The organism is Bradyrhizobium sp. USDA 326, from assembly GCF_049739485.1.
In the GTDB taxonomy this organism is placed as follows: Bacteria; Pseudomonadota; Alphaproteobacteria; order Rhizobiales; family Xanthobacteraceae; genus Bradyrhizobium.
In genome coordinates, this window is the sequence record NZ_JBMGQA010000001.1 from 5,698,929 (window position 1) to 5,814,271 (window position 115,343).

General features: G+C 60.6%; 98 protein-coding genes and 1 pseudogene. 59 read left to right on the top strand and 40 right to left on the bottom strand.

Annotated elements, in window-relative coordinates:
* Positions 1-260 precede the first annotated feature (260 nt).
* Both ABIG06_RS26710 and ABIG06_RS26715 read right to left on the bottom strand, forming a co-directional pair.
* A complete protein-coding gene (locus ABIG06_RS26710) occupies positions 261-614 on the bottom strand; it encodes an MBL fold metallo-hydrolase (RefSeq protein WP_245454411.1) in 354 nt (117 codons plus the stop codon).
* Positions 615-768: 154 nt separating this feature from the next.
* Positions 769-1,185 carry a hypothetical protein gene (locus tag ABIG06_RS26715; protein WP_245454412.1) on the bottom strand — a complete coding sequence of 139 codons (417 nt, stop codon included), beginning with the start codon at positions 1,183-1,185 and terminating at the stop codon, positions 769-771.
* A gap of 1,496 nt (positions 1,186-2,681) precedes the next feature.
* Here ABIG06_RS26715 and ABIG06_RS26720 point away from each other — a divergent pair.
* A complete protein-coding gene (locus ABIG06_RS26720; protein ID WP_124158567.1) occupies positions 2,682-2,918 on the top strand; it encodes a hypothetical protein in 237 nt (78 codons plus the stop codon).
* A gap of 1,063 nt (positions 2,919-3,981) precedes the next feature.
* Here the strand turns inward: ABIG06_RS26720 and ABIG06_RS26725 are convergent.
* Positions 3,982-4,371: an H-NS family nucleoid-associated regulatory protein gene (locus ABIG06_RS26725; RefSeq protein ID WP_370139226.1), complete on the bottom strand. Its 390-nt coding sequence runs from the start codon at positions 4,369-4,371 to the stop codon at positions 3,982-3,984.
* 739 nt (positions 4,372-5,110) lie between these two features.
* Here ABIG06_RS26725 and ABIG06_RS26730 point away from each other — a divergent pair.
* A complete protein-coding gene (locus ABIG06_RS26730; RefSeq protein ID WP_124158568.1) occupies positions 5,111-5,482 on the top strand; it encodes an H-NS family nucleoid-associated regulatory protein in 372 nt (123 codons plus the stop codon).
* A 75-nt stretch (positions 5,483-5,557) separates the two neighbouring features.
* On the opposite strand, the gene ABIG06_RS26735 is transcribed toward ABIG06_RS26730, so the two are convergent.
* From ABIG06_RS26735 to ABIG06_RS26745, 3 genes are all read right to left on the bottom strand, one after another.
* Positions 5,558-7,027, bottom strand: a complete 1,470-nt coding sequence (locus ABIG06_RS26735; protein ID WP_370139227.1) for an exopolysaccharide biosynthesis polyprenyl glycosylphosphotransferase — start codon at positions 7,025-7,027, stop codon at positions 5,558-5,560.
* A 168-nt stretch (positions 7,028-7,195) separates the two neighbouring features.
* Positions 7,196-9,199 carry a hypothetical protein gene (locus tag ABIG06_RS26740; protein WP_370139228.1) on the bottom strand — a complete coding sequence of 668 codons (2,004 nt, stop codon included), beginning with the start codon at positions 9,197-9,199 and terminating at the stop codon, positions 7,196-7,198.
* Positions 9,200-9,300: 101 nt separating this feature from the next.
* Positions 9,301-11,622 (bottom strand): AAA family ATPase, encoded by a 2,322-nt coding sequence (locus tag ABIG06_RS26745; RefSeq protein ID WP_370139229.1) that lies wholly within the window; start codon positions 11,620-11,622, stop codon positions 9,301-9,303.
* A gap of 332 nt (positions 11,623-11,954) precedes the next feature.
* Between ABIG06_RS26745 and rfbC (ABIG06_RS26750) the strand changes: the two genes are divergently transcribed.
* The 5 genes from rfbC (ABIG06_RS26750) to ABIG06_RS26770 are packed head-to-tail and all read left to right on the top strand — an operon-like array spanning position 11,955 to position 16,588.
* A complete protein-coding gene (rfbC, locus tag ABIG06_RS26750) occupies positions 11,955-12,512 on the top strand; it encodes a dTDP-4-dehydrorhamnose 3,5-epimerase (protein ID WP_370139230.1) in 558 nt (185 codons plus the stop codon).
* 14 nt (positions 12,513-12,526) lie between these two features.
* A complete protein-coding gene (rfbB, locus tag ABIG06_RS26755; RefSeq protein WP_370139231.1) occupies positions 12,527-13,585 on the top strand; it encodes a dTDP-glucose 4,6-dehydratase in 1,059 nt (352 codons plus the stop codon).
* Between the two features lie 8 nt (positions 13,586-13,593).
* On the top strand, positions 13,594-14,580 hold the full coding sequence (rfbD, locus tag ABIG06_RS26760) for a dTDP-4-dehydrorhamnose reductase (RefSeq protein WP_370139232.1): 987 nt from the start codon (positions 13,594-13,596) through the stop codon (positions 14,578-14,580).
* Complete coding sequence (gene rfbA, locus ABIG06_RS26765) at positions 14,489-15,364, top strand: glucose-1-phosphate thymidylyltransferase RfbA (protein WP_035711037.1); 876 nt, start codon at positions 14,489-14,491, stop codon at positions 15,362-15,364. The genes rfbD and rfbA overlap by 92 nt, the downstream gene beginning before the upstream one ends.
* A 54-nt stretch (positions 15,365-15,418) precedes the next feature.
* Positions 15,419-16,588: a hypothetical protein gene (locus tag ABIG06_RS26770; protein ID WP_370139233.1), complete on the top strand. Its 1,170-nt coding sequence runs from the start codon at positions 15,419-15,421 to the stop codon at positions 16,586-16,588.
* A 21-nt stretch (positions 16,589-16,609) separates the two neighbouring features.
* Here the strand turns inward: ABIG06_RS26770 and ABIG06_RS26775 are convergent, their stop codons facing one another.
* Complete coding sequence (locus ABIG06_RS26775) at positions 16,610-17,515, bottom strand: glycosyltransferase (protein ID WP_370139234.1); 906 nt, start codon at positions 17,513-17,515, stop codon at positions 16,610-16,612.
* 230 nt (positions 17,516-17,745) lie between these two features.
* Between ABIG06_RS26775 and ABIG06_RS26780 the strand changes: the two genes are divergently transcribed.
* The 5 genes from ABIG06_RS26780 to ABIG06_RS26800 all read left to right on the top strand — a co-directional run bounded on the left by ABIG06_RS26780 (position 17,746) and on the right by ABIG06_RS26800 (position 23,356).
* The gene (locus ABIG06_RS26780) at positions 17,746-18,498 is read left to right on the top strand and encodes a WecB/TagA/CpsF family glycosyltransferase (RefSeq protein ID WP_370139235.1); all 753 of its coding nucleotides are present in this window, start codon (positions 17,746-17,748) and stop codon (positions 18,496-18,498) included.
* 3 nt (positions 18,499-18,501) lie between these two features.
* Positions 18,502-19,626, top strand: coding sequence for a non-hydrolyzing UDP-N-acetylglucosamine 2-epimerase (wecB, locus tag ABIG06_RS26785; protein WP_370139236.1), 1,125 nt, complete (start codon positions 18,502-18,504; stop codon positions 19,624-19,626).
* Entirely contained in the window at positions 19,619-20,881 is a 1,263-nt protein-coding gene (gene wecC, locus ABIG06_RS26790; protein ID WP_370139237.1) for a UDP-N-acetyl-D-mannosamine dehydrogenase, read from the top strand. Before wecB ends, wecC begins: the two co-directional genes overlap by 8 nt.
* Before the next feature lie 232 nt (positions 20,882-21,113).
* Positions 21,114-22,115: an NAD-dependent epimerase/dehydratase family protein gene (locus ABIG06_RS26795; protein WP_370139238.1), complete on the top strand. Its 1,002-nt coding sequence runs from the start codon at positions 21,114-21,116 to the stop codon at positions 22,113-22,115.
* A gap of 188 nt (positions 22,116-22,303) precedes the next feature.
* Entirely contained in the window at positions 22,304-23,356 is a 1,053-nt protein-coding gene (locus tag ABIG06_RS26800) for an NAD-dependent epimerase/dehydratase family protein (protein ID WP_124158580.1), read from the top strand.
* Between the two features lie 520 nt (positions 23,357-23,876).
* On the opposite strand, the gene ABIG06_RS26805 is transcribed toward ABIG06_RS26800, so the two are convergent.
* Together ABIG06_RS26805 and rfbC (ABIG06_RS26810) are read right to left on the bottom strand one after the other, a co-directional pair.
* Positions 23,877-25,283: an NAD(P)H-dependent oxidoreductase gene (locus tag ABIG06_RS26805; protein ID WP_199751324.1), complete on the bottom strand. Its 1,407-nt coding sequence runs from the start codon at positions 25,281-25,283 to the stop codon at positions 23,877-23,879.
* Positions 25,280-25,858 carry a dTDP-4-dehydrorhamnose 3,5-epimerase gene (gene rfbC / locus ABIG06_RS26810; RefSeq protein WP_424578419.1) on the bottom strand — a complete coding sequence of 193 codons (579 nt, stop codon included), beginning with the start codon at positions 25,856-25,858 and terminating at the stop codon, positions 25,280-25,282. The genes ABIG06_RS26805 and rfbC (ABIG06_RS26810) overlap by 4 nt, the downstream gene beginning before the upstream one ends.
* A 244-nt stretch (positions 25,859-26,102) precedes the next feature.
* On the opposite strand from rfbC (ABIG06_RS26810), the gene ABIG06_RS26815 reads away from it, so the two are divergent.
* The 4 genes from ABIG06_RS26815 to ABIG06_RS26830 are packed head-to-tail and all read left to right on the top strand — an operon-like array spanning position 26,103 to position 30,165.
* On the top strand, positions 26,103-26,900 hold the full coding sequence (locus ABIG06_RS26815; RefSeq protein WP_370139240.1) for a sugar phosphate nucleotidyltransferase: 798 nt from the start codon (positions 26,103-26,105) through the stop codon (positions 26,898-26,900).
* A complete protein-coding gene (locus tag ABIG06_RS26820; RefSeq protein ID WP_370139241.1) occupies positions 26,897-27,550 on the top strand; it encodes a PIG-L deacetylase family protein in 654 nt (217 codons plus the stop codon). Before ABIG06_RS26815 ends, ABIG06_RS26820 begins: the two co-directional genes overlap by 4 nt.
* 55 nt (positions 27,551-27,605) lie before the next feature.
* Entirely contained in the window at positions 27,606-29,090 is a 1,485-nt protein-coding gene (locus ABIG06_RS26825) for a lipopolysaccharide biosynthesis protein (protein WP_370139242.1), read from the top strand.
* Positions 29,091-29,100: 10 nt separating this feature from the next.
* Positions 29,101-30,165, top strand: a complete 1,065-nt coding sequence (locus ABIG06_RS26830; protein ID WP_370139243.1) for a hypothetical protein — start codon at positions 29,101-29,103, stop codon at positions 30,163-30,165.
* 82 nt (positions 30,166-30,247) lie between these two features.
* Here the strand turns inward: ABIG06_RS26830 and ABIG06_RS26835 are convergent, their stop codons facing one another.
* Positions 30,248-31,117, bottom strand: a complete 870-nt coding sequence (locus ABIG06_RS26835; protein WP_370139244.1) for a class I SAM-dependent methyltransferase — start codon at positions 31,115-31,117, stop codon at positions 30,248-30,250.
* A gap of 208 nt (positions 31,118-31,325) precedes the next feature.
* On the opposite strand from ABIG06_RS26835, the gene ABIG06_RS26840 reads away from it, so the two are divergent.
* Positions 31,326-32,408 carry a glycosyltransferase family 2 protein gene (locus ABIG06_RS26840; protein WP_370139245.1) on the top strand — a complete coding sequence of 361 codons (1,083 nt, stop codon included), beginning with the start codon at positions 31,326-31,328 and terminating at the stop codon, positions 32,406-32,408.
* A 94-nt stretch (positions 32,409-32,502) separates the two neighbouring features.
* Here ABIG06_RS26840 and ABIG06_RS26845 read toward each other — a convergent pair whose 3' ends face one another.
* Positions 32,503-33,531, bottom strand: a complete 1,029-nt coding sequence (locus tag ABIG06_RS26845) for a right-handed parallel beta-helix repeat-containing protein (RefSeq protein ID WP_424578420.1) — start codon at positions 33,529-33,531, stop codon at positions 32,503-32,505.
* Between the two features lie 517 nt (positions 33,532-34,048).
* Here ABIG06_RS26845 and ABIG06_RS26850 point away from each other — a divergent pair.
* Positions 34,049-34,636, top strand: coding sequence for a class I SAM-dependent methyltransferase (locus tag ABIG06_RS26850; protein ID WP_424578421.1), 588 nt, complete (start codon positions 34,049-34,051; stop codon positions 34,634-34,636).
* A 101-nt stretch (positions 34,637-34,737) separates the two neighbouring features.
* On the opposite strand, the gene ABIG06_RS26855 is transcribed toward ABIG06_RS26850, so the two are convergent.
* Both ABIG06_RS26855 and ABIG06_RS26860 read right to left on the bottom strand, forming a co-directional pair.
* Positions 34,738-35,898, bottom strand: a complete 1,161-nt coding sequence (locus ABIG06_RS26855) for a GNAT family N-acetyltransferase (protein ID WP_370139248.1) — start codon at positions 35,896-35,898, stop codon at positions 34,738-34,740.
* Between the two features lie 96 nt (positions 35,899-35,994).
* Positions 35,995-37,308: an O-antigen ligase family protein gene (locus tag ABIG06_RS26860; RefSeq protein ID WP_424578422.1), complete on the bottom strand. Its 1,314-nt coding sequence runs from the start codon at positions 37,306-37,308 to the stop codon at positions 35,995-35,997.
* A gap of 806 nt (positions 37,309-38,114) precedes the next feature.
* Between ABIG06_RS26860 and ABIG06_RS26865 the strand changes: the two genes are divergently transcribed.
* A complete protein-coding gene (locus ABIG06_RS26865) occupies positions 38,115-39,068 on the top strand; it encodes a glycosyltransferase family 2 protein (RefSeq protein WP_370139250.1) in 954 nt (317 codons plus the stop codon).
* A gap of 18 nt (positions 39,069-39,086) precedes the next feature.
* Here ABIG06_RS26865 and ABIG06_RS26870 read toward each other — a convergent pair whose 3' ends face one another.
* The 4 genes and pseudogenes from ABIG06_RS26870 to ABIG06_RS26885 all read right to left on the bottom strand — a co-directional run bounded on the left by ABIG06_RS26870 (position 39,087) and on the right by ABIG06_RS26885 (position 43,066).
* Positions 39,087-39,533, bottom strand: a complete 447-nt coding sequence (locus ABIG06_RS26870; RefSeq protein WP_424578587.1) for an asparagine synthase-related protein — start codon at positions 39,531-39,533, stop codon at positions 39,087-39,089.
* A gap of 31 nt (positions 39,534-39,564) precedes the next feature.
* Positions 39,565-41,031: pseudogene (asnB, locus tag ABIG06_RS26875) on the bottom strand (asparagine synthase (glutamine-hydrolyzing)); the annotation flags it as partial.
* 33 nt (positions 41,032-41,064) lie between these two features.
* Entirely contained in the window at positions 41,065-42,426 is a 1,362-nt protein-coding gene (locus ABIG06_RS26880) for a glycosyltransferase (protein ID WP_370139252.1), read from the bottom strand.
* Positions 42,419-43,066, bottom strand: coding sequence for an acyltransferase (locus ABIG06_RS26885; RefSeq protein WP_370139253.1), 648 nt, complete (start codon positions 43,064-43,066; stop codon positions 42,419-42,421). The genes ABIG06_RS26880 and ABIG06_RS26885 overlap by 8 nt, the downstream gene beginning before the upstream one ends.
* Before the next feature lie 585 nt (positions 43,067-43,651).
* On the opposite strand from ABIG06_RS26885, the gene ABIG06_RS26890 reads away from it, so the two are divergent.
* Positions 43,652-43,825 carry a hypothetical protein gene (locus ABIG06_RS26890; RefSeq protein WP_370139254.1) on the top strand — a complete coding sequence of 58 codons (174 nt, stop codon included), beginning with the start codon at positions 43,652-43,654 and terminating at the stop codon, positions 43,823-43,825.
* 170 nt (positions 43,826-43,995) lie between these two features.
* Here ABIG06_RS26890 and ABIG06_RS26895 read toward each other — a convergent pair whose 3' ends face one another.
* Positions 43,996-44,715: a class I SAM-dependent methyltransferase gene (locus ABIG06_RS26895; RefSeq protein ID WP_370139255.1), complete on the bottom strand. Its 720-nt coding sequence runs from the start codon at positions 44,713-44,715 to the stop codon at positions 43,996-43,998.
* Between the two features lie 582 nt (positions 44,716-45,297).
* On the opposite strand from ABIG06_RS26895, the gene ABIG06_RS26900 reads away from it, so the two are divergent.
* The 12 genes from ABIG06_RS26900 (at position 45,298) to ABIG06_RS26955 (ending at position 62,453) form a co-directional block, all read left to right on the top strand.
* Positions 45,298-48,138, top strand: coding sequence for an Ig-like domain-containing protein (locus tag ABIG06_RS26900; protein WP_424578423.1), 2,841 nt, complete (start codon positions 45,298-45,300; stop codon positions 48,136-48,138).
* Positions 48,139-49,001: 863 nt separating this feature from the next.
* Positions 49,002-50,936, top strand: a complete 1,935-nt coding sequence (locus ABIG06_RS26905; RefSeq protein ID WP_370139257.1) for a type I secretion system permease/ATPase — start codon at positions 49,002-49,004, stop codon at positions 50,934-50,936.
* Positions 50,933-52,246, top strand: a complete 1,314-nt coding sequence (locus ABIG06_RS26910) for an HlyD family type I secretion periplasmic adaptor subunit (protein ID WP_370139258.1) — start codon at positions 50,933-50,935, stop codon at positions 52,244-52,246. Before ABIG06_RS26905 ends, ABIG06_RS26910 begins: the two co-directional genes overlap by 4 nt.
* A 169-nt stretch (positions 52,247-52,415) precedes the next feature.
* The gene (locus ABIG06_RS26915) at positions 52,416-53,273 is read left to right on the top strand and encodes a hypothetical protein (RefSeq protein WP_370139259.1); all 858 of its coding nucleotides are present in this window, start codon (positions 52,416-52,418) and stop codon (positions 53,271-53,273) included.
* Positions 53,251-53,712, top strand: a complete 462-nt coding sequence (locus ABIG06_RS26920) for a hypothetical protein (protein ID WP_370139260.1) — start codon at positions 53,251-53,253, stop codon at positions 53,710-53,712. Before ABIG06_RS26915 ends, ABIG06_RS26920 begins: the two co-directional genes overlap by 23 nt.
* 924 nt (positions 53,713-54,636) lie before the next feature.
* Positions 54,637-55,878: an NAD(P)-binding domain-containing protein gene (locus ABIG06_RS26925; protein ID WP_370139261.1), complete on the top strand. Its 1,242-nt coding sequence runs from the start codon at positions 54,637-54,639 to the stop codon at positions 55,876-55,878.
* A gap of 26 nt (positions 55,879-55,904) precedes the next feature.
* Positions 55,905-57,119 (top strand): ATP-grasp domain-containing protein, encoded by a 1,215-nt coding sequence (locus ABIG06_RS26930; RefSeq protein ID WP_370139262.1) that lies wholly within the window; start codon positions 55,905-55,907, stop codon positions 57,117-57,119.
* Between the two features lie 78 nt (positions 57,120-57,197).
* Positions 57,198-58,139, top strand: a complete 942-nt coding sequence (locus tag ABIG06_RS26935) for an alpha/beta hydrolase family protein (RefSeq protein ID WP_370139263.1) — start codon at positions 57,198-57,200, stop codon at positions 58,137-58,139.
* 175 nt (positions 58,140-58,314) lie between these two features.
* Positions 58,315-58,542: a hypothetical protein gene (locus tag ABIG06_RS26940; RefSeq protein ID WP_370139265.1), complete on the top strand. Its 228-nt coding sequence runs from the start codon at positions 58,315-58,317 to the stop codon at positions 58,540-58,542.
* A gap of 347 nt (positions 58,543-58,889) precedes the next feature.
* The gene (locus ABIG06_RS26945) at positions 58,890-59,261 is read left to right on the top strand and encodes a hypothetical protein (RefSeq protein ID WP_370139266.1); all 372 of its coding nucleotides are present in this window, start codon (positions 58,890-58,892) and stop codon (positions 59,259-59,261) included.
* 584 nt (positions 59,262-59,845) lie between these two features.
* A complete protein-coding gene (locus ABIG06_RS26950; RefSeq protein ID WP_370139267.1) occupies positions 59,846-60,460 on the top strand; it encodes a transglutaminase-like cysteine peptidase in 615 nt (204 codons plus the stop codon).
* A gap of 874 nt (positions 60,461-61,334) precedes the next feature.
* Positions 61,335-62,453, top strand: a complete 1,119-nt coding sequence (locus ABIG06_RS26955; protein ID WP_124158611.1) for a UDP-N-acetylglucosamine pyrophosphorylase — start codon at positions 61,335-61,337, stop codon at positions 62,451-62,453.
* Here ABIG06_RS26955 and ABIG06_RS26960 read toward each other — a convergent pair.
* Positions 62,443-62,934, bottom strand: coding sequence for a DDE-type integrase/transposase/recombinase (locus ABIG06_RS26960; RefSeq protein ID WP_370139268.1), 492 nt, complete (start codon positions 62,932-62,934; stop codon positions 62,443-62,445). The genes ABIG06_RS26955 and ABIG06_RS26960 overlap by 11 nt on opposite strands.
* A gap of 134 nt (positions 62,935-63,068) precedes the next feature.
* Between ABIG06_RS26960 and ABIG06_RS26965 the strand changes: the two genes are divergently transcribed.
* Positions 63,069-64,256 carry an IS256 family transposase gene (locus tag ABIG06_RS26965; RefSeq protein WP_199752527.1) on the top strand — a complete coding sequence of 396 codons (1,188 nt, stop codon included), beginning with the start codon at positions 63,069-63,071 and terminating at the stop codon, positions 64,254-64,256.
* A gap of 338 nt (positions 64,257-64,594) precedes the next feature.
* Here the strand turns inward: ABIG06_RS26965 and ABIG06_RS26970 are convergent, their stop codons facing one another.
* A complete protein-coding gene (locus ABIG06_RS26970; RefSeq protein WP_124158613.1) occupies positions 64,595-64,930 on the bottom strand; it encodes an H-NS family nucleoid-associated regulatory protein in 336 nt (111 codons plus the stop codon).
* Positions 64,931-66,242: 1,312 nt separating this feature from the next.
* Here ABIG06_RS26970 and dusA point away from each other — a divergent pair.
* A complete protein-coding gene (gene dusA, locus ABIG06_RS26975; protein ID WP_370139269.1) occupies positions 66,243-67,235 on the top strand; it encodes a tRNA dihydrouridine(20/20a) synthase DusA in 993 nt (330 codons plus the stop codon).
* Between the two features lie 5 nt (positions 67,236-67,240).
* Here dusA and ABIG06_RS26980 read toward each other — a convergent pair whose 3' ends face one another.
* From ABIG06_RS26980 to ABIG06_RS27000, 5 genes are all read right to left on the bottom strand, one after another.
* Positions 67,241-67,795, bottom strand: a complete 555-nt coding sequence (locus ABIG06_RS26980) for a TIGR02281 family clan AA aspartic protease (protein WP_370139270.1) — start codon at positions 67,793-67,795, stop codon at positions 67,241-67,243.
* Positions 67,796-67,823: 28 nt separating this feature from the next.
* Positions 67,824-68,027, bottom strand: coding sequence for a DUF1289 domain-containing protein (locus ABIG06_RS26985; RefSeq protein ID WP_124158616.1), 204 nt, complete (start codon positions 68,025-68,027; stop codon positions 67,824-67,826).
* 44 nt (positions 68,028-68,071) lie between these two features.
* A complete protein-coding gene (locus tag ABIG06_RS26990) occupies positions 68,072-69,667 on the bottom strand; it encodes a sensor histidine kinase (protein ID WP_424578424.1) in 1,596 nt (531 codons plus the stop codon).
* A gap of 160 nt (positions 69,668-69,827) precedes the next feature.
* Positions 69,828-71,219: a sodium:proton antiporter gene (locus tag ABIG06_RS26995; protein WP_370140913.1), complete on the bottom strand. Its 1,392-nt coding sequence runs from the start codon at positions 71,217-71,219 to the stop codon at positions 69,828-69,830.
* Between the two features lie 238 nt (positions 71,220-71,457).
* Positions 71,458-72,330, bottom strand: coding sequence for an NAD(P)-dependent oxidoreductase (locus tag ABIG06_RS27000; protein ID WP_370139271.1), 873 nt, complete (start codon positions 72,328-72,330; stop codon positions 71,458-71,460).
* A 184-nt stretch (positions 72,331-72,514) separates the two neighbouring features.
* On the opposite strand from ABIG06_RS27000, the gene ABIG06_RS27005 reads away from it, so the two are divergent.
* The 10 genes from ABIG06_RS27005 (at position 72,515) to ABIG06_RS27050 (ending at position 86,345) form a co-directional block, all read left to right on the top strand.
* Entirely contained in the window at positions 72,515-72,952 is a 438-nt protein-coding gene (locus ABIG06_RS27005; protein ID WP_124158619.1) for a VOC family protein, read from the top strand.
* Between the two features lie 53 nt (positions 72,953-73,005).
* A complete protein-coding gene (locus ABIG06_RS27010; protein WP_370139272.1) occupies positions 73,006-74,142 on the top strand; it encodes a P-loop NTPase in 1,137 nt (378 codons plus the stop codon).
* A 204-nt stretch (positions 74,143-74,346) separates the two neighbouring features.
* Positions 74,347-75,435 carry a TRAP transporter substrate-binding protein gene (locus ABIG06_RS27015; protein ID WP_124158621.1) on the top strand — a complete coding sequence of 363 codons (1,089 nt, stop codon included), beginning with the start codon at positions 74,347-74,349 and terminating at the stop codon, positions 75,433-75,435.
* Between the two features lie 165 nt (positions 75,436-75,600).
* Positions 75,601-76,689 carry a TRAP transporter substrate-binding protein gene (locus ABIG06_RS27020; protein ID WP_370139273.1) on the top strand — a complete coding sequence of 363 codons (1,089 nt, stop codon included), beginning with the start codon at positions 75,601-75,603 and terminating at the stop codon, positions 76,687-76,689.
* A gap of 335 nt (positions 76,690-77,024) precedes the next feature.
* Complete coding sequence (locus tag ABIG06_RS27025) at positions 77,025-77,375, top strand: YunG family protein (RefSeq protein ID WP_370139274.1); 351 nt, start codon at positions 77,025-77,027, stop codon at positions 77,373-77,375.
* Between the two features lie 425 nt (positions 77,376-77,800).
* The gene (locus ABIG06_RS27030; protein ID WP_370139275.1) at positions 77,801-79,027 is read left to right on the top strand and encodes a CHAT domain-containing protein; all 1,227 of its coding nucleotides are present in this window, start codon (positions 77,801-77,803) and stop codon (positions 79,025-79,027) included.
* A 13-nt stretch (positions 79,028-79,040) separates the two neighbouring features.
* Positions 79,041-80,660, top strand: coding sequence for a hypothetical protein (locus ABIG06_RS27035; RefSeq protein WP_370139276.1), 1,620 nt, complete (start codon positions 79,041-79,043; stop codon positions 80,658-80,660).
* An 87-nt stretch (positions 80,661-80,747) separates the two neighbouring features.
* Positions 80,748-84,089 (top strand): DUF7379 domain-containing protein, encoded by a 3,342-nt coding sequence (locus ABIG06_RS27040; RefSeq protein ID WP_370139277.1) that lies wholly within the window; start codon positions 80,748-80,750, stop codon positions 84,087-84,089.
* Positions 84,090-84,292: 203 nt separating this feature from the next.
* Positions 84,293-84,967: a response regulator gene (locus ABIG06_RS27045; RefSeq protein ID WP_370139278.1), complete on the top strand. Its 675-nt coding sequence runs from the start codon at positions 84,293-84,295 to the stop codon at positions 84,965-84,967.
* A 10-nt stretch (positions 84,968-84,977) separates the two neighbouring features.
* The gene (locus ABIG06_RS27050) at positions 84,978-86,345 is read left to right on the top strand and encodes an ATP-binding protein (RefSeq protein WP_370140914.1); all 1,368 of its coding nucleotides are present in this window, start codon (positions 84,978-84,980) and stop codon (positions 86,343-86,345) included.
* Between the two features lie 26 nt (positions 86,346-86,371).
* On the opposite strand, the gene ABIG06_RS27055 is transcribed toward ABIG06_RS27050, so the two are convergent.
* From ABIG06_RS27055 to ABIG06_RS27075, 5 genes are all read right to left on the bottom strand, one after another.
* Positions 86,372-88,027: a TRAP transporter large permease gene (locus ABIG06_RS27055; RefSeq protein ID WP_370139279.1), complete on the bottom strand. Its 1,656-nt coding sequence runs from the start codon at positions 88,025-88,027 to the stop codon at positions 86,372-86,374.
* A 26-nt stretch (positions 88,028-88,053) separates the two neighbouring features.
* Positions 88,054-88,635, bottom strand: coding sequence for a TRAP transporter small permease subunit (locus ABIG06_RS27060; RefSeq protein ID WP_370139280.1), 582 nt, complete (start codon positions 88,633-88,635; stop codon positions 88,054-88,056).
* Between the two features lie 169 nt (positions 88,636-88,804).
* Positions 88,805-89,839 (bottom strand): GTP 3',8-cyclase MoaA, encoded by a 1,035-nt coding sequence (gene moaA, locus ABIG06_RS27065; RefSeq protein WP_370139281.1) that lies wholly within the window; start codon positions 89,837-89,839, stop codon positions 88,805-88,807.
* Between the two features lie 108 nt (positions 89,840-89,947).
* Positions 89,948-90,418, bottom strand: a complete 471-nt coding sequence (locus tag ABIG06_RS27070; RefSeq protein ID WP_370139282.1) for a hypothetical protein — start codon at positions 90,416-90,418, stop codon at positions 89,948-89,950.
* A 137-nt stretch (positions 90,419-90,555) separates the two neighbouring features.
* The gene (locus ABIG06_RS27075; RefSeq protein ID WP_370139283.1) at positions 90,556-91,263 is read right to left on the bottom strand and encodes an HAD family hydrolase; all 708 of its coding nucleotides are present in this window, start codon (positions 91,261-91,263) and stop codon (positions 90,556-90,558) included.
* 154 nt (positions 91,264-91,417) lie between these two features.
* Between ABIG06_RS27075 and rpiA the strand changes: the two genes are divergently transcribed.
* Genes rpiA through gor form a run of 3 tightly spaced genes read left to right on the top strand, consistent with a single transcriptional unit; the run spans position 91,418 to position 94,114 of the window.
* A complete protein-coding gene (gene rpiA, locus ABIG06_RS27080) occupies positions 91,418-92,137 on the top strand; it encodes a ribose-5-phosphate isomerase RpiA (RefSeq protein WP_124159061.1) in 720 nt (239 codons plus the stop codon).
* Positions 92,134-92,679: a DUF2059 domain-containing protein gene (locus tag ABIG06_RS27085; RefSeq protein ID WP_124158635.1), complete on the top strand. Its 546-nt coding sequence runs from the start codon at positions 92,134-92,136 to the stop codon at positions 92,677-92,679. Before rpiA ends, ABIG06_RS27085 begins: the two co-directional genes overlap by 4 nt.
* A gap of 46 nt (positions 92,680-92,725) precedes the next feature.
* Positions 92,726-94,114: a glutathione-disulfide reductase gene (gene gor, locus ABIG06_RS27090; RefSeq protein ID WP_370139284.1), complete on the top strand. Its 1,389-nt coding sequence runs from the start codon at positions 92,726-92,728 to the stop codon at positions 94,112-94,114.
* Positions 94,115-94,267: 153 nt separating this feature from the next.
* Here gor and ABIG06_RS27095 read toward each other — a convergent pair whose 3' ends face one another.
* Together ABIG06_RS27095 and ABIG06_RS27100 are read right to left on the bottom strand one after the other, a co-directional pair.
* Entirely contained in the window at positions 94,268-95,407 is a 1,140-nt protein-coding gene (locus ABIG06_RS27095; RefSeq protein WP_370139285.1) for a hypothetical protein, read from the bottom strand.
* Between the two features lie 327 nt (positions 95,408-95,734).
* Positions 95,735-95,920, bottom strand: coding sequence for a hypothetical protein (locus ABIG06_RS27100; protein WP_370139286.1), 186 nt, complete (start codon positions 95,918-95,920; stop codon positions 95,735-95,737).
* Between the two features lie 487 nt (positions 95,921-96,407).
* Here ABIG06_RS27100 and ABIG06_RS27105 point away from each other — a divergent pair, with 487 nt between their 5' ends.
* Genes ABIG06_RS27105 through ABIG06_RS27120 form a run of 4 tightly spaced genes read left to right on the top strand, consistent with a single transcriptional unit; the run spans position 96,408 to position 98,492 of the window.
* On the top strand, positions 96,408-96,881 hold the full coding sequence (locus ABIG06_RS27105) for a TerB family tellurite resistance protein (protein WP_370139287.1): 474 nt from the start codon (positions 96,408-96,410) through the stop codon (positions 96,879-96,881).
* A complete protein-coding gene (locus ABIG06_RS27110; protein ID WP_124158640.1) occupies positions 96,878-97,240 on the top strand; it encodes a hypothetical protein in 363 nt (120 codons plus the stop codon). Before ABIG06_RS27105 ends, ABIG06_RS27110 begins: the two co-directional genes overlap by 4 nt.
* On the top strand, positions 97,237-97,875 hold the full coding sequence (locus ABIG06_RS27115) for a TerC family protein (protein ID WP_124158641.1): 639 nt from the start codon (positions 97,237-97,239) through the stop codon (positions 97,873-97,875). The genes ABIG06_RS27110 and ABIG06_RS27115 overlap by 4 nt, the downstream gene beginning before the upstream one ends.
* A gap of 32 nt (positions 97,876-97,907) precedes the next feature.
* The gene (locus ABIG06_RS27120; protein WP_370139288.1) at positions 97,908-98,492 is read left to right on the top strand and encodes a TIGR00645 family protein; all 585 of its coding nucleotides are present in this window, start codon (positions 97,908-97,910) and stop codon (positions 98,490-98,492) included.
* 230 nt (positions 98,493-98,722) lie between these two features.
* On the opposite strand, the gene ABIG06_RS27125 is transcribed toward ABIG06_RS27120, so the two are convergent.
* From ABIG06_RS27125 to ABIG06_RS27145, 5 genes are read right to left on the bottom strand one after another with little or no spacing between them, the layout of a single operon-like run.
* Positions 98,723-100,000, bottom strand: coding sequence for an MFS transporter (locus ABIG06_RS27125; RefSeq protein ID WP_370139289.1), 1,278 nt, complete (start codon positions 99,998-100,000; stop codon positions 98,723-98,725).
* Between the two features lie 41 nt (positions 100,001-100,041).
* Positions 100,042-100,485 (bottom strand): cupin domain-containing protein, encoded by a 444-nt coding sequence (locus ABIG06_RS27130; protein ID WP_028179953.1) that lies wholly within the window; start codon positions 100,483-100,485, stop codon positions 100,042-100,044.
* A 21-nt stretch (positions 100,486-100,506) separates the two neighbouring features.
* Positions 100,507-101,307 (bottom strand): alpha/beta fold hydrolase, encoded by an 801-nt coding sequence (locus ABIG06_RS27135; protein WP_370139290.1) that lies wholly within the window; start codon positions 101,305-101,307, stop codon positions 100,507-100,509.
* Between the two features lie 54 nt (positions 101,308-101,361).
* Positions 101,362-101,910, bottom strand: coding sequence for an NAD(P)H-dependent oxidoreductase (locus tag ABIG06_RS27140; RefSeq protein WP_370139291.1), 549 nt, complete (start codon positions 101,908-101,910; stop codon positions 101,362-101,364).
* A 17-nt stretch (positions 101,911-101,927) separates the two neighbouring features.
* Entirely contained in the window at positions 101,928-103,160 is a 1,233-nt protein-coding gene (locus ABIG06_RS27145; protein WP_370139292.1) for an acyl-CoA dehydrogenase family protein, read from the bottom strand.
* 387 nt (positions 103,161-103,547) lie between these two features.
* Here ABIG06_RS27145 and ABIG06_RS27150 point away from each other — a divergent pair, with 387 nt between their 5' ends.
* Together ABIG06_RS27150 and ABIG06_RS27155 are read left to right on the top strand one after the other, a co-directional pair.
* Positions 103,548-104,321 carry a LuxR C-terminal-related transcriptional regulator gene (locus ABIG06_RS27150; RefSeq protein WP_370139293.1) on the top strand — a complete coding sequence of 258 codons (774 nt, stop codon included), beginning with the start codon at positions 103,548-103,550 and terminating at the stop codon, positions 104,319-104,321.
* A gap of 155 nt (positions 104,322-104,476) precedes the next feature.
* The gene (locus ABIG06_RS27155) at positions 104,477-104,740 is read left to right on the top strand and encodes a hypothetical protein (RefSeq protein ID WP_124158645.1); all 264 of its coding nucleotides are present in this window, start codon (positions 104,477-104,479) and stop codon (positions 104,738-104,740) included.
* 7 nt (positions 104,741-104,747) lie between these two features.
* Here ABIG06_RS27155 and ABIG06_RS27160 read toward each other — a convergent pair whose 3' ends face one another.
* The gene (locus tag ABIG06_RS27160; protein ID WP_370139294.1) at positions 104,748-105,644 is read right to left on the bottom strand and encodes an alpha/beta fold hydrolase; all 897 of its coding nucleotides are present in this window, start codon (positions 105,642-105,644) and stop codon (positions 104,748-104,750) included.
* A 181-nt stretch (positions 105,645-105,825) separates the two neighbouring features.
* Between ABIG06_RS27160 and ABIG06_RS27165 the strand changes: the two genes are divergently transcribed.
* The 3 genes from ABIG06_RS27165 to ABIG06_RS27175 are packed head-to-tail and all read left to right on the top strand — an operon-like array spanning position 105,826 to position 109,352.
* Complete coding sequence (locus ABIG06_RS27165; protein ID WP_124158647.1) at positions 105,826-107,214, top strand: class II 3-deoxy-7-phosphoheptulonate synthase; 1,389 nt, start codon at positions 105,826-105,828, stop codon at positions 107,212-107,214.
* A 4-nt stretch (positions 107,215-107,218) separates the two neighbouring features.
* Complete coding sequence (locus tag ABIG06_RS27170) at positions 107,219-107,572, top strand: diacylglycerol kinase (RefSeq protein WP_370139295.1); 354 nt, start codon at positions 107,219-107,221, stop codon at positions 107,570-107,572.
* A 22-nt stretch (positions 107,573-107,594) separates the two neighbouring features.
* Positions 107,595-109,352: an NAD+ synthase gene (locus ABIG06_RS27175; RefSeq protein WP_370139296.1), complete on the top strand. Its 1,758-nt coding sequence runs from the start codon at positions 107,595-107,597 to the stop codon at positions 109,350-109,352.
* Positions 109,353-109,569: 217 nt separating this feature from the next.
* Here the strand turns inward: ABIG06_RS27175 and ABIG06_RS27180 are convergent, their stop codons facing one another.
* Complete coding sequence (locus tag ABIG06_RS27180) at positions 109,570-110,760, bottom strand: DUF2865 domain-containing protein (protein ID WP_124158650.1); 1,191 nt, start codon at positions 110,758-110,760, stop codon at positions 109,570-109,572.
* 142 nt (positions 110,761-110,902) lie between these two features.
* Positions 110,903-111,184, bottom strand: a complete 282-nt coding sequence (locus ABIG06_RS27185) for a hypothetical protein (protein WP_370139297.1) — start codon at positions 111,182-111,184, stop codon at positions 110,903-110,905.
* 289 nt (positions 111,185-111,473) lie between these two features.
* On the opposite strand from ABIG06_RS27185, the gene cysS reads away from it, so the two are divergent.
* The 3 genes from cysS (at position 111,474) to cimA (ending at position 115,328) form a co-directional block, all read left to right on the top strand.
* Entirely contained in the window at positions 111,474-113,126 is a 1,653-nt protein-coding gene (gene cysS / locus ABIG06_RS27190; protein WP_424578425.1) for a cysteine--tRNA ligase, read from the top strand.
* Between the two features lie 115 nt (positions 113,127-113,241).
* On the top strand, positions 113,242-113,733 hold the full coding sequence (locus ABIG06_RS27195) for a GNAT family N-acetyltransferase (RefSeq protein ID WP_370139298.1): 492 nt from the start codon (positions 113,242-113,244) through the stop codon (positions 113,731-113,733).
* Positions 113,730-115,328, top strand: coding sequence for a citramalate synthase (cimA, locus tag ABIG06_RS27200; RefSeq protein WP_370139299.1), 1,599 nt, complete (start codon positions 113,730-113,732; stop codon positions 115,326-115,328). Before ABIG06_RS27195 ends, cimA begins: the two co-directional genes overlap by 4 nt.
* The last annotated feature ends 15 nt before the right edge of the window (positions 115,329-115,343 follow it).

Consider the following 115,343-nt stretch of genomic DNA (forward strand, 5'->3'; position numbering starts at 1 on the left):
AGTCGTCGTACCCATGGGCGGCGAGATAATCCATCAAGGAGAGGCCGCCGAGGGGTGTGTCGAAAGGCTTTCCGATCAATAGGTCGCGCCGTGCATCATCAGGACGGTTCGCTCGGTGGAGAAGGTCTTGAGCGCCGCGGATCACTTGTTGTGCAAGCGAAGCGAAATTCTGGCCGCGTCGCTCTGAATCATGAGGTCCTCGACCGCGATCTCAGGCCTGTCTGCGCGCGCTGGTGTGCTGGTTCATGATCGCTCTCGTTTCAGACGAATTGCCAGGTAAAGCGTCCTCCGGTCCGGCTGACGCGGCCGACCGAAGACTGTGCGAAATGGGTGGTGAAGATCGTTGCGCCCAGCTCGGCTGCGTCCTCCAGCACGACGGCACGCGAGCGTAAAGGGGATTCCGGGAATTCGCAGAAGCAAGACTTGAGCAAGGGCTCACACACCTGGAACGGATGGTGCATCACGTCTCCGGCGAAAAGCGCCTCCTCGCCACCCGAGACGAGCCGGATGGAGGCGTGATCGACGCCGTGGCCGGGTGTCGGAATGAACGAGATGCCCTCGAGGACCTCGCCCCCGTCCACCACGATGAGCCCGGTAAGTCCGGCTTCGATCACCGGCCGGACGCTGTCGTTAGAGACACGGTCGGCCGGCTTGTGCGGCGCGGCGCCGAGGCAGGGCGGGCCGGTCCGATCGGCTCTGTGCCTGTCGCGAGACTCTCGCCATAGGCCTGCTCGATCGCGGAGAAGACATAGGTTGCATTCGGGAGGCTTAGGTCCAGCGATCGTCGACGCGGCGGGCTTCAGCCGAAGTGATCGACATGCACGTGGGTGACAGCACGTAGTCGACCTGCTCCGGCGTGACAGGCATTGCCGCCGGCCGCGCCAGGAACGGCTCGTTGAGCCGGCGAAGCGGTGGGATCTCCGGCCGGTTCTTGTCATTGCCGGTTGCCGTGTCGATCAAGATGGTGTGGTGCGGCGTCCTGACCAGCCAGCTGTGAATGCTTTGAATGAAGGTGCCGGCCCCAGGATCGAATGATCCCGCCTCCAGGCGTTCGCGATAGCGCTCCAGCGCCTGCACCTCACCATGCGGATAGAGCGCGTCGAACTTGAATGTGGCAGGCCGCAACTCGTCGATCCACGAGATGGATGCTTCGCCGACTTGATAGGTCTTGGCCGCTTGCGTCATCAAAATGTTCTCCACTGGGCCGCCGCTTAGGCGGCCTGGTTGCCCGGGCTGCGGTTACCGTGAGGTACGAAGCGCGCCGCGCCTTAGGGAGAGCCGCGGGCTCGATAGGTCCCATCAACACTGTCGATATCAGAAGGAGGCTGGCCCAGCTTCTCACGCCGCCGTTTCGGCCTTAACCCTCACATCGCGGCTCGTCCGAGCCGCGATGTGCCTTGAACGAAGGTGGCTCCGATGCAGGATGTGGGAATACGGTCGGGGTCGGCTGGCCGACGACAATGACCTCGCCGAGATCGACCTTCGTCCGGACAACTGGCTCTTCGACCCAGGCCTCGCGGGCGAACCAGTTGTGATTAGCCCGACAGAGCGGACAACGAGTATTGCCGAAAAATACGATGCTCCGCGGGAAGTTCTCAGGATCGGATTTGATCCCGGTAGGAATCGCGTGACCAGTTTGTGGACACTTGATCATACCCATAGGCACCTCCCTGAAAAGCATAGTCAACTAAAAGGGCGCCGGCCCGCTGGAGTGCGCTCTCATCAGTCCGGGTGACTTGGGGGCATCGTGCTTGGGTCGTTGTTCGAGCAAAGGGCAGTTTGCTCGCCACGACGCGTTTCCATCCGACCGGATTCCTGCTTGGCGAATTCTTCGGAATCCGGCTTCGCGCGGAAACCTGAACGAGGCTCCGACCTCAACCCAAAGCTTCTGGGAGGCCTCTAACGACGGTCATATTCAAAGTGCTGCGACTTGGTGCGAAATCTTCCGCTTGCGATAAACCATTAATGTTATCTTGAAGGACAGATCGGCCAAACTGGACCACTGTTTCACTTCCAGCCTACACCATTAATATTCCTTGTTCCATTTAATGTGCAAACGAAAATCTTGGATGTCGGTGCGGTAATTCCATTACTGATATCGGTTCGGTGCGCGAGCTTCAAATGTGAGACAAATTTTGATTGTAAGCTATATATATAAATGTCGTTGTTAATTTCTGCCAATCACGTAAGCTAAATTCGTCTAAGCTTCCCGATTGGAGGAGATGATGTGGGAATTAAATCTCAGCGAGTACAAGCCCGTCCCGGAGACACCGCAGTTGGCTCAAATGCGCGCGGAATTGGTAAGCATAGGCGAGAAAGAGCGCATTCTGAGAGAACGGAGTGCGGATCGCGAAGCTTATCGGTACCTATTGGATGCTCATCGATTGATGATGAGAGCGAGCTTGCTCGGAGAGCAGGTCTTGAACATTTCTCCGCAAGGAAGGAGCAAGGACGGTCAGCTCGCGGCATGACCTGCCAGATTGTCATTTCGAAAGGAGCCGGACCAGGGGGCGGCTGAACGGGAACGCGGCGCCCAGGGCCTGGCTGGACTGAATGGCGTAGGCGGCGGCTGTCCGCTTGTCGGCTAGGGCGATAATTGCAAGCGCGACAATTGCATCGCAGCCGCTGTCGCCGCCTCAGGTAAAGAGCGAGGCGGATTTGTTCAATATTGGTTTGAAGGCGTGCTGGAAAGAACATCGGCAAAGATGGTGTTGAAGCCGGCGCCGGATGCGGTGTTCGCGCTGCTGCACGGTCGATCGATACTGTTCAGCGAAGCAGGGCAGAAGATCTTTGAACTCGACCGAGTAGAGGGATTTATTTGGTGCAAGTTGGCGCAAGGCGCCTCTCTGGAATCCATCGATCAGGGGCTTGCGGAGCTAGGGATTGAGGAGCACACGGCGCGCCAGCTCGCGCGGTAGCTCGTCAACGTCTGGATCGATCGAGCGTTGCTCGAAGTCGATTGGCGAATGACGATCGATTGCGCCTTCTCGAATCTAGGTCGGCAAAGAATAAATGTCCGGGCGGCAACGGGGACCTTTTGGGGCGGTTACTTTCGCCATTTTGTACTTCGGACCAGCACGCCGCCGGCGAATGTTTGATCTGGATATTATGGTCATGCCAGATGAGGCCAGAGTGGCAGTCGCCGCGCCATGTGGAATTGGTTACGATATTCATGACCGGACCACCTTCGCAAGCCGAAGATGGCCATGTCGACCTAAATCGCTCGCAGGATGTCGGGTCCATCGACCTGCAGCAGGCAGCTCCAGGTCCTGCGCACCTCTACCAGAACTTTCGGGCATGCGCTGAACCATTGTGTCTCTGCGTCGTTGGCGCGGGCACGCGTATATATCCCCACCCCTACTTACCGTGCGCTCATATTGATCACCCATGATCAGTTTCAAGACTATGGGTAAGGCTCGGTGATCTCGACCTGAGACATCTTGTAGAGCTACGCGATCTAAACGATTCTGCCGAGGGCCTCGATTGGAGGGAGCTTACCTCTCTTGTCTCGGGCGAATTGATGAAGAACGCTGTTGAAAGCCAGCTGGTCGCTCTCGCTGAATTGCTCGGCGTCGAGATTCCGCATGCGTTACGTTGCCGGCTGATTCCCCGCCTGCAGTTCATGCGACAGTTGATGCAATCTCACTTTCCGGCTACGCGCGTGCCACTCTTGGCGATGAATGTTCTGGACCTCAGAAATTACGGGGAGAGGCGATCACCAGCTACACGCAAACCAGGGTGTGCGGCCCGGATTGTGATCCATGCCAAGAGCGGACACCTTACAGTTCTTGTTGAGGGCAGCCACCGCAGTTCGTGCAGGAAAGGTCTAAATCCAGTGACGGTCAGACGAGAGGTTTGGAGGAGTTGGCGACAGATCTCATGCACGTTTGCGGTCCGGAACCCAGCCAAGTCGGCATATCGCTCTGGAATCCGTAAGGCTAAAACGTTTCGGACGGCCTAAATCTGTGCAGGCGAGCAGAGCTAGGAATGCCCTTGACCACCAGCATTCCGATCGGACGATCCGCCGTTCTCGCGAATCCTGAACTCTTCGAGCGTGTGCCCCGATTGGAGCGCCGCAACCAGCCAGCGAGGCTGTTTACCGCGTCCAGACCAAGTCTCCGTGGGCTTGAGTGGGTTGAAGTATTTCGGTACGACCTTCGGGTACTTGCGGCGCGGCGGCTGGACCAATCCCGTCGCGGCGGCGCCGCCTTCAGATTCGGCGAACTGCTCCGGCTGGTTGAGCTGCGCAAGGCGTTTTTCGAGTTCCCGCTTCTCGGCCGTGATCTTCTCGGCAAGTATCTTTGTTAGCTCCTCGTGGAGGAGCCAGAGTTCTTCAAAGTCCATGGCTTCGAGATCTTGCCGATGCAGCATTCTCGTCACCGTTTGCCTGACCCCTGACGCATCATCCTCACCTTTTGGAGTATCTTTGTTCGAGCGGTGAATGAGAAACGATGGACCAAAGCCAGCGCTTTCAATTGACGCGATACCAAATAAATAGTATATTGTTTAATAATTATTGCGAGGATTATTTTATTAATTGGCTCGGCAATTGAGCAAAAGTGACGGTAGGCACAAGGGCAAAATGGATATTGTCGATTACCCTCTCAGTCGTCTCGAGAGTTCGATCAGGCGGTTTATCGTTCCCTCGGCTGCATTAACGGACGTCCAGGCTCTGAAAGAGCAAATTGAGCTTCGGCGGCGTGCGCTCAGCGATATTGAGGCTATTCGCCTCCAGTTGCGACGAACGGAGGGGCGCATCACAAGAAGCTTCCCCAGAAGGAGGGAAGGCCGACTGGCCCGCCGCGCACACTCAATGAGAGCGGGGCGTGGCAGATTGGCCTTGCGGCCCGCTTAATTCATTCCTGCATTATTTAGAATCGAGTTAGAATTGTATATTTGCGGTAGCGGCGACGCGCATGGGTGCAATGTTCGCTTTCCCGCAATTAGATGCTGCGGATAGCTTATGTTCCGCCTTGATTAGCGCGCATTATTTAGTTAAGTGGAGCGCGAATTCCGCTTTGGTTCCATACATTCTTTTGGAAAACTGACACTCGGTTCTTGATTAATCAACCGGGGAAGTATCATATGGGCGCAACTACGGGATGCCAGCATGACGACTAAGAAGCTTGAACTAGAAGCGATGTCCCTCGACGATCTTTGGTCGCTTCATGAGGAAATTAATGGGATTTTATCAGCCCGGATCAAGGCTGAAAAGCAAGAACTTGAGAAACGGCTGGCGGTGCTCGGGGTCGGTATGGGGGCCTTTGCCAATACGTCGATGGGACCGGCAATTTCGTCTACCGGAAAGCCCAGACGCAAATATCCACGAGTGCTCCCGAAATACCGCAATCCCCAGACGTCCGAAACCTGGTCGGGTCGTGGAAAACGGCCACGTTGGCTTGTTGTAGCTATAAAGTCGGGCCGAAAAATCGAGGAGTTCCGTTTGGGCGAAGCAAATTCGAGGATACGGCAGCGAGCGTGATTTGATCGGATCGCACGATTCAGTTCCGCGCGGCTGAAATGTGATTGGCGGGAGAGCCGCCAGTAGGAATGCAACTCAACAGGCATTGCGGCCGCGCAAAACCTCAAGAGGAGTCCGGAGCAGGATCTCAAGATCGAGCCGAAGACTCCAATTGTCGATGTACCAGAGATCGTACTCCACGCGCCTCTCAACCATAGTCGGTGTGGGCGTCGGTCCGCGGCAGCCATGAATTTGGGCCCATCCGGTCAATCCCGGCTTCACTCGGCGTCGGAAGGCGTACTTCCGGACGAGCTTGTCGAACTGTCCGTCGTGAGCCACGGCATGGGGGCGTGGGCCTACCAGCGACATGCTGCCGTCTAGGACATTCAACAACTGCGGTAGCTCGTCGAGGCTCGTTCGGCGCAACCATCTGCCGACCCTGGTGATGCGGGGGTCGAGAGGCGTTGCCTGAACGACGACAGGTCCATTCTCGAGCACATGCATCGTCCGAAACTTTCGGATTGAAAATATACGGCCATTGAAGCCGCATCGCTGTTGCTTGAAAAGGATTGGGCCGGCAGAATCCAATCTGATTGCGACTGCAGCTATCGCGAGCAATGGTGCACAGATCGTCAGCGTAAGTCCTGCACCGACTATGTCGAGTGTTCGCTTGCTCGCGCGCTCGATTGCGGTGAGGGAGCCGGGCTGGATCTCAACGCAAGCTGCACTTCCCAAGCTCCGTGTCGGATGTCGAAGCAGTTCGGATGCAGCGCCAACTGGGACAAACACGATCGGGAATGGTAACACTCTCAGGTCGGAGATAAAGGCACGAAGCTCGGCCCATCGTTCCGGCTTGGCCTCCAGCACGATTTTGTCGACCTCGGAATTACGAATGTGCTCGATGACACGGGAGCTGAGCCGTTTTCTGGAGTCGGGGTCCGAGCCGATCGCAGGCAAGCCAAAGCGGCTCTTAACGCAATAGCCGAGCACCGAGAGAGTCTCCGACAGACCAGCATGAGTAGAAGGCGGCTGATCGGTGATCAGGACGAGATTCGTCCGAGCGAACCTCCTGCCACTGAAGCATCTTATCAGCAGAATTCTGGTGACGCACCGTTGCGCAATCAAGGATGCCAAGCCGAGTGCGGCAAACAGGAGGCCGGCCCCTTGGAAGAAGTGTGAATTGTCGTCCAGCATCTCCACAGCGACGGCCAGGACGTGCAAAAGAACCCATGTGAGGCAAATGGCGCGAAACTGGCTTCGGAGTACGAGCAGTTCGGTTGGTCGATATAGTCCCCTGCCTTTCAGAATGTAGACGAAGGGTACTGATGTTACTGCCGCGTAGACACATGCCTGGGCCAGGCCGGCCGGTGCCCGGCCGGCGGGTGAAAAAAGAAGTGTGGAAAGGAAGCTGGCGAATAGAATGGTCGCGATATCGGCGCAGATCGCTACAAATTCGATCGATTCGTACCGGACGGGCCATCTGCCCTCATCCGCAGTGGATGAGGGTGAGTTGAAGGCAGCCAGATCACTGCCATGGTCCCCGATATGCCGATTGATAAAATTCATGGCTAATCCACGAAGAACTCCCTTAAATTAATATACTATAAACCAAGGCGAGTTAATCAAATTAATTCGTTGAAATCAGTGTTTAATGAGAAAATATTAAAGTGGCCGCGAAATCAGTTCGGGTCGATCAGGATGCGACCGCCGCCGGAGGCGTACTGCCGAAAAATGCTACGGGACTCGTGAGCGCAATTTCTGTACGTACCCGGGGTCGAGCTCCGAAATTGAGCTCTCTGCAAACGCCCTGCCGTCTGCCGATGCCGCCTGGTATGCGGCGGCAATGGCTGGCCCGAGCGCGATCCGGCTGTTAATGGCAACTTTAAGGTCGTGCCGGATAAGATCTTGAAGCTCAGGTTCCTTGATCGCAGTATCTGTGCCGAGAGCGACGGAAAGCCGCATCGGAATGAGATTCAGCGCGTTTGGTGCAGTATAGTAGGACATCTTGAGTAAGCTTGTCGTGTCATAGGTCGCCCTGTGCTGTTTCGACAATGCTGCAAGTACGAGCCAAACGTCGCCTCGAAGGGGGGAGTATTTCAGCACTGCAGCAAGAGCACCCAAGTCCGTGGACCCGCCCATGGTCTGCAGGTCTGTGGCCTTGTCAGACTTAGTTGCAGTGAGTCCGGAGGTCGTCTTGACAGTCTCGCGCTTGGATCCGAGCGATGAGGTCCAGGCTTCGTTCGAAGCGGCAACCGGCGTAATTGAGAGGCGATCACCAAAAGGCCAGCTTTGCGAGACCATCCAAGCCGCTTGCGCGGCTAACAGCAATCCAATCATTGTCAGAGCGACGCGGGGCAGAGCCCATGGCGAAGCGATCCTAGTCGAAGGAATTCGTTGCGCTGCCGTGGCTCGGTCGTCGGCTGCTTGCGTAAGCTGCCGCAACTCCATGGACTCCGCATCGCGCGCTGTACCGGGCAGGCTTTGAGCAAAAGCAAGGCCGTAAACCGCCGCGATCAGCAGCGAAGCGTACAGATCGAAAAGGCTGTTTTCGGCAAAGGCGAGTATTGTCAACGAAACGGAAGCGCCTGCGCCAAGGGCTGGGTATAGGTAAGCGTGTTTGCGAGATAAGGCGCGCCTGAACAGGATGCAGGCGCTGATCATGGCGACTATCAATAGGCCGCAGAGGAACGTGCGTCCCATTTCGACCGCGATCTCCGCGGCGGCGGTCGGCCGTTCGCGCATTGCGTGCATGCCAACGTCCCCATAAATCGGCAGCAGCGCAACAAACGTACCTGCACCGGTCCCGATCGGGTGAGTGTCCTGCAGCATCCGCTCTGTTGCTGCCCCAGCTTGCGTCGACAAGGCGATCGTCAGGTCGGTATTCCGATTGATCGGAATGAACGCGAAGCTGGCGACGTACAACATGGCGGCGGTCGCGAAAACGCCGGCTCTGCCCCATAGGCCAAAGAACCATCTGCGAATAGCGACCACCGTGAGGATGGCCGTCGCTCCGAGCAGAACGGCAATCAGCGCGGTCGAGCCGCTACAAAGCGCGACTGCCGCAAGGGAGACTATCAACGATAGAATTGCGCAGGTAAGAATGGCGAGCGGCCCCGTTGGCAGGCGAAGGGGGCGTTTGGGCTGCCATAACTGGTCGATCCCACGGATAGCCATTGCAGTGGAGAGAAGGACACCAAGTGCCGCCGCGGTCGAGCCTGTCCAGATGTATTCGGCTGGCGGGGAACCGCTCTGGTCGCCATTTCTCCATATCGAAAAGATGCCGATCGTGGTGGTGATCGATACGAGGATGTAGAGGACCTGCGCGGCGCGCCGCTTGTCCAGAGCAACGACTGCGGTGACCAGGGCGGCAGCGAGGACAACGTTGTAATGTGAAAGCGCCAGTATCGTCTCGCGTACGTCAACCGAGAACCTCTCTGCAAGAGGTTGCCCCAGGGCCGCCGAGGCTGTCGCCCAGATCTGATTTCCTAAACCGCGGAGCGGGACCGGAACAACTTGCAAGGCGATCCAAAGCACCGGTGCGGCGAGAGCCAGAATGAACAGGGGCCGTAGGAGCTTGGCGAATCTGGCGAGGGTTGACGACGTGGAAAAGAGGCCGCCGGCCAGTATAGCGGCCGCTAGGACGCCCGATAGCACCGCTGGATCCGGTAGGTTCTCGATCGCAGCGAAAGCCGCAGCAATCGCCGCAGGAACAGCGAGCACTGTGGACTGGATGACCATTTCAAACCATCTCTGACTTTGGCCCGCCCAAAAAACGGAGAGCATGTTGCAGAAGGCGCCGACTCCATCGTTAGGCCCGACGTATGCAAGAGAAAGTCATCCTAAGAGCCCGACGAGCCATATCTGATGTAGTGGCTGTCATCGTAGTAATCACTTCGGTGAGCGTCGTACCTCGCCATCGACCTCATATCAGTCTTGTTGAGGACGACGCCGATCAATGAATCGGAGATGGTCGGCGCGGTATGCAAGGCATGTTGGACCACATCGATTTTCGTATGTCCCCATTCGACGACAAGAACGTAGCAGTCGATCAGCGGCGCAGTAACGCGCACATCCACCAGAGGAGAAAGTGGGGGGAAATCCACGATGACGTAATCATAGGTCTGACGCAAGCTGTCGAACAGCTTGCTTATGTTCTGGGCGGAAAGGATCTCGCTCGTGTGAAGCAGGGGTCCACGCCGGACGGCTGGCAAGAATGCGAGATTGGTTCTGGGATCGTGCCACAGGGCCTCCTCGAGGGAACGCTTTCCGTTTGCCACCTCGAGCAATCCGAATGCAGCTTTGGGAGCCATAGCCGCGGAAAGTGAAGGGTTTCTAAGGTCGCAATCGACTACGATAGCCCGTTTGCCGCTGTGTCCAATGAGGTGAGCGAGAGAGGCTGCGACCGTCGTCTTGCCCTCGTTTGGCAGTGCCGACGTGATTCCGATCACCTGGTTGGAGGCCTTCGCGGGCGTGTGGTCGATAGCAAGCTTGATTGAACGGATGGCTTCCGTGAAGCGGGAGAGCGGCATTCCAACGACGGCTCTATGAAGAGTCGGCACGTTTGAAATCGTGCGTGTTTGCAGATCTTCCTCCGATTGCTGGGACCGGACGGTCGACTTCTGCGCCTTGGGCGGCGACAGCAGGGGGACCAGCGAGAGGCACGGCAGCTCCAGTGCGGCCTCCACCTGTGAAGAGGTGCGAAAAACCCTGTCCATGACGTCTCTCAGGAGGGCCAGGCCGATTCCGAGCGCGAACCCGGCGGCCAGGCCGAAACCCAGCACCAGGTTTGCCTTGGGTTTGCTTTTGCGCTCCGGCGGGGAGGCGGGGAAGATCACCCGTGCTTCCGCAATCGGAAATGTCTCCTGCTGAGTCGCCCCCATGGAGTGCTGCAGAAACGCCTCATGCATGGCGCGCAGACTCTTCGCTCGGCTTTCCAGGTCCCGGATGGTCAGTTCTGCGGAGTTCGTCAGACGTGACTGCGAGACGGCCCGGGCAAGTTGCTTCTCGAGCTCCTGCTGCCGCTGTCGAGCAGCTTCCAGTTCGTTCTTGCTGGCTTCGGCGAGCCTCTTGACCTCTTCGAGGATGGATGTGCGAATGTCACGGATCCGAGACCGCAGGTTGACAACCGCCAAATGATCCCGGCCGAACCGGTTCGACCAATCGGCCTCGCGACGTGACAATTCGAGATATTGCTGGCGAAGCGTAGTGATGATCGGGCTCTGGAGCACATCGGCGCTCGCCGCGTCAGGAGCGCTGATGGTGGATGAGCCGGCTGCGTTGGCGCGCAGAACCGCGTCGTAGCGGTTGAACTTGACCTGCGCATCGGCGGTCTGGGTTCGGGCGGCTACCAATCGGGCGTTGAGATCGTTGACGGGCTGATCGTCAATCGATTTTCCGCCGGTCGATACGATGTTGTTCTGGGACTTATACGCGCTCACGGCGCGTTCGGCAGCCAGTGCCTGCTCATTGAGGTTCTGGAGACGTTCCTGCAACCAACTGGCTGCCGTTCGCGTGGCCTCGAATTTGGCATTCATCTGGTCGTTGATGTACGCATTGGCAACGGCATTGGCGATCTCCGCCGCGCGATCCGCATTGCTCGAACTGTAGCTGACCTCGATGATCTTGCTATATCCGATCCTGTACGCGGTGATCCGATTAATCAACGCGGCAATCGCGCCTTCGTTGGGCGTGTCTGCCTTCGAATCGTGCTCCGGCTGCTGGCCACGGTTTCGAATGCGCTGCAGCAGCGAGCTGAACGACCACCGCGAACCGGTAAGGTCTGGATCGTTGGCGAGATCCAGCTGCGTTGTGACTGCCGCTGCAATTCCGGGCGACCTTATCATTTGCAGCTGCGTTTCGATTTGGGCCGCGTCCACGACGGGCTCCGGAAGAAGTGACTGTTGCTGGACGAATTGAGCTCGGGGATTTGACAGCAATATCTGTACTTGAGCTGTGTAGGTGGGGGGCGCGAACCGCAGGTAGAGCACCGCAGCAGCGAATACGAGAGCCGCGGTGACGATGATCATGAGATATCGACGTCTCAAGAAGGCGACCACGAACTTGACGAGATCGCCGATTCCCCCGCCATTGATTTGGTTCGACTGGGCCTGGCCGCCCAGAGCCAAGCGTGTCCTGTCGGTCTGTAGATTGCTCTGAAGCATCGGGTACCTGTCTGGTCGGGAGCACGTCGAATTGGTCGCCTGCATGCGCGAGCGATTGGTGTTCGATTTATTAATTGGATATATATCAGAAAAATGTGATTGCCAAATTAAATGTTATCTGAGTATTAATTTGACGGTCGTAGCGGAGGGGATTTTGCCTTGCCGGTGCTGCTCCTGCGTTGGAAGCCTCCGGCAGACGTAATTAGATTCGTCCGAATCTTTTTGTTTTATGCGTGGTCCGTCGAAACTCAGGTGAATGTGAAAAGCGCACCGGGCCTGTCCGATCGTTCAACGACGGACGCACGCTTGAATGGGTACCGGAGGACGTTTCCATGCTGGAAGTACGGTGTTTAGAGATTCCGGATATTAAAATGATTCATACGGATCGACATTCCGACGCCAGGGGATATTTCTGTGAGACATTTCAACGATCTGCGTTCGCAGAAAAAGGGATTCTCGTCGATTTCGTTCAGGACAATCAATCCAGCTCGGACAAGGCCGGGACAGTCCGGGGCTTGCACTTCCAGCGGCCGCCATTCGCCCAGGCCAAGCTCATACGCGTGCTAAGCGGCGCTATTCTCGATGTCGTGGTCGATCTTCGGCGTTCGTCGGCGACCTTCGGAAAGCACATAGCTGTCAAGCTAGACAGTCGAACGGGTGAGCAACTGCTTGTCCCGAAAGGCTTTGCGCACGGCTTTTGCACGCTGCAACCCGAGACCGTTGTGTTCTACAAGGTCGACCAAGTCTACGCGCCAAGCCACGACGGAGGGCTCTATTGGGCCGATCCGGCACTGGAGATCGAGTGGCCGGTAACGACAGTCGAAGCCCAAGTGTCGCCAAAAGACAGGTCCCTGCCCAAGTTGGACCAGCTTACAACCGTTTTTGAGTGACGGAGGGCAGTCGGATGCGCGTTCTGGTGACCGGAGGAGCGGGATTTATCGGCTCCGCAGTGTGCCGCAGCCTGGTGTTGCAGAAGGGCGCCACGGTGATCAATGTCGATAAGCTGACCTATGCGGCCAACCCGGCCTCGTTGGCGCCGATCCAGAGCCTGAAGTCCTATTTGTTCGAGCAGCAGGATATCTGCGATCGCGAAGCCATGGATTTGGTGTTCAGCAGCTACCAGCCTGACGCGGTTGTTCACCTCGCAGCCGAGAGTCACGTCGACCGCTCGATCACCGGTCCGGCGGCTTTCATTGCGACGAACATCTTGGGCTCCTACACGCTGTTGGAAGCAACCAGGAAATACTATGAGGGCCTCTCGCTGCCGCGACGAAAGCGGTTTCGCTTCATTCACGTCTCGACGGACGAGGTCTACGGTTCGCTCGGGCCCGCCGACTACTTCCGGGAGGAAACGCCTTACCGGCCGAGCTCGCCCTATTCGGCAAGCAAGGCAGCCTCAGATCATCTCGCGCTTGCATGGTTCAAGACCTATGGTCTGCCGGTTTTGGTGTCGAACTGTTCGAACAACTACGGGCCGTTTCAGTTTCCGGAAAAACTCATCCCTTTGACGATCCTCAATGCGATCGAGCGTAGGCCGCTGCCGGTGTACGGCGACGGCCGAAATGTACGCGACTGGCTGCATGTTGAAGATCATGCGGCAGGTCTGATCACGCTCCTGCTGGAAGGCAAGCCCGGCGAGAAGTACAATTTCGGCGGCGATAGCGAACGCTCCAACCTCGACGTCGTCACCCAGATCTGCGACGTCGTCGACAAGCTGTATCCCGGTCCGGCAACGAGACGATCGATGATCACTTTCGTGCCAGATCGTCCGGGACACGATATCCGCTACGCGATTGACGCATCGAAGGCTCGTCGTGAGCTTGGTTGGCAGCCCTCGAGGACGTTCGAGCAGGGGCTGGCCGAAACCGTCGCATGGTACCTCAAGAGCCGCTCGTGGTGGGAGCGTGCCCGCAGCGGGGTCTATGACGGCTCGCGTCTGGGGCTCCTTGCTACACAACATTGAGGCTGCAAATGACCGAAAGGCCCATTTTGATTGCTGGTCGCAATGGTCAGTTGGCAAGGTGTCTTCACGACCTCGCGGAGCTGGACGACATGCCCGTGGTCGCTCTTGGACGCGGCGAGTTCAATCTGGAGGCTCATGGGGAACTCCGCCGAACGGTCGATCCGCTCGCACCGTCCGTGATCATCAACGCGGCCGCTTACACGGCGGTGGACCTGGCAGAATCGGAAGTGGCAAGAGCGTTCAACATCAATCGCAACGCAGCGGCGGCGCTGGCCAATGTGGCATGGCAAATGAATATACCGTTCATCCACATCTCGACCGACTATGTCTTTGACGGCGCAAAGTCGGAGGCCTACGAGGAAAGCGACGTTCCTGCGCCATTGAATGTGTACGGCGCGTCGAAGCTGGCCGGCGAGGCTGCCGTTCTGGCTGCTCACCCGCTCGCAACGGTAATTCGGACGTCCTGGGTATACAGTCCCTATGGCAACAACTTCGTTCGGACGATGCTGCGGCTCCGTGAAGCGCAACCGATCGTCAGAGTCGTCCAGGATCAATACGGAAATCCAACGTCCGCGCTCGATCTTGCGTCGGCGATCCTTCAGCTCTCGGGACGGCTGCTGACCCACGATCGTAGAGCCATGGCCGGCATTTTTCATCTTGCTGGACGAGGTGAGACGACCTGGCATGGCTTCGCCGAAGCGATCTTCGACTTGCTCGCTCATCGAGGAGTTCGGGTGCCGCAGCTCGAGGCCATCACGAGCGAGCAGTACCACACGGCCGCGCGACGGCCGCGGAATTCGCGCCTCGATTCGTCCAGGGCCGAACGCGTCCTGGGTATTCGATTGCCGTCATGGCGTTGCTCTCTCGAAAAGTGTCTCGACCAACTCGTGGAAGGTGGAATCGATGCTGAAAGGAATAGTGCTGGCTGGCGGGAGCGGAACTCGATTGTATCCAATCACGAGAGCGGTCAGCAAGCAGCTACTGCCCATCTATGACAAGCCGATGATTTACTATCCGTTGTCAACGTTGATGTTGGCAGGCGTGCGCGAGATTCTCATCATAACCACGCCTTCGGATCGGTGTCAGTTCGAGCGCTTGCTGGGGGACGGCAGTCAGTGGGGGGTCAGGCTCAGCTATGCGGAGCAGCCCCGACCCGCTGGTCTTGCCGATGCGTTCATTGTTGGCGCCGACTTCATCGGGAACGATCGCGTTGCGATGGTGCTTGGAGACAACATCTTCTTTGGCGACGGCCTGAGCGAGCTACTCGCAAGGGCCGCCGAGCGTGAGGAAGGTGCAACCGTCTTCGCCTACCATGTACGAGACCCGGAGAGGTACGGAGTCGTGACGTTCGACGAGGGCGATAGCCCACTGCGAATCGAGGAAAAGCCGAGGCAGCCGAGCTCGAACTGGGCGATCACAGGCCTCTACTTCTTCGACAACAACGTCGTACGTTATGCGCGGCGCATCGAGCCGTCGCCGCGCGGCGAACTCGAGATCACCGATCTGCAGATGCGGTATCTTTCGGCCAAGGCGCTTCATGTCGAGCGGATGGGGCGGGGTTTCGCCTGGCTGGATACGGGGACAGTGGAGTCGCTCATCGATGCGGCGATGTTCGTGCAGACGCTCGAGAAGCGTCAGGGGATGAAGGTTGCTTGTCTCGAGGAAATTGCGTTGAGGCAGGGCTTCATCGACCGCGACCAGATCGAAGAGTTGGCGCGGCCGTTGGAGAAGAGTGGCTACGGTCAGTATTTGCGCGAGATCGGGTCTCTCGTGACTTGAGGACCGGGCTGAATCGTCCGCAGCCGTCGAAACGAGTTAACTCATGGTTCTTCGATGAACATCAGCCCTACCAAGAGCGGGACTTTGATGCCCGATTTTTCGCAGAATTCCCCGCTGGTGCGCTATGCGCTCAGAGGATTGGAGCGGTGCTGGCTACCTGAACACGGCTGCTGGTCGCATATCTACCATCTGGACGGACGGGCTTCGCCAAACGAGTCCTTGCGTCGCAGCGATGTGTTCTACACGCTTAACGTTCTGCTCGGAATGTCGAGGATCAGGGACGTTCCCGAGGGCATCAATCTGTCGGAAACATTCTATCGGAATGCGGTCGAGCTCACGGCCCTTTCGGTACCAAAATATGCACTGGGAATGGCACTTTGGGCTTCCGCAGAACTCGGGTTCGAGCTACCCGAGCAGGTGAGGCGCGAAGTGAAGGCGCTCTTGAGCGATCAGTCTGAATGGGAGTCGTTTCGGGCCCAAGATTTGGGTATGCTGTTGACGGGCGTGGTGGCTCGGGCCAGGGCCGGCGACAAGGAGTGGGGGCGTTTCGTCGCTCCGCTGTATCGCTTTCTCGAGGGGCGATTCTACAGCGGATCAGGGCTGTTCTTCGACGCAGCATCGGGATTTCGGCGGCGCTTCGCTTCGTTCGCCACGCAAATCTATCTCTCAATTGCGTGCTATCACTATGGCGAATTCGCAGGCGAGGCATCCGCGCTCGCCAACGCGGATGCCTGCGTACGCAAGTTGATTGCGCTTCAAGGACCCGACGGCGAGTGGCCCTGGTTTTTCGATGCGGCCGCGGGCCGCGTGCTTGATTTCTATGAAGTCTACTCGGTGCACCAGTATGGCATGGCTCCGGCGCTGCTGGAGTGGGCGGAGCGCTATCGAGTTCCAGGGGCGCGGAATGCCTTGATCAAGGGATTTAATTGGGTCCTGGGCAAGAACCAGCTTCGTCGCTCGATGCTGGTGCCCGATCTCGGGCTATCCATCCGCTCTCAGATTCGAAAGCAGGAGCTGACGACGAGAGTGCCGAGGATGTTGCGTGCAATCAAGAATGCCTACTCCGGACGCGACGCCGTGCTAATGGAAAGTTCCGGTGTTGGACTTCGGCTGGAATGCCGTAGCTACGAACTGGGTTGGATATTATGGTCGTTTGGCCAGCGAGCTGACCTGCTCGAACTGACCCACAACGCAGCCTTTGGCAAGATGCCCGTACCGGCCTGACGCCGCGCCACGAATGTTGTGCTAGCGATTCCAGGCGACGGCTCGCCGATTGCGCAGCAAGGACAGCATCGTGATAGCCCGATGCATTCTTACGGCGCACATGACTGCGATAGCCTTGGTCCGGGCTCCGATGCCGGAGAGCCGGTCGCTGGCCAGGATGGTGATGATGCCCGGAGCGGGCGAGGCCAGGACAAGTATGGCCTGCGCAATCCAGCGCACTCTCCATGCCGGCTTGCCGTCGGCCATGTTGCGGTAGTGCAGGAGCTGCCGGTCCCACTTGACATATAGCTCCCGGAGAGAGCTCCTTGCCGGGTGGAAGACGATCATTTCCGGGATGTACCGAAATCGAAGCCCGGCACGCTGCGCGCGTTGTCCCCACTCCATGTCCTCCGCCACGTCGATCCCTGCGAACGGGCCGACGGAATGGAAATCCCGACGAAACATCGCCATGTTGCCGGTGCCGCAATAGCCGTCGCGCTCGATATAGAGCTTGAAGCGATAGGCGAAGACGCTCTCGTAGGCCGCGATGGCGTCCAGGTGTGGCTTTGCGTCCCGCCAGATGCGGACGTCTCCACCGAGCACTGTCCCCGGCGGGAGCGAATGCAGTGAGCGCCATACGCTGCTCAGCCAATCCGGATGTGCCCTGCAATCGGCGTCGATGAAGGCGAGCACCTCGCCGCTCCCGGCAGCAACTCCGGTGTTGCGCGCCGGGCCCGGCCCGGGCCGCGACTCGCACAACAGTCGTACGCCCGGATATTGAGCGACGACGTCGGTCGGCAAGGTTACGGAGCCGTTGTCAACGACAACGACCTCGAACCAATCCCGGGGAATGCTCTGCGCATCGAGACTCGCTAGGCAAGTCTTCAGGGCGCCGGGCTGATTTAAATGTGGAACAACGACCGAGATCCGTCTGCGTTTAATCGTCATTTAATTCTCTCCGTTGTCGGTGGTTGCGCTTCGGCGGTCGACGTGCAATGTCTGCCTGGTATTTAAGCCATAATATAATATCAATATAACTTGCAAATAAAGTCGCGGGCATTATTATCGAGATATTATTTAAGTTCAATTGGAAGGCGATATTTCGCTGAAGGCGAATTTGGCCCGGGGAGGAACCCATGCGTGCCTACTTTCTAGGGTGCCCCATCGATATCTTGACCATGGCAGAAACCGTCGACCTCGCGCGCAAGGCCATGCGAAACCGTCAACGTCTGCAGCATGTGGCCCTCAACGTCGCGAAGCTCGTCAACATGCGCTCCGATCCGGCGCTTGCCGCCGATGTCGCCAGCAGCGACATCGTCGGAATCGACGGCATGGGTATCCTTTGGGGAGCGCGAGCGCTCGGTCTCCCGGCAACGTCGCGAGTGACCGGCGTGGATCTACTCGGCGAGCTGCTCAAAGTGTGCGCGCAAGAGGGCCTCCGACCGTATTTTCTTGGAGCCACACCCGCCGTCGTGCAACAGGCGGCGCAGCGTGTCCGGGACGAGCATCCCTCGCTTGTCTTTGCCGGAATCAAGCACGGGTATTTTTCCAGCGAACAGGAGAACGAGGTCGTCCGCGATATTAGGTCCAGTGGCGCCGATTGCCTGTTCATCGGCATGCCCACGCCGCGGAAGGAACGCTTTCTTGCGGCTCACCGCGACGAGCTCGGCGTCCCGTTCATCATGGGCGTGGGTGGCGGGTTTGACGTTCTCGCGGGCTCGGTCCTGCGAGCTCCCATTCACATGCAGCAATTCGGCCTCGAATGGCTGTATCGCATCTATCAGGAGCCCAGACGGATGTGGTGGCGGTATGCCAGGACGAACACGCTATTTGCGGGAATCTTGACGCAAGCCTTCGCGCGGCAGGCGTTTCGACGGGCGCCCGGCTTGCACAGTGTGCTGCCCCCGGGGGCAGGCCGGATCGGAGGGTGAGACGTGCGAAAGCATTTTCTCATCCTGTTGGGAACCAGGCCTGAAGCGATCAAGCTGTTTCCGGTGATCAATCGGCTCAAGGCGGAAGCGAACAAGGACATCGCCCTCACGGTCTGCGCGACAGCGCAGCACAGGGAGCTGCTCGACCAGGTTCTCAAGGTGGCCAAGGTGGTCCCGGATTTCGATCTCGACGTCATGACGGTGAATCAGACGCTCGATAGTCTGACCGGCCGGCTATTGGCGCAGATCGGAGAGGTTCTGGAGAGGGTGAAGCCCACCAGAGTGATTGTCCAGGGTGACACTGCGACGGCCATGGCAGGTGCGCTGGCGTCGTACTATCACCGTATCCCGGTCTCGCACGTCGAGGCGGGACTGCGAAGTGGAGATATCTTCGCGCCCTGGCCGGAGGAAGTGAACCGCAAGATTGTCGGCTCGATCGCCGATCAGCATTTCGCGCCGACCGAGCGGGCGGCGAGAGCGCTGCGGGCGGAGAGCGTCTCCAAGGATCGCATTCATGTTACTGGAAATACTGTCGTCGACGCGCTGATCCTCGCGAAGGCCATGGTCGAGGCCGATCCGCAGCTCTCGTCCCGATGGGACGGAATCAAGAAGCGCCACGGCAACCGCCGCATCATCCTGGTCACTTGCCATCGCCGCGAGAATTTCGGCGGGGGAGTTTTCAACGTCGTCAATGCACTGGAGACGATCTTGAGCAGGGAGGACGTTGCCGTCGTACTTCCGGTTCATCCGAACCCGAACGTTCGCGACGTGTTTGCGAGCCGGCTCGCCGATCATCCGCGCGTTGCACTCATTTCTCCCCAGGAGTACACCGATTTCGTCAGCCTTCTGTCGCTATCATATCTGGTGCTAACCGACTCGGGAGGTGTGCAAGAGGAGGCGCCGACGTTCGGAAAGCCTGTCCTCGTGATGCGCGAGACGACGGAGCGTCCAGAGGGCGTCGAAGCCGGGACCGCACGACTGGTCGGAGCGAACTACGACAGGATCGTCCACGAAACATTTCGTCTTCTTGACGACGATGAGACTTATTCGGCTATGGCTCGCTCCCACAATCCCTTCGGTGACGGGCGGGCGAGCGAGCGGATCGTGAAGGTGCTTCTTGATGCCTGAATTCCAGAAAGTTACCGTCGTCGGACTTGGCTATATCGGTTTGCCGACGGCCGCGCTGATAGCCAGCCGCGGCCTCCAGGTGGTCGGGGTAGACACAAAGGACTATGTGGTCAGGACGGTCGGCTCGGGAGCCATTCACATCTCAGAGCCAGACCTCGATGGTCTCGTTTCCAAAGTGGTGTCGAGCGGGGCGTTGACGACATCAAGTGAACCGCAACCCGCCGACGTCTTCATCATCGCGGTGCCCACACCGATTGACGAAAGCAATCGTCCGGATCTGTCGAACGTGAATGCCGCGGTCGAGACCATATTGAATCTGCTTCAACCGGGTAACCTCGTCATTCTCGAATCGACCTCGCCCATCGGAACCACTGAAGGAATCGCCAGGCGAATCAGCGAACACAGGCCCGATCTGAGAATTGGCGTCAACAGTCATGAGGATGGTGCCGTCTACATCGCTTATTGTCCGGAGCGCGTATTGCCCGGGCGGATCTTGAGTGAACTCATCAACAATGACCGATGCATCGGGGGAGTGACTCCTGCCTGCACGCGGCGGGCTCAGCGCTTCTACAAGATGTTCGTTCGGGGTGCTTGCGTTGCAACCACCGCGCGCACGGCCGAGTTGGTTAAGCTCACGGAGAACGCATTCCGGGACACCAACATTGCATTTGCCAATGAGCTCTCATTGATTTGCGACAGGTTCGACATCAATGTCTGGGAGGTCATCGATATCGCCAACCGTCATCCGCGCGTGACCGTGTTGCGGCCGGGACCAGGTGTGGGCGGTCATTGCATCGCCGTCGATCCGTGGTTCATTATCGACTCGGCGCCGGATCTGGCGCGCCTCATGCGGGCGAGCCGCGAGGTCAACATTGCAAAGACGGAAAGCATTATTGAACGCGCCGAGGCCCTGATCGACGATCATCCTTACGCCTGCGTGGCTTGCTGCGGGCTGACATTCAAGGCGAATGTCGACGATCTGCGTGAAAGCCCTGCGATGGAGATCGCACTGCACCTCGCGAAGAAGTACGGGGAGCGTATCAAGTTCGTCGAGCCGAATCTGCGGCGGTTGCCGCCGGAACTTGCCGACTACCGGCCCGGATTCTTGAACATAGACGAAGCGCTGCGCACGTGCGAGATCGCCCTTCTCCTGGTCGATCACGACGAATTCAAGATGGTTCCGCTGGCCGAACGCCGTCATCTCGACGTCATCGACACTCGGGGTATATGGCAAGATATGCCTGCGCGGACGTGAAGCTGCCGACTCTCCAGAAGCGAGGTTGCCGATTTGATACCTTTCCTGGACTTGAAGGTGAAAGCCCAGACGGTAGGATCGCAAATCGACGTTGCGACCGCGCGTGCGATTCGAGACGAGCAGCCTGCATCGGGGCCCGAAGCGGGCGCTTTCGAGCAACGCTTTGCGATCGCGACATTTCAGGATGTGATGGCTCGACATGGCCGATTAGCCTAGAACCAGGAGAGCGGTCATGATGGATCTCAAGGGCAAGCGCGTTCTCGTTACCGGAGGTGCCGGATTCATCGGGTCGCATATCGTCGACTTGTTGTGCGACGAAGGCTGCATCGAGATCGTCGCGCTCGACAATATGATGACCGGCCGACCGGAGAATCTCAGGAAGTCGCTTAACCGAGGACCGGTACGATTGGTCCGCGGCGACTTGCGCGACACCAAGTTGGTGGAAGCTCTGGTAAAGGGAGCCAACATCATCTTTCACCACGCCGCACCGTGCAGTGACCATTGTTTGGCCGAACCGCGTCTTGCCATGGAAGTCATGGTGAACGGCACCTTCGAACTGCTCGAACTTTGCGTGAAGTATGACGTCGAGAAGTTCGTCGCCGCGTCTTCGGCCTCGGTTTACGGCGCGGCGGAGGAGTTTCCGACAACGGAGCATCAGAGCCCCTATGGAAACCGTACGGTCTGTGGAACGGCGAAGCTCTGCAATGAGGGCTTGCTCCGCGCCTATAACGATATGCACGGGCTCGATTATATCGCTTTGAGATACTTTGACGTGTATGGCAGCCGAATGGACGTACACGATCGATATGCGGAGATGTTGATCCGCTGGATGGAGGAAGTAGAGGCTGGAACGCCGCCGGTGATAGTTGCGCATGACCAGCAGACCTTGGACTTGATTCATGTCCGCGACGCGGCACGCGCAACCATCCTTGCTGCGAGGGCAAAGGTCAGCGACGAGGTGTTCAACGTGGGGAGCGGCATCGAAACAAGCCTTGTGCAGCTCGCTTCGGCCCTGGCTTCAGTGATGGGTCACAACGGCGTGCTCCCGCACATCGCGCCCGAACACTCGATCAACCCTGTGCCGCGCCGAGTGGCGTCGACAGGCAAAGCGGAACGTCTGCTGGGTTTCCAAGCCACAGTGCCGCTCGAGCTCGGACTGACGGAGTTCGTGAAATGGTGGCGCTCCGAACGAGGACTTGCGAGCACGCGGCAACGACAGGCTCTGGCTTCATGACGTCCCTTTCTGGGCCGCAAGCTCCCACGAAGAAGCCGAAGCTGTACGGGCAGCCATCCCGGCACCGTACTTTGCGTGCTCGAGGCCGTCCTTCGATAGGGCGAGGCGCCGGAATCGAGAGAACGCTACCGAAACACGGAAGCCGGGCAATGTTTCGTCCGTGAAACTGAGTGCGATGGAGAATGGCAATGCGAGTTCTTGTAACAGGTCATCTTGGCTACATCGGCACGGTCTTGACGCCGATGCTGGTGAATGCCGGTCACGAGGTGACTGGAATGGACAGCGATATCTACTCGCGGTGCACATACGCCGCCGGCGGTAGCATTCTCGAGGTCCCGACCATCCGGAAGGACGTCAGAGACGCGGAGGTTGCGGATCTCGTTGGCTTCGACGCAGTGCTGCATCTCGCCGCGCTCTCCAACGATCCGCTCGGCAATCTGAGGCCGGAACTGACGGATGAGATCAATCATCGCGCAAGCGTTCGGATGGCCTCGATTGCGAAACACGCTGGCGTGGGTCGCTTCGTGTTTGCCTCGTCCTGCAGCAACTATGGAAAAGCCGGCGAGGAAATGATCGATGAGACAGCCCCGCTCAATCCGGTGACGGCCTACGGAGAATCCAAGGTTGCCTCCGAACGCGATATTTCGGCGTTGGCCGACGGCGGGTTTTGCCCGGTGTATCTGAGGCCGGCGACGGCATACGGAGTCTCGCCGCGGCTGCGCTTCGACATTGTCCTGAACAACCTGGTCGCATGGGCGTTCACGACAGGACGAATTCACCTCAAATCGGATGGCTCGCCCTGGCGGCCGATCGTCCACATCGAGGACATTTCTCGAGCTTTCATTGCCGCACTGGAGGCGCCAGCCGAATCCGTTTTCAATGAGGCATTCAATGTCGGCCAGACTGCTCACAATTATCGAATTCGGGATCTTGCCGAGATCGTCGCGAGTGTGGTGCCGAATTCCGCGGTGGAGTTTGCGAAGGATGCGAGTCCAGATGAGCGATCCTACCGAGTGAGCTTCGAAAAGATCCGGCGCAAGTTGCCGGGATTCCAGCCGCGCTGGGACGCGCGAATGGGCGCCGAGCAGCTCTACAGGGTCTATCGTTCGTCAAAGCTGACATTGGAGGAGTTCGAAGGGCCGCGATATCAACGGATCGGCCATATTCGGAAGCTGCTGGCGGAGAGAATTCTCGGTGGCGACCTGCGCCAATCGAGACTGCAGCTTGCAGCGGTGTCGTGAGCGGCCGGCTCCTGGCGGCGAAAAGCCGGTGAGCGGGAAATCGTCGCGCTCATGCTGCGGTTGAGCTCTGCGTTTCGCTGAGGCAGGCGCCGCGCTGGCTGGCCGGATTCGGGCCGAGCTTCGGCAAGCGCGGCGGGCCTCGGAGTTCTGCGGCTTGCAACGGGCTACTTCATGGCAGGAATTGTGGGCCGACTGACCGACGCGCGCTCACAAGTCCCCTGATGCCAATATTTCGCGGTCGCGCGCCTGCTCGATCTTCAGAGCTGCTCCAGAGATGTTGCCGCTTTCATGCCTGAGCATACCTGCTCGGCACATTGAACTGCCTGGGATCAAGCTGGGAAGACGCGCAATGGCCTGGATGCAGCCGCCGATCGCGTCAGGCGAGGGGAGCGCAATGAACATTAGTGGAGAGACCCAGTCGCTCGGGATCAACGCTTAGGGCGGGCGAGCGGATCTCCTCGCGGTACGTACGCAGTTCCCGCGTGGCACGGCTCGACGAACGTGGTCGTCATCCAGCTCTTCACGCCGTGAGAGCGAGCGAGGCGTCCCGGGTGATCCGTTGCTCAAGCCACGTGTGTCCGTTGAAGTGCTTGTATTGTTCTGCACGCAGCTTGTCGGCCACGCGGCCTGGCGGCAGATCCACATCCGCGTAGGTGAGGACTGCATCCTTCTTGATGGCGTGCCGCAACCTGCAACCCTCCACGAGACCTTCAGGCAGGTATTGCATTTGGCTCATTTCCTCGGAGTTCACGGCTTCGCCATAGGTCATGTACATTCCATAGTCATCGAGCACCTCGCCCGCCTCCAAATCACGTTTGGCGACTGCACAGACCTCGACAACCGGACCGGCGATCGGAGGGGCGACCAAATCCTTGAACAGGAACGCACGGGCAATCGAGTTCGGCACTTCGAAATGAACCAGGTGATATGGTGTGAAGAACGAATACAGGGGGCCTTCGCCCATTTTGTACAGGTTCAAATACTTCTGTTGCTTTGGATCGGTGTGCTCGGCCAGCACGTAGACCTTGGTCAGCGGTGTACCGACGAGATAGTCGATGATTCCGCCCAGGGCGCGGACCTCGTCTATGTCGTAGAGTGTGCCGATCTTCATGATGTCGCCGCGATACTCCCGCCCGCGCGACATGCCGCGTGATCTCACCTTGAAGCCAGTGGCATTGGCCACGATCGTCTGCTCGAAGCTGATCTTGGATCCGTCGGCGAAACTGGTCACCATGGCCGGGTTCTGTCCCCATTGCTCGGCAAATCCTTTCTGCGTGGTGGGGTTACGATACGGATCCTGCAGTCCCTTGATGTTGCCGACAACGCGCGGGATCAGGCCGAGCCCCTTGACCCATCGAACCAGGTTCATCTGCACGCCGGGCTCGTCGCCATCGCATGCGGACAGGGAGCCGCCGTACTTCTTTGCATAGACCTGCAGGATCGGTCCGATCGTAGCGTCGATCTCCGCGTTCATGAGTACGACGGTTTTCTGGTGCTTGAAGGCCTCCAGCGCGACCCGGGCCCCGAGCTCAACCGATCCGGTTACGTCGACGATCACGTCGATCAGATCCGATCTGGCGATCAGAAACGCGTCCTCGGTGACCGCCGGAGCGCCGGCGGCAATAGCTCTGTCGAGCCGCCCCTGGCTGTCCGCGTCAACCACGCCGGTCTGGCCGGAATAGCCGAACACGTCATGTCCGCGCCGAGGCTTTCGGCTGTAGATAGCCACCACCCGCATTCCTGGAACACTGTTGTTGATCTGATTGGTGAGCCCTTGAGCCATGAAGCCCGAGCCGAGCAGGCCGACACGGATCGGCCTTCCGGCTGCATGACGGGCTTGCAGTGCGTGATCGACAAGTATCATCGTGGCGTCTTTCAACTGGAGGGGATCGGTAAACGGCTGCGAGCAGCGCGCTGTCGGCGTCAACCTTCGATGCCGGCGAGCTCCATCCGCCCTTTCAGTTCGGGTTCGACCTCGTTGAGCAAGCGGAAGTGCTGATCCTTCTCCGAAATCACGGAAACCGGAAGCGGCCAGGTCAAGCCAAGCCTGGGATCATTGTACATCAGCCCGCTCTCCGCCTCGGGAGCATAGAACTCACCCACCTGGTAGCTGGTATCGGTGTTGTCGACGAGAGTCTGATAACCGTGAGCAAAACGTTCCGGCACGTAGAGTGCCCGCTGATTGGTCTCATTCAGTTCGACGGCGACATGCTGCAGGTAGGTCGGGCTTTCCGGTCGCAGATCGACGATGATGTCGACGATCGCGCCTCGAGTGCAACGAACCAGCTTGGTCTCCGCGGCCGGCGGAAACTGAAAATGCATGCCGCGCAGGGTTCCGCGCCGGACATTTGACGCGATATTCGCCTGCGCAATGACTGGATTGAGACCGAAGGCCCTGAACTCTCTCTGGCAAAAAGCTCGCGCAAAAAAGCCGCGCGAATCCTCCCGGCGTTCAATATCGATAATGTAGGCTCCTTTAAGCCTGGTTTCGGTTATAATCACCGTGGATTCCTCCATAAGCGTGCGGCCGGCGTTCGAATATACTGTAATATCAACAATGATAGCTCGCACTAGAATAATTTCAAAACGATTTTCAAAAAAACATTGATTAATAATATCCGCGATATAAAATGCGCGCTATTGAATGTTTCCATTTATGTATTTAAATCGCGAGACTTGTAGTAACCGCTTTAAGGCGATCTGTGGCGACCGAAGCGGTCGGCCGGAAAGATGGGAAGCGCTGGCCATGAAGGTTGTCTTGTTCTGTGGGGGACTCGGAACCCGCATCCGGGAATATTCTGAAAGCATTCCGAAGCCCATGGTGCCCGTCGGCCAACACCCGATGCTGTGGCATGTTATGCAATATTACAGTCAGTATGGTCATCGAGATTTCGTGCTGTGTCTCGGGTACAAGGCCAACGCGATCAAGGAGTATTTCCTGAACTCGGATCGCTGGGCTCACAGCGACTGCGTCGTTTCCAACTTCGGCAGGAAAATTGAGGTCATCGGCGAGCAGCCGCCGGACTGGCAGGTGGCGCTGGTCGACACCGGCATTTGGCGAAACATCGGTCAGCGTTTGATGGCGGTGCGCTCGCTCGTCGAGAACGAGGACATCTTTCTCGCGAATTACAGTGATGGTCTGACCGACGCGCCGTTGCCCGAAATAATCGAGCGGTTCAAGAGGAGCAAGATGGTCGGATGCTTCGTTGCCGTGCATCCCCCGTTCAATTTTCACCTTGCAGAATTCAACGGCGGAGACGCCGTCAAGCGCTTGCGGTCCAGTCAGCAGTCCGAGATCTGGATCAATGGGGGCTACTTCATTTTTCGGAACGAGATCTTCGACTACATACGTGAGGGCGAGGAACTCGTGCTGGAGCCATTCAATCGCCTGATCGAAGCTGGAAAGCTCATGGCTTACAAGTACGAAGGTTTCTGGCGCGCGATGGATACGCTGCGGGATCGGCAGGTTCTCGAGGAGATGATCGAGCGGGGCGAAATGCCCTGGAAGGTTGTTCCCGAGGCGCGCACGCAGGCGGCTTCATGAGGGCGTTTCAACTCGCCGCGTCCGGAGAGCGACTCTCGATCCTTTGTCTCGGTGCGCACTCGGATGACATCGAAATAGGTGTTGGTGCGACAATTCTGAATCTGATTGCGCGCGGCGTCCGGCTCGACGTGCATTGGTGTGTACTCAGCGCGTCAGGTGAACGCGAGAGCGAGGCGAGGTCGTCGGCGGCCGAATTCGTGTCCGACGCGGCTCGTTCTCAGATTGAAGCGATGTCCTTTCGAGACGGCTTCTTTCCGGAACAGGGTGACGAGATCAAGAAGTGGTTCGAGTCGTTGAAGCAGCGCGTCGAGCCGGATCTGATTCTGACGCATCGCGAAGATGATGCCCATCAGGATCATCGTCAGGTGTCACGTCTAACGTGGAATACATTCAGAGATAATCTGATTCTGGAATACGAGGTTCCCAAGTGGGACGGAGACGTCGGGCGACCAAATCTGTATTCGGCCGTTTCGGCTCAGGCATTGCAGCGCAAGATCGCCCTGTTGATGTCGCATTTTGGAAGTCAGCGCTCCAAGCAATGGTTTGATCCGGAGGTCTTCCGCGGTCTGGCGCGGCTGCGGGGTATGGAGTGTCGGGCTCCAGAAAGGTACGCCGAGGCATTTCTTGCGCGCAAGCTCGCCCTAAGTTGAAGAGGTTCCCCATGCACATGTTGGCTTGCTGTAGGGGCTCGTTTTGGAGCGATCTATGGATGATCTGAAGGCGAGGGCGGTGCGTGGCGGCTTCGCAAAGCTTTGCGGTCAGGCTGCGAATTTCGCCCTTCGAATTGGCTCCTTGGCGATCCTAGCCCGCTTGCTGGATCCGGGGGACTTTGGGTTGATCGCGATGGCGACCGTCGTTACGGGAGTATATGGTCTCTTCAGCACTGCGGGTCTTTCTTCGGCCACCGTTCAGCAGGCAACGATCACCAATGAGCAGATCTCGACGCTATTCTGGATCAATCTTGGGGTGGGTGTGCTGCTTGCCCTCATCACCGCGGCCAGCGCGCCCGCCCTCGTTGCTCTTTATCATCAGCCTCGGCTTTTCTGGGTGACGATCGCCATCGGCTTCGGGTTCGTTATCAACGGGGCGGGTGTACAGCATTCCGCGCTTCTTGAACGCCAGTTGCGCTATGTAGCGTTGACGACAATTGATTTGGTGTCGCAGATTGTAGGTATCGGCGTTGCGCTTTGGATGGCGGTAGCCGGCTTCGGCTATTGGGCGCTGGTCGCCGCGGCGATCGTCTCGCCAGCCATGAATACTCTCTGCATGTGGCTGGCGACGGCTTGGATACCGAGTGCCCCACGTTGGGGAAGAGCAACCTTTCCAATGCTGCGATTCGGCGGGACAATTACGTTGAATGGCCTGATCGTTTATGTCGCCTACAATTTCGACAAGGTAGTCATCGGACGGTTTTGGGGCGCAGACGCCCTGGGAATTTATGGAAGAGCATATCAACTTGTCACGATTCCCACATCCAACTTCAATTCCGCGGTGGGAGGCGTCGCGTTCTCGGCATTGTCGCGGCTCCAGCACGATCCCGTCCGTTTGAGGAATTACTTTTTGAAGGGCTATTCGGTGGTTGTCTCGTTGACAATGCCGACGACGATTTTCTGTGCCATGTTCAGCAAAGACATCGTTCTGGTGGTTCTTGGACCAAAATGGATCGAGGCAGCAATCATCTTCCGCCTGCTGGCACCAACGGTCCTGGTATTCGGGATGATCAATCCCCTGGCGTGGCTCCTCTTTTCTGTCGGTCTCACAAGACGAAGCCTAACGATAGCTTGCGTCATCGCTCCGCTGGTTATTTCGGCCTATCTCATCGGGCTGCCGTATGGAGCGAAGGGCGTTGCAATTGCCTATTCTACTGCGATGACGCTCTGGGTGCTTCCCCATATTGCCTGGTGTCTCCACGGAACGGCGATTTCGCTGTCGGACCTGCTCCTGGCGGTGAGGGGCCCGTTTCTCTCAGGTGTAGTGGCTGCTCTGGCTGCGTTTGTTGTACAGCTACAGTTCGGAGAGTGGGGACCGCCTTATGTTAGATTGATGATTGAGGGTAGCATCATGCTTGGGGTCTACTACTTGATGCTGCTGCTGATAATGGGCCAAAGGGCGTTCTATCTGGATCTCCTTACGGCGCTGAGGAAGCCGCGATTGGCTGAATTGCCGGACCGCACGGCTTCAGTTGGATGACTTGGGTTTCTTGTCCAAGGAACTGGCGAGCATGAGCATACAATCAGGCGATTGGATAGAAGTAAGAACGAAGGACGAGATCCTAAATACTCTGGATAAAGCCGGTCGGTTGAATGGGTTGCCATTTATGCCGCAGATGTTCCAGTACTGTGGCCAGCGCTTTCGCGTCTACAAACGGGCGCACAAGACCTGTGATACCGTCTCGGGAAAATCGCTTGGAAGAAAACTTGCGGATGGGATTCACCTGGATATCCGCTGCGATGGCAAGGCCCACGGTGGCTGCCAAGCGGCGTGCTTGCTCTTCTGGAAGGAAGCTTGGCTCAAGCCTGTCGCGTCGACTTCGACAATATCGTCGCCAGAGTGCGGAGAGCCCCCTAGCGGCAAGATCGCTCCGGTCGTCGTTTGCACAGAGGAAGATGTCGGCAAAGCAACACACATCCGCGGAGCCGATGGCGAGCCGATATACAATTGCCAGGCAACCCGACTGCTCGAATACACCACGCCCCTGCCGTGGTGGGACGTTAGGCAGTACGTCGAGGATTATACGTCCGGCAATGCTACTTTGGGCCGCATATTTAGCGGTTTTATCTACGTGGGATACATCTTCGGTTCGTTGGCCTTTCGCGGCAGGCTTGGGATTCCTGGTCGTTGGCTGTACGATCGCTTTCAAGCGATCAGGAATGGAGTTCCATTCCCGCGAAGACGGGGCAATATACCGCTCGGAAAACCTACTCCCACATGTGAGTTGAATCTGCAACCCGGAGAATTGGTTCGGGTGAAGTCGTACGAGGAGATCCTCGCCTCGCTCGACACGGCAGGCCAAAATCGAGGAATGGCCTTCGATGCGGAGCTGGTGCCGTTCTGCGGAGGAACTTATCGCGTTAAAGCGAGAGTGAACAATTTCATCGACGAAAGCACCGGCAAAATGAGAAGAATGAAAACTCCGGCTGTGCTGCTTGAGGGAGTGTGTTGTCAATCGCGCTATAGTCACAACCGAATGTTCTGCCCACGAAGCATATATTCGTGGTGGCGTGAGGTTTGGCTCGAAAGAGTTTCGGAGGAAGCCGCCAGCTGACGCGTCGCGGTGGCCTTCACGCTAGACCAATCGGCACCGCCTGCCGCAAGTCGTCGGCTACGTCCCCTGGGCCAACACCAGTTTATGTCTTGGGTGCAGCTGCATATTTGTTGCGGACGGCCATGAGCGACTTAGTCAAGCCGAAGACCTTCTCCGGAACGATGGTTGCGTCGGGGAACAGTGCCGAGAACATGGATCGATCGAGCAATGTTGAACTCTGAATCGTTCTCATCGCGTCGTCGACGGTCTCGGCTTTGGACCAGTACGGCCCGCATTTTCGAGACATGACCAACCGAAACTTCAGAGACTCGGGAAGCCAGTGCAGAAGCGGCGTTCTCGCATGGGGTTCGACTGGAAACCAGTAATAGGGCGTTTGAACGAAATAGCTTGGAGCAATGCGACGTATCTCGTTCGCCATCGACATCATGCTCGACCACTGGCCTACATGTTCGATGACAGAATTCGAATGGATTACATCGAAGCTATTGTCGGCGAGTTCGGGCATGTGGCAGGCGTTGCCCCTGAGAAACACGAGTCCCGGCTTTGCAAGTCCCTCACCGTCCAAATTAATCAGTGTTATTTCGACTGGCCGGGAGATCAATCGTCGCTTATCGTGCCAATAAGCTTCGACGCCGCCGACATCGAGAATGCGCAAGGGGCGGCCCATTGCTGGAATCGATGCAATTAAATCCAGAAAAATGGAGAATCTTGCGAGTCGATAACGGCTTGAGGCTGCTTTCTCGTAACCACTGAATTCGTCGGGTCTACCAACCGCCATTTTATGGTTTGCCACTGCTACATAACCTCTCGCAGACGTCGACGATTGGGCCGCGGCGGCGCAATTTGTCGATTTAATCGCGCCCGATAGTGTGGTAATTTGCCTGAACTTTATAAATTTATCAATCGTGATATAAATGTAGAAATCTATAATTTGCGGCGTCGCTTGGATCATGCTGGTCTCGCCCATTTGTTCCCCCGGTCGTTAAAGTCGAGAGTTGTCTCCGTCATGTGTCGTCTGCGCTGTGGCTGGTTGGCAGGGAATTGGTCGGTCTGGAACCCTCTCCTGGAGTTTCACTGGGAAGCCGTCAGTTCGAGCGGAGGGCTGCGCATTGTGGCGTCGCGCACGACCCCTTTGGTCATCGGGATACATTCACCAGGAGATGAACGTGATTCTTGAGTCGGTGGCCGACGTTGCGATCCTTATCGTTGGATTTCGCAATGCCGAGGACATTAGAGATTGCCTCGTGGCGCTGTCGGGCGCGACGGGACATCCGGAGTTTAACGTGTTTATTTGCGAGAATGGCGGGAGGAGGGCTTTCCATCGGCTGGTTGAGCGGCTCTGCGACACCGAGGGCCCATGCACCGACGCCACCAAGGTCGATGTTCAAGCCGACGTCGGCCTTGGCCGATGTTCGGAGGTTCAGCGATTGAGATTTCGGACCAGCCCCTCCAATGTGTGGGTTGCATGTGCGGTCGGAAATCTCGGATACGCAGGCGGCATCAACCTCTGGCTCGATCGATTGCAGGATGTTTCCGGATGGAACGGAATCTGGGTCTTAAACCCTGACACCCTGCCGGAGGCAGGAGCCCTCGCTGCCCTGGTCGAGCGAGCTGCGAGTGGCAACAAGGGGATGGTGGGCAGTACGATCGTAGATGTCGACAGAGCGGCGACCGTACGTTGCCGGGGCGGACTCCATTGGCAAAAATGGCTTACGAGACCAGTTGCGATCGGCCGAGGTGAACAGTTGAATTCGCCTCACGACGTGCGTGCAATTGAAGCGGCCATGGACTGTCCCTCAGGCGCATCCATGTATGTGACGCGCGATTGTATTGAGAGAATCGGACCTATGGACGAAAGCTATTTCCTCTTCTCCGAGGACCTAGACTGGGGCGTCCGCGCCAAACCGTGTGGTTTGGGCTATGCGGCTGGCTCCATCGTTCGGCATAAGCGTGGGACGACAACCGGATCTGCTAGGGATATTTCCGCAGTGCCACGATTCTCCGTGTATCTTCAGCACCGCAACGCCGTTCGCTTCGTGCGTAAGCATTTCCCTATGGCGTTGCCGTTCTGCGCCATGGTGATGGTGCTGTATGCTGTCAGATATTTTGTTAAAGGAGCATCGCAGAACTGCATCGCGGGCCTCCACGGTACATTCGCAGGACTGAGGGGGGAAATGGGGCCGCCGATCTGCTATCCCGAGATCTCGGAACTGGCAGAGTCCCGCAGCGGAGTTCTTCCCTAACAAAGACCGCTTCAGCAGCAGCTTTCGCGTTGAGGCCACGCTCTAGCAGCAGTCGAGCTACTTTCGGGACTGGTGTCCATCGAACGCCGCCGGTCTATCGAATGTCCCTCCCTGTGATCATGTTCCAGTTTTCAACCAGAGACCATTTCAGAAAAGAACCTGGGTAGAACGCACCATACGCCCCAGTCGTGTCGAAATAATTGTGATGAGCAGTCGCAATCCCTTCGATAAGGGTACTATAGGGCTTGCTCGATGCGTACCTGCTGGAGCCATGCAGCATGTAGGACATCGCCAGGCGGCCTTTCGCGATCATCGTGTTGTAGGCAAATGTAGGGTTCACCAATACGCCGGAGTTGGTCCCATCGCTGATGTAGAGTTGAAAGCCTTCGCCGCTCGCTGCCTGGCGCGTTTGATACGTCGTGTTGTACGCAACCACCACCGCGTTCGTTACGTTCGATCCCATCATTTGCAAATAATTGAGATGAGCACCGGCAACCGTTCCGCCATTCTCGATAAGATTGTAACGGTAAACGAGATTGGTGGAGCCACCTATCTCGACCGCGTGCTGCGGGAAATCCCTCATCCAGTTGTACTGAACAACGACAGTGCCATGAGCAGAGATCAGCGAGCTGCCGTCGGCTCCTCCTGCTATCGTGCAGAATTGTACTGTCAAATCGGGCGACTGCTCATCTGCGTTTATCTCTCCGGCGCTGCTAGTGCTTTGAAATTTGCTGTTGGTTACGACGCCCCCGGGAGAGTTGACGAACAGGAGGATCGCACCTCCATGAAGGGAAAAATCGACGCTGTCGATATGGACGCCACTGGTGTTGTCGACGCGAACAAGATTGTCGACGATGGAAATGCCCGGACCGCGCAAATCGCGCCAGTCGGTAAGCGCGGTATCAGCCGGAACACCGACGCCGTAATCAACACCAGCCACTTTCCAAGGTGGCCTCTTGATATAGCTTGTCAACAGTTCCGGCTTCTGAATCGGCGCGTGCGGCGCGTTCGCATGTCCATCGTCCAACAGATCGAGTTCTGATGCAGCACCGTCACGCAATGCGAACGGCAAGCAAGACAACAGGAGTGCGGTGCACGATCTCGAGATCATTGCAACCAACATGGCAGAACCTCAATACTTGGTCGCCAGTGCCGACGTCGGTCAATGGATCTGATCGCAGTTGGCACGTGTACGATATGTGTCGGTTTCGATGCTGTCACGCGATTTCGTTGGCGAGAGTTGTTATTTTGTCGGCGTGACGTGGCCGAGGCGATGTTGTCGAGGTTGATAGCTTGCGCCGAGTGGTCCGCAATTCGTGCCAGCGGCCCGCAAAATCGCCTACCGTGCCCAAATTGTCTTGGGGTCGACAGAAGCTGCCCCCTGACCGAGACTAGAGTCGAGTGTCGGGTCCTGAAATCAGAAGAACGGAGCGAGTTCAAAGATCGTTGACACCCGTTCCGCATCCAATTTCTATAGGATCACTAGTTGGAAGGGGAGAGGCCCGACAATGGCTCGGAGAATCGGCCTTCTGGGGTATAGAGCGCTCAATTCCCTGCGCACTCATGGAGTTAGTGAGACTTGCCGGCGCGCCGCTCGGTATTTTCTCAGCGGGGTAGGTCGAGTGGGGGCAAACCAAGATTTGTTTGATGCAACATACGGTACTGACACCGGCGGGATATCACCCGTATGGGATTTGGACACGGACTCCGCAAACGCGCGATACGGTGAAAGATATCAGGCCATTCCTGCGGATGAGCTGGATGCGGCGTTGTCGTTCTTGCACAAGGATTGGTCCGCCTTCACATTCGTAGATCTAGGGTGTGGGAAGGGACGTGCATTGATTGCGGCTTCTCAGCACGGGTTTGCACGCGTGATTGGTGTCGAGTTCGCGAAGTCGCTGGTCGATATTGCGATCAAGAACAGCAAGATTGCGGGAGTAAGGGTCGAAGTCAGGAATGAAGATGCCGCTCAATTCGAATTTCCAGAAGGAGATATAATCGTGTTCATGTTCAATCCGTTTCGAGAAACCGTTATGCGGCAGGTTATGTGCAATCTGGCGCGACATCAGGGAAAGCTCTATCTGCTATATTACCGTCCCGAACAAAGCGCGGTTATCGACGAGCGAACCGATTTTCTCGCGAAAATCGGCCAAATACCTACCGCTCCCGGATTCTGTGTCTGGCAGGGCGTTGCGGGAGCGTGTGAAGGTTGTTTGGAGCGTTGCTAGCATGGTAGGCGCCCGATTTTGACGTCGTCCTCGCGCGCCGATTTGTTGGCATTCCCATGGTTCGTATGATTTCGCGGTTGGTGCTGTACTCGCCGTAAGAGCTAACTCTTCTCGGTCACTTTCATCCGCCAAAGCCGCTTTATTCTGTCCGCTAGTGGCCCCATCGCCGTTCTGGCTGCCTGGATCATCGTCCCGAGTCCTGAGCGCAGCGCGTTGATCGCCAAGGCCTTTGCCGTCGGTGCAAAGATGCAGATGACAGCCTCCTGGCGCTCGCGATTCGAAAGCCTCGCTTTGTAAAGTGCATCGCCGATGCCGAAATCAATTTGCTTGATCGGAGCGCCAATCGGATCTCGACCGAGCTCCTCGATCACCTGTACGATCAGATATAGACCTGGCCCGTATTTGGCGTAGGCAGGGTCAAAGGCGAGATAATCGCTGACGAACACTCCATGGCGAAGCGAGCCGATCCAGAAGGCACTAGGCTGCCCGTTGAGATAAAGGATATATGCCCGCAGCCATCCCTTACGTGCCTCAAACTCAAGGCGTGATCGGACGATCGGTGTTGCGGAAAAGCCGACTCCGAGACCACGCTGATACGATTTACTTACGACCTTTTCCGCGTCGGCGACGAGCCGATCGAGTTCGTCGAGCTTCGAAAGTTTGTCGATTCTACTATCGGGAAAGGTATCCTTCAGCTTTCGGGCAAGACTTCTGAAATTGTATCGATGCTTTTTTGTCAGACTAGACAGGACTTCAGTTCGGTTGGAAACATCGCGAAATCGATGAATTTGATGGCTGACGGCATAGTCCGAGCAATACCAGCGCGGAAGTGTCTTGGCCGATCGGAACAGAGCCGAGTTGACCTCGGCGTAATGGAAGACCGCCCCCTCGGCCTCGCCCGTCTTTAGTGAATCGAGGACGCTGCCGATAAGAAGTTTGGCGTTGGTATTGGATGTTTCTCCCAGCCATCCACCGTGCACGAACTGCAGGAGTCGCATTGACGGCCCCGGAAGGCTTAAGTAGCCGAGCTTGATGGATAACCGGGCGTCCTCAAGTCTGCCAGCAAGAAGAGCCTTTGGGGTATCTGCATCATAGAGCACCACGACATGTGGTCGGCGTGCTTCCGAGCGGAGAGCCGCGAAGAACAGGTAGAAGTCCAGATCTGCGTCTCGACCAGGGTTGCAATCATTCCAAAAGTTGCGAACTGTTTCGATTTCCTCGGGGGTCCTGAGGATTTGGACACAATGTTGATGCTGATGCATGACGCTTGCGTTTCGAGATGCCGATGGTGAATGGCGCTGCCTTTGCGATCTCACACGCGCGAAGTCCTCGGTTCTTGAGAGCCTTTGGAGATCACCTCATTGGCGAACAAGTGCTGATCTGACGTAGCTGTTCGGAACAGCCTTCCCAAATTCATCGAAGGTATGTCTGTGACGTACGATCGCGCATTCGGCGAGGTTCGCCCGAATACCGGGAAAAGCGCCAAGCAGAATCCAACAAACTCCCCAAAAGTGCACTGTGAAACCCAGAAACGTGGCAACTGCCACGATGACGCCAACTGCGACGGACAACAACCGCTCTTCGCGGGAAAGGCCATCAGCGTTATCGATTGGACCTAACCAAAATGCACCTGCCATTGTCAGGAAGATGAATAAGGTGCCAGGAATCCCGAACATCATCGCGGTCCTAAGCCAAAAAGCGTCCACGCTCGTTCCGATCAACGCGCCATTGACCTGCCAATCCCAATCTTCGGTCAAACCGATGCCGAAAAGCGGAGAGCCCCATACCAATGGTAATGCGGCATTCCAGATCGCCTGTCGGTACCAGGCGGCCTCGGGGCTCAGTCCTCCGACTGTCATCAGGGTGGCAATCGGACTTCCGGAGAAGAGGAAGATTATGGTGACCGCGAAAGCGACGAGCAGACCTAGGACTTTCCACCTAGCAGCAAGCTGCCTTGTGGCGGCATAGAGGACCCCCAGAGCGCATGCGATCACGAAACCTAGCAGCGGCCCTCGTGACTGCGAAAACCAGAGGCCTACAATCGCGGCAGTTGCGACGGTCCAACCGAGCAGCCGACCCGGAAATGTGAATAGGACCAGAGCCCCAAACCACGCGCAAACCGTCCCGAACAATATCGAGTGCTCCAGTGGACCCATCGCGCGGACGAGGCCGTCCCTGTAAATCGCCTCGCTGTGGCTAGCCTTGGCTGTCTCGTAAGCCATTTTCACGTAGCCAGTGAGCCCTTTGACAAACTCGTACGTGAACAGTTGGCCGCTAAGGGGGTCTATGAGCGCAATCAAGACCACAAGCAACATTATCTTACTACAAAATGCCACCAGCCGTACCGAGCTATCGATAGGACCAAGCAGATATCGAAAGGCATAGTAGGTGCCGGAAAATTCAAGCGCCTGCGCGATTCCACCTTTGAATCCCGAGGTGATTCCGCCGGTTGCTATCGCAGCAACAACCATCCACAGTCCTGCGAGAGACGCCATGATGTCCGAGGGTACGCACACTGAGCGTGGCATGCGTGCCCGCCTAGAAACCCGTGCCAACACCACAAGGCTAACAATAATTAAGAAGGCCCGCGCGGGCGAGAAACGGTAATCCCCGATGAAGAATGACAGGCCCTCTGGCAGGAAAATGGCGATGATCAGCGCCTTCAGAAGCATCTCGTCTCCGAAACGCTTTTCGGTCGCGTCGCCGCGGCACAACTCCGGCCGCTGAGCGTCAAGACAAGACACAAGGAGAGATTTTGATTGCGGGTGCCTGGTGCCCATTGCCTTCAGCGCTCAATGCAAACGACGAGGGGACATGCGCCCATTCAAGAATGGTTCTCCAGACCCCGGCGATCATGCTTCATAAATTCGGTCTAAAAATTGTGCGGCGTTCGCAATATATATCTCTTTTAGTATTTATCAACATTAATATTATTAACTAAATAAATGTATATGAAGCCAAGTCAATAACGTGCGCACTCGTTGAGACTTACTGTGGGCTTTGGGATGGAGCTGCCCCCGCCTAGGTTCCGGAGGGTGCTATGCTCTGCCGTGCTCGGTAGCGCCGGGCTCAAGAACTGCGCGGAAATGCGGCCCGCAACAGCGTCTCAGGTCCCGCTCGACATTGACTCGCCGGAATTGATCTCGGGTCGCGAGCGCCGCGCCCACGGCGTGATTGTATCTCGCCATGAGCGGCAGCCGAGCGCCGAGGCCGACGGCAGGATTGGTCGGACCGCCGGTGCCGTTGAAAATAGGGCATTTGCTACATACGATGTATAGCCGGTGAGCGGGATCCCGTCTTGGGCCATCCTATCGCGGGATTGCCGGCGTCGATCTATTCGAAGTCGGGGCGACACATGGGGGATATCCGCCCGAGAGCGGGCGAGAGCTAAGGCCCCACCGCTCAGCTCTTGAATACTCGTCCTAAGCGGTATCGGTAGTATGCTTATGGGGAGTTTTCGGGCACATGGAGGGTATGAGTGCGAAAGCCACGCGTAGCTTTGGGATTGCCTGTATTCAACGGTGAGCGATACCTGCGCGAGGCGCTTGATAGCGCCCTCAGCCAGAATTTCGAGAACTTCCAACTGGTGATCTCCGATAACGCTTCGACCGATGGTACGTCGGATATCTGCCGGGAATATGCTCGGCACGACTCAAGGGTTCGCTACTTTCGGAATGAAGCCAATATCGGCATTGCGCCAAATTTCCGGCGGGTGTTCCATCTCTCCGAAGGCGACTATTTCAAATGGCTGGTACATGATGACGTGTGCAGCCCTGGCTTCTTGCGGGAGTGTGTTGATTGGCTCCATAGGGCACCAAGTTCGGTCGTGCTCGTCTATCCGAGAGCGGTTCAAATCGATGAGGACGGCCATCATCTGGGATGCTACGAAGACCATCTGGACACCCGCGAGGAAACGCCAAGCGGAAGACTTGAGCGGGTACTGAGGCATTCCGGTCTGTGCTATCCGGCTCTCGGGCTTCTTCGATCGAGTGTGTTGGCGAAAACGGGGCTCATCGGAAGCTTTGAATCCTCGGATGTGGTCCTACTCGCAGAACTCGCGATGATCGGCCAGTTCTGGCGGATTCCGCGCGACCTTTACCAAGCCAGGGTGCATGTTGGAACTAGCTTTAGTCAGTATCAGTCGAAGGAGCAGTTCGACGAGAAGATGGATGCAGCAAACCGAGGTCGCTACGTGATGCCTCGGACCAAACAATTCTTGGAAGTTCTACGAGCGATTTCTCGCGTCGAGCTTGATCGTTCCGATCGCCTGCAGTGCTATGCCTCTCTCATGCGGGTATGGGGGCCGCGATTCTGGCGAGTGGTTGGAGGCGAATGGAAGCGGCTCGTTATCGATGTTGCTCGCGGCGACGCTCGCATTGGATCTGGCGCGAGTGGATTGACGATTAGAAGGGCTGCCAATCGCACGTTCTGACCGGCGCCCTATGGATGATCAGAATGCCGCCGACAGAGTCCTAGATCGTTGTGCGGGGATGTCCAAGAGTTCTTCGATACGAACGGCTGGGGGCCCGACCGACCGCTCGACGACAAATAGTCTATGCCAAAGTTCAAGTATCAGTAGCGAGTACAGAACCCTTGAGTTCGAAAGCGCGATCTCTCTGGTCGCAAGCAATCCTTTCAGCCATCCCGTTGGAAGGAGCGTCCTGACAAAGCTCGACCGCCGAAGTAGCGCGGCGGGCAACGCACGGTTCCATTCGTTCTGGACGAGTGTTGCCATAGGCGAAGGAAGTCCAACTTTCCTTCGGGTCAGGGTATCGGCCGGCACTCCCGACTCGATTGCCAATTTCAGGAGCCGCTTCGGCACCGTAGGATGACCGAGCTTTGTCCTCGTCGAGAGGGAGAACACATGGTTGACCAGCCGCACGTCCAATAGCGGCACACGAGCCTCGATAGACGCAGGCCATCGTCGCGCGATCGACCATGGGAAGTACTTGGTCCGGGAGGTAGGTTTTCAAGTCGACCAGCATTTGCTGGCGGGTCGCATCGAGTTCCCGGTACTCGCTGAACCAATGTCGAAAGTTCACGAACGCATCGGCGGACGCACCTAGGTGATTGGCGAGGAGCGACCGCGTCGGAGAGTCAATGCTCGTCATTGCACGGGTGTGCCACGCAAGCCGGGAATGTGAGTACAAATCCAGCGCCTCAATCTCGTCGCGAGACAGACCGCCTAGCTGCGCAAGTGGACGCATGGCGTGTCGTATTGGCCTTGGGATGCGAACGTACCATCTGCGTCTGGTCGAAAGCCCGTACGAGGAATATCCGCCGAAGAGCTCGTCGCCGCCTGCGCCAGTAAGCAGGACTTTGACATGCTCTCTGGCAGCACGCGCAATCACGAACTGCGAATACATCGCGGGATCGGCAATCGGCTCGTCGCACATCCAAGCCAGCAGCGGAAGCTCCTCAATCAGGTCGGAAAGCTTCGGCCGAAGGATGCGGTGCGGCAGACCGAGATGCCGGCACAGATCTCTGGCCCCGGCAACTTCGCCCTCGAATGTCCCCGGCCAATCGATAGTAAAGGCTGTCGGGGGTGAACTGCTCGTCAGCGATGCGAAATATGCGAGGGCGCTGGAATCAACGCCGCCGGACAGGCTTATCCCGATCGGAACGTCGGCCTGCAGTTGAAGTCTTACGGCGTCCTCGAGGAGATTCCGCGTTTCAGCTATGGCCTGTTCGGGATCACGATCGTCAGGGGTGATGGGAGCTGGGGGCTGATAGTAATTCACCGGTTCTGGGATTACTCCTGGCGCGAGGCGCAGGAAGCTGCCGGGCGGAATCTTAAGGATACCATGAAGCAGGGTGCGAGGCTCCGGCACGTAGAACAGTGCGAGATAGCTCATCACCGCGGATCGATCGACATCGGGCGTGACGAAGCCTGACGCAAGGATCCCTTTGACTTCGCTGGCGAAAACCACACAATCGTTGGATGCTGCATAGTACATCTGCTTAACGCCGATCTGGTCGCGGGCCAGTATGATTTGTTGTCGCCGGCGATCGACGATGCAAACGGCAAACATGCCGTTGAGCATCGAGAACATGTCGGTGCCATACTCTTCGTAGAGATGCGGAAGAACTTCGGTATCAGAGGTGGTCCAAAACGTGTGACCTAGTTTTCGTAGCCTTTCGCGCAAGTCCTTATAATTGTAGATTTCGCCATTGAGGAAGCATTGTACGGAACCGTCCTCGTTGGAGAGCGGCTGATCTCCGGTGGATAGGTCAATGATGGCGAGGCGACGGAATCCGATCTCTGCGAACGGCGCCTCATAAGTACCTGCCGAGTCGGGTCCCCTGTGGTACAGCGCATCGGCCATACGGGAAGCCACGTTCGGGCTGCCTGAAGTTCGAGGCCTCCGCCAATATACTCCAGCGATTCCGCACATGCTCAACACTCCAGCAATCTATAATTGGAGATATCAGCGGGGTAGAATGCACTCAAAATTCGCTGCAAGCGCGCGCGTCAATTCACGGCGTTCGAAACGACTGCAAAACTCGGAATTCGTCGGCAGCGGCGGCTTGCCGGCGAGCCAGGACTCGTAGCGCGCACGCAAACTGCCGAGCATGCCGTCTACATCATCCGGCCGGCACACGTCGCCATTGCGCGATTGCTTCACCAGATCACTCGCATCTCCGTCCGGCACTGCGGCGAGAATGGGGGGGCCGGCGGCCATATATTCATAGGTCTTGCCGGGAACCAGACGTGCCTTCTCTTCCGCCGGAAGATTGTGCATCGGCAGGAACAGGATGTCCGCCGAACGAATGAAGTCGATGGAACGCTGATGATCGACGTAGCCCGGCATCTCGACCAGGTCTGAAACGCCGGACTTTTCGACGATCAAACGGTCTGAAGGCGTTATTGGGCCGGCCAGCACCAGGCGAACGTGTCGGCTCATGTCTGGCGTTTCGCTTCGCCACCGTGCCAGCGCAGCCAACAAGTATATGTGCGAGCGAGTCTCCACATCCACGGGTATGCGATGCCCGCCGAGCAGTCGGCGAACCAAGCGATTGCGGCGGTGGCGGGCGCCGAGCTCGGAATGCAGATGGCCAGTGTGAACAATTCGGAATTGGCCCTGCAGTTTGGGGGATGGGGGACGAGCAAAGTCGTCGGCATCGAAGCCGTTCGTAATTGTGACAGCTCTCTTCGAGAATTCCGGCATCGCCCGCGTCAAGGCGCGGGTTGCCTCCGGGGTGTTCATGATGATGAGCCGAGCGGTACTCAATTCTCTCCGCATGCGCCGGATTTCAGCCGCGCGATGCCAGCGGCTTGAATATACCATCATCTCGTCGAGAGCCCACGGATCGCGGAGGTCGGCGACCCATGGCACTCCAAAGGCTTGCGCGATGAACGCTGCCGCCGGACAACTCTCAAACGGCGAGAGTGAGGCATATACTAAATCGGGCGGATTCTCGCGTCCGGCTTGCAGCCCAACATTCGTGCATGCTTCGATCCAAGCTCTTGAGTTTCGGCCGCTGCGTCCCACCAGCCCCAGCAAGCGGTCCTCGATGCTAGCGATCCGGTGACCGAAGGGCGCGGACGGAGTGTTTTGAGTCCGGTATACGGGAGTGCCAGCTGGTATTTCTCGGTGAAGGGAAGGATCGCGCGGCGACGAAGGGTCGGTGCTGGCGTCGCCGGTCGTGACGACTACGGGGCGGAAGCCAAACTCGGGAAGATACTTCACGAACTTGACGGTTCGTTGGACACCAGCGCCGCCGATAGGAGGGAAATGATAGGCTAAGACCAACACCGTCTTTGCCAGGCTGGCCACATCGTCACTCATGCATCTGCTCGGTACCGACGGCGACCCACTCCTTCCTGGCCTGGTCATACCGGCTTACCAGGCGAGCCGGAATGCCCACAACCGCGGAATAGGGAGGGAAACTCTTGGTTACCACCGCGTTCGCACCGACGACGCATCCTTGGCCCAAATGGACTCCTTTGAGGATCATGCAGCCTTCACCCAACCAGCAATGGTCGTCGATGCAGGTTGGCGCGGCAATGAGGACTGCGTTTCGAGTGGTCGACAAGCGGGGCTCGGGAAGAGCATGGTCATGGTCCGTAATGTAAACGTGGCCGGCGATGAGCACGTCTCGACCGATCTGCACCCGCGAGACAGCGCCGATGTGGGAATATAGGTGCACCGATGTCCCATCTCCGATTTCGATCTTCGGGACTTCGCAGACGTCTGTGCTGGTTATCGCTTCCAGCCTGGCGCCCTTGCGGATGTGAACATGATTGCCGATCCGGATGTGCTCCGGGTGGGTGAGCAGATCGGGGGCTTCCAGCCGGGAGCGCCAACCGAAGTCTGCGAAACGAAACCGCCAACGTACATAGTGGACGACGTACGAGAGTCCGCGGTATGCGCCTGCGATCTTGCGCGCGATGCTGTGTTGATGACGCAATCGGACAGCTTCACGCACCGTGGCAGCCCCTGGCGATCCCCGGGGGGCGCCATTGAACTTCCAGGCGCCGTTTGGCATCTAGGGAAGCATTGCGCAGTCCGCCCTGCAACTCTAAGATGCCGCAGATCATTTGCGCAACCAAAGGCCGTGGGCTGGGCTGAAACAGTGCCGAAGCCAGAAACCGGCGCGAGATCGTTGTCGCGGAATGGCCCATAAAACTAAAAATATTAAATCTGCTACTTGCCCGAAATAATTGCTGGACATGACGATGCTGTCAATAAAATGTTTGGAGCTGGCGAAAATTGACGCGGAGCCTGGATATATAACTTTAACCATCTAGCCGAAGGACAGGTCACGGCTCGTCTGATGACAGGGAACCTGTCTGACTGTCCCCGGCTTGGGCTCTCCCGGCCCGTTTCTTGCTGATGCAGGTCAGGCCAGCGCCCGCCGCAAGCCGAGCTGCTCGTCTAGGAACTCTCTGCCGAGGTTGTGATGGCCGATACGGTCTACACCCCAATGCATTCCGAACCGCAATCGCTCCGAATGGCGCCCAAGGCGTCACCGCGCACAATCTCTCGCGCACGCAATTAAGATTAGTTCAACATGCCGCTCTATGCCAAGCGGGGTCTGATCGAACGCTGCTTCTCAAAACTGGAATTGGTTCAGACGCGGCGCAAGGCGTTACAAATGGACGGGTGCGAAATTACGTTGCCGTCGTCGCTGCAACTCGGCGCTGATCGAGGTAACTATCCGGGCCTGCTGAGTTCGGAGGCGTAAGAAGTTTTGGCAGATCAGAATATCAACCGAAGGCAGGAATGCTGTCGATGAAATGTCTAGAACTGCCGAGAATGTGCGCGAGGCGAAGCCGGCTTCGACCTAACCAACGCCGAGCGCGCACCGTTGCCGGCAACAGTAGGTCGCCCAAAGCGGCGAGCATCCGTGTGTCTTCAGCGAATGGCAATCAGCGATTTCACAAAACCAAAGAATCGTTCGCTGATAATTTTAGCATCGGGAAAGAGATGCTGAAACTGCCTTTTGTCAAGCAACAGCGCACTCTGAACCGCCTTCGTGGCTTGGGCCACATCCGAGTGCTGCTTCCAGAAGCCGCAGGTGCGACTTAACAGGATTCGATATCGCACTGACTCTGGCATCCAATGGAAGAATGCAAAACGAGCATGAGGTTCAAATGGGAACCAGAAGTAAGGGGTCTGGACGAAATAACGGGGGGCGAGTCGGCGTATCTCCTTTGCCATTGCCGCCATGTCATCCCAGCGTCCAACATGCTCAATGACCGAGTTGGAATGAACAATGTCGAAGCTGAGATCGTGAAATTCCGCGGCGTCGCGCGCGTCTCCGACAATCGAGATTATCTTTGGATGTGTTGTCTCAATCTCAGACTCATCCAGATTCAATGTACAAACCTCAACTCGATCCCAGTCCAAATCGCTGCCGAATTGCTCCCAGTAGGCTGCGGTGCCGCCCATATCCAGAATCCGGCAAGTTCTCTTATTGGCAAGAACTTGAGCGACGATAGGCGCGAATAATCGAAATCGTTGAACGCGAAATCGATTGCTGAGGTTGTTTGGTTCGGCGTAGCCCATGAAAATCCAGTATAAGCATACATCAGAACTGCGCTGATTATAATTCTTATTGGGATAGAGGTCCATCTCGGATCACCGGCGCTAGATCGTTCCCGGTCAAAAAGGATGCGGGCTTGCACGCCTGTCTCTTTCCCCAAGGCGTATGATCGAACACAGCTCGTTTTACCTCAGCGGTAAAGTGGCTCTACGTGATCTAAAGTGTGATCGTATCAACGCGGAATGCGGGCGCGCTATTTCGCGAGTGGTGATAATAAATTCGTGCCACTCACTATGTTGATGGTGCATTCGCACTGCGGATTAAATGCGAGATTTAACGACAGTACTGCTAGTGAGAATCCTGGGGATGAAATCAAAGAAGGATCGCATCGGGGCCCATAAATGGTCAAAAAATCGCCTTGCGCCGAGTACCAAAACGCGAGCCGTTGGGGGCGGCGACTAGGGACTCACTGATATGACGATGCGCATCGACGTGATGTGAGCTTCGGCGGCGGTTTGCGGACAGCTGCTTTCAATCCGCCCAACGGCACCAGGGCGCAATAAGTGATCGTGTGTTGTCTCTCGCGTCAGTGAATTCGGAGACTGCAATGCTCTATCAGCCCTGTGATGGGCTGATCATCTTCCAATCGGAACACAAGCCAAGAGGTAATCATGGCCCTGAATGACGGCTCTCTAAATGCGTCCACCGGCGCACCGCAACTACCCAATCTGTTGGACGGCTACGCCGTGCGGCCCTCTTGGGAGGTCGCCGGTGTTGATTACGCTGTGGGCGTACCCGCGGATACGCAGCTGAAAGACTGGCAGACTCTTAGTGGTCCTGGGATCACAGTCAGCGGCAATATGGTTCGCATTGACGGTCAAGCCGGCGTGCATCTTGATGGCATCGATTTCTCAACGAACGGCGGTGCGTTCGTCTACCTGACGAATTCTCCCGATGCCGTCATAACCAACTGCAAGTTCCAGGCGACGACGCCAACGAGCTTGATCGATGCTGGTCCTGGTTCGCCAAATCTGACAGTTGAGCACTGCACGCTAATCGGAGGTGCGGACGGCAGTGCGCTCATCTCGGGCAGTGGCAATGTCGTTGTCCAGTATAATTGGATGAAGGATTTTCCGCAGCATGCGGTGGAGATTGGTGGTAGCACTGACCTAACTTACAAGTACAATCTCATCGAGAACGGCGGTACGGTTGCCGGTTCGCATCTGAACTACCTGCAACAGACCGGTACCGGCGTCACGAACAAGATTGATATCGAATTCAATACCAGTTACGAAACGCCTTCAGCGGCGAGCGGCGAGGGTTACCAGTTCGATATCAACGATGGATCCAATTCCGGCACGCTGGTAGATCCGATCTTTGCCTACAATACGATGATTTCGACGGGCGACACGGCCATGTCATACATGGTCCATGGCAGCAGCATGTATGCGTCCTCGAATCCCGCCGTCACGCCCATCAGCGGAACTGCGTTGGCGCATGACAATTTTCTCGATACGTCGGGCGCCTATGGCGCGTTCTACCCGGGTTCGATGGATGGTTGGTCGCTCTCCAACAACGTGGATATGCGCAGCGGCAAGGTCATAAGCGCCGACAACACCTTGTCGGGCACAGCGTCTACGTCTGCACCGCCCACAGCGACGCCTCCGGCTGCACCCATCATCGCTTCGTTCTCGACTGATAGCGGTGTGGCGGGCGATGGTGTGACGAACGACAATGCCCTGGAGCTCAAAGGTGCGGCTGCCGCTGGTAGCACCGTCAAGATCTACGACGGCTCGACGCAAATCGGCACGACCACTGCGAGCTCGACCGGCAGCTGGGACTACATCACCAAGGTCCTGACCGACGCCAAGCATACGCTCACCGCGACTGCGACCGACTCGTCGGGCCAGACCAGCGTGGCATCGGCTGCGAAGGTCGTCACCATCGACACCAAGGCCCCGGCTGCTCCGACGATCGCGAGCGACACCGTGAACTCTGCCAATCAGGTGGTGGTGACGGGGACTGCCGAAGCGAACAGCGCGATCAAGGTGTATGACGGAACGACGCAGGTCGGGACGGCGACAACCAACTCGAGCGGTGCGTGGAGTGTCACGACGTCTGCGCTGTCGTCCGGTTCGCACCTGCTGACGGCCAAGGCGACGGACGTTGCCGGCAACGTCAGCGCTGCGTCGACGGCTGTGGATCCGGTCATTGGTTCCGGAACGACGGGCTCCACCGGCTCGGGCACCTCCGGTTCGGGTACCTCGGGTACAGGTACTTCCGGCTCGGGCACGTCTGGCTCAGATACCTCGGGTACAGGCACCTCCGGCTCGGGTACTTCCGGATCGGGTACCTCTGGCACCGGCACATCGGGCACGGGCACCTCTGCACCGGCCGCACCGAAGATCGCCACTTTTTCGAAAGACACCGGTGTCGCCGGTGATCACATCACGAGCGACAACACGCTGACCCTGACGGGGACCGCGGCAGCCAACAGCACGGTCAAGGTGTTCGACGGCAAGACCCAGCTCGGCACGGTCACGGCGGATGCGAAGGGAGCGTGGCACTACTCGACTGCAGCGCTGCCCGACGGCAAGCACAGCTTCATCGCGACCGACACGGTTTCCGGCGTCACCAGCAAGGCATCGACCGCGCTGGATGTCACGGTGGATACCGCTGCCCCCGATGCTCCGGTTCTGTTGAGCGATTCGACCACGCACAACCGGGCAACGGTATCCGGCACCGCGGAAGCGGGAAGCTTGATCAAGCTCTATGAGGGCACGAACCTGCTCGGTACCGCGACCGTTGCAAGTGACGGCGGCTGGAGCGTGACGACCCCGAATCTCAAGCAGGGGTCCCACACTTTCACCGCGACGGCCACCGACGCTGCCGACAACACCAGCGCCTTGTCGCAGCCGATTGATCCGCCGATTGGCCCGCACAGCGGCGGCGGCACCTCAACCGTGGAAGTCACCAATGTGCAGCACCATTGGGGTCACACGGCAACGATCAAGGGCACGGCCGATCCCAACAGCGCCATCAAGCTGTTTGACGGCACGACCTCGGTTGGTTCGGTCACCACGGGAGCCGACGGCAAGTGGAGCTTCAAGACCTCGGACCTGTCGGGCAAGAGCCACGCCTTTTCCGCAGAGCAGGTCGACACCACAGGCCACGTGGTCGGGACCAGCTCGGGCGAGGCGATCGTCGGTTCGGGCCGCAGCGACACGCTGACCGGTACCAAGGGCAACGACATCATGGTTGGCAAATGGGGTGCGGATACGTTCCAGTTCGCGTCGAACTTCGGCCATGACGTTATCAAGGACTTCGCTGCCCGCGGGCCGGCTCACGATACGATCGAGTTCAGCAAGAGCGTGTTCGACAGTTTTGCGAGCGTTCTCTCCCATGCGGCCCAGTCAGGCCACGACGTCGTGATCGCGACGGGGAGCGACACCCTCACGCTGAAGAACACGCAGCTCGACAAGCTGAACAGCCACGACTTCCATTTCGCGTAGTCGCGAGTTCGGCGACAGGGAGTAGCCACCCATCTGCGGTGCAGATCATGGAAGGCGGGGGATGGTCCCCCGCCTTCTTCTATTCCGGCTGCCTCTCTTGCTCCACGCATGAGCAGCTTCGCCGTGTTGGCGGGATACAAGGCGCGGACAGGATCGCTATGCGCAACCTTGGCCGGCCGGCGCTTTGGCGACGGTCATTCTCGGACCGCCAGCAACCAAGCGCGCGCCGCTACACTTTGTCGCTCCGATTTGACGGTCTTGTCCGGCTCTCATCGCGTCAGGGCGATTGCGGGTACGTGGGAATAAATAGAATTAAATGCAGTGCCGGTCACGTGCCCCGCACGGTCTCGTCGGGGCGTTGAAGCAAACGATTTCTGTGGGCTAAGGCCATGCCGCAACGGAAAGCGTGTTGAGTCTGGCTGTCCGGCGTGAGATCAGGGAGATGCGCGACGATTTAATCAGGGAAAATGCGCGATTATTTCGGCGCCGCGAGTTGGCGTGATGGTTAAAAAAACCTCGGCCCGGCCCCCATCTGGTCCCAAAAAAGCCCATGGCGACCGGCACGTGAGGCCAGGCTGATTAACCATGAGGTGGTGATGCGGATCGCCATGATACGCGCTCTGCGAACGGCTTGGTCGTGGAGTACGGATCGAAGAAACTGGGAGCGCAGATCAAATGGCAGGATGGCCATCATCTCACGGTAGCGCCGGCAGGCAACACGCTCAGGTTGACAAGGCTCGGTGCGCAGATTGGCCTGACTTCTACTTCGCGTAACTAGCTCGACGACAGGGACATCAAGCTCAAATCTGCCTTCGGGATCTTCTTGGGGATCTCACATAAGGCACGGTTCAAGGGTGGGAGCCATGACAAACTTTGAGAGGTGGGGGGTGATCCCCCTGCCAGCAAGCTCTTTTCGGATCCAACTTTCGCATCTGGCGAGATTTGGGGCTGTCGCACGACAGTGGGTGGAAGACGCCGAACTGCGGACGCGAGGTCCGATCGGCTCGGCAAAGCACCTCGTCGAAGTCCTGCGGCAACGACTGTTCTCCGGTCATCCGCGGCCGGCTAACGACTATGATGAGTCGCGGTCGGAGTTGTCGGGCTTCCTGCGGTCCTGCCGCCGGATATTCTGGGCACTTGCGGCCTTCAGCGGGATGAGCAATCTCCTTATGCTCACCGGCTCGTTCTTCATGCTGCAAGTCTACGATCGGGTGCTGCCCGGGCGCAGCATACCGACGCTGATCGCCTTGATGGTTCTGGCCACGGTGCTTTACCTGTTTCAGGGCGGGCTCGACCTCGTCAGGAGCAGGATCAGCGCCCGGGTCGGCCGGTATTTCGATGAAAGGCTCGGCGTTCGCATATTCGACGCGCTCGTTCGCCTGCCCCTGAAGACCAGAGCCGATGGCGACGGCTTGCAGCCGGTGCGCGACCTTGATCAGGTCCGCAGCTTCCTGTCGAGCGGAGGGCCGACGGCGCTGTTCGATCTGCCCTGGATGCCGATCTATCTTGGCGTCTGCTTCCTCTTTCACTTCTGGATTGGCGTCACTGCGCTGGCCGGCGCGCTGGTGCTGGTCGGCATTACGGTGCTCACGGAGACCCGGACACGAGGGCCGGCAAAGGCGTCCTCGCGTCTTGCGGTCTCGCGAACGGCATTGGCGCTCGAGGGGCGGCGAAATGCCGAGGTTCTGCAGGCCATGGGCATGCGGCAGCAGGCGGCTTTGCGCTGGCAGGAAGTCAACGCGAAGTACCTCGCGGCCCATGAACGGGCCAGCGACGTCGCAAACGGGCTCGGGGGGGCCTCCAAGATCTTTCGAGCGATCCTGCAATCGCTGGTTCTTGCCGTCGGCGCGGTCCTCGTCATCAACCAGGAATCGACGGCCGGCATCATCATTGCCGGATCGATCCTCACCGCGCGGGCACTGGCGCCCGTCGAAATGGCTATTGCGAACTGGAAAGGATTCGTCGCCGCGCGGCAGTCGGGGCAACGGCTCGATCATCTGCTGAAGCTGCTGCCTCACGAGGAGGAGCGGCTGGCATTGCCTCCCCCTGCCGAGACGCTCACGGTCGAGCATCTCTATATCGGCGCGCCAAACTCGGAGAAGCCCACGCTCGGCGAAGTGTCGTTCCAACTGCGGAGCGGGCAGGCCGTCGGAATCATCGGGCCGAGCGGATCCGGCAAATCCACGCTGGCGCGAGCGCTGGTGGGAGTATGGCCGTGCATTCGCGGCCGGATACGGCTGGACAATGCCGCACTCGATCACTGGTCTTCGGATGCCCTCGGCAAGCACATCGGCTATCTGCCCCAGGACGTCGAATTGTTCGACGGTAGCATTGCCATGAACATCGCACGGTTCGATCCGCAAGCGACGGCTGCCGCTGTTCTGGAGGCCGCACATGCCGCCGGTGCGCACGATCTCGTCCTTTCGCTTCCGGACGGCTACGGCACGAAGATCGGCGAGGGAGGACTGGCGCTGTCCGCCGGGCAGCGGCAGCGCATCGGTCTCGCGCGTGCCTTCTACGGTAAACCCTTCCTGGTCGTGCTCGATGAGCCCTCCTCCAATCTCGATGCAGAGGGCGAGGAGGCGCTGACCGAGGCGATCCTGAACGTGCGCCGCCGCGGTGGGATTGTCGCCGTCGTCGCGCATCGTCCCAAGGCGCTTGAAGGCGTAGACCATGTCCTGTGCCTTGGCGAAGGCAGGGTTCAGTCCTTCGGAAAGCGAGAGGAGGTTCTCAAGAAAGTGTTGCGGAATCCGGTGCCGCTCAAGGTCGTCGCTGAAGCTCACGGAGGAGGGCGATGAACGCTCAGGTAGCGCCGGCGCTGCAATCCATCCAGCGTTACATGATCGTCGGATTGATCATGCTCGCTCTGGTGACCTTTGGGGTCGGCGGCTGGGCGACGACGACCCAATTGTCGGGCGCGGTGATCGCCCAGGGCGTGGTCGTGGTGGATTCGAGCGTCAAGAAGGTTCAGCACGCCACCGGCGGGATCGTGGGAGAGTTGCGCGTGCGGCAGGGCGACCGGGTCAAGGCGGGCGACATTCTGATACGCCTCGACGAGACTCAGACGCTCGCGAATGCGACAATCGTCACCAACAGCATCGATGAGCTGCTCGCGCGGCAGGCGCGTCTCGAGGCCGAGCGCGATGGTTCCGAGCGGGTGACGTTTCCCAAAGTGCTGCTCGACCGAGCCAAGGAGAACAACTCGGAAGCGAGCCGTGCGATCGCCGCGGAGCGGAAGCTGTTTGACCTGCGTCGCCAGGCGAGGAGCGGCCAGAAGGCGCAGCTGCAGGAGAAAAGCACGCAGCTGGAGAATGAGATCAAGGGCTATGTGGGACAGACCGAGGCCAAGCAGAAGGAAGTCGAATTCATCCGTCAGGAGCTGGAGGGCGTGCGCAGCCTCTGGCAGAAGAATCTGGTGCCGATCACGCGGCTCAATTCCCTCGAGCGCGACTCGGCCCGCATCGAAGGCGAGCGCAGCCAGCTCGCAGGAATGATTGCTCAGTCGAAGGGCAAGATCTCCGAAATCGGACTCCAGATCATTCAGGTCGACCAGGACCTTCGGACGGAGGTCGGTAAGGACCTGATCGAAACGCGCTCGAAACTCTCCGAACTGAGCGAGCGCAGAACTGCGGCGGTCGATCAATTGAATCGGGTCGACATCAGGGCACCGCAATCCGGCCGCGTCCACGAACTCAGCGTCCACACGGTCGGAGGTGTAATCGCACCCGGCGAGCAGATCATGCTAATCGTGCCTGACGCGGATTCGCTCGCCGTCGAGGTCAAGATCGCACCGAAGGACATCGACCAGGTCTATGTGGGGCAGACCGCGACAATGCGCTTCGCGGCCTTCAACCAGAAGACTACGCCCGAAATCGACGGCGAGATCAGCATGGTCTCGGCGGACATTACGCAGGATCAGCGGGCCGGCACGAGCTACTATACCGGGCGCGTCCTGCTGAAGCCCGAAGAGCTGGCGAAACTCGGGTCGGCCAAGTTGCTGCCCGGCATGCCGGTGGAGGTCTTCATCAAGACGGCAGGTCGGACCGCGCTGTCCTACCTGCTCAAGCCGCTGCACGATCAGGCCGAGCGTGCATTCAAGGAGCGCTAAACCCAAGGCATGATTCGGAAGCGGCCAATGCGTCAGAATAGTTGACAGTTTCTGCCACGCGGGTGAACCTGTTTTAAACTCGCATATTCGGGGATTTTATTCCGTTTAATACGGCGTTGTCCTGCGGGCGTCCGGCGATTAAGCTGGCCGCAACGCGAGGCATTAAATCGTGACCATATTTTCGAATGGATTAATTGACCGCAGCTCCGTCACGCGGGCGTTCACGGGACTGCCGCGCGGCGAATTTTACGCCGGCCTGTTCGTCCTCGGATGCGCAAATGGACTCGCGTCGCGGATGCTGCAATCGGTCGATCGGCTCGGCTGGATCGATGCATTTTTCGGTACTTTCGAGATCAGTATAATCATCTGGATATCGTGCGCCGCAGGGGTTCATCTCGTTCTCCAGGACCGAACGGTCGGAATTCGTCCGCGGGAGCTCGCGCTCGGGGCGGGCTTTCTCATTCTGGCCGTTCTGCCGATTGGCCCTTTGAGCTGGCTCGCAGTTACCTTTCTCGGTTTGTACGTGATCGTTTGTACCGAAGTTTCGTCGTCACGGCGCGGCGCGCTCATACTGTTGGCGACCACGGTGCCGATGCTCTGGAGCAGAATGCTGTTTCAGTTCTTCGCAAGCACGGTTCTGCAGATTGATGCCGCGCTCGTAGGCTGGATGTTACGCACCCCCCGGACCGGCGATATCGTTCAATTCGCCGACGGCTCCGGAATCCTGGTGATTCTGCCGGCCTGCTCTTCGCTTGCGAACATATCGCTTGCGCTGCTGTGCTGGGTTCTCGTGAGCCAATTGGTCTGCCACAAGAGGACTGTTTATGATCCCCTTTGGTGTCTGTTGGCGTGTACTTCAGTGATAGCTGTGAATGTCACCCGCATGAGCTTCATGGGATTGAGCCAGTGGCACTACGCCACGTTCCACGGTGCATTGGGCGAGGCCGTCAGCAGCACGTTGATACTGAGCCTGATCGTCGGATTCTGTATGCTGGGTGTCAGATGTGAACTCCTCCGTCGCATTTAGGTGGTGCATTGCCATTGTGCTCCTGTTCGGCCTTAGCTGGAAGGTCGCGATTCCGGCCGATAATCCGGGCTATCTCAAAGAGGATTTAGTCAGGTTTCTCGAGCGCAACCACTTCGATGTTGTCGTGAGCGAGGAATTCGTGAACTACACGCCGGTTATTCGAGCGAGCACGGCGAGCTGCCAGGTGCAGGTGGCGAGATTGACGCCGGACGGATCGAACCGGGACCTCATCCGCCATCTTGCCGCAGACGCCGACCGCACCTTTGTGGTCTTTCGCGGTGGGATCTATGTTGAACAACCGGTGTTCTGGACAGTCCTGGACTATCTCTGGTCGAGGTTCCTGCGCGAGCTCGGATTGGCCAGGCACGTATCCCCCATTCTCCATGTGGCGCAAAGCTCATCGTGTGCTGCAGAGCGGCTCCCATGGGGATCTTTTTAAATCCATATTGACCTCAATTTAAAAAGGTGTTATTTAATTTATATATATTAGGGGTTTTGGGAAGGAGTGGAGCGATGACGTTGCCGGGATGGGTGCTTGCAATCTTCCTCGTAATGGCTGCGGCAGTGCCCGCGGGCGTTTATTTCACCGCAACCCTCTTCTTCCCTCCCGACCAATCCTACACCTACGTCGGGCAAGGAACGGCTCAAGGTGCCCCGGGGCCCGCAGCCGGCGCCGGAATCGCCTTCGCGGCGGTAGCTTACGGCGTCTATCGGGTAATCAGGCGCCGCCGGCGCAAGCCAGAATAGCCTTGGCGTAGCACGCGAGTCCTTCGTTGCTTGAGCACGAGAATGACCGTCGCTGCTTTGGCGGATGGAATTGCCTGTATAGATAAATGATGCCTCAACGAGCGATCATGTTCCATCACCCTCACGTCCTGTAGCCTTGGAGACCTGTCCTGGAAGAAAGTTGCCGCGCACCGGCGGGAGAATCCATGGATGACGTTGAATCTCGAATCTCAGCGTAGCTCGGTGCCGATTTGAGATTGGGCATCGTCAAATATTGTAAATTGCAATAGCCGATGTGTCATATTTGCGAGGTCTTGTCGTGGCGAGCGAGTTCATCGGCATTGGATGGGATGGTACGGGTCTCCCGGTCCACGCGTCTACCGGCGCGTGGCAGATGCCTGGTAGGGCTCCGCGCGACACAATTCACCGAATTCCGTTCTATTCCGACGCAATCGACCGGCAGATCCGCTCGGAGCGGCACTCGATTTCGCAAGGGCCCGCTCCAACTCCACGCGCAGAGCGGACTGTCGCGGAACCGGGCGAGTGGGCGGAATTGCTTCTCTCCGATTGTTTCGATCGGCCATCAGTGCCGAAAGCAACCGAGGCTGCTAGCGCTTCGAGCCAAGCGGATTCGTAAATGGAAGTTGATGTCGCAATCATAGGCGCGGGTCCGTATGGCCTCTCGGTGGCAGCTCATCTCAGAGCAGCAGGCGTTGATCATCGAATTTTCGGCCGCCCGATGGAAATGTGGCGTCATCACATGCCGGAAGGTATGCTGCTGAAGTCGGATGGCTTCGCTTCCAACCTCTACGACCCGGCGGGTGAGTATCCGCTGTCACGTTTCTGCGGAGAGCATTCGATCGAATATAGCGATGATCAAGTGCCGGTTCGGCTGGAGACCTTTTCCGATTATGGCCGTGCATTTGCCGATCGCTTCGCTCCGAACCTGGAAGAAACGACGATCCACTCGCTTCGCTGGCGGGCCGAAGGCTTTGCTTTTGACCTCGAGAATGGAACCAGTGTGCGATGCCGTCGCATCGTTGCCGCAACCGGCATCGGACATTTCCGGTATGTACCGCCTCCGCTCAGCACGCTTGCGGCCAAGCTCGTTTCTCACAGTTACGATCATCGTGACCTCCGCCGCTTCGCGGGGCGGCGTGTTGCAGTGGTTGGGGGTGGAGCGTCGGCCATCGATATGGCGGCGCTCCTGAAACAGCAGGAATGCGATGTTACGTTGATCTGCCGCCGCGAAAAGCTGGTCTTCGCAAATCCGCCGCCGGGCAGGCAATCGCTCTGGCAACGCATCAGGAATCCTCGCTCCGGAATAGGACCGGGGCTAAAATCTCGGTTGTGCACCGACGCGCCGCTGCTGTTTCATTTAATGCCTGATGCATTCCGCGAGGAGGTCGTGCGCCGTCATCTCGGTCCCGCCGCTGGATGGCCAATGAGGCAGATGTTCGTCGATCGCGTTCCGGCACTTTGCGGTTGCGAAGTTGTAGGAGCATCAGCCGCCAACGAGGGGGTACGTCTCGAGCTGAGAAGGGCGACTGGTGAGAAGATCTGGGTCCATGCGGACCATGTCATAGCCGCGACGGGATATCGCGTCGACATCCGGCGTCTCGACTACATGGATAGACCGCTGGTTGCGCAGCTGGCGCATGTGAACCAGTCTCCCGTGCTCTCGATGCACTTTGAGTCGTCGGTAAAGGGGCTGTTTCTGACCGGGCCGATCGCGGCAAACAGCTTTGGACCGATGATGCGCTTTGCATTTGGCGCCGGTTTTGCTGCGCAGCGTCTCGCATCGATGCTACGGCGGTCGGCTCGCACCGAATTACGAAGCGGCAAGGAGCTGCAGTTCGACGCTTGGGCGGAGAGATGATCCCACGGGTCCTGCTCGCGCATAGCATGTTCTGGCCGAATGTTGCCCGGCTTGCGATTGCGTTTCGAGGGGTGGGATTTGCGGTGGATGCCGTTGCGCCGAAGGGACATCCGATTCATCGGATGCAATCCCCGAACCGTACATTCGAATACAGGGCAACTTCGGCGTATAAATCGCTAAAGGACAGTATCGCAGCGTCCGGACCTGATCTTATAGTGCCCTGCGACGATCGCATCGTCGCACACCTGCATGACATCTACGCAGAGGTCGCCTCAGCTTGCGATAGCCTCGACGATCGCGGCATCAGGTCACTTATTGAAAGCTCTCTAGGGCCGCCCGGCTCTTATGACCTGATTCGCCGACGTTCTTTCCTGACCAGTCTCGGGCAATTGCCGCACGTCCACGTGCCTCAAACGGCTGCAATCGATAGCTTACGTGACCTGCTGGATTGGGTCCATCAGCACGGGCTTCCCGCAGTTCTGAAGCTTGACGGAAGTTCCGGCGGCAGCGGCGTACTCCTGATTCGGAACAGGAGCGAAGTGGTTCCCGGGTTTCTCAGGATGATGCTTCGAAAGAGCTGGCTGCGTCGCATGAAATGGCTGCTGTATGACGGCGACGTTGAGCCGTTCTTCACAGCCAGTAGCTTTTCGGCAGCCCAAGTCTCCGTGCAATCCTACGTCGAGGGGAGTCTTGCCAATTGTGCCGTCGCCTGCTGGCGCGGCAATGTTGTGGGCTGGGCTTCGGTCGAGGTCCTTCAATGCGGCCGCACGTTCGGAGTAGCAAGCGTCGTTCGGCGTGTGAGGGGAGAGCCGATGATCGCCGCTGCGCGCTCTATTGCGCGGCATCTTGAGCTCTCGGGCGTATTTGGATTCGATTTCGTGCTGGAAGAGAACAGTCGGCAAGCGAAGCTGATAGAGATCAATCCACGAGCTACGCAGATCAATCATTTTCCTGGCTACGACGGCCCCGACTTGCCGGGGGCCTTGTTTAGCGCGATCCGCAACGAACCTCTAGAGAATTTCAGTGTTCGGCCGTCGCCCGACGAGGTGGCATTGTTCCCGCAAGAGTGGAAGAGAGACCCGAGCAGCGAATGGCTCGCCAGGGCCTTTCACGATGTGCCGTATGAGGAGCCAGAGCTACTTCGGTACTTCGGGTACCGTGGCAGTGAGAGATCTCTGCCCCACTCGCATTGGACAAAATCTGAGCGCAAGCCGAGACCTGCGGGCGATCTTGGACAGTAGCGGATAGGATGTCGCGGCGACGACATCACCGGTGTTGGAGGGCGACTTCGCATCAATATCAACGCAGGAGAGATAGCATTGCGTATTGATGTTTGGCGGCTGGGGATCGTCACGATGGTGGGCCTGGTCGCGCTTGGCGCATGGTGGAGTTTTGTCGCGAAGATTGCGCCGGCGAACATCGACCCTCGTGCCGGGTCGGTCGGGCTGCCGTATGGCGCATATAACCAGCAGCTTTGGTGGATTCCAGTACAATCGCGCGGGGAAGGCGCGGTGCGGTTGCTCGAGACAATCGTCTATCGGCCGGCCGGAGCTGGTCCCTTTGCACTTGTGGTCATCTACCATGGCAAGCCGGCCAGGAACTTTAAGGCTGTCCGGCCGGGGTTCGAGATCGCAGCGCAATGGTTTGTCGATCATGGCTTCGCGGTCGCGGTCCCATTGAGGCAGGGCTACGGCCGCTCGCAAGGAACCGTGCACGATATGGTGGGGACCTGCGAGACGATGGATTATTTGGCAACTGCAAGGGCAACAGCGGGAGACGCTGAAGGCGTGATTTCCTTCATGCAACGGCAAAGTTTCATTGACCCGGGGAGCGTCATCATCGTTGGACATTCACACGGGGGGTTGGGGGCGCTCGGCGTTGCGTCGGACGCACCGAATGGAGTTGTGGGCGTCATTAACTTTGCCGGGGGCAGTGGGTCGTGGAAACACGGACATTTCTGCAACGGACGTGATAAGCTCATTTCCGCCATAAGCCGGCTCGGATCGGAAAACAGGTTGCCGCAGATCTGGTTGTACGGGCTTGACGACGAGACGTTCGATCCGTCGTTAGCGAGAGAGATGTGGTCGGCGTACACGACCAACTCGCGTGCAAAGATCATCTTCGTTGCTCTTCCAGGGACGGGGGAAGGGCACATGTTGTTTCCTAAGGGTAACACATCGGTTTGGGGATCTGCGGTACAGCAATTCCTTGTGCAACTTGGCGTCCTAGCAGTGGTCTCAAGACCAGGTGCAGCCGATTAGCAGAGACGCTCGCGACGCGCCTTCGACGCTCATATCCGTCGATCTCAGGCGTTCGCGAAGTGTCTCGACGGTGCGTCAATGGTCGGTCGCTTTCCGCACCCCACAGTGCGGCCTTTGGAAGAACGCCGAATAAACGTGCCGATCATTGTGCGCCACCATGCTGGGCGAGGTTGCGATGGCAAGCGAACTGATGGTCATCCTGGGAGCCGAAGTCACGATGCTCGTTTTCGTCGCCATAATGACTTTGCGCGCAGAACGAATGGACGTGCTGAGCGGCCGATTTTTCGAGCGCGGCGCGACGGGTCAGCGGCGGCCGATCCGGGCACAGACGCGCGGCGGCGGGGAAGAATGCGGTCGGATGGCTGGGAATTTTATCGTTCCATCTTTCGCAGATGGAGAGTAGCGGCCCAGGCGTTTTCGATCTTCAAACGATGATCGAAACTCGCCCCGGATCGGGGGAGCGCCCGGGGTGCGTCATGCCTTGCCGAACCTGCGTTCGGCGGTGCCGGCGAGGGACTTGCTGCGAAGTCGCATTTGTGTTGGACGTTGACAGTCCCGCTCCGTTGGCTGGTGACGGCCCCGCCGTCCTTCCGGAAACGGAGCGCGCCGATCATCGCGAGAGCCTGAAGTGGTTGATTTGGCGACGCCGACGCGCTGTTAGCCAATCTTCGAAGGAATTGAGCTTGTATTTAAAATCCATATTTAATAATCTACGTCGACGACGCCAAAATAATCAGATTGGAATTTAACATGACGCTGAATTCTGTCAGAGACATCGAGTTCGTCGGCGAAATCGAATGGGATGGCAAGGCGATCGTGGTCGGGGCAGCGACCCCGTTTGGGCACGTGTCCTGCAGAATCCCTCGCGAGACGATCCACGCGCTCCCGGTCTATTCGGACGCCCTCGAACGCGAGATCCGTTTGGAGCGGCACCTGATTTTGGAGCGGCTCGCCCCGGCGCTACGGGCAAAGATCTCCACTTCGGGAGCAGGCGAGCCGGTGGATTTGTGGCCGTGGGAGATCCGCCGCGCACGCCCTGCGGCCGTCGCGAGCGCATCACCCACCGATCAAGAGGCCCCCGGTAACATGCCGGAGGCGATGGAAAAGCCGCAGCCGTCCTGATGGCTCAGCCGGAATCGATGGCCGAGTTCGATCGGCGGCCTCAACGCGACCGAGCCGCGGCACAATAGCCCTGAATGTCCAATCCGAGCGTTCGGATTGAATCCCGCTCGTAGGCTCCATCGCAGGCGTCGGTCAGGCGTTTGCCCTGCGCACAGAATTGGGCGAATGACCGCGGACCAGTGCGGCGATCCCCTGTGCAGGAGATGCGTCCACTCGGTGCATCCATTCGCCTGGCGTGCAACGTCACCGTTACGATTGTGGGCTGGACCGTGGGACGAAGTCGGAGCCCGGCCGATCGCAGCGCGATGCTCGCGACACGAACGCTCCTGCCGACGACGGAGGCCAGGGCCGCGCGAGAGTGGCAGCGCTCCCGGAATGAGGCAGCCGCCGTGTAGTTGATTGTCCACTGGCGGGCCGGGTCCTTTGGTCCGCGCTGGATTAATTAATCGCTCCGTGATTTTTGTTGATAATTTTATCAAAATTAATATCCTTAAATACGAGAAGATGGTTAATTGCACGGTTCTGGCCACGGCTTCGCTGCGGCTGGATACGAGCCTCAATGGTGCTTGCAAGGGGATCGGCAGATGTATCGAGTCTCCGGCTCCGTCTTGATTGCAGCGGTCGCCATGATGGTCGGAGGTGCCCCGTGGCCGGGCGCAGGGCGCCTGGCGATGGCCACGACTCCTCAAGCAGCACCAGTCCGCATCAAACTCGGACGGCCCACGCTTCCGCCTCTGACGTACACGATGTTCTGCCAGCGCTATGAGGCCGAATGCCGGTCGCGGCGAGGCTTCCGGGGCGGTCCGGTCCGGCTGACGGGCGAGCGGTGGTTGGAACTGTTGGATGTCAATCGCATGATCAATCTGGCCATTGTGCCGGTGCCCAACGACCAGAGCCTGGCCGACGAGGCGTGGAGCATCAATCCCCATCTCGGGGACTGCAATGACTACGCCGTAAGCAAACGTCACGAACTCCTTCGGCGTGGCTGGCCGGCGCGGGCCCTGCTACTGAGCGAGGTCATCGTTGGTTCCGGACGGCATCATCTGGTGCTGCTCGTCCGCACCCTGAGCGGCGATCTCGTGCTCGACAATCTCGCCCTGGAGATCAAGCCCTGGTCGGAAGTCCCCTATCGCTGGCTTCGCGTGCAAATGCCGAGCAGTCACCAGCTATGGGCGACGATCGACGGCAAAGGTACATAATCCTGACCGCGCGAGCAAAATGCGAATCATCCTTTCCTTGCCAATGGTAGCACAGGAGGGCGGTTCAGGACCCCCCTCGAGGGCTTTCCATTCGGTTCCGGAGCGATCTGCGGCTCTGTGGCGGATTATGGAGCCCCTGTCGCGACATCAGGCGCTCCAGATCAGTCCTCCGAAGCCCTTCTGGTTATCTATTGCCTCGCAAATCATGGTAGAGACGCTTAGGGTCGGCCGTGCGAGCCTTGGCGCGAGAACTGAGAGACACCAATGCGACCTAGTGACTTGTTTCACTCTCCCATGGACGAAGAATTCGAGAAATGGCTATCGAAGTTTGCGACGCTCGAAGATCTATTTTCCTCTCGGGATCAGCTTTACGCCAAGCTCGGTCGTCAGCAGATCGAAGGGACCATCGAAGACCAGGCCATTGTGACAGGGCTCGTCTACTTGGGTCCGAATAGTCACGTCAAATCGGGGGCCGTTCTAAGCGGCCCTCTGATCGTTGGCCCGGACTGCGTCATCGAATGTGGGGCAAGAATTCTTGGCAGGTCATTCATTGGGACAGGATCACAGCTTCGAGCCGGGTCATTCGTTTCTGATAGCATAGTCATGAATCGCTGTACTCTTTGCGAGAACTCCGTTGTGCAGAACTGCGTTCTCGGGTCTGACGTATTGGTCAGAGCGGGGTGTCTCGTGGGAGATGCAGCAGCTGAAACGCCAGATCGGGTGGCATTCGTCGGCGACGGAGCTAGATTGGGTCTTGGGGCTATAATCTGCCCGGGCTCGATTGTGGCTTCATCCGACAAAGTCGCGGCAGGATCCATCGTTCGCAATCCTAAGGGATCCGAGGTCTACTTTTAACAAGTCAGATGCGCTACAAATGAAGAAGCTTTCGCTTGTCGACAGACTTGAGCGCCTTGCTGAGAAGGGCGTAAATCTCGTTGATCCCCGCCAAACATTCATCGACGATGAAGTCCAACTGGATCGCATTTTTCCGGGATCTGTACTGTTTCCGGGGACCCGCTTGCTAGGGTATGGAACCGTTGTTGCTCCTGGCGCAAAGCTGGGGACCGAGGGACCGGCAACCGTTGTAAACTCGATCGTTGGAGAAGATGCGGAAATTGCCAGCGGATTTGTCACCGACTCGGTGCTTCTTTCGAAAGCTAGAATAGGCTCGAGCGGGCACGTTCGCGGGGGTACTCTCCTTGAAGAGGAGGCTTCGACTGCTCATGCGGTCGGCCTTAAGCACACGATCCTGACGAGCTTCGTAACGCTGGGTTCGCTCATTAATTGTTGCGACTGCTTCATTTCAGGGGGGCGCTCAAGGTCCAATCACACGGAAATCGGTAGCGGGTTCATTCATTTCAATTTCACCCCGTGGGGAGAAGCCGGCGACAAAGCAACTCCCTCGCTGATTGGCGACGTTCCTCAAGGAGTCTTTCTCAGGCAGGAGCGAATTTTCATAGGCGGCATCAGTGGGATGGTCGGCCCTAACCGCATAGGCTACGGCACCTTCACTGTTGCCGGACAGGTCATACGTTCGGATGTTGGAGCCAGACGAATCCATGCCGAAACGCTGCGCGGAATCGACGCTCCTTGGACCTTCGAAGCAAGAGGACTCTCTGGCCCAAGAGTCGAACGAAACCTAGAATACGTCGGCCAACTAGCGGCCCTTCGCGCTTGGTATGTTGCGGTACGGAAAGCACGCTTAACTGGCGAGCAGAGACAGTCTCATTTGGGGATGGCGATGGATGCAGCGATCCATCTCATCGATAGCAGTATGTCGGAGCGGTGGTTCAGGCTTGCTCAATTTCTTGGAGTCAGCACTCTGCCTGCCATGCAACTCCCCTCAATTGCATGTCCGTTGGCAATAGAGCCAAGCTCCATGAGCCATGTGGAATGGCTGCGGACCCTGTCTGACGATGCGATTAATGCCGGTACAGATTGGTTGCAAGCCATCGTGCAACAGTTTGTTCGAAATAATCAAATTAGCACTTAGAATCATCACGCTGCAGACAGGTTATGCAGAGACGAAAGTTCAGTCGCGAGTTCAAGTTCGAGGCAGCGAGGTTGTCGTTGTAATCGGCCTTGCGGCTTATCGATGCGACGATGCCGGCAGGTGAGAACTGCGATAAGCGTGTGAGCTGCACACAGCGGTCGGAATGATGGATCAATCTGGTCTGCGGGCGTTGCTGGTTGATGGCTATCGCCAGCGCCGCCGATGCGAGTTCGACCTGCATATGGTCTTGCATAGCCCAGCCGGCAATCTTTCGGCTGAATAGATCCATGACGGCCGCCAGATACAGCCAGCCCTCCGCGGTCGGAATGTCGGTGATGTCGGCGAGCCAGACCCGGTTCGGGGCGCGAGCCGTGAAGTCGCGCGCGATCAGGTTCGGTGCGATCGGCAGATTGTGGCGGTTGTAGGAGGTGCGGACCCGACGAGGCGGCGCCATGATCGCCCGAATGCCATGCCGTTGCATCAGCCGTTCGATCCGGCCACGGCTTGCGCCACGTCCCTGGCTGCGCAAGACGATAACGTACAGAGTCTTTCGCACTTTCAGGATTGACGGCTTCTTCTAGAATGAAGGAGCTTTGAATGAACGATGGGAATGCCATGGGTCAGGTGATCCAAATTGATGAGGCCCGGATTCGAGATCACCTGGGCGAGATGGTCCGCGGGACAGTGGAAGAGACACTGAACGCGATGCTGGAGGCCGAAGCGGACCAGCTGTGCGGTGCTGGGCGGTATGAGCGCAGCCCGGCGCGGCAGGACACGCGGGCAGGCAGCTACGAGCGAACGCTGCAGACCAAGGCGGGCGACGTCAATCTGAAGGTTCCGAAGCTACGGCGGCAAACCTTCGAGACGGCGATTATCGAGCGCTACCGGAGGCGGGAGAGCTCGGTTGAGGAGGCGCTGATCGAGATGTATCTGGCCGGGATTTCGGTTCGGCGGGTCGAAGACATCACGGAGGCGCTGTGGGGCACCCGGGTCAGCCCGAGCACAGTGTCGAACCTGAACAAGAAGATCTATACCAAGATCGAGGCGTGGCGGAATCGCAGGATCGAAGGCGAGCATCCGTATCTCTACCTCGACGGCATCGTGATGAAGCGCAGCTGGGCTGGTGAGGTTCGCAACGTGTCGCTGCTGGTGGCCTCGGCGGTCAATGCTGAGGGGTTCCGGGAGATCCTCGGCATCTGTGAAGGCGCCAAGGAGGACAAATCCGGCTGGTCCTCGTTTCTGCGGCATCTCGTCGATCGCGGTCTCAAGGGCGTGCAGCTGGTGGTTTCCGACGCGTGCCGAGGTCTTGTCGAAAGCGTTGCGGATTATCTGCCGGAGGCACGCTATCAACGCTGCATGGTGCATTTTTATCGCAATGTCTTCAGCCACGTGCCGTCGACCCGGGTCCGCGAGGTGAGCCACATGCTCAAGGCCATTCATGCCCAGGAGAGCCGCGCCGCGGCCGACGAGAAAGCCAGGACCGTCATCGCGGATCTGCGGGCCAGCCGTATGGCCAAAGCTGCTGATCTCGTCGAGCAGGCGGTTCACGAGACGCTCGCCTACTATGCCTTTCCGGACATCCATTGGCGGAAGATTCGAACGAACAATCCGCTCGAGCGCATCATGAAGGAGATCCGGCGACGAACCCGTGTCGTCGGCGCCTTCCCCGACGGTCAATCCTGTCTCAACTTAGCGGCGGCCCGGCTGCGGCACATTGCCGGAACGGCGTGGTCGACCAAATGCTACATGAACATGCGACCGCTCTATCAGCCACAACTCTCTGAAACCGGAGCCGTCGCCTGATCAAAAGTGCGAAAGATTCTGGACAGTACCCGCAAGACGGCGTGGAGCGGGAGACTGCCGTAGCGTGCGCTGCTGACTTGATGGACTTGCCGGATCGCGGTCGGGAGGCTGGCATTGGATTTGGTGCGCTCACGCACTGGGCGATCGCGCCAAGCGAAACAGCCGGCCGGCGAGACCCGCAGGGGCGAAGGCGGCGCTAGAGGGGCGTGCGGCCCGAACCGCGCTGAGAAAGTCCGGCGCTGCAAAAAGCATCGTCACGGCGCGCGCGTAACGGCCGTGCCGCCCACGAGCCCTGAACACCGCCGCCGCCTAACGATATGGTCGGATGTTCAGCCCGTTCAGCGGCGCTTTTGTCGAGATGGGCGGTCGATTAGGAGATCATTCAGCTTCTTGCCTGCTCGAAGCTGGGCCTTCAGCCATCGGGGCTGCTTGCCGCGACCGGACCAAGTTTCGGATGGATCCCTCGGGTTCTGGTATTTCGGCAGCACTGGGGGGTAGGGGCGGCGAGGACGTGCCTCGTTCTGGGTCGGAGCGGCCGTCCCCTCAATCCTGCGAAGTCGCTCTTCGAGCTTGGCCTTTTCCGCGGTCATTCTGCGACCAAGAACGGTCGTGACCTCATCGTAGAGTTGCCACAGCTCAGCTGTGGACACGGATGCCCAGTCCTCGTTCTCCATGAAAGCCGCCCAACTAGCTCCGAATCGAAACCGGAGTGGGGATTATCAGGTCAAACCAGGGTCCGGCAAGCTCGATCCACTCGCGCGCCTGCGCCGGAACGTGGTGGTGGGACTTACCGGCTGGGCCCTTGCTTTCGAGCGAGGGGGCGCCCCCCAGGCGCCCTCCGTCCGCGGGCTCGTCGTCTGGGTGCAAGCAACCGCTGCTCGGCCCTAAACACGCGACTACGCAAGTTCTGCAATTCAGTGAATTGAATGATGAGCGCTTGATGATTTTGACGCAAAACAGCCGCAGAATACATGTGACCACCTAATCGTTACAAGATCACTTTTGACCGCTTGGCAAAAAACTACGTCGGACGGTGAAGGTGCCGATCTGCTTTGCCGATCAGCGTTCAACGGTCCCATAAATTGAAACAGAAGCCTTTGTCGATTGTGATGCTTTCTGTTGGCCACCTCCATTGAAATCCCACGCGTGAGAAGCGTCACGCTCCTCAGCGAGCTTCAGCGAAACTTCGCTGAATGTTAGATTTAAATTGCGATTGTGGCTATATATCCTCGGCAATAATCGAGGGGATGATAAGATGAATTTCGATCCTAATACATCTCTGCCAAAATTTTTTGACACAACCACTTAAAATTGTCAATGTCGGAAGAATTCGTGGTCCCGCTCTCCAGCGAAGCCCGCATTCATGAGGTGCTGCATGCATTTCCAAAACAAGTTACACTGCCGCGGCTGATAAGGCCGCAGCAGGTGCCACGCTTTGAAGTTGTGTATTGGTTTTATGGTTAAGGTGCGTCACGCGTTTCAGTAGGGACATCGCCGGAATAAAGCGGCGCCGTGCAGGTTTTGATTCTCGGGCTGAGGAAACATGCGCCGCATCAGAATTGTCATCGCGGATCGGCACCCGATCGTCTTGCAAGGGATGCGCAGCGTCCTTTCCGCGCAGAGTGATCTTACGATCCTGGCCTCTTGCGGAGATGCAGCAAGCTGCAGCGAGGCAATACGGCTTCTTGTTCCGAACGTCGCGCTGGTAGATGCTGCGATGCCTAATATCGGTGTGCCCGGCCTTCTTGCTCTGGCATGAACGTGTTGGCAATGTATTCGTTTTTCCTCCTAACCTGAACGCGCCAGCTTCCCGATCTGACTTTTATAAACGTTGGCATTGCGTGTGAACTCCACCCCGATTTCGTGTGCGCTACGTGTGCACCGGGAGATCAAATGCGGTACAAACGTGTGCAATTTTGGATAGTTTGGAGTGCACACGTGTGCACGTGCTCCTGTTCTAGTCCGTTGAAATGATAGGATAAGTAGTTGGAATATCAAAGCTATCGGTTTTCCGTGGCGCCCATGATGGATTGGACGGACCGGCATTGCCGGGTGTTCCATCGTCATCTGTCGCGGCGGGTTTTGCTTTATACGGAGATGCTCACCACCGGCGCCGTCATTCATGGCGATCGGCAGCGGCTGCTCGGGTTCGATCGTTGCGAGCATCCGGTGGCGCTTCAACTCGGCGGCTCGGATCCGCGCGAACTCGCCGAGGCTGCGCGGATCGGCGAGGCGTTCGGCTATGACGAGATCAACCTCAATGTCGGCTGTCCGTCCGATCGCGTGAAGGATGGCCGCTTCGGTGCCTGCCTCATGGCAGAGCCGGAGCTGGTGGCGAGGTGCATTGATGCGATGAAGCGCACGGTCGCGATTCCCGTCACCGTGAAGTGCCGCATAGGAATCGATGAGCAGGACCCGGAACTCGCGCTTGATGCGCTTGCACATGCGGTGGTCGACTCCGGCTGTGACGCGCTGATCGTGCATGCCCGCAAGGCCTGGCTGAACGGGTTGTCTCCGAAGGAGAATCGCGACGTTCCCCCGCTCGATTATGACCGCGTCTATCGCCTCAAGCGCGCAATCCCCGATGTGCCTGTCATCATCAACGGCGGCATTCTTGGTCTCGAAGAGGCGAAGGTACATCTCCAACATGTCGACGGCGTGATGCTCGGCCGCGCCGCCTATCAGGAACCGTGGCGGCTGCTCTCCGTGGATCGGGAGATTTTCGGCGAAGCGGCGCCGCATGCGACCATGCAGGATGCACTCGAGGCGGTGATGCCCTACATCGAGCAGCAGCTCGCGCGCGGAACGCGACTGCACGCGATCACGCGGCATTTCGTCGGCGCATTCCATGCCGTACCGGGCGCGCGGGCCTTCCGCCGTCATCTGGCGGAGCAAGGGGTGAAGCCGGGCGCTCGTCTCGAGGTGTTACGCGATGCGATCGCGCGCGTCGCTGCGCGCGCGCCGGCGGAGGCAGCGTAGGTCAGCTAGTCGACTGCCGTGCGCGAGCGGCGATGACTGCGCTGGAGTTCCGGATAGCCGGTGAGCATCAGCTTGTCGGCGCGCACGCCCCAGCTCTCAAGGCGGTCGAGGAAACTCATGCCGAGCAGATTGGTCTTCATCTGGCCGCGCTGGACAACGAGGGCCGGCACCGACTTCTCGACGAGATGGCCGACGGCGAGACGGTCAAGCGTGAGCCGCGCCGCCTTGGTGTGGCCGCCCGCGGTCTCGAGGTCGACGTCGTATTCAAGCATCTCGAGCGGCAGCCCGATCGCCTTTGCGGTTTCCCAGGTCAGCACCACCGACGTCGCGCCGGTATCGATCACCATCGGCGCGGTGACGCCGTTGATCTTCGCACGCAGCGTGAATTCGCCGCCCTGTCCGCGGGGGATCTGGACAGCCGGCGCCGGGGCGGCGGTCTGTCCGCGGAAGATGTGCGAGACCTTATGGCTAGCCCGCGCGATTTGGTCGGGGTCGCCATAGGCGACGACGGCACCTGCCGTGCCGGCGAGCATGACCAGAACGAGCAGGAAGCGGATCATCCTGCGCCCCCGAGGGCCCGAAGGCGGATCAGATGCGTTTCGGCGATCCCGCGATGGGCGCAAGTCCAGCTGCCGTCATGCGCGCCGGCAAGAGGGCCATGATCGCGAGCCGGTCCGCGCTTTCCATGGCATGCCAGCGAGCGATCTCGGGCAAGGTCCGGCCGCACCCGAAGCACAGCTTGGTCTTTGGATCCATCATGCAGACGGCGACGCACGGTGTTTCTTTGCTCATTCGGACATAGTGAGGGATCGTCGGACATCTCTGCAAGCATCTCGTTAAGAGCCTGTGCCCGCGCTCATGATCGGTTTATGGCGCGGCCGGCGTCTCTCGTCGGGCAGGACGGAACTCTCCGGCTGGAGCGGCGGGGAATCATCCGATAGCGGGGCAAGCGCACTCATCACACGCTCCGGCGGGAAGGTGACGATCACCTCGGTGCCGATGCGCAGCTTCGATTTCAGCGTGAACGTGCCGCCATGCAGGTCGATCAGGTTCTTGGCGATCGGCAGGCCGAGGCCGGCCCCCTGTTCGGCCGACTTGATCGAATTGGAGCCTTGGCCGAACGAGGCGAGCACGACCGGAATCTCATCCTCGGGGATGCCCGAGCCGGTATCCTTCACCGAGAGATACTGTCCGCCCGAGGCGGTCCATCCCGCCTTGAGCCAGATCTCGCCGCCCTGCGGGGTGAACTTGATCGAGTTGGAGAGCAGATTGAGCACGACCTGCCGGATCGCGCGTTCGTCGGCCCAGAGCCGCGGCATGGCCTGCTCGAACACTTCGTGGATGGTGATGCCGCGACTCGAGGCACGCAGCTTCATCAAATGATGGCAGTCGGCGACGATGCCGACCAGCGACACCGCTTCCTCGTTGAGTTCGTAGCGGCCGGCCTCGATCCGCGACAGATCGAGGATTTCGTTGATGAGGTTGAGCAGGTGCACGCCTGAATTATGGATGTCGGCGGAATATTCCTTGTAGACCGGCACCGCGTGCGCGCCGAAGATCTCGCTCTTCATCACCTCGGAGAAGCCGAGGATGGCATTCAGCGGCGTGCGCAGCTCGTGGCTCATCTGCGCGAGGAAGCGCGACTTGGCGACGTTGGCGGCTTCGGCACGGTGGCGCGCTTCGTCCGAGATCGCCTTGGCCTGTTCCAACTCGCCGATCAGCGCGTCCTTCTCTGCGCGCGCTTCCAGCGTGGCGAAGGTGGAGGAGTGCAGGCGGTGCGCCAGCAGGACGAAATAGCCTTCGGCGGCGAGCGCCAGCGCTGCCAGGATGTAATTGTCCAGCGAGCCGGTCACTGCGAAGCTGAGCGCCATCGCGACCGCGACCGGGGCCGTGGCGGCAAGGGCTGCGATCGGAAGGTTGGCGGCGAGCATGCTCGATACTGCGATCACCAGCAGCATCAGGAACATCATGAGCGTTTCCGTGACCATGTCGAGCACGGGATGGATCAGGATCGCCATCCAGCACAGACCATAGAGCAGGTCGAGCACGACGAAGCGCGTCCGCCACGCGCGCGTCGCCGCGGGCGAGGCGGGCTCGGTCAGGAATCGCCGGCAATTGTGGATCATGGCGCTGTGGATGCAGAGCATGCCGACGGTCCAGGCCGCGGCTGGGACCGGCTGCATCCACAGCCCGAACAGCACGCCGGTGGCCACCACCAGCAGCATCACGACATAGGAGGCGGATAGCCGCGTCTGGGCATATTGCCGCAGCATCTCGGCATCGAAAGCCGGCCGGGTTCCACTGGTCGACGTTAACTTGTCCCGTGCCTCGCGCACCCGCTGCGCCGCAGCCCTACGGCTGCTCGCCGATGGTGCGCTCACCGGCTCGGCCGGCAGCTGCACAACCTCGGGCTTTTCAGCTGGGTTACTCATCAAGCAACACGATTCCTGCCCACGCCGGGCGCGGGACTTCTGCGTTGTCTATCTCTGGCAAGAAATCCTTAAGAGCTGACTTAAGGAGCTAAAGAATTACGTTAACCCGGCGTTAATTCATGCCCGGTCCCGACCTCCGCCTGCGGAACCCGCAGCACGTTCACCTGAAGAAGACGAGCGTGACCAACGCGAACACAGGCAGCAGCAGGACGGAAGTCCAGGCCATGTACCCGAAGAAGCCCGGCATTGCGACGCCGCCCGCTCGCGCGATCGCGTACACCATGAAGTTGGGCGCGTTGCCGATGTAGGAGTTTGCGCCCATGAACACCGCACCTGCGGAAATCGCGGCAAGGGTGAGGGCGCCGTTCGTCATCAGATGCTTGGCGTCGCCCCCGGCAAGTTCAAAGAAGACCAGATAGGTCGGCGCGTTGTCGAGAAACGATGAGAGCAAGCCGGTCAACCAGAAATAGGCGGCATTGTTCGGCGTGCCGTCGGCGTTGGTGACCATGTTCACGACGGAGGCAAACGCACCGGATTTGCCGGCGTTGAGGATCGCAAGCACGGGAATGATGGTGATGAAGATGGCGGCGAACAGCTTTGCCACTTCGATCATTGGGCCCCAAGAGAAGCCGTTCGCGTCGTGGTCCTCCTTCGAGGTGACGGCAAGCGATGCGAACACGACGCCAATCATCACGGCATCGCGCAGAAGGTTCTGCAGCTGCAGGTGCGTGCCGAGAACCTCAAATCCGCCGAGGTCGAGCTTGGCGCTCAAGAGGATCGCAGCAATGATGACTCCCATCAGAACGAAGTTGAGGCCGCCGCTGATCCGCAAGGGATTGTCCGGAGTTGGGTCCGGTTTGACGCGGCCTTCCTTGCGATAAAGATAAGCATCGATGCAAAAGAACAGGGCGAGCAGAATCCACGCCACGAACGTGGTCTGCGGGAACAGGTGCGTCGTCGTCCAGAAGAAGTCCACGCCGCGCAGGAACCCTAGGAACAACGGCGGATCTCCCAGGGGCGAGAGCGAGCCGCCGATGTTCGACACCAGAAAGATGAAGAAGATGACGACGTGCGCGTTGTGCCGTCGGTCGTCATTGGCGCGGATGACCGGACGGATCATGACCATCGACGCGCCGGTCGTGCCGATGACACTCGCAATCAGGGTGCCCAAAGCGAGCAGCATCGTATTCAGAACCGGGGAGCCGTGAAGATTGCCGCGCACCACGATTCCGCCGGCCACAGTGAACAGAGCAAGGAGCAGCAGAATGAAGGGGATGTATTCGAGCAGCGCAGTATGAACGAGCGCCTGGATGGTTGGAAGCGGGCCGTACCAGACGGCAAGCGGCAGCACGATCAGGGCAGCCCACATCGCGGCAATCTTGCCCTGGTGGTGCTCCCAGAAGTGAGGCGCTGCGAGCGGAAATATCGCGATTGACAGCAACATGCCGGCGAAGGGGAGCGCCCATTGCGGGCGAATGCTCGCCCCATCGAGCGATGCGGCGAGCGCCTGCGAAGGTAATGCAACCAGGATCAGGAGCGCGATCGGGAGCAGGCGAGCAATGAGGCGCGATCCCCGCCGACAGGCACCACCCGCGGCAATCCCGGCGAATCCCGGTCGGAGCTCCGGCGCGACGCCGACGTAGGCGACAACGAGGATGGCGGCGATCACGCTGAGCAAGGCTCCCCCAGAAGTTTATGATTATTTCGGTTCGCGCGTTCTGGACTTCGTCGCGGCCGGGGTCGCGACGAAGCACGATGCTGCACGGCCCGGACGAGGCCGTAACAGGGTCTCAGCGTTGCAGGCGTGCAAGCAGGCTCGACGTATCCCAGCGCTTGCCGCCCATCTTCTCGACTTCGGCGTAGAACTGGTCGACCAGCGCGGTGACAGGCAGGCTGGCGCCGTTGCGACGGGCCTCGGCCAGCGAAATCGACAGGTCCTTGCGCATCCATTCGACCGCGAAGCCGAAATCGTACTTGTTCTCGTTCATGGTCTTGTAGCGGTTTTCCATCTGCCAGGATTGCGCGGCTCCTTTCGAGATGGTCTCGATCACTGCGGCGACGTCGAGGCCACTCTTCTTGGCGAAGTGGATACCCTCGGACAGGCCCTGCACCAGACCGGCGATGCAGATCTGGTTGACCATCTTCGTCAGCTGGCCGGAGCCTGCGGGCCCGAGCAGCTTGCACATCCGCGCATAGGCACCTGTGATGATCGGCTCGGCGCCCGAATACGCGTCCTGGGCGCCGCCGCACATCACCGTCAGCACGCCGTTCTCGGCGCCGGCCTGGCCGCCGGAGACCGGCGCGTCGATGAATTTGAAGCCGGCCTTGGTGGCGGCTGCGTCCAGCTCACGCGCGACCTCGGCGGAGGCGGTCGTATGGTCGACGAAGGTCGCGCCCTTCTTGATGCCGGCAAACGCGCCGTCCGGGCCGATCGTGACCGCGCGCAAATCGTTGTCGTTGCCGACGCAGCACATCACGAAATCCTGGCCTTCGGCGGCGGCCTTCGGGGTCGGTGCGGTCTTGCCGCCGAACTTGTCCGCCCATTCCTTCGCCTTCGCCGCGGTGCGATTGTAGACGGTGACCTCATGGCCCCCTTTTTTCACGAGGTGTCCGGCCATTGGGAAGCCCATCACGCCGAGACCGAGGAAAGCGACTTTAGCCATGTGTGGTACCTTGTCCGTAGTTTGGGTTTTACGGTTCTTGCCAGGCGAGGGGCGCCTGGGTTCCGCGGTGAGGGCGGATTGGAGGCGCACCATAAACCCTTGAGGCCGGAGGGCAACGGCTTCGTTTGGCCGGCCCCTGTGCTAGGATGGCGCCCGAAGGACTTCAAAACAAGGGAGCGAAAGCATGGGCGGCGTGAGCGTTGGCGTCCTCGATCATTTCAACATCCGGACCCGGAATCTGGCGGAGACCGTCCGCTTCTACGCGGACGTACTGGGTCTGGAAAAAGGCGCACGGCCGAATTTCGCTTTCCCGGGCGCCTGGATGTACAGCGAGGGTAAACCCGTGGTGCACCTCGTCGACATTTCTGCGACCGCCGAGCCACAAAAGCCGGATTCCGGCGTTGTCCACCACGTTGCCTTCGTCAGTCGCGGCTTTGACGGCATGAAGCAGCGGCTGGCATCCAAGGGGATGAAGTTCGAGGCCCGCCAGGTGCCCGGCGGCGATCTCTGGCAGATTTTCGTCCACGACCCCAATGGGGTCATGATCGAGCTGAATTACGAGGCCGCCAGGGAGCAGGGGGCTGCGCCCGCCGAGAAGGCTGACGATATCGGCAGGCAGTAGCCTTTTGGGCGTTTCCGCTCTAATGGGGCATCCTCAACTCTAGGAGATGCGCTTTGAGCGTGACGCAGCAACAGGTTCTCGACAGCCTCGCCAGGGTCAAGTCGCCCCGCGGGGTCGCGCTCACTCATGCCGATGTGCTGAGCGCGATCAGCGCGTCCGACGGCAAGGTGTTCTTCTCGATCAACGTGGATGCCGCCGAGGCGACGGCCTGGGAATCCGTCCGGGCCGAAGCGGAGGCCGCGGTGCGCGCCATTCCCGGCGTCACCACCGTCATGGTGGCGCTGACCGCCGAGCGCAAGCCGGGCTCCGCGCCGCCGCCACCCCCGCAGCCGAGCCGCGGCACGCCCGGCGTGCAGCCGGCCCATGCCCACAAGCCGCCGCAGGGCGGCGGGTCGCCGATGGCGCGGCAATCGGAAATCCCGGGCGTTGCCGCCGTGATCGCGGTCGCCTCCGGCAAGGGCGGCGTCGGCAAGTCGACCACCGCGCTCAATCTGGCGCTCGGCCTGCGCGACCTCGGCCTCAAGGTCGGGCTGCTCGATGCCGATATCTACGGCCCCTCGGTGCCGCGCCTGACAGGCCTGCGCGACAAGCCGGAGCTGAACGACGAGCGCAAGATGATTCCGCTTCGCCGTTTCGGCCTCGCTATCATGTCGATCGGCTTCCTGGTCGAGGAAGAGACCGCGATGATCTGGCGCGGTCCCATGGTGATGTCGGCGGTGACGCAGATGCTGCGCGACGTCGAATGGGGCAAGCTCGACGTGCTGGTCGTCGACATGCCGCCGGGCACCGGCGATGCCCAGCTCACGCTGGCGCAGAACGTGCCGCTCAAGGGCGCCGTGATCGTCTCGACCCCGCAGGACCTGTCCCTGATCGACGCGCGGCGGGGGCTTGCCATGTTCAAGAAGGTCAACGTGCCCGTGCTCGGCATCGTCGAGAATATGAGCTACTTCCAATGCCCGCATTGCGGGACCAAGTCGGACATTTTCGGCCATGGTGGGGCGCGGCATGAGGCGGAGAAGCTCGGGGTGCCGTTCCTCGGCGAGATCCCCCTGCACATGGCGATTCGCGCCACCTCGGACGCCGGTAATCCCGTCGTCGACAGCGAGCCGGACGGTCCTCATGCGGCGATCTACCGCGCCATCGCAGGGCAGGTTCGGGACCAGCTGAAGGGCGTCATCGCCGCAGCCTGAACCGGCCGGCCGCAGGCCCCCTCGGACATGCGACTTTTGTAGAGCCCCGTCATGCCATTGTCGCGTTCCGTAACCGTGCTGTCCGTGTTAAAGGCGCACGGCAGTCAAGCCCCTTCGGTTCGACGCGACATCGACGCGTCGCCGGAATGAGCGGCGGCATAAGAGAAGTTAAGGGGAAACGCCCCAGCAAGGAGAGACCTGAATATGAAGCGTCGTGATTTTCTTAAAGTGTCGGCAGCAGGCGCGGCGGCGACCGCAGTGGCCTCGCCGGCGATCGCGCAATCCTCGCCCGAGGTGAAGTGGCGCCTGACTTCGAGCTTCCCGAAGTCGCTCGACACGATCTATGGCGGCGCCGAGCAGGTGTCGAAGTACGTCGCCGAGATGACTGACAACAAGTTCCAGATCCAGGTGTTCGCCGGCGGCGAAATCGTCCCCGGCCTCCAGGCGCTCGACGCGACCTCGAGCGGCACGGTCGAGATGTGCCACACGGTCTCCTATTACTACGTCGGCAAGGACCCCACCTTTGCGATCTTCGCCTCGGTGCCGTTCGGCCTCAACGCGCGCCAGCAGAATTCCTGGCTCTATCAGGGCGGCGGCAACGAGCTCGCCAACGAGTTTTTCAAGAAGTCGAACGTGATCGGCTTCCCCTGCGGCAACACCGGTACCCAGATGGGCGGCTGGTTCCGCAAGGAGATCAAGACCGTTGCCGACCTCTCCGGCCTCAAGATGCGCATCGGCGGCATCGCCGGCCAGGTGCTCCAGAAGGTCGGCGTGGTGCCGCAGCAGCTCGCCGGCGGCGACATCTATCCGGCGCTGGAGAAGGGCACCATCGACGCGGCCGAATGGGTCGGCCCCTACGATGACGAGAAGCTCGGCTTCGCCAAGGTTGCCAAGTACTACTACTATCCGGGCTTCTGGGAGGGCGGTCCGACCGTCCATGCCTTCGCCAACCTGGAAAAGTTCAATGCGCTGCCGAAGAACTACCAGGCGATCCTCACCAACGCGACCGCCCATGCCAACACCTGGATGGCTGCGCGCTACGACATGCAGAACCCGGCCGCGCTGAAGCGCCTGGTCGCCGGCGGCACCCAGCTTCGCCCGTTCACCAACGAAGTGCTGGAAGCCTGCCTCAAGTCCACCAACGAGCTGTGGGCTGAGATCTCGGCCAAGAACGCCGACTTCAAGAAGTCGATCGACGCCATGCAGGCCTACCGCTCCGACGAATATCTGTGGTGGCAGGTCGCCGAATATACCTACGACAGCTTCATGATCCGTTCGCGCACACGCGGCTGATCTGCGGCTTAAGTCGTAAGACGGATGGCCCGGCCTCGCTCGCGAGGCCGGGCTTTTTCTTTGCCGCAGTGCGATCACGATGGCATTCGGCCGCGGCTTGCGTCATGCTTGCGACAAGCCTCGACAAGAAGGCCCACAATCACTGGTACATCAGGGCAGGGAATCATGAAGAGAAGAGACTTCATCAAGGTCACAGGACTTGGTGCGGCCGGCGCCGCCACGCTCGCCGCTCCCGCGATCGCGCAGTCGATGCCGGAGATCAAATGGCGCATGCCGACGAGCTGGCCGAAATCGCTCGACACGCTGTTTGGCGGCGCCGAGATGATGTGCAAGATGGTCGCGGAGGCGACCGACAACAAATTCCAGATCCAGATCTTCGCGGCCGGCGAGATCGTGCCGGGCCTCCAGGTGCTCGACGCCGTCCAGAACGGCACTTGCGAGATCGGCCACACCGCGTCCTACTATTATTTCGGCAAGGACCCGACCTTCACCTTCGGCTCGGCCGTGCCGTTCGGTCCCAACATGCGCATCAACCAGGCCTGGTACATGCTGGGCGGCGGCCGGGACGTGCTCAACGAGTTCTACAAGGGCTATAACGTCGTCTCGCTGCTTGCGGGCAACACCGGTTGCCAGATGGGCGGCTGGTTCAGGAAAGAGGTCAACACGCCCGACGATCTCAAGGGCATGAAATTCCGCATCGGCGGATTCACCGGCCGCGTGCTCCAGAAGCTCGGGGTGGTGCCGCAGCAGCTCGCCGGCGGCGATATCTATCCGGCGCTGGAGAAGGGCACCATCGACGCCGCCGAATGGGTCGGCCCCTATGACGACGAGAAGCTCGGCTTCTACAAGATCGCGCCGCACTATTATTATCCCGGCTGGTGGGAAGGCGGGCCGATGCTGATGGCCTTCGTCAACCTCGACAAGTGGAACGCGCTGCCGAAATATTACCAGAGCGTGCTGGAGCAGGCCGGCCACTACGCCAACAACTACATGATGGCGCGCTACGACAACGCCAATCCGCTGGCGCTGAAGAAGCTGCTCGCGGGCGGCACCAAGCTGCATGCCTTCTCGCCCCCGATCATGGATGCCTGCTACAAGGCCGCCAAGGAGCTGCACGCCGAAGTCGCTGCGACCAATCCCAACTTCAAGAAGGTGCACGACTCGCTCGCCAAGTTCACGAGCGACGGCTACGCCTGGTTCCAGGTCGCCGAGGTCGGCTACGACATCTTCATGGCGCGGCGCTCGCAGAGCTGATCGCACCATCCGTCGCAGGCAGCGCCCCGGAGAAGGCTCCGGGGCGGTGCTGTTTGCAGGGGCCGGAATGAACGACATGGAAAACAACCCCATGCACAGTAGCCAACGGCTTGATAAGCCGCGGAAAAAATCGGCGGTCCAAGCGGTCTTCGCCCAAGCGGGGCCGATGCTCCGGTGTGCGGGAAAAATCTATTCCGGAACCAGCCGTTGGATGGACCGATTCGCCCGGCAGCCCCCTCGACCAGAGCAGTTTGACCTGTCGGGCAAAACAGGAGTAGAAAGCAATCATCGAATAATCCGAAATCGAGTTCGCGGGTGCCCGCCTGGTGACGACGATGAGCTTCGATCCCGACGATGTTCAAAGAACGCTGCGCAAGGCGTGGTCGTTGTCGACCGCACGCCAATGGACGGCAAACAATCCCGCCGCCGGGCAATGCAACGTCACCGCTCTGCTCGTTCAAGAACTCTTCGGCGGTGATTTGCTGAAGACGCCTCTGCCGGCCGGCGACCATTTCTACAACCGGATCGAAGGCCGGAGGTATGACTTCACGGCGAGCCAGTTCGATCAGCCGATCGCTTACAAGGACCTGCCGACAAGTCGCGCCGAGGCAGAGCTGGGAGCAACGCGCGATCAAGTGGCTGAGCTGAGAGCCGCATTCCAGAACCATCATATGAAGTCAGGCTAGCGCCGAAATCGCGCATCGACCGCGTTGTGGTCGCAGGCGCCGTTTCACGGTGATCACCAAAGCGAGAGGTGTGAAGCGGCTCACAATGACGTCGAGAGAAATCCGCTAGAAATTTCGGGAAGCCAGCGAGCTTTCCTTGATTGCGCCGACCGACGCCGTGCGGTGCGCCGCCGCGATCGGGACCGGAGTCAAGAAGGAAGCCCGCGCGAACCCCGAGCTGTGCGTCTTGGCGGGCAGAACGCCGGCTGCCAAGATGCGGAGAATGATATCCGAAATAGCGGCTGTGCCTGCACTGTTTACAAGGTGCGGAGCGCGGAAATGCCGTGGCACGACGCGCTCCACATGCGATGCGGGCCTTGCTGACCGCCTGGGACTTTTTTGCAGGGCGCCTTTTGCGCTGGTAGTGCGCGGCTGAGGATTGCGTCGTGGCGAAGGTCGTTTTCAATCTAACCATTGAGGATTGTGGCGAAGACCATTGCCGCATTGTTGCGGAATACAACTCGTCGAGCCGCGAGATCGAAGTCGAGAAGCTCAAGCCGAGTTTTCGCCAGAACCTGAGACCCCTGCAGGAAGCGATTCTTCAGAGTCCTGCAGCGCGCAGCACCGAGGCCGCGCTACGCCCGCGAAACCCGGATCCAGCCGCGTCAAATGGCGGCAACGAAGCAAGACCCGCCATCCGTGATGCTGCCGGCGCCCTGACTTCGGGATCGGACGAGCGAATTGTCCAGGAAATCGGTTCGCAACTCTTCGACTTCATCTTTCAGCGAAAGATCCTCGAACTCTACCAGGAATGTTTCCAGGCGGCGCGACGAGGCGACGAGCCGTTCCTGATTCGCTTGCGAGTCAGCGATCCCGCGCTCGCCTACGTGCCCTGGGAAACGATGTATGACAAGAAGAACCGCTTCTATGTGACGACCTCCCAGAGCACACCGTTCACGCGTGCCGTCGATGACTATGGCGACGAACGCCGGATGAGCGCGGCAAGGCCGATACGGGTGCTGGGCATGGCGGCGAGGGTCAAGGTTCTTAACGGATTCCCGCTGGATGAGATCGAGGTCGATGCCGAGCAGGTCGCGATCAAGAAGGCACTGAACGATTTGAACGACGGCAAGAGACTGAAGCTGTCCTGGATTCCTTCGGCCAAGGCGCGCGATCTCAACCGTCGTTTCCTGAGGGGAGATGATGGCAAGCGGTGGGATCTGTTTCACTTCATCGGTCACGGCGGACACGATCCGGATCGGCAGATGGGCTTCATCGTGGTGCAGGAAGAGGGCGGATCGAGCGGGATCCGGCTGTACGCCGACACGTTGAGAATGTTCCTCACCCAGCCCGGCCAAACGCCGAGCCTCGTCGTTCTGAACTCCTGCAGCGGGGCGCAATCCGACGGTTCCCTGTTCTCGAGCACCGCCGCGGAGCTCATCCAGGGCGGCGTGCCCGCGGTGATCGCCATGCAGTTCGAGATCAGCGACAACATGGGGCTCGCCTTCGCCGACACGTTCTACACTTACCTTGCCGACAACGTATCGATTCAGGCCGCTCTGGCGCATACGAGGGCCGAATTGAAGGCGCGGCATTTCGCCGAATGGATTTCTCCGGTTCTCTACATGCGCGGCCTCGACGGTGAAATTTTCGTGGACCGGGCTGGACCCTAGCGGATGTTCATCAATGTACGGCTTTGACCCGTCCGTCGTTGCTCTCGGCCTCGGTGCGATCGCGATCTGCATCGTCAGCGCGATCGACTTTCACGCCCCTTTCGAAACCGAGGAGATCCGCTATGCCGTTATGCGTGATCGCTACTATTTCGCGGTCCTCGCCTACGTCACGATCGCCGTTGTCTTCTATGTGTTCATGGTCAGCCAAATCCGCTGGCTGACCAATCAACTCTATCCCGGACGCGGCGCCGGCCTGCTCGTTGCCGTGCCGGCGACGATCGCATTCATGGTGCTGGCGCCGCACCTGCCGATTCTATCTCGGGTGATCGGATTCCTGAGAACCATGATGCAGACGCTGGCACGCTACCCGCAGGCCGTGGAGACCGTCATCGTGGCCATCGCGCGTTCGCCCATCCGGGTGACGGAGCGGGCAAGGCCGGAGTTGCAGCGCGAGCTCGAAGGATATGGCGTTCCCGCGAGGCTGATCGAGAAGGCGCTCAATCAGGATGACGAAGTGCTTGCCGTCGGCGCGACGTCCATGATCATGCAGGTTGCTTCGCTTCACACCAGTTTCGTCGAACTGCGCGGCAACCGGCGCTTCAAGAAGTTCTTCCGCGCGCGGAAAGCGGCGTTTGACGAGCTGGAGCGGCAGTATCGGCGAATGCTGCGACGGTCGGCGCGGGCCCTCCTGCTGACGGAAGACATCATGGTGTCGGATGTCGACGCGCGGGAGCTGGTGCTCGAGATCTCCGATTTCATTGCGGAAGAGTGTGAGGATCTGCGGGTCGCATACCAGCGTCGCCTGGCCGAGGCGACCTTGTCGGTCGTCGACAGGCGCGATTCCCGGACGGAACTGATATCCAGCTTCGGGTATCAGACCGTTCTGCCCCAGCCATTGCCGTTTGCGCCCCTGGTGACGATCTTCGTCCTCGATTTCGCGGTCTCTGTCGCGCCGCTGTTCTTCCTCGATCTGCCGAAGAAGTTTGCGGTTGGTTCGCTGGCCGGAGGCCTCTCGTCCCTCGCGCACGCGGTCGCGCTGACGATCTCGATCTTCTTTGCAATCTATCCCAAGGCCTCGACGAACTTCGCGCGCCCCTCGCTCTACGCGTTGCCCTGGAGCTCCTACGTGGTCTTCGGGGCGTGCTCCTATCTGGCCGGCAACTTCATCCTATGGATGACTTACAGCACTATTCCGATCGCTGAAGGCTGGCTGGCGAGGAATCATCCGTTCGCGGCGAGTTCGCTGTTCTCCCTGATCTTCCTGTTCAACACGCTGGTCCTGAGCATTCTGCTCGACGTGCGGCTCAGGGCGGATCGGCTGGATTATCACGAGGCGAGACTGAGGGATGGTGCGACCCATGCGGTGGTCATGGCGTCGCTGATGTTCAGCCTTCTCGTCAGCTTCGTATTGGTGACCAGAGCCTTTGGCCTGGAAATGCCGCTCATCCCGCTGTCATGGTACGCCGGCATCGTCGCGTCGTTCGGAATTCTCGGCTTCGTGGTCGGATACCTCGTGCCCTCGACGGCGGAAGCCTACATCGAATCCAACAAGCTGATCCGGAAGTCGTCGGCGCTCGATGGCAGTCTGCTCGGTTGGGCCGCGCCTGCGTCGCAGTCGACTGTCAAGCCGTGACCTCGCGCTGTCGGAACGGGCGCGCGTCGTGCGCCCCGCTGGATGTGAAGGACGTCATGAAGAACGCATCTGTACAGGGGGAAGGACATGGCTGTCATTGAGGTAGCAAGCGGGATCGTGGTTCAGAGTCCCGACGATGTCGAAGTCAGGGTGGTTGGGGACGGCGCTGCCCGTCGGGGATTGCGCCGAGCCTCCACCAGCCAGATGAGGGGCACCGATCATCTCAAGAGGGCGCTGTCGGCGTCCGACTTCACGATCGCGGCCGAGGTTGAAATGGCGCCAACGCGCCCTGGTACGCGCGCTCTGCGACGGGACGCGCAGACGCCGACGCAGATCGAGGTCGAGGTCGGCCCGTCCGAACGGGCGATGGTGCTGATCGAAGGGGCGGGCGGCGTCTATGCCTGGAGCTACCCGCAGCAGGTTGCCCGTCCATCGCCGCAACGCGGCGGTCGACAGGTTCTGGTGTTCCCGCTGACGACCGAAACGGGCGGCGCCCGCGGAATCGCCACGGCACGCGGCAAGCGCGGCCCGGTTCTCGACTGGCTCTCCGACAAGCTGATCGATCCGGTCCGCGCCTATGTGCTGAAGTTCGTCGCCAGAACGGCCGTCGATGCGGCGACCGACTATATCGAGGGAGACCGGGAGGAGGGGATCGTGATGATGACCGGGCTCGATCCGGCAGCATGGATCCCGTCGCAATCCGAGCGGCCCCGCTTGCCGCAGGATCACCCGCTCAAGATCCTGCTCATGGTGCACGGCACGTTCTCGTCGACCGCGGGTGGCTTCGCGCAGCTTGCCGGTTCCGAGAGCGGGCAGGCATTTCTTTCGAGAGCCAACCAGCACTACGACGCCGTGCTCGGCTTCGACCACAAGACCCTGACCGCAACGCCCGGCCAAAATGCAGCCGCTCTTGTCGCGGCGTTGCAGGCGCTGGGAGTCCCGGAAGGGTCGTCGATCGACGCGGTCGTCCACAGCCGCGGCGGGCTTGTCTATCGCATGGTGGAAAATCGGCTTGCGGAGCAGCGACCGGACATCCGGCTGGGCAGGGCCATCTTCGTCGGCTGCACGAACGCCGGGACGCATCTTGCCGAGCCCGAGAACTGGGCGGCGATGATCGATCTCTACACCAACGGGATCATGGCCGGCGTCCGTGCGGTTTCATACCTGGCGGGAGGGGCTGCGTTGAGCTCCGTCGTGGCGCAGGGGATCAAGACTGTCGGCCGCTTCGTCCAGGCGTTTTCGGAAGTCGCCATCGACGAGCAACGGGTGCCCGGACTTGCCGCGATGCGGCCCACGAGTGACCTCGTCAGGGAGTTGAACGAGGCGGCCGGTCCTCTCGACAAGCTCGCGACCTATTATGCGATCACTTCGAATTTCGTCGCGCAGATCGAACCCAGCAAGGGGGTGACGAGGGAGTTCGCCGAGTTCATTGCCGACCGCGTGACAAATCGCCTGTTCCGGCTCGACAACGACCTGGTGGTGGATACCTCGTCGATGACCTCGTTCGGGACCCGCGGCTCGCGCCTCGCGGCAGACGCGACCTTTGCTTTCGGCAACACGGACGACGTCTTTCACACCACTTACTTTGCGACGGATGTCGTTCCGCTGAAGTTGAGTGAATGGCTGGGATTTGGCGCAGCTCGCCTCGGCGAGCAATTTGACCTGCCGCGGACAGTATCGCGCCGGGCGACGCGGAGAGCGGCGTTTCGCGACGATCACTCGCTGGGAGCCGTTCTGCCCTCGCCCCATCTGGAGAGCCTCGAAGCCGACTCGATGTCGGACACGACTACGCTGCGACGAACGCCAACACGTGCTGCTCCTGCGGCTGCATCGCCTGTGCCGAGCCAGGCGTCTGTCGCAGCCGAGACGCCGCCCTTGGCACCTTCTCCTGATGCAAGAACCGCCGCCTGCTATTTTGCGGCAGAGATCGAGTCTCATCCGCCGCCCAGGAAGCCGGTCCCGCTGTTCGTCACGGTTTCGCGCGAGAGGATCCAGGCTGCGGAAACACAAACGTCCGGCGCCTCGGAGACCCCGGTCAATATCGACCCTTCCCGCGCCATCGTTGTTGAAGTCATCGCGCGCAAAAACTGCCGGGTCCTCGGCGAATCCAGTGCAGAGATCGACACGCCGCGGGAACGACGGGCGGAGGCGCTGCGGTTCGTCGTGGAAGGTGTTGCCGAGGGCGCAGCCGACATCCTTGTCGAAGCGCGGCAGGGCCCGCGCATTCTGGCGTCCTTCACCCTGGCTCCCGTATTCGTCGATGCAGAAAGCAAGACCTTGCGCCGGAGCCAGGCCGGGCTGGCCATGGCGGCACGCCCGAACGAACCGGCGGTGCTGAGGATCTACGAGATCGTGGATAGCGGCAAGGTGACGCTGCGCTTCGATCTCGCCTGCGTCGACCCCAATATCGCAGTTTCGGAATCGCGCACCCTTCCCGGGGGGTTCTCGCGCGACGTCTACGTTGCGGAGATCTTCAAGGGCATCGAGACTTCCTGGCTCGCGACCAACCGGTTGTATGACCAGTTTCTCGGGCGCCTCCAGGCAAACGGAATTGTCATGGCGAACGAGTTGTTGCCGGACAAGATCCGCGAGGCGTTGTGGACCCATCGCGAGGCGATCCGTGCGATCCAGGTCATCTCGGAGGAGCCGTTCATTCCCTGGGAGCTGCTTTACATCAATGATCGGAAGTCCGGACAGGCCGGCAAGGGATTCCTCGCCGAATGGGGGCTGGTCCGCTGGCTGCACAGCACGCCATGGCCCGGTCCGAACCTTGCGATGCGCAGTGATCGCGTCAACTACGTGATCCCGGCCTATCTCGATCCCGCCCTGCGGCTCGAAGGCGCCGATGCCGAACGCGAGATGCTGGCCAAGCTGTTCGGCAATCCCCGCGAGGTCCCGGCCGACAGCATCTCGGTGACGGGCTTCCTCCAGCAGAATGCGGGGGACTGCGACGTTCTGCACTTTGCCTGCCATGGCGAGGCGGCGCAGCGGGCGGTCATGACGGCCGACCTGTTGATGGCCGGATCCAAGGTGGACGGCGACTTTGCGCAGGATTCGCTATCGGCGGATCAGGTCAAGGCTTTTGCCCGCTTCGCGCAAAGCGGACCGAGGCCAACCATTTTCATCAATGCCTGTCAGACCGGGCGCTCGGGGCGCGGTATCGGTGGAGGTGTCGCCGGCTTTGTCGATGCGTTCCTGCGGCCGTATTCCGAACTCGGCGCGGGCGCGTTGGTCGGAGCGCTTTGGTCGGTGGACGACAAGCTCGCCTACAGTTTTGCCGAGGCGTTCTATCGCTCGCTCAAGGACGGAAACGTGCTGGTGGATGCCGTCCGAACCGCTCGCGAGGCAGCCAAAAGCCGGAAGGAACTGACCTGGCTGGCCTATTCCGTGTACGGCAATCCGTTTGCGCGTGTCGAAGGCGACGCTTAGATCGAGCAGGGAGTATTCGGTCCAGCGGCCGGATGCCGGCCCGCCGTTCGGGGCCGCGTGAGGACGGGTCCGATCGGCTTACACGAGCCTGACATCGAGGCGATCGGCTCACCGCGCATTTTTTCGCTGGCCCAGCCGTCCGGAATGCTGGAAAAGAGCGGCGAAGATTTCGGCGCGAGCCGTGCGGTGACACCGGAATATCGATGCGCCTTCTGATCGTCGAGGACAATGCCGAGCTGTCTCGGCTCGTTGCTGCCGGGCTGGCCGCGGCCGGCTATGAGAGCGACATCGTCGGCAGCGCGGCCGAGGCGCGCGAGGCGGTGAGCAGCGTCAACTATGCCGCGATGATCCTCGACCTCGGCCTGCCCGACGACGACGGTCTGTCGGTGCTGCGCGAGCTGCGCCGGCAGATGGAGCCGTTGCCGGTCCTGGTGCTGACAGCCCGCGGCGGCTTGCAGGACCGCGTCACCGGCCTGCGCAGCGGCGCCGACGACTATCTCGCAAAGCCGTTTGCGATGGAGGAGCTGGTGGCGCGGCTGGAGGCCATCCTGCGCCGGCCCGGCCAGCTGCTCGGCCGCTCGCTCAGTCTCGCCAACCTCGTCTATGACACCGAGAGCCGCCAAATCTTCATCGACGACCAGCCGCGGATCATCTCCGCGCGCGAGAGCTCGGTGCTCGAAATCCTGCTGCGCCGGCAGGGGCGGGTGGTGCCGAAGAAGAACGTCGAGGACCACATCTTTGGGCTCGAAGGCGAAGTGGCCTCCAACGCGGTAGAAGTCTATGTCTCGCGGCTGCGCAAGCAGCTGGCTGAACACGGCGCCAAGGTGGTGATCCACACCATCCGCGGCGTCGGCTATCTCATGACCGAGGAGAAATAGCGTGCCCGCGGTGGGGCATGCCAGATCACTCACGTTCAAATCGCTGATCTCGCGCATCGTGTTCCTGCACATCGTCGCGGTCGCGGTGGTCGCGATCTTCCTGCCGCTGGTGCTGTTCTGGCTGCTCAATTCCGAGATCGAGCAGCTGCATCGCGATGCCATGCGCGCGCAGGCCGAGGTGCTGGTGGAGCACATCGTCGCGCAGCCGGACGGCACGTTGAGCTTCAACCTGCCAGACAGCCTCAAGGGGCTTTATTCGGACGCCTACGGCCGCTACCAGTTCGACATTCGCGATGCCGACGGCCGGCTGCTGTTCTCCTCCCACCGCCGCCCGGCCGCTGTGGCGCAACCACGCTTCCCGGAAACCATCTCCGGTGCGGGCGTCACCCGGCATATTGCCGGCAAGACGGTGCGCATCCAGGTCGCCGAGGACCTCGCGCACCGCGACGTCATCACCGACGACATCGTCTCGAACTTCTTCCGGCGGGTGGGGTGGATCACCATTCCGATCCTCCTGGTGCTGCTTGCCACCGACATCATCATCTTCCGCCGCGCGATTGCGCCGCTGTGGAAGGCCTCGGAGGAGGCCAGCAATATCGGCCCGGCGCGCATCGACATCCGCCTGCCGACGGCGCAGATCCCGCGCGAGATCATGCCGCTCGTCACCGCCGTCAACCAGGCGCTCGACCGCCTGGAGGAGGGCTTTCGGCTGCAGCGGCAATTCACGGCGGATGCCGCGCATCAATTGCGCACGCCGCTTGCGATCCTGCGCACGCGGATCGAGACGCTCGGCGACGGTGCGGCACGGCAGGCGCTGCATGCCGACGTCGAGGCCATGAGCCGGCTCGTCGCGCAGCTCCTGGAGATCGCCGAGCTCGACACGTTGGTGCGCGATCCCGGCGAGACCGCGGATCTGCGCGCTGTCTGCGCCGAGGTGGTCGGTTCGATCGCGCCCTTCGCAATCGCCCAGCACAAGGACATTGCGCTGAAGGGCACCGACGCGCCGGTATTGATCCAGGGCAATTCCGAGATGATCCAGCGCGCCATCTTCAACCTTGCCGAAAACGCCATCAAGTTCACGGCAAAGGACACCTCGGTTGACGTCGAGGTGCGCGAAGACGGTTCGGTGCGCGTGCGCGATTGCGGTCCCGGCATCGCGGAAGCCGAGCGCGAGCTGATCTTCCAGCGCTTCTGGCGCGCCGACCGCAGGCGCAGCGACGGCGCAGGCCTAGGGCTCTCGATCGTGCGCGCGGTGGCGGACGATCACGCGGCCACGGTTGCGGTGGCAAACCTGCCCGGCGGCGGCGCGGAGTTCACGCTGCGGTTTCGGCCGGCAAACGAGGTGGCCTCTTCACCCTCCCCTGGAGGGGGAGGGTAAGAGGGCAACAATCGCGCCATCCTTTGCTACTTCTGCGGCGGGCCGAGATCGAGCGGCGGCAGGTCGATCTGCGGCACCTCGATCTTGATCGTAGAGGGGTCGATGTTCGTCTGCACGCCCTTGTAGTGCATCACCATCGCAGGGAACGCGATCACGAGGCCGACCATGATGATCTGGATGATGACGAATGGGACCGCACCCCAATAGATCTGGCCGGTGGTGACGGGGTCCATCCTCTTGCCGGTGACGCGATCGGTGTATCGCTCCTTCGGCGCGACCGATCGGAGATAGAACAGCGCGAAGCCGAACGGCGGATGCATGAACGAGGTCTGCATGTTGACGCCGAGAATGACGCCGAACCAGATCAGATCGATGCCGAGGTGCTCGGCGGCAGGTCCGAGCAGCGGGATCACGATGAAGGCCAGCTCGAAGAAGTCGAGGAAGAAGGCCAACACGAACACAAGCGCGTTGACGAAGATCAGGAAGCCGACCTGGCCGCCGGGCAGGGAGGTGAGCAGGTGCTCGACCCAGACATGGCCGTTGACGCCGTAGAAGGTGAGCGAAAAGATGCGGGCGCCGACCAGGATGAACACGACGAAAGCCGACAGCTTGGCGGTCGATTCCGTGGCCTGCCGGATCAGGTCCCAGCTCAGCCGGCGCTTCGCGGCGCCGAGGAGGAGGGCACCGGCGGCCCCCATCGCGCCGCCTTCGGTCGGCGTCGCGATACCGATGAAGATCGTGCCCAGCACCAGGAAGATCAGGAACAGCGGCGGCACCATGACGAAGGTGGTCTGCTGCGCCATCTTGGACAGGAAACGGAAGCCGGTGAGCTTGTCGATGACCCAGTTCAGCACCGCGACGGCGAACGCGAAGATGATGCCGTAGAACATGCTGAGCACGACGTAGTCGGCGCCATGCACGCTCGAATTGCGCATCATGAACCATCCGAACACGCAGCTTGCGAGGAACAGCATGCCGAGCGAAACGAGGCCGCGGCCGCCATCGTCCTCGCGGAAGCCGATCGCCTCCTTCGGCAGGCCCGGCGCGGCTTTCGGGAAAATCATGCTCACAAGGAAGGCGTAACCGGCATAGAGGCCGGCTAGCACGAGGCCAGGAATGAAGGCACCCTCGTACATGTCGCCGACGGACTTGCCGAGTTGGTCGGCCATCACGATCAGGACGAGCGAGGGCGGAATGATCTGGGCGAGCGTGCCGGACGCGGCGATGACGCCGGATGCCACGCGGCGGTCGTAGCCGTAGCGCAGCATGATCGGCAACGAGATCAGACCCATTGAGATCACGGAGGCGGCCACCACGCCCGTCGTCGCGGCCAGCAGCGCGCCGACGAAGATCACGGCATAGGCAAGACCGCCGCGGATGGTACCGAACAATTGGCCGATCGTGTCCAGCAGGTCCTCGGCCATGCCCGAGCGCTCCAGCACCAGTCCCATGAAGGTGAAGAACGGGATGGCGAGCAGCGTGTCGTTGTTCATCACGCCGTAGACTCGCTCCGGCAGGGCCTGGAGAAAGTCGGGATGGAATTGGCCGAGCTCGACGCCGATCACGGCGAAGAACAGGCCGACGGCGCCGAGCGAGAATGCCGCGGGATAGCCGAGCAGCAGCACGACGACCAGCGACACGAACATGATGGGCGCCATATTGGCGATGATGAATGCGGTCATGATTTCCCCTAAACCGTCGCCAACCGCTACTTCTTCTCGATCGCTTCGACGAGATGCTCGACTTCGGCCTCCAGCGCCGACACCTGGGATTCATGCGGGTCCGGCATCAATCCGCGCATCACCGCAATCCGCTTGATCAGCTCGGAGATACCTTGCACGAGCAGGAAGGCGAACCCGATCATGATCAGGGACTTGGCGGGCCATTGCGGCAGGCCACCGGCGTTGCCGGATTGCTCGTTGATGTGGAAGGAGCGCTGGAAGAACGGCACTCCGGTGATGATCATCACGATGCAGATCGGAATGAGGAAGAACAGGTGACCGACCACGTCGATCACGTTGCGGGCCGTCTTCGGCAGCGCGTTGTTCACGATATCGATGCGGATGTGCTCGTTGTCGAGCAGCGTCCAGGGCGAGCAGAGCAGGAAGACGATGCTGAAGAGCACCCATTGCAGCTCGAGCCATGAATTCGACGACGTGTCGAACGACTTGCGGACGATCGCGTTGACTGCCGAGATGATCACGGCGAGCACGATCAGCCAAGCCACGCGCTTGCCGGTCCAGCGCGTGAACGCGTCGATCCTGCTGCTCAACTTAAGGAGCGCTTGCAACGATAGGTCCTCCCCCGATTGTGCCCCGGCCGTCTTGACTGCGCCGAGTTGGCGCGTGGCTTGTCTCGCCGCGCAGGCATGAGGCAGCCGCACCAAACCAGCGGGCGTGCCGCCAGTCAATCGGAAGTTTGTTGATAGTTAAGGAGGATAAGGCCGTATTCCGACGGTGTTAGCCGCCAGTGACGCTCATGTGCCTGCTGACGCTGGGCCGGTCGTGGCGCCGATCGATGATGAAATCGTGCCCCTTGGGCTTCAGGCCGATGGCGCGGTCGATCGCATCCGCAAGCAGCAGGTCGTCGGAAGATGCACGCAGAGGTTTGCGCAAGTCGGAGGCGTCCTCGTGGCCGAGGCATGTGTGCAGCGTCCCCGTGCAGGTGACGCGCACCCGGTTGCAGGATTCGCAGAAATTGTGGGTCATCGGCGTGATGAAGCCGAGCTTGCCGCCGGTTTCGGCGACGCTGACATAGCGGGCCGGACCGCCGGTGCTCTCTGGCAGATCCGTCAGCGTGAATTGCTGGGCGAGGCGGGCGCGCACCAGCGACAGCGGGAGATACTGGTCGATCCGTCCCGATCCGATCTCGCCCATCGGCATGACCTCGATCAGCGTCAGGCCCATGCCCTTGCCGTGGGCCCAGCGCATCAGTTCGGGCAGCTCGTCCTCGTTGAGGTTCTTCAGGGCGACGGCGTTGATCTTCACCGCAAGCCCTGCGGCACGCGCGGCCTCGATACCCTCGAGAACCTTGTCGATCTCGCCCCAGCGGGTGATCTCGCGAAACTTCCCGGGGTCGAGCGTGTCGAGGGAGACGTTGATGCGGCGGACGCCGCAATCGGCGAGCTCGCGCGCGTGTTTTGCAAGCTGGGTGCCGTTGGTCGTCAGCGTCAGCTCGTTCAATGCGCCGGTCGAAAGATGCCGCGACAGCGAGCGCACCAGCGTCATCACGTTGCGGCGGACCAGGGGCTCGCCACCGGTGAGCCGCAGCTTCTTCACGCCCTTGGCGATGAAGGCCGTGCAGAGCCGGTCAAGTTCCTCCAGCGTCAGGAGGTCGGCCTTGGGCAGGAACGTCATGTCTTCCGACATGCAGTAGAAGCAGCGCAGATCGCAGCGGTCGGTGACCGAGACACGCAGATAGCTGATGGTCCGCCCGAACGGATCGGTCATCGCGCCCGAGAGCGCGGCACGGGGGCTCGCAGAAAGTCCGTTCATACCAAATGCCTTGTCACTTGCGGCGACGGGCGCACCTTTGCTTCAGCGGTGCCGTAAAAGCAATCTAAGCATCGGACGCGGCTAGGACAATCGGGTGGTAGATGCAGATCAGCGCTTGCCTGCATTCGGATCGGGGAACGGTGAGGCCGCTGCGGGTGCGGCATCGGCCGGCGCTGCGGCGGGCGCGGCAGGTTTGGGTGTCTTCGGCCGGTGCGGCTTGCGGACCGGTTTCGGCGGCACCGCCGGCTGGAGTTCCGCAAACACCGGATTCGGATCGGTGGAGACGGAGGCGGGGGTGGTGAAATCGCCGGGATTCCTGACCACATTCACCGGCACGCTCGCCGGCTGGTACTTGGGCAGCGCGAAAGCGACCGTGAAGGGCGCATCGGGCGCGGGAACCGAGACCGAGCAGGGGGTCTTGCAGCCCTGACCGAGTGAGGTCGTGGCGTCAGCACCAGGGGGATTGGATTCGAGCCTGACCTGGACGGTCGGCGGCGCCGATTTGAACATGTCCCAAGACATCGAGGAGCAGCCACCCAGGCTCGCTCCTGCTAACGCAATCGCGATGACACGACGCATGAACCATCCACTTCTATTGCGACAAACCGCCACATCCCCGGGGCGACCTTAGAAGTGTCGTTTGGGGCAGGCAATTGGCGCGCGGCGCATAGATAATAGATGGTTAACGCAGGGTGCTGCGAAATAACCTAATCGTATCAGCTGGTTGTGGCGGATGACGTCGTCATCAGGCTGATGGCGGCCGCCGGCAGGTCACGCATGTGATGGATGAGCCGGTCCGGCTTCAACTCGGCGATCGGCACGTCGGTGTAGCCGAAGCTGACCCCGATGACAGGCACCCCAGCCCGCCGGGCGACTCCGACGTCGGTGCCGGCATCGCCGACCATGATGCTGGCTTTCACATCGCCCCCGGCCCGGGCCACGGTCTCGCGGAAAATGGTCGGATCTGGCTTCTGGACGCCAAAAGTGTCCGCCCCGCAGATCGCTGCGAATCGGCGGCTGAGGTCGAGCTGGTCCAGCAGCCGCTTCGACAGCCATTCCAGCTTGTTGGTGCAGACCGCGAGGCGATGGCCTCGCGCCGAAAACTGGTCGAGTGCGGCCTCGAGCCCCTCGAAGGGGCGGGATTCGACCGCGATATGGTCGGCGTAATAGGCGATGAAATCCGCGGTCATCCGGTCCATGTCCGCGGGTGTGACGGTGCGGCCCTCGGCCTCCAGCCCCCGCTCGATCAGCTTGCGGGCGCCGGCGCCGATCATGTTGCGGGCCGAGGCCATCGGCACGGGCGGCAGACCTTCGCGGTCGAGCACGTAGTTGAGGGCGGTGATCAGGTCGGGCGCCGTATCCACGAGCGTGCCGTCGAGATCGAAGACGATGGTGTGAGGGCCAGTCCCTTTGAAGGAGGTCATCACTCAGCGCTACCGGTCCGGTCGTATCCGCGCAAGGGGCGGGCCCATAAGATCACCTTATAGGCCTGTTCCCGCGAGAGAAACGAGGCTACATAGGCCGCCGAAAGCGGCCGCGATCGGCGGCTCATCCTCCGAATTCAGGGCGGGCGCACACGTGAACATGGACCAGTTGAAGCGGCAGGCTGCTGCGCGCGCCCTCGAGGAGGTGCGCGACGGCATGCAGCTCGGGCTCGGCACCGGCTCGACAGCCAAGCATTTCGTGGAGCTGCTCGGCGAGCGCGTCGCCGCCGGGCTCAAGGTGGTCGGCGTGCCGACGTCCGAAGCCACGCGCGCTGATGCGGAACGTTGCGGCGTCCCGCTGACGACACTCGATGAGATCGACCGTCTCGACATCACCGTGGACGGTGCCGACGAGATCGATCCCGAGCTCAATCTGATCAAGGGCGGCGGCGGCGCGCTGCTGCGCGAGAAGATCGTGGCGGCTGCCTCGGATCGCATGATCGTGATTGCCGACGACACCAAGTGGGTGCCGACGCTCGGCAAGTTTCCGCTGCCGGTCGAGGTCATCCCGTTCGGGCTTGGTGCGACGCGCCGGGCGATCGAAAAGGCATTTGCCGAATGCGGCGTTTCCGGGCAAATGGCGGTCCGCAAGGACAAAGGCGGCCACGTTTTCGTCACCGATGGTGGCCACTGGATCGTCGATGCCCAGCTCGGACGTATTGTGAATCCCCCCGGTCTCGCCAAGGCGTTGAGCGCCATCCCCGGGGTGGTCGAGCATGGTTTGTTCATCGGCTTGGCCAGCTCGGCCGTTCTGGCGGGCGGCGAAGGAATTCGCGTGATTGAACGGCGCAAGCCGAAAGGAGACCAGGAATGAAGAACGTGTTGAAATTCTTGCCGGCCGCGACTCTCGCTGTGGGACTGGCCGTCTCGGCCGCCCCGGCCGTCGCCCAGCAGCCGGCCCAGCCCAAGGCTGCCGCTGCACCGGCCCAGCCGAAGGCATCGCCGGCCGCGATCGCGGCGGCCAGGGAGATCCTGCAGATCAAGAACGCCACCGCGATGTATGCCGGTGCCGTGCCCGGCGTCGTCGAGAAGACCAAGATCGCGCTGATCCAGCAGAACCTCAACTACCAGAAGGATCTCAACGAGGTCGCTTCGATCGTGGCCCAGCAGCTCAACGGCCGCCAGAACGAGATCGGCGAAGGCATGGCCCAGATCTATGCCAGCGAATTCACCGAGCAGGAGCTGAAGGATCTCGTCACCTTCTACAGGTCGCCGCTCGGCAAGAAGCTGATCGAGGCCGAGCCGCGCGCCATCGGTCTCAGCATGGCCTTCATGAACTCCTGGGCCCAGAACTTCTCCGAGACCGTGATGGGCGCCTTCCGTGCCGAGATGCGCAAGCGTGGCAAGGAGATCTGATCGATCCTATTTGACCAGGGATTGTTGAAGGGGGGCGGAGTGGACCATGGCTGAATTCGACGTCGACCTCTTCGTCATCGGTGGTGGTTCGGGCGGCGTGCGCGCCGCCCGCATCGCGGCCGGACACGGCGCCCGCGTGATGATCGCGGAAGAGTATCGCATGGGCGGCACCTGCGTGATCCGCGGCTGCGTGCCGAAGAAGCTGTTCGTGATCGGCTCGCATTTTCGTCAGGACCTCGAGGACGCCGCGGGTTTCGGCTGGACCGTTCCTCCGGCCAGCTTCGACTGGCCCACACTGATCGCCAACAAGGACAAGGAGATCGCGCGGCTGGAGGCGGCCTACACGACGAATGTCGAGAAGTCGGGCGCGCAGATCGTCAAGAGCCGCGCGGTGATCGAAGACAAGCACACCGTCCGCCTGCTCGAGAACGACAAGAGGATCACCGCAAGATACATCCTGATCGCCACCGGCGGGGCTCCCAACCACGGCGCCGCGATTCCCGGCATCGAGCACGTGATCTCCTCCAACGAGGCGTTTCACCTTGCGAGGCTGCCGAAGCGGATCGTGATCCAGGGCGGCGGCTACATCGCGCTGGAATTTGCCGGCATCTTCGCCGGCTTCGGCTCCGACGTCACCGTGATCTATCGCGGCGACAACATCTTGCGCGGCTTCGACGAGGACGTGCGTACGCATGTGCGCAGCGAGATGGAGAAGCAGGGTATCACCATTCTCACCGGCTGCACGGTGACCAGGGTCGATCGCCACGGCGAGAGCTTCACCACCCATCTGTCGAACGGATCGAGCATTGGTTCCGACCAGGTGATGTTCGCCATCGGCCGCCATCCCAACGTTGCCAATCTCGGGCTGGAGAAAGCCGGCGTCGCCATCAACCCGAGCAATGGCGGCATCGCGGTCGATCATTTCTCCAGGAGCTCGGTCGACAGCATCTATGCGATCGGCGACGTCACCCACCGCTTCAACCTGACGCCGGTGGCGATCCGCGAGGGCCATGCTTTTGCCGACACCGTGTTCGGCAAGCGCGACGTCACGGTCGATCACGCCAACATCCCGACCGCCGTGTTCTCGCAGCCGGAGGTCGGCACGGTTGGTCTGACGGAGACCGAGGCGCGCGCGCAATTCAGCCACGTCGACATCTACAAGACGACGTTCCGCCCCATCAAGGCGACGATGTCGAGCCGCGACACCCGCGTGCTGATGAAGCTCGTGGTCGACGGCTCATCCGACCGCGTGCTCGGCTGCCACATCGTCGGCGATGCCGCCGCCGAGATTACGCAAGCTGTCGCGATCGCGGTGAAGATGAAGGCGACCAAGGCCGATTTCGACGCGACCATCGCGCTGCATCCGACCGCGGCCGAAGAGCTCGTCACGATGCGCACGCCGACCGCACGCCATGTGCGGCAGGCGGCGGAGTAGGGGAGAGGTTGTCGGACGAGCCCGGGCCTGCACGGTTCGAGACGCCCGCTGTGGCGGGTCCTCACCATGAGGGTCTGAGATTTCGCCGCAAAACACGACCTCATCCTGAGGGCCCGCGGGCGTCTCGAAGGATGGCCGCAACGAGATGCGCGCCTACCCGTACAGATACCCGACCGGCTTGCCTTCGGTGCGCAGGGGACGGACGTCCTTGTGCGTGATGATCTGACCGGCGAGGCCGTCGATCTCGTCACGCTGCGTCGGCGTCCAGCTGCGCAGCTCGTTCACGCCCTTGAGCAGGCCGAGCCGCAGCATCTGGGTGTTTTCGCCCACAGCCGTGAGGCTGATGGAATCCCTGCCCGCCGTCACCACGTCGCCGGCTGACAGCTCGAAGCTCTCGCCGGTCTTTCTCTTGAACTCGGCCGTGCCGCGAATGACGCGATAGATCACGACCTCGCCATTCGCAAAACAGGTCGCGTCCGCCGCGGCAGACGTGCTCTTCGGCAAGAGTGCGTGGCCACGCGGGTCGGTCGCGATGATGTGGCCCGTGACGAGATGCCCGCTCGGAATTTCGATGCCGATATCGCGCACGTAAACCGGCATCGCCGATCTGACAGAACCGTCGGTGAGCGGCTTAAACAGTGCGTCGAGCGCCAGGGGATCCTGAAGCCAGAAGCCGGCATCGGCCGGCCGGTCATGCAGCGGATGGCTCCAGGCCACGCGCGGCGTTTCGTCCTCGTTGATCTGATCCGGACCGACAATAGTCGGATTCGGAAAGGTGGTGGGATCGGTGATGAACGCTTCGAGGAATTTGCCGGAATAGCCCATCGAGATCGGATCGGGCACCACCGTCTGCGGCGTCTTCAAATTCTCTTCGGTCGACAGACCCGACCAGGTGTAGAACAGCTGGCGATGCACGATCGCGCTTTGCAGCATCACCGCGCCCGGGCCGACATTGTACCAGCGGCCGTCATAGTCGAAGGTGAACGCGCCCGAGGTGACCAGCACGAGCTGAAAGCCGCCCGGCGGAAGATGAAGATGGAAATCGGTGGGCCCGGTGTCGGGCCGGTAGATCGGCAGATTGGTCGCGACCTCGTGCAGCAGGAAGCTCTCGTTGTTGGCGTGAAAGCCTTCATTGGCGCGGTTGTAGAGGGCCTGCGGCCGGTACGTTGCCTCGAACTTCGCATCCCGGTCGCGATCGATCGCCACGAAATCCCGGTCGTTGAGGCGCAATCGCGCGCCGTTCGGCTGGGTGAGGCCAGTGAATTTGAGATCTCCGGCAGCATGCACGTTCATGGCATTCTCCGATCTGGGGCCGTCCATTCCGGAGCCGGGCGCACGCAACTTGCCGCTCTCTATCGTGGGCGGGCAGGGAATGGGGCCTGCTGCTGTCTTGCGAATTCTGGGCCAGTCGGCGCGTGCTGCGCGGGCAGGCTCGCCGGCCGCACGCGGCGCGAAGGAAAAGCTTGATTGCACCTGAGGTTAGACGGCGGGTTCGCCAACGGGCCCGACCTTTTCGCCCAGCCCGCGAGTTGAGTGGAGCGACGTGTCTTGTCCAATTTGTCGGCAGCCCTGCAGGTCGCGACGACAGGCAAATGCCGGCGGCTCAGGGTCTGAAGCCGTTCATTCGAACGAGTGGCGGACGGTCCGCTCGGGCTTGCCGAACGGGCTATCCGCCCACTTCGCCATCTCCAGCGCGCGGGCATCGATGCCTTCGCACCAGAGGCAGCTCGGTTCCGCGCGGCCTTTGGGCGTCAGCATCGGGACAAGCGCATGGCCGCAGCCGGTGCAGAATGTGGTGCGCTTCATGCGCTTCTCCGCGCTCATCGGATTCAAGTACGACATTTTCGCTGCCGAAGCTTGCGCGGGCGCTATGACGGCGCAGACGCTCGTTCCCGAGAGGGTCAATGTACCGATTCATCGTGACACGGTTGCGATGTCGTCTGCCGTTCCATGATGGGCGGAGCGTATTTCCTTCCGGTCCCGACTCTGCACCGCAACGCGAAGAGCGCTGCAGCGCATCCGGGACGCGGTTCGTCACAATGGAACCGATGCGGCGGCTGGTCGCACGCATGCTGCCTTGATTCCGACAGAGCTACCTTTATCTCTGGGCAGAACAAGAATCCGGGCCCCTCTGGCGAGGACGCCGACGATGTCGGCAAACCTCGTGATGTCGGATGACCTGTCCCGCGCGAATGCGATGGATCGGCCGATCGTCGGGCCTTTGTTCGTTCTCTCCGACTCTTCGTCCCGATCGCAGCTCCGTGCGGCCATTTCGCAAGTTAAGGGAGCTACGATGTCTGACGCCAAAACCTCTAATCCGATCGAGATCACGGAGCCGTCCAGCCTGAACGAGCAGGCCGCGGTCGCGCTGGTGATCGTGGGCGCGCTGGTTGCGGTTGCCGACCGGCGTGTTTCTCCGGTCGAGCGTGACGAGGTGATCCGTTTCATCAGGGATCGCAGGCTGGCGCCGCACATTTCGGACGAACGGCTCTCTGCGATGTTCGATGAACTCGCCGAACGGCTCGAGGAGCCGGATTTTGCCAACGTCGTGATCGACACGCTGCGGCCGGTTTCGAATCTGCCGCTCTCGTCTCATCTGATGGAGCTTTCGGAGCGCGTTGCTGCCGCAGATGAGGACGTACATCCCCACGAAGTCCAGGCGATCAAGTTGTTGCGTCTGCTGACGCTGGTGCTGCCGCGCGCGAAGCCCGTCGTGCCGAATGCAGCGGGCGCCGAGCTGCATGCCGCCCTGAAGGAGCAAGTATGAGCACAGTTTTGGACCAGCGCACCATGGAAGCCGAGGGCACCACCGGCGAGGTCGCCGGTGGAGATCCGCGCATGGCCAAGCTCGTCGACCGCCTGCCGCCGCGCATGGGCGATACCTTCACCTATCTGCTCAGGCCGTCCAGCCGCTGGGTCAGGATCCCCTCGGGCACGCTGCTGGTCGCCGGCGGTGTGCTGTCCTTCCTGCCGCTGCTCGGCGTCTGGATGCTGCCGCTCGGCCTCGCGCTGCTCGCCGAGGACGTACCTGCGCTGCGCTCCTCCCGATCCAAGGTCTTCGACTGGATCGAACGCCGCAAGCCGCATTGGCTCGATCCGTCGACATCGAAGAATGATCAAACATGACTGAATTCATCACCGCCGAGGCGCTGACCGCGCTGTTTCAAGTCGTCCTGATCGATCTCGTGCTCGCCGGCGACAACGCCGTCGTCATCGGCCTCGCCGCGGCGGGCCTGCCGGCCGGACAGCGCCGCCGCGCCATCATCGTCGGCATCGCCGCCGCCACTGCGCTGCGCATCGCCTTCGCCGGCGTCGCGACCCAGCTCCTGCAGGTCATCGGCCTGCTGCTCGCCGGCGGCGTGCTGCTGCTCTGGGTGTGCTGGAAGATGTGGCGCGAGCTGCGCGAGCAGGCGACGCATTCGGAGCAGCTCGCGTTCAGCCACGGCGGCGGCGCGGATGCTGCGCCGGTGCAGCGAAAGACCTTCGGCCAGGCGGCGGCGCAGATCGTCGCGGCCGACGTCTCGATGTCCCTCGACAACGTCCTCGCGGTGGCGGGCGCCGCGCGCGAGCATCCCTACATCCTCGCCTTCGGCCTGTTGCTGTCCGTCGCGATGATGGGTGTCGCCGCCGATCTGCTCGGCCGCGTGCTCCAGAAGCAGCGCTGGGTCGCCTATGTCGGCCTCGCCATCATCATTTACGTCGCCTTCGAGATGATCTATCGGGGCTCCCTCGAGCTCGCGCCTGTCATCGCGAGTCTCTGAAGCGCATTCCTGTCTGCAATCCGGAGCGATCCATGACGTCTGAACCCAAGGCACCTTCGGCGCTGGCGGCGCCAAGGCCGCCGATCGGCCTGTTTCCGAAACTGATCTTCGGCTCGCGCTGGCTGCAATTGCCGCTCTATATCGGCCTCATCGTCGCGCAGGCCGTCTATGTGCTATTGTTCCTGAAGGAGCTCTGGCACCTGGTCGTGCACTCGTTCGATGCCAGCGAGCAGCAGATCATGTTGGTCGTGCTCGGGCTGATCGACGTCGTGATGATCTCGAATCTGCTGGTGATGGTGATCGTCGGCGGCTACGAGACCTTCGTCTCCCGCCTGAACCTGAGCGGGCATCCGGACGAACCGGAATGGCTCAGTCACGTCAACGCCAGCGTGCTCAAGATCAAGCTCGCGATGGCGATCATCGGCATTTCCTCGATCTCGCTGCTCAGGACCTTCATCGAGGCCGGTAATCTCGGCACCAACCGCAGCAATTTCACCGAGAGCGGCGTGATGTGGCAGGTCCTGATCCACATGACCTTCATCATCTCGGCGATCGGCATCGCCTGGGTCGACCGCCTCAGCGAGAGCGGCCATCGCAAGGAGGCCGGCCACGGCTGAGCCTGCGAATGGGCTGCGCCTTGAGGCGGCGGCCCCGCCACCATATCGGCGGAGCCTCGCCGAACGTCGTCTTGTAGCCGGTCTCGAGGCATCACAAGCCGCCGATGCGCAGGTGATGTTTGCTTTGAACGACCATCCAGCCGTCTGAGGTGAGGTGGCCGGCGTCGGTTCATGGTTTCTGTCCGCAGATCTCACAGGATGCCGTCACCTCCGCTCTGTGGAGAGCGTATTCATTCCGCTGGGCTGCCGACGACCGCACCCTGCCTGACGTCTTCGCGGGCGAGGATCAGCAGAAGGCCGACGATGATCAACTCGACCACCGCGAAGGCGACGAAAGCCCCGGTGAACGCGCCGGAAGAGGCGTTGACGATGGCTCCCATCATCCAGGGCGCCACGAAAGCCGACAAGATGCCGAACACCTCCGCATAGCCGATCGCCGCCGGTGCGAGCGCGTCGGAGTATTTTTCGCTGAGCAGCGCGAAGATCGCGCCGCCGCCGAGCAGCGCGACGCCGCTGAGGGCCGCGAACAGCACCAGTACACCGAACGGGATCGGCGTAACGACGCTCCAGAGGAACATCAGGGCGGTCAGGAAGGCGAGCCCCGCGGTGAGCTTGATCATGAACGGCTTGCCGAGCCGGTCGGACATATAGCCGCCGATCACCAGGAAAAGGACCTGCGAGAGCCCCATCACGGTGCCGATCACGGCGCCGGCTTCCGGCGGCATGTGCTGCACGGCGATAAAGGCGGGCACCACCCAGGTCGCCGTGCCGGCGATTGCGAAGGTGCAGGCCACGATGCCGAAGCCACCGACCGCGATCCATTTCGAGCGGAAGATTTCGCCAAGCGGCAGGTGCTTCTGAGGCGTCTCGTTCCCCCAGGTGAAGTCGACGATACCAATCTCGCTCGGGCTATTGCGAACGACGAGCGCGTCGATCGCAGCGACGATCAGGGTGCCGACCGCCAGTACTGCGAAGAAGGTCCGCCATCCGGTCGCAATGGTCAGGGGAATGCCGAGTGCGAAATCCAGGGTGATGGCGAGGCTGTAGGCCGCGAGGATGATCCCGACCACCGACCCGCGCCGGCTCTGCGGAAACCAGCCGAAGATCAGCTTCATGTTGCCGATGAAAATGCCGGCATCGAAGAAGCCGATCAGGAGCCGCAGCAGCACAAGCTGGGTGTAGGTCTGGACGAACACCTGAAGCATCATCCCGAGACCGGTGCCGGCAAGTCCGATCAGCAGCATGTTGCGCGCCGTCATCGAGCGGCTCACCGGTGACCACACCATCATCCCGATGCCATAAGTCAATGCGAAGATACCCTGCGCCAGACCGGCCTCGGCGGGATTGAGTTCCAGGCTCTCGGAGACGAAAGGCAGCACGGCCGCGAAGGCGTACCAGTCGGCCGCGAGGAATATCTCGCAGAACATGGCGAGTGCCAGCATGCACTTTTGCCAGACGGCAATCCGTCGGCGGTCGCTCTCGGAAATGGTGGTCCAGTTGATCGTCATGATCGATCCTCGCGGTTTGAACTTTCGGCGGGAGACGAGCATCAGGCCGGGGGCGGCAGGAAATTGACCTCGTGCTCGGCGGCACGCCGAACGACTTCCTGCGGATCGGGCAGGTTGTGGATGCGCTCGAACAGCTCCTTGAGCGATCGCGTCGGCGCGACCCAGAACAGGCTGGTCGCGGTTTCGCCGGACTTGTTGAAGATGCCGTGGGGAATGCCTTTGGGCATGCGCACGAGGTCCCCGGCGGTCGCCACCAAGTCCTTCCCGTCAAGCCAGAGATCGTAACGGCCGCTCAATACGTAGACGAATTCGTCCTGGGTCGGATGAACGTGCGGCGGCACGAAGGTGCCGTCGGGAAACACGGCATGCCAAGCCATCGACGCCTCGGAGTGCTGCTTCAGCGTGTAGGTCTGGCCCAGAATGCTCCAGACGATGTTGCCAAAGCCGTCTTTGGCGGGGGTTACGCCCGGAGGCATCTCGATCATGGTGGTGTCCTTCTGTCTAAGCTATTCGGCTAGAAAATCGGTGACGTAATGCGCGGCGGAGGGCGTTTCCTCGAACACCAGATGTCCCGTGTCCGGCACCAGCGTCACGCGCGCGTGGGGCAGCCCGGCCTTCCAGGCCTCGGCCTGCGCCGTTGGGCGCAGGCGATCCGCGGCGCCCCACAAGACCAGCGTCGGCATCGTGATCCGGTGCAGCCAGTGCGCGAGCTTTGGATTGCCCTGCGGATCGCTGCGGATCAGCTTGGCGAAGCCCGTCACTTCGCGCCCGAGGCGGGCGTCGAACGCAGCATCTGGCGCCTTGGGAAAGTAACGGAGCGCGTTTGACGGATCGTGCGCGAGATAGGCCGGCAAATCCTGTGGCGCGATCTCGAACAGGCCGGGGGCCGGCGCGCTCGCAACCACGAGGCCGGCGGGCGCGACCAGCACCAGCTTGCGGACGCGATGCGGCTGGCGGATGGCGAACTCGGCGGCGAGCCACCCGCCGAGCGAAAATCCGGCAAGATCGAACGTCGCCAGTCCCAGCTTGTCGAGCAAGTCCGTGGTCTGGAGGACATGATCCTCGATCGTATCGATCCAGACCGCATCGCCGGAGTCGCCGAAACCGGCCTGATAGGGAATGATGACGGTGTGCCGCTTCGCCCAGTCGCGCGCCATCTCAAAGCCGGTGAACGTTCCGGTCCCGTGCAGGAACACCAGCGGGGGGCCGCTTCCGACCGTGTGAACGACGGTGCGCACGCCGTTGATGTCGTATTCGGCGCGAGCAAAGCCGGGGAGGTCGGGCGAGGGTTTGACGGTCTCAAGCATAATGGACGTCTCTGGTTGAAGGCAGCCTGACTGGGCACTGCAGCGGACGAGGGGTCATGCGGCCTTGGCCCGGCGGTCGCCGACAAGCGCCGCGAACTGTTCCACGGCGTTGGCAAGGCGAGCGGCAATCATCGGTGCCAAGGGGGCGCCCGGCGCCAGTTCGTCGCTGCTCGCATAAATCGCGGTCGACACCGTGCAGGCCTCGAAGAACCCGAACAACGGACGGAGCTGATGCTCGACCACCAGCGAGTGGCGCAGTCCGCCGCCGACCGCTGTCAGCAGCACCGGGCGATTGCGCAGCACGCCGGGCTTGATCAGGTCAAAGACATGCTTGAACAGGCCGGGATACGAGCCCTGGAACACCGGGCAACCGATCACCAGGCCATCGGCATGCTCGATCGCCTCGACGAGGTCGCGCGCGCGCTCGTCGAGCCCGTTGCGGGTAAACGCGGCGATGCCCAGGCCGGCATCGACGAGGTCGAGGATATCGGTCTTCAGCGCGTGTTGTGCCAGGAGATCGGCCGCAACGGCTTCGACAAGCACGCGCGACTTTGCCGGGCGCCAGCTGCTGCCGCAGAAGCCAACGATGCGGGGTCTGTTCACGCCGACCTCCTGCGCGCTCAGCCAGTCACCCCGAACACCGTCCATTGCGCGCCGGGCCCGGGAAGGCCGAGCAGCGCACGGCCGCATTCCTCGACGATCTGGTCGGCCATCAGGATGTGCTGGGTGCCTGAGTGGATGTCGCGATAGAAGCGCTGCATCGGTGTGTTGTGCAGCGAGGCACCTCGGGCTGCCCGGTGCGCGAAGGTCGAGACGTCGGACAGGACGTCGTGGATGTGCCGCAGCGACAGCTTGATCATTGTCATTTGCGCCAGCGAGGGACTTTCGCCGCCGGCGCAGGTCTCGGAGACCTCCTTCCAGGTTTCGTGCACCAGCGCACGTGCCGCGCGAAAACGAGCCTCGGCCTGCGCGAACTGGAACTTGAAGCTGGCGCTCTCGCACGACTTGCCGAAGGGATCCTGGCGCGGGATGATGACCTTCACGAGTTCGTCGAGCATGCGGCGGCCTACGCCGACCGCCCAACTCGAGTGCGCCCAGGCGCTATAGCCCGCGAGCCCCAGCGCGCCCTGCACGCCGCCGCGACGCGGCGCGCCGATGTCGAAATCGTAGGTCATGTGTGCAGGCACGAACAGCTCGTCGCCCTCGCTGAGCGTGTAGTCGAAGCTTCCGGTGGCGCGCAGGCCGAGCACGTCCCAATTGCCCATCAGCTTGATGGTCGCCCGCGGATGGTGGGTGACGACGATCTTGGGCTGTCCGTTGGGACCGAACACCATGTCCTTGCCGGAGGCGTCGGTGACGAAGCAGCCGGAATGGACCCATTCGGCGTGCTGGATGCCGCTGCCGTAGGCCCAGTTGCCGCGGATCATGTAGCCGCCATCGACCGGACGGGCGAAGCCCCGCGGGACGCCGTTGCCGGCGATGGTGATGTCGGCGCCTTTTGCGAAGACCTTCTTGATGCCCTCGTCCTCGACGTAGATGGCGAGCGTCGTGCCTTCCATATTGTTGCCGATCGCACACCATCCGGCGGACGCATGCGTGTAGGCAAGGCGCTCGATCACGGTCATGGCGTCGTAGGGCAGAAGTTCGGCGCCGCCGACCTCGCGGGGAAACAGCATCGTGTAGATACCGGCCTTGCGAAGCGCGGCGACGACGTCGTCGGTGAGATAGCCCTGCGCCTCGGCCTCGGCCGCGCGGGACTCGACCAGTGGCAGCACGGCGTCAAGGCGCGCGTGGAACTCGGCCACTGACGGCGTCGTGGAGGACCTGGCGGCGCGTTGCATGGAAAGGCTCATGGTCGGTATCTCCACGTCAAGCTGTTGCTCCGCCGCGCGATCGGCGCGGAGGATCGGGACCGGCGGGGACGGCGTCCGTCGGCAAAGCTTCGCCGTCGCGTGCCAAGGCTGTTGGCGCGCGGGTGAGCAGGCAGTTCGCGATGGCGACGTGACCCCGTCGGAACCGCGTGATGTCGTCACGCGGTTCACGATGGCCGAATGCTAGGGATGAAGTGGGCAGACCGGCAATCCCCCATCATGGGGGGATCGCCGTTGCTGCTGTGCCGCAAAGCTGAGCCGGAGAAGCACGGTTCTGCCGCTTCTTTTCGCTTGACCGGAGAACAGGCGAAGAAGAAATTTTAAGCCTATAACAAATCCTAATGGGCGCACGTCGCGCGAGGAGTGGCGGTGAGGGCCAAGCAGGAGCAGTTGGACGGTCTGCACGAAGGCCGGCTGGCGGATCGTTTGATGTCGATCGCCGAGAGCCGTTCGGTGCGTGCGCTTGGCGTGGCCTGTTGCTCAGCAATCACCGAACTCACGGGCTCGCCGACTGTCGGCCTCTACCTGCTCGACGGGCTCGAGCCCGCCCTGGTCTACAGCCGCTACGTCGCCGACGGCCTGCTCGACAATTACAAGGCCAGCTTCTGGAAGCACGACCCGGTGCTCGACTGCATCATGACCCGCGGCTGCGCGGTCGACGGCGAAACCGTGATCGGCCCGCAGCAATGGCGACATAGCCCGACCTTCGAGATGCTGCATGAATGGGGCTTCGCCTACAATATGGGCGGGCCACTGTGGTGTGGCCAGAAGATCATCGGCGTGCTCTTCACTGCGACGACGCAGACGGGCGCACCCTATACGCCGCGCGCACGACTGCGCATGGAGATGCTATGCCGCGCCGGCTCGCTGGCGCTGACCAACATGTTGAATGCGGGCGAGATTGAAACCCATCGTAGCCCGAGCCGTCATCCCGGGGCGGCCGGGACGCTGTCGGCATCGCTGCCGCCGCGCTCGGCTGATGTCGCCATCAGGGTTTGCCGCGGCCAGACCAACAAGGAGATTGCCCGCGAAATGGGGATATCCGACCAGACCGTGAAGGAGCACGTCGCCAATTTGTGCCGCCGGTTCGGCGTGCACAACCGGACCGAACTTGCGGCCTGCCTTCTGAGCGCGCAGCAGTAAAGACGCCGCCTGCAGCGGGCGTTAGGCCTCCGGATCGCTAAAATCGTCTGCAATCCGTTCAGCGGCGGCAAACCCAGCGGACAAGAACCGCGCAGCCTTAAACTTCGATTTTGGAACCGGTCTGCATCCTGCCCGCAACAGGGCAGGGCATCGGCATGTCAATTCTCAGGGAGATCATCGCAGCGGTCGCGGGAGTCTACGCGCTCCTGTTCGTCTGCGACGCATTGTTCGGGGTCGGCGAGACGCGCTTCGACGACGCCTATTATCGCGCCAGCTTCTACGCGCCGCGGCCGAAGGAATTTCGGTTCGCGAGCGACACGCCGCCGGCGGTGCGCGTCAGCGACGCCTTCGCGCAATTCGCGCCGGGTGACGCCAAGGCGAACCGGCGCTACTCGTCTCTGACGACGATCATCCGATGACGCAGCCTCATTCGCCCTGAATCCATTCCGCCACGCCGCGCCACAGCGTGTCGCGGTGCTCGGGGCGGAAGAAGCCGAAATGGCCGATCGCCTTGGCGCCGACGTCGGACGGCTTGATCGTGAGCACCTCCGGCTCGATGGCGGAGAAACCGCTCGCGAGCAGCTCGACCGCGGGGCGCGTGGCCCAGGGATCGTCGGAGAAGCACAGCGCGCGCAGCTCGCCCCTGAACCTGGCGAAATTCTCCAGCGCCGGCAGTCTTGAATCGAACAGATAGCGCGGGCTCGAGACCCATTCGGCCCATTGCAGGAAGACGCCCTTGGGCAAATCCTCGCCGACGCCGGCCCAGCCCGGAGCATAGCCGAGCGCGTGCGTGAGCGGTACGCCAAAGAGGTTCATGAACGCGAAGACGCGGTACTTTTCCGGCGAGGTCATCAACCGCCACGTCGCAGCCTGCGAGGCCACGAACGCGGCGCGCGAGATCTCGCTGTTGTTCGCAATCAGTCCGAGCGCCTGGCCGCCGAAGGAATGTCCGACATAGGCAAGCGGCAGGGTGCTATAGCGTTCACGCATCCAGCTCACCGCGGCGGTGACGTCGAGTTCGGCCCAGTCGGACATCGAGGCCTTGAAGCCGACCAGCGATCTGGGCCGGTTGTAGCCGACCATCGCCGGCAGCCGGGAGTCGCCGATGCCGCGATAGTCGTAGGTCAGCACCGCGCAGCCGCGACGGGCGAGGTAGGAGGCAAAGCCCCGATAGATCTTGCGCGGCACGGCGGTCGCCGAATTGATCAGGACGGCATGGCGCTTGGCGCCGCGCGGCAGGAACAGGGTGCCGGTCAGCGCATAGCCGTCGGTCGCGGGGAAGCTGATCTCGTCGATGAAAACGTCGTCCAGTGCCGCATCCATGGGCGGTCAGTATCCTGCCAGTTTCTTTGCCTGCCCCGAGCAAATTCGAATTCAGCTTTTCCCGCAAGGGTTTGCGCTGCGAAATGGATTTACAACTGGCGGTCGGAAGCCAGCCTGTGTATAAGGCGGCCCTCGCAACCCCTAGATCAGGTTGTGCTTTTTGCTTCACGGAGAGATTGCGATGTCCGAGCGGTGGACGCCCGAGTCCTGGCGCAGCAAGCCGGTGCTACAGGTGCCCGACTATCCCGATGCCAAGGCTTTGGCCGACGTCGAGGCGCAGCTTGCGACCTTTCCGCCGCTGGTGTTCGCAGGCGAGGCGCGCAATCTGAAAAAGGCGCTGGCGCGGGTTGCGGCGGGCGAGGCTTTCCTGCTCCAGGGTGGCGATTGTGCCGAGAGCTTTGCCGAGCACGGCGCCAACAACATCCGCGACTTCTTCCGCGTGCTGCTGCAGATGGCGGTCGTGCTGACCTATGCCGGTGCCGTTCCCGTGGTGAAGGTCGGCCGCATCGCCGGCCAGTTCGCCAAGCCGCGGTCGTCGCCGACCGAGAAGGTGAACGGCGTCGAGCTGCCGAGCTATCGCGGCGACATCGTCAACGACATCGCCTTCACCAAGGAAGCGCGCGTGCCGGATCCGCAGCGTCAGCTGATGGCCTATCGCCAGTCGGCGGCGACGCTGAACCTGCTCCGCGCCTTCGCCACCGGCGGCTTTGCCAATCTCGGCAGCGTGCATCAATGGATGCTCGGCTTCCTCAAGGACTCACCGCAGTCCCGCCGCTACAAGGAACTGGCCGACCGCATCTCGGATGCGCTCAACTTCATGCGCGCCTGCGGCCTCGATCTCGAGAGCCATCCCGAACTGCGGGCCACCGATTTCTACACCAGTCACGAGGCGCTGCTGCTCGGCTACGAGCAGGCCATGACCCGCGTCGATTCCACGACCGGCGACTGGTACGCGACCTCCGGCCACATGATCTGGATCGGCGACCGCACCCGCCAGCTGGATCACGGCCATGTCGAATATTTCCGCGGCATCAAGAACCCGATCGGGCTCAAATGCGGCCCGTCGCTCAAGCCGGACGAGCTCCTGAAGCTGATCGACGTGCTCAATCCCGACAACGAGCCGGGCCGGCTGACGCTGATCGGCCGCTTCGGCTCGGACAAGATCGGCGAGCACCTGCCGAATATGATCCGCGCCGTGAAGCGCGAGGGCCGGGTGGTGGTCTGGTCGTGTGATCCCATGCACGGCAACACGATCACCTCGACGTCAGGCTACAAGACGCGCCCCTTCGACCGCATCCTGTCCGAGGTGAAATCGTTCTTCGCGATCCATGCCGCCGAAGGCACCCATGCCGGCGGCGTGCATCTGGAGATGACCGGCCAGAACGTCACCGAATGTCTTGGCGGCGCCCGCGCGATCACGGACGAGGATCTCAACGACCGCTACCACACGGTCTGCGATCCCCGTCTCAATGCCGAGCAATCCATCGACATGGCTTTCCTTGTCGCGGAGCTCCTCAAGCAGGAGCGCGCCGGCAAGGCCCAGCCGATTCCGGCCGCGGCGGGGCTCTGAAACCTTGCTGCGGATCTGGAAGGCCACGATCAATTCCCGTAACGGTCTGGCCTTTGCGTTCAAATCGGAGCAGGCTGTCCGCGAGGAGATCTTTGCGCTCCTACTGTCGGTGCCGCTTGCCGGGTTCATCGGCGCGACCGCGATGCGCGCGGTCGAATTGGTGTGCTCTGTCGCGTTCGTGCTGACGGTCGAGCTGCTCAACACCGCGATCGAAAAGCTCGCCGACCGGCTGACCATGGATCACGACAAGCAGATCGGCCGCGTCAAGGACATGGGCTCGGCAGCGGTCGGCGTTGCGCTGCTGATGACGGGCGCGTTCTGGATCATTGCCGTCATCGAGCGATTGGGGTTCCTCTAGCTACGGATCGGACAAAGCGGCCATGACCGAACGTCTCGACACATTCGCGGTCACGCTCGCCCAGCTCAATCCGACCATGGGCGACGTCGAAGGCAACGCGGCGAAGGTGCGTGCGGCGCGTGCGCGAGCTGCCGCTGACGGCGCCGATCTCGTGCTGTTTCCGGAATTGTTCATCGCCGGCTATCCGCCGGAGGATCTGGTGCAGAAGCCGGCCTTCCAGGCCGCCTGCCGCGCGGCTATCGAAAACCTCGCGCGCGAGACCGCCGATGGCGGGCCTGCGATGCTGGTCGGCACGCCCTGGGTCGAGGAGGGCGGGCTCTACAATGCCTGCGCGCTGCTCGACGGCGGCCGCATCGCGAGCTTGCGCTTCAAGTGTAACCTGCCGAATTACGGCGTGTTCGACGAGAAGCGGCTGTTTGCGCGCGGACCTGCCGCCGGCCCCGTGACCGTGCGCGGCGTACGCCTCGGCGTACCGATCTGCGAGGACATCTGGCTGGAGGAGTCCGAGGACTACGAGAACGTGGTCGAGACGCTCGCCGAGACCGGTGCCGAGATCATCCTCGTGCCGAACGGCTCGCCTTACGCCCGGGACAAGAACGACGTGCGCCTGTCGGTCGCGGTGGCGCGCGTGACCGAGAGCGGACTGCCGCTGGTCTATCTGAATCAGGTTTGCGGCCAGGACGAGCTGGTGTTCGACGGCGCCTCCTTCGCGCTCAATGGCGACTTGTCGCTGGCGGCCCAATTGCCGGCGTTCGAGGAGAGCATCGTCACGCTGCGCTTCACCCGCAACGGCGACGACTGGCGCTGCATGGGCCCGATCGCCGAACTGCCCGAGGGCGACAAGGCCGACTACGCTGCCTGCGTGCTGGGCCTGCGCGACTACGTCGTCAAGAACGGCTTTCCCGGCGTGCTGCTCGGGATTTCCGGCGGTATCGATTCCGCCCTGTGCGCGGCCATCGCAGTCGACGCGCTCGGTGCCGACCAGGTGCATGGCGTGATGCTGCCTTATCGCTACACCGCGTCACATTCGATCGCCGACGCCGGCGAGCTCGCCGGCCATCTCGGCATCCGCTACGAGGTGCTGCCGATCGCGGAGGCCGTGAACGGCTTCGAGACCATCCTGTCCGGCATCTTCAAGAATCTGCCGCCCGATATCACCGAGGAAAATCTCCAGGCGCGCACGCGCGGCACGCTGCTGATGGCGATCTCCAACAAGACCGGCCTGATGGTCGTGACCACAGGCAACAAGTCGGAAATGTCGGTCGGCTATGCCACGCTCTATGGCGACATGAATGGCGGCTTCAACCCGATCAAGGACATCTACAAGACCCAGGTGTTTCGCCTGGCAAGCTTGCGCAACGGCTGGAAGCCGGAAGGCGCGCTCGGCCCCGCCGGTGAGGTCATTCCGCCTGACATCATCGCACGGCCGCCGACCGCGGAGCTGCGCGAGAACCAGACCGACCAGGATTCGCTGCCGCCCTATGACGTGCTCGACGCCATCCTGGAGCGCCTGGTCGAGCGCGAGCAGCCGCTGGAGCAGATCATCGCCGCCGGTTTCGACCGCGAGATCGTCACCCGCATCGATCATCTGCTCAACGTCGCCGAATACAAGCGCCGCCAGGCCGCGCCCGGAGTGAAGGTGACAGCCAGGAACTTCGGTCGCGACCGCCGCTATCCCATCACCAACCGCTTTCGCGACAAAGGGGAGGGGGTGCCAGCGCCGGACGTGACACTGGTGTCACGCGGCAGCCGGGCATCGATCGACGCGTTCGAGGGGTAAGCGGAGCAGTGTGCTGCTTGACCATCGCCGCCGCGAGCGTGGTGTGCATGATTGTGCCCTCGCCCCTTGCGGGAGAGGGCAGCACCGCCGTCGAAACGGACGCGCTTGGGTGAGGGGGTCTATCCGCGTACTCACTTGCAGATGTGTGCGCGGATAGAACCCCTCATCCGGCGCTTCGCGCCACCTTCTCCCACAAGGGGCGAAGGGAAGGGAAACCTTACTTCTGCTGCTGCGGCAGGAAGGTGGGGCCGACTGAACGGATCGGCTTGTTCTCGGAGCCGGTGGCCGTGCCGGTGTCCGCCGGCGGTGCCGCAGCCGGCGCATTCGCCGTCGTCGGCGCGGGAGCTGCGCCTTTCTTCGCGTTCGCAGGCGTGCCCTTGTTGAGCCGCTGCTGCTGCATCTTCCTGGCGCTCTCTTCGGTGACGATGATGTCGCCCTGCTGCTCGGCCGCGGCCTTGTCGTCGGCCGATTTCAGCGCATCCGCCCAGGTCTGGCCCGCCGCCTTGCAGGAGCAGGACGGGTTGAACTCGCTGCGGAATTTGAAGGCGGTCGGCAGCGCGGTGTAGGGCTGGCCGCCGATGGAGACCGCCGAGTTCATGTCCTCACCGGGATTGCGATGGGTGTAGAGCACGGCTTCGGCAGCCGGGCACAGCGCCTTGCAGGTCCTCTCATCGTCAGGGAAGCGCGCCGGCACGGTGGCAAAGGAGATCGGGAAATAGGCGCCGTCGCAGGTGCGCACGCAGACGGTGCGGAAGGTGCCGGATTGCGGGCCGAGATCGGAGGGCGGCATGGCCTGCGGATTGTTCGGGTTGTTGCCGCCGCCGAACAGATTGGTGAGGAAGTTGCCGCCGCCTTGTGACTGCGCGGCATTGGCGTATTGCGGGCCGCAATTGTTCTGCGCCAGCGCCATCAGCACCGAGCGGCGCTGGTTGTCGCGCTCCGGGCTGGAGCCGCCCGGACCGCCGCCGCGCAGCCGCTCGAGACTGCCGGTGATCTGGTCCAGATTGGCGCGCATCTGCTGGATCTGGGTGTTGACCGGGCCGCATTGCGCCGACTGGCCGTTGAACAGCGAGAAGAAGCCGGAGGAATCGCAGCCCATGCGCTTGGCCTGCATGGTGACGCGGTCGAGCTCGGCCTGCTGCTTGGCCTGGGAATCCTGATAGCGGCGGATCTGCTCCTCGCGCGCGGGGTCACCGCCGCCGCCACGATCGAGCGCAGCGAGCTGGCCTTCCAGTCGCACGCACATCGGGTTCGGTCCGAGCCCGTTCTGCCCGGGCTGAGGCGGCGGCCCGGGCGGTCCGGCCTGCGCGAAAGCGCCGGTGGCGAGCACGGCCGCGCTCAGGAGCACGGTGCAGGCAAGGAGGAAGCGGGCACGGGGCAGGGACAACAATTCAGGCATATCCGCCATTCTAGCGAGGTCACGGCCCAATGTGATGTTCCAAGTGACTTTGGGGGCCGAAGCGCGCCCTCCAATAGCCGCTTCCTGCGGCATCGTCACGTCGTTTCAGGGGCCAATGATTGGGCCTAAGGTCCGCCAGCTTCGAGCGAATTCAGCGCTGGCAGGTGATTGCGACATATTCGTCGCAATGGCCATGGGAGCAGTTTGTGCCGGTTTTGGGGACGGAGCCGGTAATTTCGTCGGGATCGACCCGGCGATAGCTCGATGCCTTTGCAAAATCTCGTGACTGGCAATAGGTGCGCGCGGCGGAGGCGCCGCACGTCTCGCCTTTGGCCGGGCACTGGTCGGCGATGATGAAGACGCGGGTCTCGGCGCGCGCGGAAGGTGCTGCAAGGAGCGAGGCGCCGAAAATGAGCGCGAGCAGGGATCGCATGAAAATACCGGAGCAAAAAATCAGGGAACCGCAGGTTCCAGAATGGGCTCAAATGATTAGGAGATCATGAACCCTCCGGGCAGACCGCGCCCCGTGCGGAGGCAAAAACGGCATTTTCGCGGCCCTTGACGTCAGGGCCCGTGGTGGCCCATATGTCGCCCCATGAACGGTCTCCTCGCCATCTGCGCCATTTGCCGCGAGATTACGAGCTAGCGATTCGCTGGCTGGAGCCGTCTTTTCTCAAATGCATTGAGAGCCTTGGACGCCCGGCCGAGAGGGATGGGTTGTCATGGAATTACGTCTTTACAATACACTTTTCAGGGCAAAGCAGGCCTTTGAGCCGCTCGATCCAAGTAGCGTTCGCATGTATGTCTGCGGACCGACGGTCTACGACTTCGCCCATATCGGCAATGCGCGACCCGTCATCGTGTTTGACGTCCTGTTTCGCGTTCTGCGCCGCATCTATGGCGAGCAACATGTCACTTACGTGCGCAACATCACCGACGTTGACGATAAGATCAACGACCGCGCGGCACGGGACTTTCCCGACCTGTCACTAAATGACGCGATCCGCAGAGTTACGGAAAGTACTGCTAATCAATTCCATGCGGATGTTGCCGCTCTAGGCTGTTTGCCGCCGACGTTTGAGCCACGTGCGACAGAATTCGTTTTGCCTCGCGCCGATGGCAGAACGGATATGGTTTCGTTGATAAGAACGCTAATTGCGAAGGGCCACGCCTACGAAGCTGGTGGCGAGGTGTTGTTCGACACTGCCACCATGGCCGACTATGGCAGATTATCCGCTCGTAAACTCGACGAGCAACGGCCTGGAGCCCGTGTTGCGGTAGACGCGCACAAAAGAAATCCCGCGGATTTCGTCCTCTGGAAGCTATCCTCGCCAAACGAGCCCGGCTGGGAGAGTCCATGGGGGCGAGGAAGGCCTGGCTGGCATATAGAGTGCTCCGCTATGAGCGCGGCGTACCTAGGTGAGGTCTTTGACATCCACGGTGGCGGACTCGACCTAATCTTCCCGCATCATGAGAACGAAATAGCTCAATCACGCTGCGCGCACGGTACATCCGTGATGGCCAACTATTGGCTGCACAACGAATTTGTCCATGTCGAGGGCGCGAAGATGTCTAAATCGTTGGGCAATTTCGTGACGATCAGAGATCTTTTAACAAGTTGGCGCGGTCGACCGTGGGCTGGAAACGCTGTTCGTCTAGCTATGTTGAGCTCTCACTATCGCATGCCTATTGATTGGTCAGCAGAAAGGATGGCCGAGGCAGAGAGAGAGCTATTGTTTGTTGCAGACCAATTTTCAAGCTTGTGGGCCAATCGCTTCAACGATCAGCCGGCCCCATTCGCGCAATGGCTCTCCGAGAAGCACGATCCATATGCGGAAACGTTCGAAGGGCTCTTGGATGATCTCAATACGCCGGGAGCTCTAGCTTCGATCCGTTCGAGATACAGCGAAATACCAAGGGACCCGATCAGTGCTGGCAGGGTGCTTAGTTCATTAGAGTTTCTCGGAATTGTCGATCGTCGCACGCTGTTCTTGAACGGCTTCCCAATCTTACGCGGGATTTATGATGCCGAAGCGATTCGAGGGATGAATTCTGTTGGAAGGGAATTTCAGATTGCTCTTCTAAATGGTGAGAAGGTGCTGCCTCCTAACGTAAGCAACGTATTCCAAGAGGCCAAGATAAAGGTCGAGTTTGGTCCTGGCGGACTGACATTCCTCATACGCGAAGCTGAAGATGTTCGGCGAGATCGCGAAAAAATAGAGAGCTTAATATCAGCACGAGCAGCTGCACGTTTACGAAAGGACTATGGTGAGTCTGATCGGATTCGTGACGAACTTGCTTCGATGGGCATCGCTCTCAAGGATGGCAAGGACGCTGATGGTAAGCCAACCACAACCTGGGAAGTGATGCGATGAAGCGGCCCGACACGCCTTTTCCGCGGCACTGGCTCTATTACATTGCGCTGAAGATCGCGCTGCTCGCCGGCGCCGTGGCGCTGGTGCTCAAGCTCTATGGGATGTGGTGAAGACGATGGGACAGAGTTTGCCAAAGCCCGCCCTGCGGCCCTTCCTGCCTGATGACGTCCCCGTGCTCGCCGCGATCTTCGCTGCCAGCATCGAGGAGCTGACCGGCGACGACTATAGCGAGGCTCAGCAGGAAGCCTGGATGGAGGCGGCCGAAGACGAAGACTTCGGCAAGCGGCTTGCGGCCGACCTGACGCTGATCGCGACGCTCGAAGGCTCGCCGGTCGGCTTCGCCTCGCTGCGCGGCAACGATCACATCCGCATGCTCTATGTCCATCCGGCGGTGGTCGGGCAGGGCATCGCGACCCTGCTGGTGGATGCGCTGGAGAAGCTCGCGGGCAGTCGCGGCGCCAAGAGCCTCTCGGTCGATGCCAGCGACACCGCGCAGGGCTTCTTCGCCAAGCGCGGCTACACTGCCCAGCAGCGCAACAGCGTCACCATCAATGACGAATGGCTCGCCAACACCACCATGAAGAAGACGCTCGGAGCGGTGCAATGAGCAAGGAGCGTCTTTATCTGTTCGACACCACGCTGCGCGACGGGGCACAGACCAACGGCGTCGATTTCACGCTTGAAGACAAGCAGGTCATCGCGGCGATGCTCGATGACCTCGGCATCGACTATGTCGAGGGCGGCTATCCCGGCGCCAATCCGCTCGACAGCGAATTCTTCGCGACCAAGCCGAAGCTCGATCATGCGCGTTTCACTGCGTTCGGCATGACGCGGCGGGCCGGGCGCTCGGTCTCCAACGATCCCGGCGTCGCCGGGCTGCTGGAGGCGAAAGCGGACGCGATCTGCTTCGTGGCAAAAGCCTCGGCCTATCAGGTGCGCGTCGCGCTGGAGACGACGAAGGAGGAGAACCTCGCCTCGATCCGCGACAGCGTCGCCGCCGCGAAGGCCGCCGGTCGCGAGGTGATGCTCGATTGCGAGCATTTCTTCGACGGCTACAAGGAGGATCCGAGCTTCGCGCTGGCCTGTGCCCAGGCGGCCTATGAGGCGGGTGCGCGCTGGGTGGTGCTGTGCGACACCAATGGCGGCACCATGCCTGATGAGATCGAGGTCATCGTCACCGAGGTGACGAAGCACATTCCCGGCGACCACGTCGGCATCCATGCCCACAACGACACCGAGCAGGCGGTGGCCAATTCGCTGGCCGCCGTGCGGGCCGGTGCGCGCCAGATCCAGGGCACGCTGAACGGTCTCGGCGAGCGCTGCGGCAATGCCAATCTCTGCTCGCTGATCCCGACGCTGAAATTGAAGAAGGGTTTTGCCGACGCGTTCGAGATCGGCGTCACCGCGGAGAAGCTCGCAACGCTCGTCAAGGTCTCGCGCACGCTCGACGACATGCTCAACCGCGTGCCGAACCGGCATGCTCCTTACGTCGGCGAGAGCGCCTTCGTCACCAAGACCGGCATCCATGCCTCCGCCGTGCTGAAGGATCCGCAGACCTACGAGCACGTGTTGCCGGAGCTGGTCGGTAATCACCGCAAGGTGCTGGTGTCCGACCAGGCCGGCCGCTCCAACGTCATCGCCGAGCTCGACCGCGCCGGCATCCCTTACGAGAAGAGCGATCCGAAGCTGACGCGCCTCATCGAGGAGTTGAAGGCGCGCGAGGCGGCGGGCTACGCCTACGAGTCCGCCAATGCTTCGTTCGAGCTCCTGGCGCGCCGCACGCTCGGCAAGGTGCCGCATTATTTCGAGGTCGAGCAGTTCGACGTCAATGTCGAGCAGCGCTACAACGCGCTGGGGGAACGCGTCACGGTGGCGCTCGCGGTGGTCAAGGTCGACGTCGCCGGCGAGCACCTGATCTCGGCCGCCGAGGGCAACGGTCCCGTCAACGCGCTCGACGTCGCCCTGCGCAAGGACCTCGGCAAGTACCAGAAGTACATCGAGGGCCTGACGCTGATCGACTATCGCGTCCGTATCCTCAACGGCGGCACCGGCGCGGTCACGCGCGTCCTGATCGAGAGCGAGGACGAGAACGGCGACCGCTGGACCACGGTCGGCGTCTCCCCGAACATCATCGATGCCTCGTTCCAGGCGTTGATGGATTCGGTGATCTACAAGCTCGTGAAATCGGGCGCGCCGGCGTAACTGTAGTGGAGTCAT

Coding starts and splice junctions, on each gene's coding strand:
- cysS (WP_424578425.1), top strand. CDS start 111,474: ATGGAATTACGTCTTTACAATACACTTTTCAGGGCAAAGCAGGCCTTT.
- ABIG06_RS27015 (WP_124158621.1), top strand. CDS start 74,347: ATGAAGCGTCGTGATTTTCTTAAAGTGTCGGCAGCAGGCGCGGCGGCG.
- ABIG06_RS27035 (WP_370139276.1), top strand. CDS start 79,041: ATGTACGGCTTTGACCCGTCCGTCGTTGCTCTCGGCCTCGGTGCGATC.
- ABIG06_RS26945 (WP_370139266.1), top strand. CDS start 58,890: ATGACGCTGAATTCTGTCAGAGACATCGAGTTCGTCGGCGAAATCGAA.
- ABIG06_RS26925 (WP_370139261.1), top strand. CDS start 54,637: ATGGAAGTTGATGTCGCAATCATAGGCGCGGGTCCGTATGGCCTCTCG.
- ABIG06_RS27100 (WP_370139286.1), bottom strand. CDS start 95,920: ATGAAGCGCACCACATTCTGCACCGGCTGCGGCCATGCGCTTGTCCCG.
- ABIG06_RS26970 (WP_124158613.1), bottom strand. CDS start 64,930: ATGGAGAACGAGGACTGGGCATCCGTGTCCACAGCTGAGCTGTGGCAA.
- ABIG06_RS26900 (WP_424578423.1), top strand. CDS start 45,298: ATGGCCCTGAATGACGGCTCTCTAAATGCGTCCACCGGCGCACCGCAA.
- ABIG06_RS27195 (WP_370139298.1), top strand. CDS start 113,242: ATGGGACAGAGTTTGCCAAAGCCCGCCCTGCGGCCCTTCCTGCCTGAT.
- ABIG06_RS26800 (WP_124158580.1), top strand. CDS start 22,304: ATGCGAGTTCTTGTAACAGGTCATCTTGGCTACATCGGCACGGTCTTG.
- ABIG06_RS26780 (WP_370139235.1), top strand. CDS start 17,746: ATGGCAGAAACCGTCGACCTCGCGCGCAAGGCCATGCGAAACCGTCAA.
- ABIG06_RS27115 (WP_124158641.1), top strand. CDS start 97,237: ATGACTGAATTCATCACCGCCGAGGCGCTGACCGCGCTGTTTCAAGTC.
- ABIG06_RS27175 (WP_370139296.1), top strand. CDS start 107,595: ATGACCGAACGTCTCGACACATTCGCGGTCACGCTCGCCCAGCTCAAT.
- ABIG06_RS27160 (WP_370139294.1), bottom strand. CDS start 105,644: ATGGATGCGGCACTGGACGACGTTTTCATCGACGAGATCAGCTTCCCC.
- ABIG06_RS26740 (WP_370139228.1), bottom strand. CDS start 9,199: ATGGTCATCCAGTCCACAGTGCTCGCTGTTCCTGCGGCGATTGCTGCG.
- ABIG06_RS26855 (WP_370139248.1), bottom strand. CDS start 35,898: ATGCATCAGCATCAACATTGTGTCCAAATCCTCAGGACCCCCGAGGAA.
- ABIG06_RS26930 (WP_370139262.1), top strand. CDS start 55,905: ATGTTCTGGCCGAATGTTGCCCGGCTTGCGATTGCGTTTCGAGGGGTG.
- ABIG06_RS27025 (WP_370139274.1), top strand. CDS start 77,025: ATGAGCTTCGATCCCGACGATGTTCAAAGAACGCTGCGCAAGGCGTGG.
- ABIG06_RS27095 (WP_370139285.1), bottom strand. CDS start 95,407: ATGAACGTGCATGCTGCCGGAGATCTCAAATTCACTGGCCTCACCCAG.
- ABIG06_RS26845 (WP_424578420.1), bottom strand. CDS start 33,531: ATGTTGGTTGCAATGATCTCGAGATCGTGCACCGCACTCCTGTTGTCT.
- ABIG06_RS26890 (WP_370139254.1), top strand. CDS start 43,652: ATGCCGCTCTATGCCAAGCGGGGTCTGATCGAACGCTGCTTCTCAAAA.
- ABIG06_RS26770 (WP_370139233.1), top strand. CDS start 15,419: ATGAACATCAGCCCTACCAAGAGCGGGACTTTGATGCCCGATTTTTCG.
- ABIG06_RS26730 (WP_124158568.1), top strand. CDS start 5,111: ATGACGACTAAGAAGCTTGAACTAGAAGCGATGTCCCTCGACGATCTT.
- ABIG06_RS27185 (WP_370139297.1), bottom strand. CDS start 111,184: ATGCGATCCCTGCTCGCGCTCATTTTCGGCGCCTCGCTCCTTGCAGCA.
- ABIG06_RS27005 (WP_124158619.1), top strand. CDS start 72,515: ATGGGCGGCGTGAGCGTTGGCGTCCTCGATCATTTCAACATCCGGACC.
- gor (WP_370139284.1), top strand. CDS start 92,726: ATGGCTGAATTCGACGTCGACCTCTTCGTCATCGGTGGTGGTTCGGGC.
- ABIG06_RS26985 (WP_124158616.1), bottom strand. CDS start 68,027: ATGAGCAAAGAAACACCGTGCGTCGCCGTCTGCATGATGGATCCAAAG.
- ABIG06_RS27110 (WP_124158640.1), top strand. CDS start 96,878: ATGAGCACAGTTTTGGACCAGCGCACCATGGAAGCCGAGGGCACCACC.
- ABIG06_RS26880 (WP_370139252.1), bottom strand. CDS start 42,426: ATGAGTGACGATGTGGCCAGCCTGGCAAAGACGGTGTTGGTCTTAGCC.
- ABIG06_RS26735 (WP_370139227.1), bottom strand. CDS start 7,027: ATGAATTTTATCAATCGGCATATCGGGGACCATGGCAGTGATCTGGCT.
- ABIG06_RS27135 (WP_370139290.1), bottom strand. CDS start 101,307: ATGCTTGAGACCGTCAAACCCTCGCCCGACCTCCCCGGCTTTGCTCGC.
- ABIG06_RS27020 (WP_370139273.1), top strand. CDS start 75,601: ATGAAGAGAAGAGACTTCATCAAGGTCACAGGACTTGGTGCGGCCGGC.
- ABIG06_RS27130 (WP_028179953.1), bottom strand. CDS start 100,485: ATGATCGAGATGCCTCCGGGCGTAACCCCCGCCAAAGACGGCTTTGGC.
- ABIG06_RS26715 (WP_245454412.1), bottom strand. CDS start 1,185: ATGACGCAAGCGGCCAAGACCTATCAAGTCGGCGAAGCATCCATCTCG.
- ABIG06_RS26895 (WP_370139255.1), bottom strand. CDS start 44,715: ATGGACCTCTATCCCAATAAGAATTATAATCAGCGCAGTTCTGATGTA.
- ABIG06_RS26905 (WP_370139257.1), top strand. CDS start 49,002: ATGACAAACTTTGAGAGGTGGGGGGTGATCCCCCTGCCAGCAAGCTCT.
- ABIG06_RS26860 (WP_424578422.1), bottom strand. CDS start 37,308: ATGCTTCTGAAGGCGCTGATCATCGCCATTTTCCTGCCAGAGGGCCTG.
- ABIG06_RS26795 (WP_370139238.1), top strand. CDS start 21,114: ATGATGGATCTCAAGGGCAAGCGCGTTCTCGTTACCGGAGGTGCCGGA.
- ABIG06_RS26745 (WP_370139229.1), bottom strand. CDS start 11,622: ATGCTTCAGAGCAATCTACAGACCGACAGGACACGCTTGGCTCTGGGC.
- cimA (WP_370139299.1), top strand. CDS start 113,730: ATGAGCAAGGAGCGTCTTTATCTGTTCGACACCACGCTGCGCGACGGG.
- rfbD (WP_370139232.1), top strand. CDS start 13,594: ATGACCGAAAGGCCCATTTTGATTGCTGGTCGCAATGGTCAGTTGGCA.
- wecC (WP_370139237.1), top strand. CDS start 19,619: ATGCCTGAATTCCAGAAAGTTACCGTCGTCGGACTTGGCTATATCGGT.
- ABIG06_RS26820 (WP_370139241.1), top strand. CDS start 26,897: ATGAGGGCGTTTCAACTCGCCGCGTCCGGAGAGCGACTCTCGATCCTT.
- ABIG06_RS26990 (WP_424578424.1), bottom strand. CDS start 69,667: ATGAGTAACCCAGCTGAAAAGCCCGAGGTTGTGCAGCTGCCGGCCGAG.
- ABIG06_RS26960 (WP_370139268.1), bottom strand. CDS start 62,934: ATGCAACGGCATGGCATTCGGGCGATCATGGCGCCGCCTCGTCGGGTC.
- ABIG06_RS27085 (WP_124158635.1), top strand. CDS start 92,134: ATGAAGAACGTGTTGAAATTCTTGCCGGCCGCGACTCTCGCTGTGGGA.
- ABIG06_RS26815 (WP_370139240.1), top strand. CDS start 26,103: ATGAAGGTTGTCTTGTTCTGTGGGGGACTCGGAACCCGCATCCGGGAA.
- ABIG06_RS26725 (WP_370139226.1), bottom strand. CDS start 4,371: ATGCTGCATCGGCAAGATCTCGAAGCCATGGACTTTGAAGAACTCTGG.
- ABIG06_RS26950 (WP_370139267.1), top strand. CDS start 59,846: ATGTATCGAGTCTCCGGCTCCGTCTTGATTGCAGCGGTCGCCATGATG.
- ABIG06_RS26965 (WP_199752527.1), top strand. CDS start 63,069: ATGGGTCAGGTGATCCAAATTGATGAGGCCCGGATTCGAGATCACCTG.
- ABIG06_RS27155 (WP_124158645.1), top strand. CDS start 104,477: ATGTCAATTCTCAGGGAGATCATCGCAGCGGTCGCGGGAGTCTACGCG.
- ABIG06_RS26940 (WP_370139265.1), top strand. CDS start 58,315: ATGGCAAGCGAACTGATGGTCATCCTGGGAGCCGAAGTCACGATGCTC.
- ABIG06_RS26775 (WP_370139234.1), bottom strand. CDS start 17,515: ATGACGATTAAACGCAGACGGATCTCGGTCGTTGTTCCACATTTAAAT.
- ABIG06_RS27145 (WP_370139292.1), bottom strand. CDS start 103,160: ATGAGCCTTTCCATGCAACGCGCCGCCAGGTCCTCCACGACGCCGTCA.
- ABIG06_RS26825 (WP_370139242.1), top strand. CDS start 27,606: ATGGATGATCTGAAGGCGAGGGCGGTGCGTGGCGGCTTCGCAAAGCTT.
- ABIG06_RS27180 (WP_124158650.1), bottom strand. CDS start 110,760: ATGGCGGATATGCCTGAATTGTTGTCCCTGCCCCGTGCCCGCTTCCTC.
- ABIG06_RS27125 (WP_370139289.1), bottom strand. CDS start 100,000: ATGACGATCAACTGGACCACCATTTCCGAGAGCGACCGCCGACGGATT.
- moaA (WP_370139281.1), bottom strand. CDS start 89,839: ATGAACGGACTTTCTGCGAGCCCCCGTGCCGCGCTCTCGGGCGCGATG.
- rfbA (WP_035711037.1), top strand. CDS start 14,489: ATGCTGAAAGGAATAGTGCTGGCTGGCGGGAGCGGAACTCGATTGTAT.
- ABIG06_RS26910 (WP_370139258.1), top strand. CDS start 50,933: ATGAACGCTCAGGTAGCGCCGGCGCTGCAATCCATCCAGCGTTACATG.
- ABIG06_RS27165 (WP_124158647.1), top strand. CDS start 105,826: ATGTCCGAGCGGTGGACGCCCGAGTCCTGGCGCAGCAAGCCGGTGCTA.
- ABIG06_RS27040 (WP_370139277.1), top strand. CDS start 80,748: ATGGCTGTCATTGAGGTAGCAAGCGGGATCGTGGTTCAGAGTCCCGAC.
- ABIG06_RS27045 (WP_370139278.1), top strand. CDS start 84,293: ATGCGCCTTCTGATCGTCGAGGACAATGCCGAGCTGTCTCGGCTCGTT.
- ABIG06_RS26980 (WP_370139270.1), bottom strand. CDS start 67,795: ATGATCCGCTTCCTGCTCGTTCTGGTCATGCTCGCCGGCACGGCAGGT.
- ABIG06_RS26840 (WP_370139245.1), top strand. CDS start 31,326: ATGAACGTGATTCTTGAGTCGGTGGCCGACGTTGCGATCCTTATCGTT.
- rfbC (WP_370139230.1), top strand. CDS start 11,955: ATGCTGGAAGTACGGTGTTTAGAGATTCCGGATATTAAAATGATTCAT.
- ABIG06_RS27120 (WP_370139288.1), top strand. CDS start 97,908: ATGACGTCTGAACCCAAGGCACCTTCGGCGCTGGCGGCGCCAAGGCCG.
- ABIG06_RS27070 (WP_370139282.1), bottom strand. CDS start 90,418: ATGCGTCGTGTCATCGCGATTGCGTTAGCAGGAGCGAGCCTGGGTGGC.
- ABIG06_RS27055 (WP_370139279.1), bottom strand. CDS start 88,027: ATGACCGCATTCATCATCGCCAATATGGCGCCCATCATGTTCGTGTCG.
- ABIG06_RS27000 (WP_370139271.1), bottom strand. CDS start 72,330: ATGGCTAAAGTCGCTTTCCTCGGTCTCGGCGTGATGGGCTTCCCAATG.
- ABIG06_RS27075 (WP_370139283.1), bottom strand. CDS start 91,263: ATGACCTCCTTCAAAGGGACTGGCCCTCACACCATCGTCTTCGATCTC.
- rfbB (WP_370139231.1), top strand. CDS start 12,527: ATGCGCGTTCTGGTGACCGGAGGAGCGGGATTTATCGGCTCCGCAGTG.
- ABIG06_RS26955 (WP_124158611.1), top strand. CDS start 61,335: ATGAAGAAGCTTTCGCTTGTCGACAGACTTGAGCGCCTTGCTGAGAAG.
- ABIG06_RS26835 (WP_370139244.1), bottom strand. CDS start 31,117: ATGATCCAAGCGACGCCGCAAATTATAGATTTCTACATTTATATCACG.
- ABIG06_RS27105 (WP_370139287.1), top strand. CDS start 96,408: ATGTCTGACGCCAAAACCTCTAATCCGATCGAGATCACGGAGCCGTCC.